The following is a 114,497-nucleotide window of genomic DNA, read 5'->3' on the forward strand; positions in this document are numbered from 1 at the left end:
ATACCGCGCTCCAGACCTGGCCGGCCAGAAGGCTCACTGAATAAGCCAGCGCGACAGCCATCGCACCTGGGACCTGCCAAAGCGGCAAGCGCACGCTCTTTCGCTTGGTAAGGATGCGCCACCAAGCGCGGACGGTTCTCGAGAAGAAGAAGCCGAACGCACGCCCGACCCGGCCGAGCCGCGATGACTGATGCGTATGCGACACGTAAAAGTCGCGATCCAGACCGGTGATCCATGCACGCCACAGGAAGAATCGGTAGCTTGGATGGGGTGCGTGCACCGTCACGGCGTCGGCAACCCGGACATAGCGATGGTTATCTGCAAGGATGCCGCGAAGCCAGAAAACGCACGAATATTTGTAAGCGTTCAACTTCGGAAACGGTCGGCTTTTGAAAAACTCCGTGCGAACGGCGGTGTTGTTCGCGTAGATTCCCCATCGTGCAGCCGTTTCATGACGCTCGTCGAACAGGCCGAAGATCCAGATCAGCGCCAGGGCCCTCGAGAAGAAATCCACGGCGGCGAGGACAGTGATTCCTCCGACGGCCATGACGTCTGGTGAGTTGAATGGCTCCAACATGTTGCGAAGCCAGCCGGGTTGCGGCGCGGCATCGCTGTCGAGGAAAATGGAAACCTCAGTTTGCGCCCGCGACGCGCCGAAGTTCTTCAACTCATAGTATGTAAGACCACTCGTGGGCACGAGCTCCACCCTTGCATTCTCGAACAGCTTTGGAGCTGCATTCATGATGGTCCGCCGAATGATCTCGCCGTCGACGGCGTCTTTGTTGAACAGATAGGTGATGACGGGTCTGGCCCGCATTTGGGGCGCCGTATTCTCCAGCTCGCGCTCAAGCCCGGCTACTGCGCGAGCGGCCCACTCGTCCTCGACGTCGATGGCGTTTTCCCACTCGATCACGATTGTGCAGGGCAGCAGGTCAGGCGGGTTGGTCATTGCTCGGTGGCTCATTTTTCGGCGTCTCTTCCGGCCGAATCTCTTCGGAAGAACCGCGCGCTCGTGCGGAGGGGACGGCTATCATTCCAAAGCTTACTATTCTAGATCGCGCCGGCGCGGAATTTCCCTTCGTGATCATGACCGGCGGCCATCCGCGGACGTGCGGAGAGGCCTGCCACTGAAGGTTCAATCGACTGAGTGACACGTGGGTTGAGAAAAACCGGAATTTTCACGCGTCTCGCGAAGAACCTCGGATGGCTCCTCGGCTCAAGAGGGTTCGCTGCGGTTGCAAGCATCGGCTACCTCGCCATCGCGGCTCGTTCGCTGGGTCCGAAGGGCTTCGGCGAATTCACAGTCGTGCTGACCTATGGCCAGCTGATCGCGAATGTCGTTCAGTTTCAGTCGTTCAAGAGTATCATTCGCTATGGGGCGCTGCATCTGGCCAACGACAGGACGGGGCGGCTGGGGCGGCTGACCGGCTTGACGGCCACCCTCGATTTCACGAGCGGCATCGTGGGCGCGATCGCGGCGATCCTTCTTGCGCCGGTGGTCACGTCGTTCCTGCACTGGAATCTTTCCCAACAGCATTACGCGCAGATCTTCGCAGCAGTGCTTCTCGTTACCACAGGAGCAACACCAACGGGTATTCTTCGCCTGTTCGATCGCTTCGATCTGATCGCGTATACCGATGCGATCTCCCCGGCCGTTCGCGTCGCCGGGTCCGCGGTAGCCTGGCTTATGGGCGCAAGCCTCGTATCGTTCCTCGTCGTCTGGGCTCTGGCTGCCGTGGTGCAGACGCTCGCTCAATGGGTCGCCGCGCTTCGAGTTCAAGCCGAACCGCTCCGGTTCGGACGGCGCCCATTCGTACGGGCCGTGCGCGAAAACCCCAGGATCCTGAAGTTCGCAATTCAGACCAATATTTCGAGCTCGCTAAGTTCTTCATCGCAATTGGGAATTCTCGCTGTCGGAGCTGTGGCCGGGCCGATTGAAGCCGGCGGGTTTCGACTGGCGCAGCGCCTCGCCAAGGGAATTACGAACCCGATCGAGACGGTGACCCGAGCGCTGTATCCGGAATTTGCGCGCCTGGTCGCGCAAAACGACCACCTGAAGCTCCGCCATGTTCTGCTACGCGTCTGTTTCATAGCCGCCGGTCTTGGAGCGCTCGCCGTTTTGATTGCCGGCCCGGCAGCCCCGGAGATCCTGCGAGTTGTGGCCGGCCCGCATTTCGCCTTTGCGCGCTCCTATCTGGTCCTTCTCCTGATCGCAGCTGCCGTTGATCTCGCTGGCTTTGCGCTTGAGCCCTTTCACAATGCGCACGGCCGTGCGGGTCGTGTGCTGCGTATCCGCTTGGTGGGTGCCCTGACATATCTCATACTCTTGGCCTGCCTTATCCCGCCGCTTGGCGCGACCGGAGCCGCTCTGGCCACCGTGGGCGCCTCACTGGTCACCTTTGCCCAGTTCGCCCGGTCCTCGTGGCAGATCCTCAGCAAATCCCTGGCTTAGGCCGGATCGACTGCGCTCACCTGCGTGCGACACGATGTTGCGCATTTGTAAGTTGTTCGACCCAAGGTGGCCCGATTAGGCCCGGGAGATGGAGTCGGAGCAAACGCCGCAAGCCGGGCAGTGCCCCGCGCCCTGGTACCTGACGGTCGTCTGCATGTTTCAGAACGAGGCCGCTTACCTCGAGGAGTGGCTGGCCTTCTGCCTGTCGGAGGGCGTCGAGCATGTCCTGCTCTACGATAATGCCAGCACTGATATCTCGCGCGACGTCCTTCAGCCGTGGATCGAAACCGGGTTCGTCGAGCTGATCGACTGGCCCATCAAGTTCGAGAGTGGCGCTCAGATCAAAGCTTACAACGATGCGCTTGAGCGAATCCGCGGACGGACGCGATGGGCGGCATTCATCGATGTCGACGAATATCTTTTCTCGCCGTCCGGACGATCATTGCCGGAGACGCTTGAGCAGTATGAAGCGCATGCCGGCATCATCGTGAATTGGCAGTGCTACGGCAGTTCGGGCCACGTGACGCAGCCCATCGGTCTCACGATCGAGAATTATACCCGGCGAGCGAAAGCCAACTGGGCACGCAATCGCCGCGTCAAGACTATCGTCGACCCTTCGCGCGCGACAGAAGCCCAGAGCGTTCACCTCTTCAAGGTTCAGGAAGGCGCCTCGCTCGTAACGGAGAACTTCCGTGCGATTCAGGTGGTTCGGAGCACCCGGGGCCGCATGTGGCTTCGGCATGCCGCGTCATGGCTACCGTATCTACCGTTCGAGCCCTACGGTCTTACGGAGTCATCAATCCGCGAGGTCTCCGTGGAGAATCTTCGCATCAACCATTACGTCACGCGGTCCCAAGCGGAGTCCGTCTCAAAATACAAGGATCGCAAGACGATGCGGGCTAGGGATCGCCGATCCTACACACGTTATCACGACCGGAACGAGGTTGATGATCCAATCCTGGTGTCGAGAGGCGAACAGGTTCGAGCGATCATCGCCAGAGTGCGTGCGGGGAAGCCGGCCTCGACTGAGGCGGCGACGGGGCCGTAGCAAGTTGGGCTGTCAACGCCCGCAAGGGCCATTAAAGGTGCCCGGCTACGGTGGGCCGCTCGACTGAAACTGGATCTGTGATTTGCCTACAGTGCCACTACGCATGCGGACGATCAGCATCGTACTCCACAAGTTCGACCGCGGCGGCAGCCCGCGGGTTGCGGCCTATCTTGCCCGCGGCTTTGCCGAGCGTGGCGCGGCCGTGGAGCTCGTCGTTTTCACGGGCCGCGGAGAGGTCGACGGCGTAATCGCGCCGCTAGCCGGGCCGGACGTCAAGCTGATCTATCTCAGTGAATTCAAGGGACCGCGATCGTTCGACCTTGCTGCCGGATTTCGGGCGCTTGCCAAACATCTTCAGCGGACCGCCCCCGACGTCGTCATCGCCGCGGCGAACAATGTTGCGGTCGTGACCGCCGCGGCCGTGCGCCATGCGGGCCTCACATCCACCCGCTTGTTCCTCAAAACCACCAATCCGATCGCGAGTTCGCGGCACCGCGGGCTCGTCAGGGCTGTCCGTCGGTGGTCGTACCGACGGGCCTTCGCGAGGGCAGCCGGCGTCTGGACCCTGAGCCCCTCGGAAAGTGAAGAGATGCGGGCTGCTTTCCCTGAGTTCAGCGGCCTGTTTCGCGCCGTCTACAATCCGTACGTCACGCCTGAAATGTTCGGAGACGAACCCGCTGGAAACGCTGCCAGGAGCGACGCGCCATTAATCCTGGCCGTAGGCCGGCTGACGACGCAGAAGCGGCTTGAGCGGCTGATCGCCGCGTTTGCCAAGGTCAGCGACAAGAAGGCGCGCTTGCTCATTCTGGGCGAAGGTGAAGAGCGCGAACGCCTTGAAACCCAGGTTCGGCAGCTCGGGCTTCAGGACCGTGTGCAAATGCCAGGGTTCAGTGACAACGTGGCCGAGGCCTATCGCACCGCGAACCTGGTCGTTCTGACTTCCGACTACGAGGGACTGCCCGCCGTTCTGCTGGAAGCGATGGCGAGTAACTGCCCCATCCTGACTACAGACTGCTTTCCAGCCGCGCGCGCCATCATCGAAGGCGCTGATGGCTGCGCGATCATCGAGGATACGGCGCCCGCCGTCCTAGCAGCGCAAATCGACGCCCAGCTTCGCCGCCCCAGACCTTCAACGCTCCGGGCCATTGCCGAGCATTATTCCATCGAGAATGGGATCCGCAGCCACTTCGAAGCGATGGCCGAAGGGTCAGCCGCCCGATGAGTGCGCGCCCCGACTGGAGTGTAGGCTCTTGAGCCTGCCGACAGGTGGCATTCTGATGACCATGCACCGGATGAGCCAGGGCGGGGCCGACCGGGTGGCCGTGCTCCTTGCGAACGGATTCCATGCCGCTGGTATTCCCATCGATTTCTTGCTCTTGAGGAGCGGCGGCGAGGGAGAGCAGACGCTTACGGACCTCCTCGATCCAGGGGTGCGCCTCCATTCGGCTGGGGCGCCGTTGGGCTCGCGGCACCTCGAGCTCATCCGTGGAGCGTCCGCAATTCGTTCGCTTGCCGCTTCCGTTCGCCCATCGCTTGTGCTTGCCACCAGTAGCAACATGGGCCTTGTCACAGGTGTAGCATGCCGGGACCTTCGCCGAAGCGGCGTGGGCGTCGCCATGAAGCTTACCAACCCCATCATCCGGCCGCGGGATCGTCACACGATCCAAAAGGCGTACAGGACCGCTCTTTATCGCTTCATCTTCGAGAAGCATGATCGCGTACTGACGCTCACGGACGCCGAGCGCCGGTATTTGCGGAGCCGCTATCCGGCGTTTTCGAACCGTTTCTTTACCGTTCCAAATGCGTATGTCGCGGCCGATCAGCTTCGTTCGGGCAAGCCCAAACGTTCTGCGAAAGTCGGTCCGCGCCTGCTTACTCTGGCACGCATGATGCCGCAGAAGCGTCTGGACGTCCTGATCGAAGCGTTTGCCCTACTGAGCCGGTCGGATGCCCGGTTGACGATATTGGGCGATGGGCCGCTGCGTCCCTCGATTGAGAGGCTTGCGCGGTCGCTTGGCGTCGCTGGCCGCGTCGACATGCCCGGCTTCATCGATGATGTCGGACCTGCGTTGCGCGCTGCCGATCTCTTCGTGCTCTCGTCGGATTACGAGGGACTGCCGGCCGCCGTGATCGAGGCGCTTGCCTGCAATGTGCCCGTCGTCACCACCGATTGCTTCTTCGGAGCGCGCGAGATGCTCGGAACCTCGCCGTTCTGTGCCGTTACGCCTGTCGGCGATCCCGTCGCACTCGCTCGCGCGATCGACGCGTCGCTTGCGCTCGGGCCTGCACGAGGCTTGCAGGAGATGGCCGCGGAGTACGGCATCGAAGCATCGATCGCAGCGCACCTCGAGGTCCTGCGACCGCTGATGAAGCCAAGCTCGGGGAGTTAGGCTGGCGGGCGTCGCGCCTCGTCCCACCAAAGTGCGAACACGGTCACCGCGTACAGCATGCGGCTATGGTCGGCCTCCGAGCGCCGATGCTCATCGAACATTTGGCGTACTGCTGCGCGATCGAGATACCCGGACGAGGCGGCGCCGCTGTTCTCCCAGGTATCCCGGCCAAAGTCATTGAGCTCGTCCCTGAACCAGTCGCGATGGGGCACCTGGAAGCCCTGCTTGGGGCGTTTGAGGATATGTGCGGGCAGCCACTGCGCGATCGCATCGCGAACGAGGGCTTTCCCTGTCGACCCTCTGAGCTTCATCGCAGTCGGGACAGTGAGCGCCCATTCGACGAGCTTGTGCGAGAGAAGCGGAACACGCGCTTCCAGCGAGTGTGCCATGCTTGCACGATCGAGGCGCGTGAGCATCTGAGACGGCATGTTGAGGGTGAGGTCTGCGAGAAGAAACTGGTCCAGCGCCCCGGTCGCGGTCGCGCCGCCCGCCGACAGATACTCTTGCTCCAGAGATTCGAAATCTTCGAATCCGGCGTTTTGCCGATCGAATTCCCGCGAGTAGACCCGATGTCGGACGCTTTGACGACTGATCTGGGTTGCCGCGAAAAACTGCTGATACCCGTCCGGAAGGCGCGCAAATTCCGAGAACCGCGCTACATGCTGTCGCAAGAGGTTCACGCGCGGGGAGCCGCCCCATTTCAAGCCGCTAATGATCGCGCCTGCACGACCGGCGGCACCGACGAGCGATCGGTAGCGCTCGATCAGCGCGGCATTCCTGTGGCGCTTGTAACCGGCGAAAAGTTCGTCACCCCCTTCTCCGCACAGTACCACTTTCACATGCTGAGCGCCGAGACGCGATGCCCACCAGGTCGGAATTGCGGCCATGTCGGCAAAGGGCTCATCAAAGCAGCGGACGACTTCGGGAATCGCGGCGATCATGTCGCTGGCCGTCAGGGGCAACACGACGTGCTCGCAACCGAGATGCGCTGCAATCTCGCGGGCGGCCTCGCTCTCGTCGATCGCAGCGCCCGGGTAGCCAACGGTGAACGCCGTGATTTTTTGGGTTGTGGATCGTGTCATCGCCGCAAGCACAGCAGAAGAGTCGATTCCACCGGAGAGAAACGCACCCACCGGGACGTCGGCCATCATGTGACGAGCCGTCGTTTCCTGCAGGATCGTGCGAAATTCGTTGGTCCAATCCGCCGCGGACAGCCCCTCCTGCGCCAACAGCTTGGGCTTCCAGAATTGTTGAGCACGGCCATCGCCGTTGGGGCCAATGGTGAGGAAGTGACCTGGTTTGAGGCTCTCCACTTCCAGATAGATCGAGCGCGGCATCCGGACATGCCCGAAACTGAAGAAGTCGTGGACGGATCGCGGGTCGATGGTGAACCGGAGGGAGGGTAATGCGAGCAGCGCCTTCAACTCGGAGCCGAAGGCGATGCCGCCATGCTGCCGGGAAATGTAGAGCGGCTTGATCCCGAGCGGATCACGCGCCAGCGTCAGCTCGCGGGTGTCGCGGTCCCAGATCGCCGCCGCGTACATCCCCTCCAGCTTCGCCCAGCAGGAATTTCCCCACCGTTCAAACGCGGCCAGGACCGTTTCGGTGTCGCTATGCGACCTGAAGCGCGCCTTGTCCCCGAGGCTCTCCCGCAGAGCCATATGGTTATATACTTCTCCATTGTAGACGATCGTGTATCGGCCGTCGGTCGTCTGCATCGGTTGATGTCCGCCAGCGACGTCGACGATGCTGAGGCGACGCATGCCAAGACCGACGTCGCCATCGACGAACATACCGGAGTCATCGGGGCCGCGGTGAAGGATTGCGTCACACTGCGCTTTCACCAGCGCCGCGTCGACTGCCTGCCCTCCGCGCCGGTACCATCCTGCAATCCCGCACATTACCAGTCTTGTCCTTGGTCTCGCCTCAAAAAGATCGGCGTCAGGCGACCAAACGCGAGACCGGAGGTGTTTCGTCAAGACCAATCACGAAATGTTCTATCGTGCGGGCGCCCCGGGCAGAGGATTTCTCCTCCGTCAGGTCGATGTGACTGGCAAACAGCCGCTGCTGCGCTGCCTTGTGGCGGTCGGGCCACTCGACCGCGGATCGCAATGCGTCGTCGAGCGCCGCCACGTCATCGATCACGTCGCCGGCCGCCCAGTGCGCGAAGTTCGGATCGTCCTCGTAATCCGTCCGTCGGTGGCTATTGAGAAAAATGCAGGGTCGCGGGTCGACGAGGAATTCGTAAACCTGACTGCTGACATCGCCGAGGTAAATGTCGGCGGCCTGGGTGTATGTCATGTCCGTGCAGGCGGGGCTCGAGAGGTCGATGTGGATGTTTGGAGCGCGCCGAATCCGCTCCGGAATCGAGCCCGGCCAGTGAAGGCGCGGCGGGCTGATCGTGACCGTTACGGGCCGCTCGAACAGCATCACGTGAGGAGCGAAAATCAGGTTGTAATCCTGATTCCGGGCGAAAAACTGCAGAACATCCTCGCCGTGGCGAAACCACGAACTGAGGTGCGGTGCCACATGCGGATTATAGAGAACTGTAGGTCGCTTGCTGTCCGGAAACGGACCGTGTGTGACCCTTGCAGGCGCTACGTCGAACTTGGGATAGCCAACAACGGCAATCCTGTGCTCCTCGATCGCCGCCTCCTCGATCAGCCTCTTGCGGATCGCGTCGCCGGCGACGAGGACCATGTCGAACCTCGAACTGGCGCGATTGAACCCGATCGCGCGGTCACCCGCGCCATGGCGCGTGTGGATGAGTTTCAGATGCTTCAGACCATAGCGGCTCCGAAGTACGGTCGATGTCTTCTCGGTGACGACCAGCACGTCCAACGATCTGAAAACGTCCAGATTGTCGCGGTACAGCGCGAGCTTGTGGGCGGGGATAAGCCAGTTCAGGCCGGCGTTGAACAGTTTGCCCGTGCGGGAGCGCAGGCTGAGTTCTTCGACCTCGACGTCGGACTGCTGCTCGCGCAAGATCTTTCTGACCTCGGCCGTGATCCGTGCGCTGCCGGTGAGCGCGACAACGCTTCCGCATCGCCCTCGGCGAGCCAGCTCGATCGCGATCGGAAGGCTGTGTCGGACCTGGTGGACGTGGTCGTGATTGAAGAGGAACCCGATCCGCACGCTGGGCTCAGAACTCCCGTCTAAGTTAGGCAGGACCTCTAACACGAGGCAGGTGCGGCAGCCGACTTACAACTCGGTAATCCGGCCGCCGATCGAAGCTCAGTGCGCTCTTGCGAATTTCCAGGAGATGCACATCAATGCCGGCGTACCGGCGTTATGAGCGCTCGTCGTACCCTAGGTCTTGCCGATGTCAATTGAGCGTGAAGCTGTCGAGATCCCAGTCAGACGCTGGCGCTCGACGAGAAAGGTGAAGCGCCGCTTGTCCCTAAGGTACCAGAGCATTCGGTTCTCTATGCGATGATCGGCGTTTCTCTGCTCGCGCTTGTCATGCTTGGCACTCTGGGAGCTTACACTGGTGGAGCGCCGTTGGATCGCGGCGCTCTTCGCGTGCTGCTGCTCGGCGGCTTTGCTGTGCTCGTGACGACGCTGGTTGGGCCTGTTCAAGATTTCGGCTTGATGATTGCCCCGCCCTGCGGAGGTTGCCCACCCCACCAGGATCGGCCTTATCTTAAAATAATGTCACAATTTGCCCCTTCACCTGCGGGAGAGCGGCCTCGGCTAACCTCCGGTTCGGATTCGAGCTACGGGCATCGAGGAGATCCGACCCGCAATTAGCCAGGAAGCCGCCCGCGGGGGCTTTTATCGTAGCTAGAAATTGTACGCGCGCTCACCGTGATCCGCGATGTCGAGGCCTTCGCGTTCGGCGTCTCGCGGGTGCCTTAGTGGCATCACCAGCCTTACCAGCGAAAAACACAGGGCCGAGCCGGCCGCCGACCAGGTTCCGGCGAGCCCGACTGCAGCGGCCTGAGCAAGAAGCTGGTGGCCGAGCCTGTAATCGAGGTTCGCGTGACCGCCGAGCAAGGGCAGTGCGACGAACGCGGTTCCGATGGATCCGATGATACCGCCGAGGCCGTGGATCCCGAATACGTCGAGGCTGTCGTCGAGCTCCAAACGGTTCTTCACGAATCTCACGAACCCGTAACAGGCAAGACTTGCGACCGCGCCGAGCAGCATCGCGCCGATGGGCCCGCTTGAGCCTGCTGCAGGAGTGACTGCGACCAGCCCCGCAACGGCTCCCGAGGCTCCGCCGAGCATGGACGGCTTGCCCGAGACCAGGCGTTCGGCGGCCATCCAGGCGAGTAGTCCCGCTGCGGGTGCGACCAGCGTGTTGACCATTGCAAGGGCGGCGAGGCCATTCGCCTCGAGCGCCGAACCCGCGTTGAACCCGAACCAGCCCACCCACAGCAGCCCCGCCCCGACCATTGTCAGCGCGAGGGAATGGGGTGGCATGGCTTCCCTCAGGTGCCCGATCCGCTTCCCGGCGAACGCAACACCGACCAGTCCTGCCACGCCCGAATTGACGTGCACCACGGTGCCGCCCGCAAAGTCCATTGCACCAAACCGGAACATGAGCCCGTCGGCCGACCAGACCATGTGCGCGATCGGGGCGTAGACGATTGTCTGCCACAGGAACGAAAAGAGCATGATCGCCGAAAAGCGCACCCGCTCGACGAGCGCACCGATCACGAGGCCGCCCGTAATTGCAGCAAAGCTCATCTGGAAGGCAGCGAAGACAAGCTCGGGGATTGCCTTGCCGCTCGAGGCGACCGGCCACGCGCTCGTCTCCGAGAGGCCGGCAAACCCCGCCTTCGAAAGGCCGCCGATCACCCGGCCGCCTTGGCTGAAGGCGAGGCTGTAGTTCCACATCAGCCAAGCAAGGATCGCCACTGCGCTGATACCCAGCACCTGGCTCATGACCGACAGCAGGTTCTTGGCGCGGACTAGGCCGCCATAAAATAGCGCGAGACCAGGCAGGATCATCAAGATGACGAGAGCAGTGGACACGAGCATCCACGCAGTGTCGCCGCTGTCGATCGTGAGCTGCTGCATGACAACGCCCCGCTTCCTGGAGCCCCAAGCTAACGGCGTTGGACCGGTGAGCCATGTGAATCGTTCACGCCGCAATGACGAGATCCCAGGTTCCTGCACCCATGGAGGCCTTGCTTGCCGCCGAGCTGCCAGATGGCGGCGGCTGGCAATTCGAGCCCAAGTGGGATGGCTTTCGCTGCCTTGCGCGACGCGACAATGACGAGGTCACGCTAACCTCCAAGTCCGGCAAGCCACTTGCGCGCTACTTTCCGGAAGTGGTCGACATGCTTCGCACCCTGAGTTCGAAGCAATTCCTGCTCGATGGCGAACTGATCATTCCTGCTGGCGATGCACTATCGTTCGAGGCGTTGCAGCTCCGGCTGCATCCTGCCGAGAGCCGCGTCAGGAAGCTCGCCGCCGAAACGCCGGCCGAGATCATGGCCTTCGACCTGCTGGAGCTCGACGGCAATTCGCTTGCCGGGCTCCCGCTCTCGAAAAGGCGCGAGCGGCTGGAGCGATTCTTCAGGAAGAACTCGGCCCGCGCGCTGCAGCTCTCGCCAATGACCTGCGACCGCAGGGTTGCCCTTGGCTGGCTGGAGCGCAGCGGCGGCGCGCTCGACGGGGTCATCGCCAAGCGTGCGGACCTTGAATACCGGTCGGGCGAACGGGCGATGATCAAGGTCAAGCAGCAGCGAACGGCCGACTGTGTCGTCGGCGGGTTTCGATATGCGGAAAAGAAGAAGGAAGTGGGTTCCCTTCTCCTCGGTCTCTATGACGAGGACGGCCGGCTGAACCATGTCGGTTTTACGTCGGCCATTCCCGCGGGCGAACGCCCCAAGCTGACCAAGGATCTCGAGAGGCTGATCGAGCCCCCCGGCTTCACCGGGAGCGCGCCGGGAGGCCCGAGCCGCTGGAATACCGAGCGGTCGATGGCCTGGAAGCCTCTGCGACCCGTGCTCGTCGTCGAGGTCCGCTACGATCAGGTTACGGCCGGGCGGTTCCGCCACGGCACGGGCTTCCTGCGCTGGCGGCCAGACAAGGATCCGCAACAATGCACGTTCGACCAGCTGGCGCCCGAGCTGAAGCCGTCGGAGCTTCGGGAATTGTTCGCTCGATGAGCTCCTTGTTCGACGCACCCGTAATCGCAGGCCTGAAATACGAGGCCGAGCTCATTGGCAAAGAAGATGAGCTAAGACTGCTGCAGCATCTGGACGAGGTCGACCTGACGCCGTTCCGGTTCCACGGCTGGCTTGGCAACCGCAAGACACGGAGCTTTGGCTGGCGTTACGATTTTGAGGATGCGAGCTTCTCGCCGGCCCTGCCCGCCCCTGAGTGGCTGCATCCCCTGCGTCAGCGTGCGGCGGCATTTGCGGATCTTCCTTCCGACGCGTTCGCCCATGTCCTCGTCGCCCGTTATGACCCGGGAGCCGGAATCGGATGGCACCGCGACCGGGACGTGTTCGAGGATGTGGTTGGGATCTCGCTGAACACGCCGGCCAGGCTTCGGTTTCGGCAAAGGAGAAACGGCGGGTTCCGCCGCGCGAGTATCGAGGTCGAGCCTCGCTCGGCTTATCTCTTGTCCGGCGAAGCGCGGTGGGATTGGGAGCACAGGATCACGCCCGGCGATGAGCTCCGGTTCTCGATTACATTCCGAACCCTGTCGGCCAAAGGACGTCGGTTGGCGGCTCTGCAGCATTGACGGAACGGGCCACGTCCGGGGCAGTTTTGCGCTCATGCGCTGGGCATTGCTGTTGGTCCTCTTCTTATGTGCATGCTCCAAGGGGGCTGCGGCCGACCTGCCTTCCATTGCCGCAGCACGATCGCTCGGGGCCGAATGGGCGTTGGTCAACGAGCAGGCCGCTCAAGGAAGGCTGACCACGGCCTACATCGAAACAATGCGCCGCAGCTTCCGCGAGCAGCTCAAGGCCGCGGCCTCGTCGCTGACCCAGCGGGATTCACCCTATGGCCATGAAATCGATGCGCTGCTCGCGCTTCCGGACGGCGCTTCGCCGGATCAACTTCGGGCCCACGCCGCGAAGTTAAAACAGATCGAGCGAAGCCTTGAATCCGCTTGAACTGACGCTCGGGATCATGACCGCCGTCGGCGGTTTCGTCGATATCAGCGAACTGGTGTTCGCGGCCCAGGCGGGTTCACTTTTCGGCTATGCTTTGATGTGGGTCTTCCTGCTGGGGACCATTGGGATGGGCGTCTTCGGCGAGATGGCTGGGCGCGTCGCTGCCATTGCCAAGCAACCGGTATTCAACCTGATACGCCATCGTCTGGGGCTCAATCTTGGCCTTGTCACGTTGATTGGATCGCTCCTCAGCACGCTCGTCACCTGCGCCGCGGAGGTGGGCGGCATGGGGCTCATTCTGCATTATCTGACTGGCGCGCCTTATCTGCTGATGGCGATAGTGAGCACAGTTGCACTGTTCGCATCGATGTGGGTGCTGCCGTTCAAGTGGATCGAACGCACCTATGGCATGCTGGGCCTCCTCATGATCACGTTCGCGGTCGGATTGGTCGCTATCCATCCGCCCTGGGCGAAGGTCGCAGCCGGGCTGGTGCCGCAGGTTCCACGCGGGCTCAGCTCGAGAGAGCTGTTGACCTTCGCCTATTTCACCGTCGCGATCCTCAGCGCCGTTCTGTTTCCCTACGAATCCTATTTCTATTCTTCGGGCGGCATTGAGGAGCAGTGGGGCGCGAAAGACTTGCTGACCAACAGGATTACCTGCACGGTGGGGTTCGGCCTGGGTTCACTTCTCGCGCTGTCGATCCTGGCGAGCTCGACGCAGCTTTTCGGGCCCGTGCTTGTGGGTCCGCAGGTCCCGGGAACGACGGCTATCCAAGCAGCAATCCCGCTTGGTCGTCTGGGACTGATCTTTGCACTCCTTGGCATGTTGTTCGCTGTTGCCGGCGCAGCAGTCGAAACATGCATGAGCAATGCTTATGCAGTGGCGCAATTCTTCGGCTGGGAATGGGGCCGGCACAAGAAACCGTGGGAAGCGCCGCGCTTCACCATTGCCTGGATCGTCGTCCTTGTGCTCGCCCTCATCATTGTCCTCACGGGCGTTGACGTGATGCGGCTCGTGGAATTTGCGGTCCTGTTCTCGATCGTCGTCCTGCCCCTTACCTATCTGCCGCTGATGCTGCTTGCGAACGACAAGAGCTACATGGGCCAGTATGCGAACAAGTGGCTCGCAAAGACCTTGGGCTGGCTGTTCCTCCTGGTCGTCACAGCAGCAGCCATTGCTGCAGTTCCGCTCTACTTGGTGACGTCGGGAGGACAGGCATGAACGTCGAGGACCCGATCAAGCTCGTGAGCCAGCTTCTGGATCTCCCGATCATCGACAAGGATGAACGCTGGTGCGGCATCGTCGATGACATTGAGCTGGAAGGCGTCGCCGGCAAGCAAATGCGGTTCAAGGCGCTGCTCGTCGGTCCCGGAGCCTACTCGGGCCGAATGCCGCGTTGGTTGTGCTGGATCACGCGCAAGATCGGCGGCGAGCGAATTACTCGGGTTCCGACAAGTCAGATCATCGAGATCGGTGCCGTCGTGAAACTCAAGTCGAGGGCCGAGGGGCTGGGGCTGCACGTCGCCGAGGACAGGGCGCGCGTCTGGATCCCGCGCGTGGGTGCAATGTAATGCGGCTCTCCAGCCTGCGCGGATCAAGGGTGAGAACGCTCGACGGCGAGACCCTCGGACGGGTGCACGAAGTGCATTGCGAAGGTTGCCGGATCACGGCGATCGTGGCCGGCCCCGGTGCTTTGATCGAAATGCTCACCGCGAAGAAGAAAGGCCGCCGCATTCCCTGGGAGTGCGTCCGCAAGATCGGTCGCGACGAGATCGTCGTTACTCCCGATCCGCCGCGGCGGACCCTCAAGCCTCGCGCATCTCGAAGCCCGCAAGGCACTCGGCGACCCAGCGCGCAGCGGTCAAAGCGCTAAGATCGGTGCCATCGAGCGGTGGATCCCATTCAGTGAGGTCGATCACTCGTACGCGGCGATCGGAGGCAAGGCGGCGGACAGCATAAAAGAAGTCGCTGACTGGCATGCCGCCGGGCCTCGCGCCGGGTGCCGCCGGAAACTGAGAGCGGTCGATGACGTCGATATCGCAATCGACGACGATCGCCTCGCATTGGCTGACCTGCTCGAGAGCGCGGTCGATCGCGAGCCAGATTCCAAGCCGCCGCACCTCGCCGATCGTGACGACGAGATTGCCGGCCGAGATGGCGTCCTCGTGCATCTTGCGCGAATTGGCGAAGCTGGCGAGCCCGAGCTGGGCTATGTTCCTGCCGGGAAGTCCATCCTCGATCAGCGCCCGCACGGGATTGCCGTTGCTGAGCCCTTCATCTGTTTCGCGCATGTCGAAATGGGCATCGAGAGTGATGAGGCCGACCTTGTCGAGCGGAAGCCCGAGGCCCAGGACTGCCGGGCGCGTGATCGCGTTGTTCCCGCCGACCAGCAACGTCAGCTGATAGAGCGAACTGCTCTGCCGGACTGCATTGTTGATGGGATCGCTTGCTTCCTCGATCGACATCCCGGCGAGCTCGACATCTCCGCCATCGGCAATCCGGGTTGAAAGCTCACGGCGCGTTTCGACGTCATAGCGGCCGATGCGGCGAAGGGTCTGCCTTAGGAGAGCCGGCGCCTGGTCGCAGTTCCCCGCCGTTACCGAGCCGGCCGCGAGCGGGACTCCGACCATCCCGACCAGCGCCTTGGCATCGGGCGCCACGACGAGCTCCGAAAGATTGGGCCAGCTGCTCATGACTGGACCCTAACAGCAGCGCTCGCCTAAGGGCAGTCTCATGTGGGACCGGCTTCTCGTCGATTGCAACATTGCGACCTTGGAGGAAGCGCCGGGCAACCCGCTCGGCATCGTTGAAAATGGCGCCATTGCAATAGCCGACGGCAAGATCCTGCGCGTTGGCAAGCGGACCGAACTTGCCGGATTTCGTGCACGGGAAGTTGTCGCTCTTGGCGGCGCCTGGGTTACTCCGGGCCTCGTCGATTGCCACACCCACCTCATATTTGGCGGAACCCGCGCGGACGAGCATGCGATGCGGCGGGCTGGCGCAACCTACCAGCAGATCGCCGAGGCGGGCGGTGGCATTGCCTCGACCGTGAGGCGGACTACTGGCGCATCGGACGAGGACCTTCTCGAACAGAGCCGCCTGCGGCTCCATGCCCTGATGGGAGGCGGCTGCACCACCGTCGAGGTCAAGTCCGGCTATGGGCTCGATACCGGAAGCGAACTCAGGCTGCTGAAGATTGCAGCTCGCCTCGCCGGGGGCGACGACGTTCGGATCGTTCCGACCTTGCTTGCCCTTCATGCTCTGCCCGCCGACCAGAAGGACCGGCGCGCCCACTATGTCAGCGAGATCATCGACAAGCTCATTCCAGCTGCGGCCGCCGAGGGTCTCGCAAGCAGCATCGATGCCTTTTGCGAGACGATCGCCTTCACGAGAGACGAGGTTGAACGCCTCTTTAAATCCGCGGCGCACCACGGCCTTCGTGTCCGCCTTCATGCCGAGCAATTGTCGAACCAGCACGGAGCTGCTCTTGCTGCCGAGTACCGGGCCCTTTCGGCGGACCATCTTGAGCATCTCGACGAAGCGGGAGCGAGGGCGATGGCCTCGGCGGGAACGATCGCGGTCCTTCTGCCGGGCGCTTATTACGCCCTTCAAGAGAAGAAGAAGCCCCCGGTCGCGCTGCTTCGCAAGCACAAGGTTCCGATCGCGGTCGCTACCGACTGCAACCCGGGCACCTCGCCTTTGCTCTCGCCAACGCTTGCAATGAACATGGCTTGCACTCTTTTCGGGCTCACTCCTGAAGAGGCGCTCGCAGGCATGACAGTCAACGCTGCACGCGCACTCGGGCTTGCCCATGCGATCGGAAGCGTCGCTGCGGGCAAGCAGGCGGACCTGTGCGTATGGCGCATCGAGACGCTCGCGGAACTTGGTTATTGGATCGGCCTGCCAGGCCCTGAACGGCGTCTGTTCGGGGGTCGGGATGCGTAACGTTGCGGCGGCGCTGGTCGCGATCGTTTGCTGGGCCGGACTCGCGGTCCAGTTTGCGGCGAGCTATTCAAGCATTCACGACATCGGCGGCACCCTGTGGGTGCTGGGCCGTTTCTTCACCGTCACGACCAACCTTCTGGTCGCCGCCGCGATGACAGGCGCCGCGATCGGACGCCGGCCGTCGCCCGGAGTGCTGGGAGGATTGACGCTCGCACTCATCCTCGTGGGCGTCGTCTATGCCTTCCTGCTTCAGGGCCTTCACCACTTGAGGGGCTCGGCGCTCGTTGCCGACTTCCTCCTGCACAAGGTCTCACCCATCCTCATGGCGCTATGGTGGCTGCTCTTCTCGCCGCGCGCCCGGCTCCAGTGGAGTGCGCCCGTCTGGTGGAGCATCTACCCGATTGTCTATTTCGCCTACGTGATTGCCCGCGGCCAGTTCGATCATCGCTATCCTTATCCGTTCATCGACGTCGCGAAGCTCGGTTGGCTGCAGGTTGCGCTCAATGCCGGGGGTATCGCTCTTGCCTTCATTCTGGCGGGATTCGCGCTCGTGTGGGTGGATAGCTGGCGGCCGCTTGGGCCGAGCGCGGGCAGGCGCTAGAGCGGCCGGGATGAACGCCAATCGACGCGACAATAGCCGCCACATCCGCGCCCGCCGCGGAAGCGAGATCAAGGCCAGGCAATGGACCACCGAAGCGGCGGTCCGCATGCTCATGAACAACCTTGACGACGAGGTTGCCGAGGATCCTCAGAGCCTGGTCGTCTATGGCGGGATCGGCCGCGCCGCGCGCAACTGGGAATGTTTCGACAAGATCGTCGAGACATTGGAACGCCTGGAGGCAGACCAGACCCTCCTCGTCCAGTCCGGAAAGCCGGTCGGCGTCTTTCGCACCCATGCGGACGCACCCCGGGTCCTCATCGCCAACTCGAACATCGTTCCCAGATGGGCGACCTGGGAGTGCTTCAACGAGCTCGATCGCAAGGGCCTGATGATGTACGGCCAGATGACCGCCGGCAGCTGGATCTACATCGGCACGCAAGGCATCGTCCAAGGCACGTACGAGACCTTCGCCGAAATGGGCCGGCAGCATTATGGCGGTGACCTCACGGGACGCTGGATCTTGACTGCGGGTCTTGGCGGGATGGGCGGTGCTCAGCCGCTCGCTGCGGTCATGGCAGGCGCGCACTGCATTGCGATCGAAATTCAGGAAAGCCGGATCGAGAAGCGGCTCGAGACCCGCTATCTCGACCGCCGCGCGACGAGCATCGACGAGGCTCTGGAGATCATCGGCAGCGCGGGCGAGCCGACCAGCGTGGGTCTTCTTGGAAATGCTGCCGAGATCCTGCCGGAAATGCTACAGCGCGGCATCCGACCCGACGCGCTCACCGACCAGACCAGTGCTCACGACCCTGCGAACGGCTATTGTCCGGCGGGCTGGAGCGTCGCCAAGTGGCAGGAGATGCGCGAACGGGATCCAGCCGCCGTCGCTGCGGCAGCGCGCCTCTCGATCGCCCGCCATGTGGAGGCGATGCTCGCCTACAAGGACATGGGGGTCCCGACCTTCGACTATGGCAACAACATCCGGCAGGAAGCCAAGGACGTGGGTGTTGCCCACGCCTTCGACTTTCCGGGTTTTGTTCCCGCCTATGTCCGTCCCTTGTTCTGCCGCGGCATAGGCCCCTTCCGGTGGGCTGCGCTCTCGGGCGATCCCGACGACATTTACCGGACCGATCGGCGCGTGAAGGAGCTCATACCCGATGACGAGCACCTTCATCGCTGGCTGGACATGGCACGCGAGAGGATCGCGTTCCAGGGTTTGCCGGCACGGATATGCTGGGTTGGCCTGGGCCAGCGCCACCGCCTCGGCCTCGCCTTCAATGAAATGGTGAGGAACGGCGAGGTTTCGGCACCCATCGTCATCGGGCGTGACCATCTCGACAGCGGCTCCGTCGCCTCTCCCAACCGGGAAACCGAAAGCATGAGAGATGCAAGTGACGTCGTGTCTGACTGGCCGCTTCTTAACGCTCTCCTCAACACGGCTTCGGGCGCGACCTGGGTTTCGCTTCACCACGGTGGCGGCGTCGGCATGGGCTATTCGCAGCACGCTGGAATGGTGATCGTCGCCGATGGCACCGACGATGCGGCCCGCCGGCTGGAGCGGGTTCTCTGGAACGACCCCGCAACGGGCGTCATGCGCCATGCCGACGCTGGCTACGCCACCGCGCTTGACTGCGCGCGCGAGCAGGGTCTCGACCTGCCGATGGTGAACTCGTGAGGCTCAATCCCGAAAGCATCGATCTTGGGACTCTGCGTCAAATCTGGGCGGGTGAGGAGGTCAGCCTCGATGCTTCCGCGATGGAGAGGGTCGTATCGTCCGCCGCCGCGGTGGAGCGCATCGTTACCGGGGGCAAGACCGTCTACGGCGTGAACACGGGATTTGGAATGCTCGCCAATACGCGCATTCCTGATGACCGGCTTGCCGAGCTCCAGACCAATCTCATTCTTTCGCACAGCGCCGGCCTTGGCGATCCGCTGCCGCGCCATGTCACGCGCCTGATGATCGTCCTCAAGCTGCTTGGACTTGGCCGAGGCCATTCCGGTGTCCGGCCGCTGGTCATCGAAGCGCTGCAGCGCCTACTCGATGCCGACGCAATGCCGCTCATCCCGGCTCAGGGGAGCGTAGGCGCGAGCGGCGACCTTGCTCCGCTAGCGCACCTTATTTCAGCCCTCATGGGCTTTGGCCGGATCGATGTTGCAGGCGAGATCATAGGTGCCGCCGCAGCTCTCGAGCGCCTGGCGCTCGAACCTCTCAAGCTTGGTCCGAAGGAAGGCCTCGCGCTCATTAACGGAACGCAGGCGAGCACGGCGCTCGGCCTCGAGGCGCTATTTCAGGGCGAGCGCGTATTTGCTGCAGCGATTGCTGCCGGAGCGCTCTCCGTCGACGCCTTGAAGGGCTCCGCCAAGCCGTTCGACGCACGCGTTTCCGCCCTTCGGGGGCAACCGGGCCAGATCCGCGTCGCCGCTGCAATCGAGGATCTGCTCGCGGGCAGCGAGATCCTTACAAGCCACATCCAGTGCAGCCGGGTGCAGGATCCGTATAGCTTCCGATGCCAGCCGCAGGTCATGGGAGCTGCTTTGGACTGGCTCCAGAATGCCGCTCGGACGCTAACGATCGAGGCTGCTGCGGTGACAGACAATCCGATCGTCTTCGCGGACGAGGACAGCGCCATTTCCGGCGGCAATTTCCATGCCGAGCCGGTCGCCTTTGCAGCGGACTCAATCGCCATGGTGCTTTGCGAGGTGGGCTCCATCTCTGAACGTCGGGTCAGTGTCCTCGTCGATCCGAAGATGAGCGGATTACCGGCGTTCCTGACGCAGGATTCCGGTGTGAACTCGGGCCTCATGATTCCCCAGGTCACGGCCGCGGCCCTGGTCAGCGAGAATAAGAGCCTGGCCTTCCCGGCGAGCGTGGATTCGATCCCGACGTCGGCCGGACAGGAAGATCATGTCTCCATGGCGCCGATTGCCGCGCGCAAGGCGGCGCAGATTGCCCGCAATGCTGCCGGCGTGATCGCGGTCGAGCTGATGGCCGCGGCCGAGGGCATCGACTACCATGCACCGCTCAAAACCTCACCGAAGCTCCAGGGTGTGCATATGAAGGTCCGCGAGCTTTCGCCTCACTTTACGGCGGACCGATACTGGGCGGACGAGATGAGCGCGCTTCAGAGCGCGGTCCTGTCGGGGAATTTCGGCGTCGAAGGCGTGGGCCTCAGCTGACCCGTGTCCAGCGCTGTTCCTTGCACAGGAGCCCGAGGACTGCGCAGCCCTTCACCATCATGACGTTGGGACTGACCTGGCGGACCGTGGCAGAGCCCGAGATACTGCGCTTGGGCTCAAACGCGCTCCCCTTGTAAACCCCGTCGCCGGCAGGCCGCAGGTCGCTAAGAACGCGTGTGCCGGGCGTCGTTCCGCGTTCGCGGTTCTTCGCCGTTGCCCAGCTCACGGTCCCGCAGAAGGCATCGCCGCATCGGGTTACGTTGACGATCACGCTATGGTGCGGGTTCGCCCAGTGACCCTCGAGCGGTGCCTGTGCCGAAGCACTCGCGGCGCTGCCGATCGCGACCAAGACAAAAGCTGCGCTTGTGAGAATGCGTTTCATCCGGGCTGGTTAGCCCGGTTTTGTGGCCAAAATGGAACGCTGAGCTTGCCCGTGGATGAACGCAAGACGGCTAGTCCGAAGTCGGTAACGGTCCGTCGAACCGCGTCCACAGGGCGGATTTGCAAAGCGATTTGCCCGCGGCGCAGCCGGAAACCCTCAGCTGTCCCGGGCTGATCGGCTGGAGCTTTGCGGTTACCCGCATGTTCTTGTCGGGGATGAATAGTTTGCCGTGCCAGCGGCCTTTGGAATCCTGCCGGACGTTCGTCAGGAGCTGAGTTCCCGCCAGCTGGGCCGTCGTTTTGGCGGCATCCCTCTGCGCCTTCGCGCTTGCCCATGCGACGGTGCCGCAAAAAATCGTAGTCCCGCACGAGGCGATGGAAATGATGCTGCTTCCGCCGGGACTGCGCCAGAGGCCTTCGATCGAGGTCGAGGGCACCTGCGCGGCGAGCGTTGCGGCAAGTAGAAGTGCGCTCATGGATCCGCTCCTACTGCCATATATTGGAGACTCAGTGGAAATCGCGGCTTTTTGGGATGATCTCCACGTCGCGCGGGTGCCGGGCGGCCGGCGCGCGCCAGCTTCCCGCGGCATCGCCTTGGCTGAGGGTCGAGGGCATGGCTTCGTCGCCGAGACGGCGGAGCAGGGAACTATGGTCCTCAAGCCGGCGTGCAACGACGTGAATGACATTGCTGTCCGGATCACGCTGAACGATGCCGTGCACTGCCATCAACCGGGCACCCATGACGATCTTGCGCTGTTTCTCGAACACGTCGGGCCAGACAACGAGATTGGCGATGCCCGTCTCGTCTTCGATGGTGATGAACACCACGCCCTTGGCGCTGCCAGGGCGTTGGCGGATCAGCACCAGGCCGGCGATCGACAGGCGCTTTCCGTCCCTGATGAATGCCAGTTTTTCCGCGGCGATGAACTTCTCCTGCGTATAATGAGCGCGAAGGAAGTGCATCGGGTGCGCCTTGAGGCTGAGACGGATGGTCTGGTAATCATTTACGACATGCTCGGACAGCGGCATGGGCGGAAGCCGGGCCGGCTGCTGTTCCGCGCCTTCGTCCCGAGCCTCGGCATAAGTGAACAGCGGCAGGTCTGGCGCGAGCTTCAATCCACGCGAATCCCATAGCGCCTTGCGGCGATCGAGCCCCATCGACCGGAATGCATCGGCAGCGGCAAGGCGCTGGATTGCATGCACTGGCACGGTGCCGCGCGTGCGCAACTCGTCGATCGTCCGGTAGGGGCGACCGGCGACCAACCGAACTGCAGGTTCGCGCTGCAATCCGTCGATCTGACGCAGCCCCAGGCGAAGGGCCTCCGAGCTGTCGCCGGCAGAAGTGCTTTCAAGCGTGCAGTCCCAGTCGCTCGCGTTCACGTCGACCTCGCGCACCTCGACTTCATGCTCGCGCGCGTCGCGGACGATCTGCGCCGGCGCATAAAAGCCCATCGGTTGTGAATTGAGGAGCGCACAGGCGAATGCTGCTGGGTAACGCCACCTTAGCCAACTCGACACGTAAACGAGATGCGCGAAGCTCGCTGCATGGCTTTCGGGAAATCCATATTCCCCGAAGCCCTTGATCTGGTCAAAGCAGCGCTGCGCAAAATCGCGATCGTAGCCGCGTTCGACCATGCGTCCGACCATCATCGCCTCGAGCGGTTCGATTTTTCCCCGGGAACGGAAGGTCGCCATGGCCTTCCTCAGCTGGTTTGCTTCGGCGGGCGTGAATTTTGCCGCATCGATGGCAATTTTCATCGCCTGTTCCTGGAAGATCGGGACGCCCATGGTTCGGCCCAGGATCCGCTCGAGTTCGTCCGGTGGACCGTGCTCGGGATAGGGGCAGGGGAAAGTAACCGGTTCCTTGCCGCCGCGCCGCTTCAAATAGGGATGGACCATGTCGCCCTGAATTGGCCCAGGCCTCACGATCGCGACCTCGATCACGAGATCGTAGAAGCAGCGGGGCCTCAGGCGCGGGAGCATGTTCATCTGTGCACGGCTTTCAACCTGGAACACCCCGAGCGAATCCCCGCGGCAGAGCATGTCGTAGACTTCCGGCACCTCCTGCGGGATCGTGGCGAGGGTCCAGCTTTCCCCGCGGTGCTTGCGCACGAGGTCGAAGCATTTGCGAATGCAGGTCAGCATGCCGAGTGCGAGCACGTCGATCTTGAGGATGCCGAGTTCGTCGATATCGTCCTTGTCCCATTCGATGAAGGTGCGGTCGTCCATCGCTCCGTTGCCGATGGGCACCGTCTCGGTCAGCGGCCGCTCGGTCAGGATAAAACCGCCGACATGCTGGGACAGGTGACGCGGCATGCCCACCAGCTGCTCGGCAAGCTTCATCGTGCGCCTCAAGAGCGGATCGGAAAGATCGAGACCGGCATCGTTCGCCCGTGCGTCTTCAAGCTCGGGGTCCATGCTGCCCCAGATGGTTGATGCGAGCGCGCTGCATACGTCTTCGGAAAGCCCCATGACCTTTCCGACCTCGCGGATCGCCGAGCGCGGGCGATAATGAATGACAGTGGCGGCGATACCAGCACGATCGCGACCATATTTCTCGTAAATGTGCTGGATGACCTCCTCGCGCCGCTCATGTTCGAAATCGACGTCGATGTCGGGTGGCTCCTTACGCTCCTCGGAGATGAAGCGTTCAAACAGGAGCTCGCTGGTCGACGGGTCGACCCCCGTGATCCCGAGGCAGTAGCAAACGGCGCTGTTGGCCGCCGAACCGCGCCCCTGGCAGAGGATCGGCGGGTCCAGTCCCCGGGCGAATGCCACGATGTCGTGGACAGTCAGGAAATAGCGGGCGAAATCGAGCTTCTCGATGAGCGCTAGCTCGTGCTGGAGCTGCTTGAGCACCTTCTCGGGAATGCCCGCAGGCCATCGCTCCTCCGCGCCCCTCCAGGTGAGATAAGCTAGATGCTGCTGCGGTGTTCTTCCATCGGGCACCGTTTCCCGTGGATATTCGTAGCGAAGCTCGTTGAGGCTGAAGTTCAGCCCGTCTGCAAATTCCCGGGTCGCTGCAATTGCGTGCGGCCAACGCTCGAAAAGACGGATCATCTCGGCCGGCGATTTCAGGTGTCGCTCGGCATTGGCATTGAGAAGATAGCCGGCGCTCGCGATCGTCACCTTCTCACGGATGCAGGTGACGACGTCCTGCAGCGGACGGCGGTCCGGTGCGTGGTAATGAACGTCATTGGTGGCAAGGATCGTGCAGCCGTGCTTTCGCGCCAGCCGGTCGAGCTGCTCGATGCGAGCGGCATCGCCCCTCTGGTAGAGCCATGATGCGGCAACATGGCGAAGTGACGTCAAGGCATCGCAAAGCCTCGGCAACTCGCGTTCAAAGGCATCGAGATCGGGAGGCGGCCAGCCAATGAAGGCGATGCCTTCTTGGTGCAGGACAACCTCGGCGAGGCTCAGCTCGCACCGGCCCTTGTCGGCTCGCATCTTGCCAAGGCTCAGCAGGCGCGACAGCCGGCCATAGCCTTCGCGGTCAATCGGGTAGGCAAGCAGGCTGGGTGCATCGATGAGGTCGAGCCGGCACCCGATCAGCGGCTTCAATCCCGCGACTTCGCACGCGCTATTCATCCGAACTACGCCAGCAAGGGTGTTACGGTCGGCAATGCCGATCGCGTCATAGCCAAGTTCAAGCGCGGCCAGCGTCAGCTCGATCGCATCCGATGCGCCTCGAAGAAACGAAAAAGGCGAGGTGACACCGAGCTCCACATATGACGAAGTCGTGGCGGGCGGGGGCGCCATATCATCACCGCGCACCAGTTTCATGCGCGAGAAACCGACCTTCTCGGGCATCAGCCGAACAGTCCGTGGATGAACCAGATGGGCACGCTGCCGCGTCCATCACCGATGAGGCCGTCGCGGTAGATCCAGTAGCGGCGCCCCTGCGCATCCTCGACCCGGTAATAATCGCGCAGCCGGCTCGAAGAGGGTTGGCGCCACCATTCCGGCGCGATGCGTTCAGGGCCTTCGACGCGGGCAATGTCATGCACCGCGCGTCGCCAGATGAACCGCCGCGGCATGCCTTCGGGCGTCGCATAGATGACGTCGATCGCTTCCGGCCGGTCAAGCAGGCGCTGGGGACGATCTCTGTCTTGACAGCGGGTCTCGGCGGATGGCGGGAGCGGGTCGACGGCCGCACCCCATCCGCTGGCTCGTTCGGGCAAATGACTTTGCTTTGGATGTGGTCGCCGCACTGCCCTGGTGCCGAGCTTCACTGTCAGCCGGTCCACCAGCCGTGCAACCTCCCGCTCGCCCGAAGGCAGTTCGACTAGGCTGTCCTGCGCAGCGTCCACCGCCTCCGTCCAATCGGCCCTCAGCGCGAAGGCGTCGAAACCGAATTGCGGGTCGAGGGCTGCAGCCTTGGCGGCGAGCAGGCGCCGGAGGTGCTTGGGTTCGCGGCTCGCAATCGTGGTCGCAACCGAAGCAAGGGCAATGCTCCCGTCGACGCGATAGCCGCTGAGCGACATCTGCCGTACCCCGAGCTGGCGCTGCTGAAGCTGATCGACGAGATCTGGAACCAGCCGTTCGAGTGCCTGGCTCGCGGCATCGTGATGCGTTGCAGGCTCTTCAAGCTTGAACAAGGCGCGAGGCGGGGGATCAACCGATGTGGATGTCAGCGGTTCGTGCTTGCGACCGAGCATCCGATCGAGCGCATCGATGACATCCTCGGCGCCCCGGAATCGGCGTGCCAGCGCGAGCCGGGGAAGGCCCAGCAGGGCGCCGATGGTCTTGAGGCCGAGCCGTTCGAGCGTCCGAACCGTGTCTGCGTCCAGTCGCAACGCCGATATGTGAAGCGGAATTAATTCGTCATGCCAATCAAGTTCCCCGTCCACGCCGGTCTCTACCGGAACGACAATGGCAGATGACCGGCCAAAGTGGCTGAGCGCCCACGCAGCCCCGGCCGTGGGTGCAATTGCTACTCGAGAGTTCACTCCAAGCCGAGAGAAGCGCTGCTTGATATCGCGCACGAGGTTGCGCTCCCCCGCGAACAAGTGCCCAACGCCGCTGACGTCGAGCCTCATTCCCTCTCCGTCGACTTCAACCAGCGGGGACCAGCGGCCGGCCCATTTCACGAGGCGCTGCACGAACCCGGCATCACCTTCAGGATCGGCAGGAACGGCGATCAGTCCGGGCTCGAGCGCCCTTGCATCGGTAAGGCGGGCACCGGCTCTTGCGCCGCGTTCAGCGGCGGCCCTCGTGACCGAATGGATGACGGGACCATGGGCACCCTCGATCGTGAGAACGACCGGCGCTTCAGGCGCGTAGTCGCTCGAACTCGCCCATCGTTCGATTGCCAGTTCCGGTAACCAGATGGAACACACCCGCTTCATGAGCGATGCTCCAGCAGCCGGGCGGCGTGCCACGTGCCCGGAATAATTCGGCATTCCAGGCGGGCGTTCCCGATGCGCGAGGATCGAGTTCGTTGATCAGTGACGGCGCGCTTGCGATCCGCCAGCGCATCCTTGCGCCGCTGAGGTTCGCATTGCCACCAAGCCGGACAAGCCAGCAGGGAGTACCGCTGCGTTCCGACGCGACCGCAAGGCGCCGGGTTGCAGTGAAGTCGAGCGCACGTGGATCTCCCCACAGTTCGCCGATCACGGCCGAGAGGCAGGAGCATCTTACCCCTTCCTCCATCGCCCACAGCGCATCTCTTGCCTCGCGCGCCTCGACGTGGATGAGATCATCCGCGGGAAGTCCTGGCGGGTAGATGCGCCCGCTCTCCAGGATCGCCATGCGATCCTGCACCCACAGCACGGGCTTGCCGGCTGGAAGCTGGGCCAGCAGGAACTGCATCCAGCCGCCGTCGCGCGGATGGCTCGAGAACAGCTCGGAAAGAGTTGGGCCGGAAGGTACAGGCAAGCGCCAGACTTCACCTGCCCTTCCCGGGCAGGCGCGCAGTTCAGCCGGTTCGGAGCGTGAAGAGACGGCTCCGCCGGCGACCAGAGATAGGGCTCTTGCCACACGACTCACAACGTTTTCGTTCTACTTTTGTTCTTTTTCTCGCGACTCAATGACCAGAGTCAATGGTGCGACTCGCTGCGCTTCGAACGGGCGCCCTGCCTTCGGTTTCGCGCAGGAACTCCTTGATCTCGGTAACGATGCGCACGAGCGCGGGCCGCCACAGCACCGCGCCGACGTGATAGGTGTCGATCTCGACCGCGCGGTCGATCTCATGGTCGAGCCCCCGCGCTGCCCGTGCCGCAACGATTCCGTCGCGCCGCGACCAGAAAGCCAGAGTAGGCACTGGCGGCTTACCCTCCGAGCGCGCGAACGGCGGCTCATTCACGTCATGCCCGGCAATGCGCTCATAAAGTTCGCGGACATTGGTGTTGGTCTTGTAGTCGCCCGAAAAGGGCGAGCACAAAGTCGCGACGGCCCGGACCTTCCCGGGATGACGGTGGGCGAGCTCGCGGGCGAACATGCCGCCCAAGCTCCAGCCGACAATCAGCACCGGCCGACCATCGTAGATCTCGTCGAGCCTGGCGCTGAGGAGCTCCATCGAGTCCGTTTTCGCCCCGAGATTTACCCCGAGGCCCCACGGATAAACGCGCCACCCCGCCCGAGCGAGCGCGCGGCGCATGTCCATGGTCGTCCGGTCGCTGGCTAGGAAACCCGGGAGGACGAGTGCCGGCGGCCCGTCCTCCGGGCCTCGAGGGCCCACGGGGCCAAGGCCTGCAAGCATCCGGGGCAGGTGCCAGGCCATCTCGCGCATCCGGTGCCAGCCCGGAGGAGCAACCTCGTCCGGATGAACCGTGCCGGCCGTTCCGGCATCCGCGGTACGCACCCATTTCACGCTAATGAACATGGCGTCTTTGCGCGGGTGAAACAATAAGCCCCTGTTTCACTGTCTCTTTTTGGTAAATTCGACAATTCCCGCGCCCGTCAGGCGGGAAGCTCCTCGAGGAATGATCGGACTTCGCGAGCCACATCGCGCGCGGCGCGCCTGGAAATTCCAAATGCCATGTGATGGCAGTCGAGTTCGACTTCCTTGTCGCGCTCATCGTCGAGGCCGCGGGCCGCCCGCGGCGCAATCAATCCGTCGCGCCGCGACCACAGTGCGAGGTGAGGGACGGGCGGCTTGTCGGTGATCCTTGGCAGCGGCGGATCGTCGACCCGGTGCCCAGCGACCCTCTCATAGAGTGGCCACACCCTGTTTTGGCGCGGGTCGCCGGAGAATGGCGATCCGAGGGTGACGACGGCTCTCACGCGGTCGGGGTGATAGCGGGCATATTCACGGCCGAAGAGGCCGCCCAGGCTCCAGCCGACGATGACGATCGGCCGCTCGTGCCCGAGCCCGTCGATCCGCTCCGCAAGCTTCTCGATGGTGTCGGGTTTTGCGCCGAGATTGAAGCCCTGCTTCCAGCCGTGGACGCGAAATCCGGCACGGGCCAGTTCCCGCCTCAGCGAGAAGGTGGTCTGGTCGCTGCAGAGGAAGCCCGGGATCACCAACACCGGCTGGCCGTCGAGAGGGCCGCGCGGCCCGCGCTTCCGGAAGGTGCCGAGCATCCTCCCGATGTTCCACGCGATCTCGTGCCAGTTTCCGTGAAGGGGCGGAGCGTCGTCGCCTTCCCATTGGGGCTGCACCGCGCGCTTCATCCCCTCGGAGGAAGCGGGTGCGCTGCTGCTCAAAGGAATTCTCTTCCCATCAGCCGTTCCATGGCCCTTGGGAGCCTCACTCGTCCATCCGCAGTCTGATGGTTTTCCAATAATGGGACGAGGATCCGGGGCGAGGCGAGTGCCGTATTGTTGAGAGTGTGGGCGAACCGCACCTTGCCGCCGCTGTCCCGGTAGCGGATGTTCGCACGGCGAGCCTGCCAGTCGTGAAGCGTCGAACAACTGTGAGTTTCGCGATACTTGCCAAGGCTCGGCACCCAGCTCTCGATGTCGTTCATGCGGTACTTGCCAAGGCCCATGTCGCCGGTCGAGGTCTCGATGACCTGGTAGGGAATTTCCAGTTCGCCGAGGAGTGTCTCGGCAAGTTCGAGCAGGCGTGCATGCCATTCGGCCGACTTCGCGTCATCGGCCTCGCACACGACATATTGTTCGACCTTCACGAACTGATGGACCCGTAGCAGCCCGCGCACGTCCTTGCCGGCGCTCCCGGCCTCGCGGCGGAAGCAGGGCGAATAGCCCGCATAGAGTATAGGCAACTTGTCATTTTCGATGATCTCGCCGGAATGAAGCGAGGTCAGCACCACTTCGGCCGTTCCTGCCAGCCACAGGTCGTCGTTGGGCAGCTCGTACGTCTCTTCCTTGTGACCGGGAAACTGGCCCTGGTTGAGGAACGCCTGTTCCCGGGCGATCGCGGGAACGGTGATGGGCGTGAAGCCGGCGGCCGCGATCTGTTCGAGCGCCCAGGCCATCAACTTGGTCTCGAGCAGCGCGAGCGCGCCCTTGAGGCAATAGGTTCGACTGCCCGAAACCTGCGTGACGCGCGACAGCTCGGCCCAGTCGTTCTTCTCGATCAAGGCCACGTGGTCGAGCGGCTGGAAGTTGAACTTGGGCGGCTCCCCGACAAGGCGGACGACCTGGTTATAGCTCTCGTCCGGCCCGACCGGCGCGCCCTCGAAGGGAATGCCCGGAAGCTGGAGCATCAGCTCCTTCAGAGCCGCTTCCTCGCCCGTCAGCTCTTCCTCGAGCCGCGTCGCCCGCGTCCCGGCCTCCTTGGCCTTTTGACCGAGGGCGGCCTTGTCCGCCGCCGCAGCCTTCGGGAACTGGGCGCTGATGGCATTGCGTTCCGCACGAAGCGTGTCGATCTCGGTCTTGAGCGCGCGAACCCGCGTGTCCAGCGACAGCAATTCATCGAGGTTCAGGCGGACCCCCTTGTCGCGGATTGCCCGCTCGACAGTCTCCCGATGCGCCTTGACGTAATCCAGTGCCAGCATGGCAGCGTGCCTAGCGCAAGCTAGTCGAAGTGCAACCGGCGGTAGCGGCCGCGGAAATAGAGGAGCGGGTCGAGGGCCGCGTCGAAGCTCGCCTTCACGACCCGTCCGACGAGAATGTGATGGTCTCCTCCGTCATAGACTGCGAACCGCTCACATTCGAACACACCCAGCGATTCTTCAAGGATCGGCGCCCCCGCCTCGCCGCATGACCATGGCGTGGCGCCGAACCGGTCTTCATCACGCGTCGAAAAGCGGATGGACGCCGGCTGCTGCCTCGTCTGGAGCACATTGATCGCAAAGAAGGGCGCTTTGGTGAGCGCCGGCGCGCTCACCGCGGTTTTCGCAAGGCAGACGAGCAGCAAGGGCGGGTCGAGCGATACCGACGTGAAGCTGTTGACCGTGAGGCCCGCGGGCCGAGCCTCATCGTCGAGACAGGTCACCACGGTAACGCCCGTTGCAAAGCAGCCAAGCGCGTCCCGCAACGTGCTGGGGTCGTGCCCGCTTCGATATTCGCCCTTGTCCGGCAGGTCGGCCATGACGGGGCTATAGCGCCCTCGACTGCCATTGCGAGGCGCGATAGCGGGTAACAATGACGAGGAGGGAGAATTGATGAGCCGATTGGTCGCAGTATTTCTGGTCGGGGCGATCACGCTCGCGTCCGCGCCTGCCGCTTCCGCCCCGGTGGCGGCCGATCCCAACCTCTTTTTGGAACAGGTCGATGGCGCACGCGCCCTCGCCACGGTGAAGCAGTGGAACGCCAAGACCGTCGCTGCCCTTGAGAAGCAGCCCGGCTTTGCCGATTACCGTGCCAGGGCGCTCGCCCTCCTGTCGACCAACCAGAAGATCGCCGAGCCTGACCAGGTCCTTGGCAACAAGGTCCTCAACTTTTGGCAGGACGAGCAACATCCGCGCGGGTTGTGGCGAGTTTCCCCGCTTGCCGACTTCGCTTCGGGTCGGCCGCAATGGCGCACGCTTCTCGACATCGACGCGATGAGCAAGGCCGACAGCAAGAAGTGGGTGTTCAAGGGCGCGACCTGCCTCTCACCCGCCTATGCCGACTGCATGGTGAGCCTCTCCAACGGCGGGGGCGACGCGGTCGAGGTGCGCGAGTTTGACCTCGACAAGGGTTCATTCGTTGCCGGCGGCTTCGCGATCCCCAATGCCAAGACCGACGTCTCCTGGGCAGGTCCGGACGCGGTCTTCGTCGGCACGGATTTCGGCCCTGGAACGCTTACCGACTCAGGCTATCCCCGTATCGTGAAGCTGTGGCGGCGCGGGACTCCGCTATCCGCTGCAAGGATGCTCGCCGAAGGCGCGAAGACTGACGTTTCCGTCAACGCGACGAGCCGGGTCGATGGCGATCGCACCTGGCAGTTCGTCACCCGCGGCGTCGATTTCTATCATCGCAAAGTCAGTCATATTGCCCCCGACGGGCGCCTTGTCCCGACACTGCTGCCCGACGATGCCGATATCGTCGACGTGCTCGACGGACGTGTCATCGCGTCCCTCAAGACGCCATGGCGGGGGCATCCTGCGGGCGCTCTTGTCGCCTATTCGATCCCGGACCTCCTTTCTGGCAAGGCGCCTGCAATCGAGGCCGTCTTCCTTCCCAACGGGCACCAGGCGGTCGAAGAAGTGTCGGCGAGCAAGTCGAGGCTGTGGGCTAAAATTCTCGACGACGTGTCGGGACGGCTCATTGTTCTCGGCCGTGCCGCCGACGGCAGCTGGAGCAGCACTTCTATCGCGCTTCCGGACAAGTCGACGGTTCACCTCAACGCGGCGGCGTCCAACTCGGATCTCGCCTTCGCGACCGTCGAAGGCATGCTGACTCCGCCGACCCTCTTCCGGATCGAGCCTTCGGCGCCTCCTACCGCCATCCAGGCGCTGCCCGCACAATTCGACGCTTCGAACATGGTCGTCGAACAGCATTTCGCGACCTCGTCTGACGGAACGAGGATCCCTTATTTCCTGGTCCACCGGAAGGACGTGACTGGGCCGGTCGGCGTACTGATGCACGCCTATGGCGGTTTCGAGCTTGCCCAGACGCCGACATATCTGGTCCACGAGCCCTACCGTTCGGGCCCGCTCGCGCTGTTTTGGGTGCAGGAGGGCAACGCCTACGTCCTCGCCAACATCCGCGGCGGGGGCGAGTATGGACCAAGCTGGCACAATGCCGTGCTCCGCGAGAACCGCCAGAAGGCTTATGACGATCTCTACGCGGTTGCCGACGATCTTGTCGCGCGCAACCTGACCCAGAAGGGGCGGCTTGCAGTCTCGGGCCGGTCGAACGGGGGCCTCATGGCATCGGTCGCGATCACTGAGCGGCCGGATCTCTGGGGCGGAGCAATCATCGGTTCGCCGCTCGTTGACATGAAGCGCTACTCGCACCTCCTCGCGGGCGCTTCGTGGATGGGCGAATATGGAAATCCCGACGTGCCTGCCGACTGGGCGTTCATCAGCAAATATTCGCCCTATCAGAAGCTGAGGTGCGGCATCAGATATCCGACGCCCTTCATCTACACCTCGACGCGCGACGACCGGGTTCATCCAGGCCATGCACGCAAGCTCGCAGCGAAGCTCGAGCATTGCGGCGACCCCTTCTATTACGACGAGGCGATCGAGGGCGGCCACGCTGCCGGTATCGTTCCCGAGGAGGATGCTCAGCGGGTTGCGCTGGAGACCGTCTACCTGAACCTCGTCCTTCCCCGGCAGGATCAAAAAGCAAGACCGCGCGGCGAGAGGGGCCTTTAGGCCTAGAGTGCGAGGAGGCGCTCCGGCAGGAGGGCCAGTACCTCGGCGATCATCTCGTCGAGCGATGCGGAAACGAGATAGCGAGGCTGGAAGGCGTCGTGCCGGTAGGGCGTGTGGACTGCGCGCGCCGTCGAGAAGGGCAGCCGTTCGACGTCCCTGCTCTCGAGGCTGAAGTGGGCCTCCCCAAAGCTTGAGGCAAGACCGGCGCCGAGGATTTTCAACTCGCCGTTTTCGCGCGCGAGGCCGAACTCGACACTGTGCCAGTAGATCCTTGCTGCGCGATGTCCCTCACCCGCGGCAATTGCGGCAACACCGAGCTCTCCAACGTGCCGGGCCATTTCGGCAAAGTCGTGATGGGCGAGCATCGGGATGTGTCCGAACATGTCGTGGAAGCAGTCGGGTGCCTCGAGATAGTCGAGCTGCTCGCGTGTTCGGATGAAGTTGCCGACCGGGAACACCCGTTCCGAGAGCATTGCGAAGAAAATCTCGTCCGGGACCAGCCCCGGTACGGCGACGGTTCGCCAGCCGGTGCGTGGTTCGAGGATGGCGTTAAGGCCCTCGACGTCCGGTACGCCAGGGTGCGAGAGCTTCAGTAGGTCGATGCCATCGAAGAAGGCCGAGACAACCCGTGATCCGAGCAGCTCGACCTGACGGGCGAACAACAGGTCCCAGACTTCGTGGTCCTCGGGGGTGAACGCCTCCCAGCACTGGGGAACGACATAATCCTCCCAGCGGCCGAGTGGCCGGTCCCTGTCTATTCTTTCCTGAAGCATCTGCATGTCCTTTCGAGGCAATAAAAAACCCGCCGAGCGGGGCTCTGGCGGGGTCGGAGGCTGTCGAACTGTCGCTACGCGCGTGTCAGCTCGTTTCAGCCTCCCGCAAATAATAATAGCTCGCCGGCGCAGCCGGAGCGGCGCACATAACGGCAAGGGCGAGCAACGAGGTCATCGGACGGGTCTTATTCCATTTAGTCGATGAACGATCAATGGCGCCTTCCAGATCCACGGCGCTGATAATCCCCCGCTTCGATCCTAAGGCACTGACGTGCCATCATTTCACCTCGGCAGGAAAGACCGCCGTGCCTATCATGCTCGCCTCGACAATAGATCCAGGGGAGAGGGATCAATGTTCGACCAGACACTCGGCGGCACGCTGCGCAATCTTGCGATCGGCCTTGTACTGACGGCAGCCGTCGTCGGCGCAGGCTTTGCACTAGCCTTCTCATAGGCAGGGCGCCGGGTGGGGGGGAACGTCCCCGTCCGGGCCCGTATTTCCCGAAGGTACTCTTCGTGGCTGCTCTGCCGCGGCGATTTTTCGCGTCTGGTGGACGATTGCGGCCTTCTAGCGTCGCCGGGAAGATCAGCGCAGTAGGCGGTTGATCGCTTCGGCAAGCCCCAGGTCCCGCTCCGTAATGCCTCCGGCGTCATGGCTCGTCAGGCGAAAGTCGATGCGATTCCACACGCTCGTGAATTCGGGGTGATGGTCAACTTTCTCGGCGTGGAGCGCTACGCGGCTCAGGAATCCGAAGGCTTCGCTGAAATCCTTGAACTTCATGCTGCGGACGAGGGCCTTGCCATCCTCATCGAGAGTCCAACCGTCCGGCGTATCCATACATGCCTTGTGGCCCTTGAAATGCAGCTGTTGCAAGAGCAGGTGGGCCGCGAAGGAGAGGAGCCATGGCCACGAAGGCCGCCGAAAAGACCATTCTTGGCCTCGAGAACCCGATGGGGACCGACGGCTTCGAGTTCGTCGAATATACCGCGCCGGACATCGAGCTTCTCCGCTCGCTCTTCACGCGCATGGGCTTCCCGGAGGTTGCCCGGCACAAGAGCAAGAACGTCACTCTGCACAAGCAGGCCGACTGCAATTTCATCATCAACGCCGAGCCGGGGTCCTACGCCGAGCAATATGCGAGGGACCATGGTCCAAGCGCCTGTGCCATGGCGTTCAGGGTCAGCGATGCGCGTGCCGCACACGAGCGCGCGCTGAAGCTTGGCGCGAGCAACGTCGAGGTGAAGAAGGGCGCAGGAGAACTCGCCATTCCGGCGATCGAGGGAATCGGCGGCTCGCGCCTGTTCTTCGTCGACCGGTACGGCGACAAGGGGTCGATCTACGAAATCGACTTCGATTTCCATCCCGACTGGCGGCAGCGGATGGCGGAGGCAGATTCCAAGCTCACCTACATCGACCATCTGACGCACAACGTGAACCGCGGCCGGATGAGCGTCTGGGCGGACTTCTACGAGCGGCTCTTCAACTTTCGCGAGATCCGTTACTTCGACATCGAGGGCAAGCAGACGGGTCTTTTCTCGAAGGCCATGACGAGCCCGTGCGGCAAGATCCGGATCCCGCTCAACGAAAGCCAGGACGACAAGAGCCAGATCGAGGAGTTCTTGCGCGAGTATAAGGGCGAGGGCATTCAGCACATCGCGCTCGGGACCTCGGACATCTACCGGGCCGTCGACATCATCCGCGGCCGCGGCATTCCCTTCCAGGACACGCCCGACACCTATTACGAGCTCCTGCCGGAGCGCATCAAAGGCCATGGGGAAAGCATTCCCGAGCTCGAAAAAAGGCGCATCCTGATGGATGGTGCTCCGACCGAAGGACAGGGCCTGCTGCTGCAGATCTTCACCCAGAACGTCATTGGCCCGATCTTCTTCGAGATCATCCAGCGCAAGGGCAACGAGGGTTTCGGCGAGGGCAACTTCAAGGCGCTGTTCGAATCGATCGAACTCGACCAGGTCCGCCGGGGCGTTCTTTAAGGAAAACGGGGGGAATCGCGATCGGCCGCGAACGGGTGTAATGGTTCTTGCCATGGGTGGGGTCGCGGAAATGACGATCGACGAAGCGGCGATCATGGCCGTTCTCGAGACGATTCCCGATCCCGAGATTCCGGTGCTGACGATCACCGACCTCGGAATCGTCCGCGGCTTCGCCCATGACCCGCCGCGCGTGCTGATCAGCCCGACCTACACCGGCTGTCCGGCGACGGTCGCGATCGAAGCCTCGATCCGGCAAGCGCTCGACAAGGCGGGATTTGCCCAAGTGCACATCGAGCGCCTGCTGTTTCCTCCCTGGACGACGGACTGGATCACGCAGCGCGGGCGCGAGCGTCTGCATACCTACGGAATCGCGCCGCCGAGCCCGGCTGCACGGCCCGAATGCCCGCTGTGCGGCTCCTCGGACACGGCAGAAGTCAGCCGTTTCGGCGCGACGCCCTGCAAGGCGCAGTGGCGCTGCAATGACTGCCTCGAACCCTTCGAACGTTTCAAGTGCCATTGAGCGCGGGTTCGCGCTTCACCACTCGGCGAAACTGCCGTCCTTCGTCCGGAAAATGGGGTTTCGCCAGCGATGCCGGTCCTTGTCGGCCTCGCGGACGGCCGCTTCGTCGACTTCGATCCCAAGTCCCGGGCCTTCGGGGATTGGCAGATAACCCTCGACCGGTGTCAGGGCTTCCTTGTTGATGCAGAAATTCAGGAGGTCGTGGCCGCCCGTGTTGTAATGGATCCCGAGGCTGATCTCCTGGATCGCATGGTTGGGCGTGCAGGCTCCAATCTGGAGACAGGCTCCGAGCGCGAGCGGTCCCAGCGGACAATGCGGTGCGACCGCAATGTCATAAGCTTCGGCCATTGCAGCAATCTTGCGCACCTCGAGGATGCCTCCCGCATGGCTCAGATCGGGCTGGATGATATCGACCGCGCCCTGCTCGAAAAACGGCTTGAATTCCCACCGGCCGTACAATCGCTCGCCCAGCGCAATCGGCGTCGTCGTGTGCGCCGCGATCTCGGGCAGGCCGTCCATGTTCTCCGAAAGCAGGGGCTCCTCGATGAACAGGAGCCCAAGGGGCTCGAGCGCCTTGGCCAGCTGCTTTGCGAGGGGTCGGTGGACTCGGCCGTGGAAATCGAGGCCGACGTCCATCCCCTGGGCCTGCGCCGCCTCGACCCGGCTCACCACTTCGTCGAAATGCCGGTTCGTTCCGATCCAGTCGAGCTCGGCCGTGGCGTTCATCTTCACGGCCGTAAACCCCTGGGCCTTGCGCCCTGCGGCGGCTTCGCCGATCTCGTGCGGCCGGTCGCCCCCGATCCACGCATAGGATCGGACCTTGTCGCGCACCTTGCCTCCCAGCATCTCCCATACCGGCAGCCCGAACACGCGCCCCTTGAGGTCCCACAGTGCCTGTTCCAGGCCAGAGAGAGCGGACATGATCACGGCTCCGCCGCGATAGAAACCGCCGCGGTAGCCGACCTGCCAGATGTCCTCGATTGCAAAAGGATCGGTGCCGATGAAACGATCGCGATAAGCTTCGAACACGCCCTCGACCGCCTCGGCCCAGCCCTCGAGGCTCGCTTCGCCCCAGCCGAATGCACCGTCCTCGTCCTCGACGCGCACGAACAGCCATCGCGGCGGGACGACGAACGTCTCGATCCTGGCGATCTTCCGGGTCACACTTCGGCCTTCTTGGCCTGGGTACCGCTTCCTCCCAGGCGCCTTCCCGCGGCGTCGTCGTCTTCCTCGTCCGGGTGCTCGCTGATCTTCTTGATCGGGACGACGAGGCAGACGCTTGAGGCGGGAAGGACGTTGCGCCAGTCGGCAATCAGCTGCTTGTAGGCCTTGCCGACATTGCGGATCTTGCGGTCGAGGTCGAAGAGGCCGAGCGGATTGACGTTGCCGTTCTGCTCGCGAAGCGCCGTGTCCCAGTCAATCTGGTCGGTGAGGCTGTACCAGGTGAAGCCGACGGTCGGGATGCCGACGTTGCGCAAGCGAAGAACGTTGGCCCATTCCTTCCACAGCCATTTGACGGCCTCGTCGCCATGCGGCCCCTCCCAGAGGTTGGTTTCGGTGTGCATCACCGGAAGCCGGTAGCGGTTGTAATATTGCCTGGTGATCTCGGCGTAGCCGAACGTCTCGCCAGCAGCGACCGTATGGCCGTCGGCAAAGACCCTGTGCTCGTTCAGCTGGTAATAGTCATTGCCGAAGATGCAGTGCTGCTTGAGCCGGTGGTTGAGGAACCACTCATATTCATCCCGGCTCATCCCGTTATCGAGCAGGAACTGGTACATGCCGCTATCCACCCGCCGGCCATAATTGAGGTCGAGCGACAGGAAACGCATCTGGTTGAGGACCTCGGCCCGGCCGATCGCGCCGGGCGAGTCGGCATGATAATATTCCGATGATTCCGACTGGATGAATATCGCGTCGTGGCGGCGCTTGAGGATCTCGATCATCCCCATGACGTTCGCCTTCACCAGATGCTTGAGCGCAGTGACGAAAGAGCGGTCGTCCTTTTTCTGCTCGTTCCACCAGCCGTACTTGGCCGAGAAGACTGCGCAGATGAACATCTCGTTGATGGGCGTGAAGAGCTGAACCCAGGGGTAGCGTTCCGCGAATTCGCCAGCATAGTCCGCAAACAGCCGCGGAAAATCGGGGTTCTGGAAATTCTGGATCCAGTCGGGAACGCCGAAATGGCAAAGGTCGACGATCGGCGTGATGTCGCGCTTCTTCAGCTCCGCGAAGACCATGTCGGAGAAGTCCCAGTCGAACTTGTTGGGACCAAGATATGTCTTGTGGATCGGCGGGCCGTAACGAAGGAAATTGATGCCGATTTCCTGGACACAGTCGAAATCCTCGCGCCAGCGCTCGTAATGCCCGCAGACCTCCATCTCGTCGACGCGCGTCTTGCCGTGATTGATCGTTGGGATGCTGTTCTCGATCCCGGTCGCGAACATGAAGTTAGCGATCGTTCAATCTCCTCGGATCCTGGCGGACTCGGCCGCGCTTGCGCTGCGCGAGCGATAGCCTCGCCCACAGAAAAGGAAACCTCGGAGCCGCGATCGCGTTCGCGAGGTTTTCCACTATGAGCAACAAAAGCATGCGCTGGGCAGATGGTTTCATTGCGGTCGATTGGGGCACGACCAATCGCCGCGCCTACCGGATCGATTCGTCCGGCAAGCGCACGGAGGAATTCGAGGATCACAAAGGCGTCCTGTCGGTCGTCGAAGGGGGCTTTCCGGCTGCGATCGCCGAGATCCGACAGCGCCTGGGCGACCTGCCGCTGCTGCTGGCCGGCATGATCGGCTCCAACCGGGGCTGGCGCGAGGCGCCTTACGTGCCCTGCCCTGCCGGACTTGATGAACTTGCTCGGGGCCTGGTTTGGGCCGGGCAGCGCGAGGCGATCGTTCCAGGTGTGTCCTACCTTTCCGACGAGCGCGCAGACGTCATGCGCGGCGAGGAGGTTCAGCTCCTTGGTGCGGTCGCGGCGGGAATGGTCGACCCGATGGGCCTCGTTTGCCATCCCGGCACCCACAACAAGTGGGCAACGCTGCGCGAGGGCAAGATCAGCGAATTCCGAACGGTCATGACGGGGGAGCTGTTCAGCCTTCTCAAGGACCACAGCATCCTTTCAGACCTCCTTCAGGGAACGGTCGGGGCGAACGACGCATTCAGGAAGGGTGTTTCCCTCGGCAGCGACGAGGGAATGCTTCCAGCCGAGCTCTTTTCCGTAAGGGCCCGGGTTCTGCTGGGCGAGGCGAAGCCGACGGATGCCGCTTCCTATACGAGCGGGCTTCTGATCGGAACGGACGTGCGGATCGGCCTTTCGACCTCGACCTCCGCCGAGGTCACCGTCATCGGCCGGCCTGAGCTGACGCACCTCTACGCGGCCGCGATCGCGCAGGAGGGACGCCACGCAGTGGAGCTCGACGGGGAAGAATGCTTCCTTGCCGGCATCAAGGAAATCGCCCGGAGAATTTCATGAGCGCCAGGGACCTGCTGCACCGCTATCTCGACCAATGCCCGCTGATCGCGATCGTGAGGGGCATGACACCGGACGTCGCGGAGGCGATCGGCGATGCCATATTCGAAGGCGGCATCCGCATCATCGAGGTGCCTTTGAATTCCCCCAATCCGCTCCAGAGCATCGAAAAGCTTGCAAGGAGGTTTGGTGAGCGGATGCTGGTCGGCGCTGGTACCGTCCTTGATCCTACCGATGTGCCGCGGGTCCAGGAGGCAGGCGGGCGGATCATCGTCTCACCTGACACGAATATCGAGGTGATCGCTGCAAGCGCTGCAGCGGGCCTCGTCGCGAGCCCCGGCTATTTCACTCCCTCTGAAGCCTTTTCGGCAATCCGCGCGGGGGCGGCTGCACTGAAGCTGTTTCCGGCCGAAGGGGCGAGCCCGGCCATGCTCAAGGCGCACCTTGCAGTGATTCCGAAAGGCGTGCCGATGATCATCGTGGGTGGCATCAACCCCGATAACATGCAGCCGTGGATCGAGGCCGGAGCAACGGGCTTCGGCCTTGGGAGCGGCCTCTACAAGCCCGGTCAGACGGCCGCCGAGACCGCCGACAAGGGGCGCGCCTACGTCGCGGGAGTGAGGCGGTGAAACCGATCGAGATCGCAATCATCGGCTACGGCAAGATCGCCGAGGACCAGCACGTCCCCTCGATAAGGGCTAACGACCGCTTCCAGCTCGCCGCGACATCAAGCCGCTCCGGCCAGGGCGTCGAGCGGACCTTCACGGACTGGCGCGAAATGATCCGCAGCGTGGAGGGGCTTGAGGCGGTGGCGATCACCACTCCGCCCGAGCCAAGGTTCGCGATTGCCCGGGAGTGCGTCCTTAGCGGTCTTCATTGCCTTCTTGAGAAGCCCCCGACGGCCGGGCTTGCAGAAATCGCGGACCTGGAGGGCCTGGCGAAGGCGCAGCAGGTCAGTCTCTTCACCAGCTGGCATGCGCAGCATCACACGACCGTCGAGGCAGCTCGAAAGGCCCTTGCCGGCAAGCGCATCAGGTCGATGGAAATCCTCTGGCACGAGGACGTCCACAAGTGGCACCCGGGCCAGCAGTGGATCTGGCAGCCGGGAGGCTTCGGCATTTTCGATCCCGGCATCAACGCGCTTTCGATTGCGACGAAGATCTTTCCAGGTTCGCTCTTTGTCCAGTCGGCACAGCTCCAGGTGCCGGCAAATGCGCAGACGCCGATTGCTGCGGACCTGGTTTTTTCGAGCCCGCAGGCCGATGGGCCGCTTCACGCAAGTCTCGACTGGCGGCGCAGCGAGGGCGAGGAATGGACCATTACGATCGAGACTGCAGAGGGGGACACCGTTCGTCTCGAAGACGGCGGCACGACCCTGGTACTGAACGACGGCGAACCGCAGAAGGACACCGGGCCAGGTGAATACCCCGATATTTACCGAACTTTCCTCGATTTGATTGACGAGCGCAGCAGCCTCGTTGACGTCGCCCCCTTCCGGCTGGTCGCAGACGCAATGCTCGTCGCGCAAAGGACGAGCGTGGATCCTGTCACAATGTGATGGAGCAACTTCGCTTCCGGGGCATTGTCTGCGCGAATGCCGGATCACCCGCGTAACGAAACAGCAGTGCCGGCGACAGGATGGATCACGTGGCACAGACGACAACCGACGAACTGACGAGAGCCGACGAGGCATTTACGGGGAACCGCCTCCTTTCCACCTTCTCGCGCGAAGCGCGGGCCTTGATCGAGCCTTATGGAGAGATGGTGGAACTGGAGCCGGGCGAGATCGTGCTTCAGCGCGGTGAGCAGGTGAGTGCAAGCCTGTTCCCGGTCGGCCCGACGATGATCTCGATGACCGTGGAACTGAGCGGAGGACGAACTGCCGAAGTCGCCTCGATAGGTCGCGAAGGAGCCGTGGGAGGCATCGTCAGCTGCGGCCATGCGCCGGCTTACTCCCGCGCCGAGGTCTTGGTCCCGGGGTTCGCCTTCAAAGTTCCGATGAACTCGCTCGAAGAGGCAAAAAGCCGCTCCCATTTCATCGGCAATCTGTTCTGCCGCTTCTCGGACTTTCTTCTTGCGGAAGTGATGCAGTCGGTAGTCTGCAATGCGTTTCACTCGATCCCCCAGCGATCTGCCCGCTGGCTGCTTCATGCCCAGGATCGTGCCGGCGACCGCATTGAGCTGACGCAGGAGGCTTTCGCCCGGCTGCTCGGCGTGCAACGAACTACGGTGAACGCAGTGATCAAGGAGTTTTCGTCGGAAGCTCTTGTCGTTACCGGGCGAGGGACTGTGCGCGTGATCGACCGGGCGGGCCTCAAGCGGCGGTCATGCGAGTGCTATGAGCGGCTGCAGGAGCATTTTGCCGCCGTGATCGGCAGCGGCGGGATCGGCGGCGCCTAACTTCTTAAGCGCCACCGAAGCGTCTCGCCCGCGTGGAATGGCACAAGGCCCTCGATCTCGTCGGGTACCGGGTTATCCCCGCGCTCCAGCGTGACTGAGGTTTCGTTGAGCGGCATTCCGTAGAAATTTGCACCGTGCACCGAGGCAAATCCCTCCAACCGGTCAAGCGCCCCTTCTTGCTCGAACGCGCCGGCGTAGCTTTCGAGGGCGAACGGCGCGTTGAAGATGCCCGCGCAGCCACAGGCGCTTTCCTTGGCCCCTCGCGTATGGGGGGCGCTGTCGGTTCCGAGGAAGAATTTGGGCGAACCGGAAGTCGCCGCCTTGCGTACCGCCACCCGGTGTCGCTCACGCTTGGCGACAGGCAGGCAGTAGGCATGGGGCCTGAGGCCGCCGGCGAACAATGCATTGCGGTTGATGATGAGATGCTGCGGCGTCACGGTCGCTGCGATATTCTCGCCCGACTGCGCGACGAACTCGACGGCATCCTCGGTCGTGATGTGCTCGAGGACGATCTTCAGCCGCGGGAAATCCCTGGCAAGCCTGATCAGCACCCTTTCGATGAAGACGGCCTCGCGGTCGAACACGTCGACGTCGGGGTCGACGACCTCGCCGTGAACGCACAGCACCATGCCCAGCAGTTCCATCCGCGTAAGCGCGGGATAGATGTTCCGGATTTCGGTGACGCCCGAGGCGCTGTTGGTCGTCGCCCCGGCCGGATAGAGCTTGGCCGCGACCCACACGCCCTCTTCGAACCCCCGCGCGATGTCGTCGGGCTCAGTCCTGTCCGTGAGATAGCAGGTCATCAGCGGCGTGAAGGCCGGCGTTGCTGCATCGAGTATCCGTTGGCGATAGGCCCGCGCGGCGTCGACCGAGGTGATCGCCGGAACGAGGTTTGGCATCACGATCGCGCGGGCGAACTGCCGTGACGTATAGGGTGCGACGCGCTGAAGCATTTCGCCGTCGCGCAGATGCACATGCCAGTCGTCGGGCTTGCGGATGGTCAGCGTTTGCGATGCCACGAGCGGATCCCTAGCTAAGGCGCATGGGCAGCACCACCCTCACTGACCGCGCGGTCGTACGCCTTTCCGGCGAGGATGTGCGAGGCTTTCTCCAGGGCCTCGTCACGAGCGACGTCACCGGGTCCTTGCCGGTGTGGGCCGGACTCCTGACGCCCCAGGGCAAATGCCTGTTCGATTTTTTGGTGTGGCCGGAGGGGGAGGACCTGCTGCTCGATTGCGAGGCCGTGGCTGCCGACGATCTCGTAAAACGCCTCGGTATCTATCGTCTCCGTCGGCCGATCAGGATCGAACGTGTTTGCTCGCTTGCCGTCCACTGGTCGAGGGACGGGGAGAAGGGGACCGTCGATCCGCGTCTCGCGCAACTTGGCAGCCGCTGGCTTGCCCCGGAAGGCGAAGAAGCTCGAGGTTGGCTCGAGCATCGGCTTGGCCTTGGCGTTTGCGAAGGCCGAGCGGAACTGGGCGACGTCCTTTGGCTCGAATGCAATGCGGCCGAGCTCAACGGCGTCAGCTTCACTAAGGGCTGCTTCGTTGGCCAGGAAAACACCGCGCGCATGAACTGGCGGCAGAAGGTCGCACGGAGGCTGTTCGTGACCCGGGGACCGGGGGGCGGACGATCGCGGATCGAATATCCCGAGATCGGCCTGTCGGTCGTCCACGCGCGTGTCGATGGAGTTCCCGACAACGCGATCATCCCCGAGTGGCTGCGGTCCGCCCTTGCTCAGCCAAGGACGGCATAGGCCCTCACTGGAAACGTGCCCATGCCGCGGATCTTCGGGGGAACCGCCGAAAAACTGAACCCCTCGTCGGGCAAGCGGCCAAGGCCGGTCATGTGTTCACAGATAAGAACATTGGCTGCCAGCAACTTGCTGTGCACCGGTCTTTCCCGCCGCCTCGTATCGTCGATGTTGTTGCTGTCTATCCCGACGAGCACTGCTCCGTTCTCGACCAGCCAGTCGGCCGCTCCGGCAGTCAGGAACGAATGGCCCGAGCCATAGCCGTCGCTGCGCCAGTGACGGTCCCAGCCGGTATGGACGAGCACGGCCTTCCCGCGCACGTCCAACCGTTCAAGATCGGCAGCATCGGTTGCGAGACCGGCCTCCCACGGCCGGCGCACCACGATTCCCGGGAGGCCCACAAGGGAGCCAAGGCCAAGATCGGCAAGGTCCGCACCCTCGGCGTAGCGATGGAACGGCGCGTCCAGGTAGGTTCCGGTATTCGCGACCATGTCGATGCGCCCGATTTGGAAACTCGAACCGTCGTCATAGTTCTGCGCGGAGGCCTCGCGCGTCCAGAAGTCGCAAATATGTGGGGGCGGCAGGCCGGGATAGGTGGTCATGCCATCCTCGATCACATGACTGAGGTCGACGATCCTTTTCTCTTCCACAGTCGCCACAATGCCACGGCGGCGATCAGCATCCAAATGACATTGAGCGATGCCGAGGGCAGCGCCTGGTGCCACCAGCCGTTGATCACGAAGCCGAGGGCGCCCAAGAGGTTCATCCACTGGAACGCGAGCGACTGGCCGGTGAGGCGGCCTATCGTCACAAGCAGATAGGCAAAGAGGATCAGCGCGGCGCCAATCCAGCCGGCAACCTCCACTGCGACCTGGATCGGCGTCACGCCGCGGCCAGCCGCCTCAGCACATAGTGAAGAATACCGCCGGAGCGGAAATATTCGAGTTCGTTGTAGGTATCGATGCGGCAACGCGCAGTGAGGCTGAACTCTTCGCCGCTGTCACGGGTCACCTTCACTTCGACGTCCTGCCGCGGCTTCAGCTCTGCGATGCCCTCGATCGTATATTTCTCGGTGCCGGTCAGGCCGTGGCTCTCGGCATTCTCGCCGTCGCGGAACTGCAGCGGAAGAACGCCCATTCCAACGAGGTTCGAACGGTGAATACGTTCGAAGCTTTCTGCGATGACGGCGCGCACGCCGAGGAGAACGGTACCCTTCGCCGCCCAGTCGCGCGAGCTTCCCGTGCCATATTCCTTGCCCGCAATGACGACCAGCGGACGGCCGTCCTGCTTGTAAAGCATGGCGGCATCATAGATCGGCATGACCTCGCCCGTGGGTGCATATCTGGTGAAGCCGCCTTCAACATTGTCGAGCATCCGGTTGCGGATACGGATGTTCGCGAACGTGCCGCGCATCATCACTTCGTGGTTGCCGCGCCTCGAACCGTAGCTGTTGAACTCCCCGCGGCTGACCCCGTGCTCGAGGAGATAACGTCCGGCAGGACTGTCCGGCTTGATTGCGCCTGCAGGCGAAATGTGGTCGGTCGTGATGGAATCGCCGAAGATCGCCAGCGGCCGGGCCCGCTCGATGTCCATGAGCTGCGCCGGCTTCATGGTCATGCCCGTGAAATAGGGAGGATTCTGGATATAGGTCGACAGCGGCGGCCAGCTGTAGGTTTCGCCGCCGGTGATCTCGATCGCCCGCCAGCGTTCGTCGCCGCGATAGACGTCGGCATAGCGGCGGCGGAACATGTCGGAATGCACATGGGCATCGATCAGCGTCCGGATCTCGGCGTTGGTCGGCCAGATGTCCTTAAGGTAGACCGGCTCCCCGCTGGACGTCGTGGCGATCGGCTCGTTGACCATGTCGGAACGCACGGTTCCCTTCAGCGCATAGGCAACGACAAGCGGCGGGGAAGCGAGATAATTGGCCCGGCAGTCGGGCGAGACCCGTCCTTCGAAATTGCGGTTGCCAGAGAGGACGCTGACCGCGACGAGGTCATTGTCGTTGATGGCTTTGCTGATCTGCTCCGGTAGCGGTCCGGAATTACCGATGCAGGTCGTGCAGCCATAGCCCACGAGGTCGAAACCGAGCGCATCCAGATCCTCCTGAAGGCCGCTCTCGTTCAGATAGTCGGTGACGACCTGGCTTCCGGGCGCAAGGCTCGTCTTGACCCAGGGCTTGGCGGTCAGACCCTTCTCGCGCGCCTTCCGGGCGACGAGGCCGGCCGCGATCAGGACCGAAGGATTCGACGTATTCGTGCAGCTCGTGATCGCAGCGATGGCGACGTCGCCGTTGCCGAAATCGAAGCTTTCGCCCTCGACTGCAACGCGCGGTGCATCGCCCTTGTGATAGGTGTCGTCGAGGTCCTGGTTGAACTTCTCGTCCACTTCGCTCAGCAGGACCCGGTCCTGGGGCCGCTTGGGGCCCGCGAGCGAGGGCTCGATGGTGGCCATGTCGAGTTCCAGAGTGTCGGTAAACAAGGGCTCGGGTGAGGAGGCGTCGCGCCACAGTCCCTGCGCCTGGGCATAGGCACGCACGAGCGCGATCTGATCCTCATCGCGGCCGGTAAGCTTCAGATAGTCGATGGTTCGCTCATCGACCGGGAAGAAGCCGCAGGTCGCGCCATATTCGGGCGCCATGTTGCCGATCGTTGCACGGTCGGCGAGCGGCAGGTTTTCAAGACCGGGACCGTAGAATTCGACGAACCGGCCGACGACGCCCTTCTGCCGGAGCATCTGGGTCACGGTCAGCACGAGATCCGTGGCAGTGATGCCTTCGGCCAGCTCGCCCGAGAGGCGGAAGCCGACCACTTCGGGAATGAGCATGCTGACGGGCTGGCCAAGCATCGCCGCTTCTGCCTCGATTCCGCCGACGCCCCAGCCAAGGACGCCGAGGCCGTTGACCATGGTCGTGTGACTGTCGGTGCCCACCAGCGTGTCCGGATAGGCGATGGTGTCGCCATTCTGGTCCTCGTCGCTCCAGACGACCTGGGAGACATGTTCGAGATTGACCTGGTGGCAGATGCCGGTCCCGGGCGGCACCACCTTGAAATTGTCGAAAGCTTGGCTTCCCCACTTCAGGAACTCGTAGCGCTCGGCATTGCGCTGATATTCAAATGCGACGTTGCGCTCGAAGGCCCGGGGATTGCCGAATTCGTCGACCATTACGCTGTGGTCGATGACGAGGTGTACCGGAACCAGCGGATTGATCTTCTGCGGATCGCCGCCAAGCTGCGCCATCGCATCGCGCATGGCAGCAAGGTCGACGACAGCCGGAACACCGGTAAAGTCCTGCATGAGCACCCGCGCTGGTCGGTACTGGATCTCCCGGTTGATGCGCCGTTCCTTGAGCCAGTCGGCCATGGCCTGAAGGTCGTCGCGGGTGACCGTCTCGCCGTCTTCGAAGCGCAGCAGGTTTTCGAGGAGGACCTTCATCGAGAAAGGCAGACGCGCAATGTCGCCGAGGGCCTCGCCAGCCTTTTTCAGCGAAAAATAGGCATAGGTCTTGCCCCCCGCTTCGAGCGTTGCGCGGGTGTGGAGGCTGTCCTTGCCGGTGAGGATCATCGCTGTCTTTCTGGGGCCATGTTCTAGATGGGAACGCGGGGGCGCTTAGCAACCTGCTCACAACCCCGCAAACTCTGGCCTCAAGAGTAGATTCTTGCGCCAAAGTGAACGGGGACTGCGCCGGACGGCGTCAGCCACCCTCGCATTCGTCTCGGAGCCGCAATAAGTCTGGTTAGCGACTTGGAAGGGAGCGCCAGCGTGACTCGCGATACGGATTATTTTCGCCGCCGGGCCGCCGAAGCGCGCGCAGCGGCCTGCTCAAAGGACGAGCCGGAGCGAGTCGAGATCGCAGGCGAACTGGCGCTCGCCTATGCGGCGCTCGCGCGCCGCCGGGCAAAGGCCCTTGCCGCTGCCGAGGACAGGCCCGCCATTCCGCTCGAGCAGCCTGCCTAGGCTCAGATCCAGCCGCGCTTCCTGAAATAAAGATAGGGGCAGACCGCGCTCGCAAACATGACCGCGAGCGAAAGCGGATAGCCATAATGCCAGTTGAGCTCGGGCATGTAGCGAAAGTTCATGCCGAAGATGCCCGCGATCAGCGTCGGCGGCAGAAACACGACCGCGGCCCAGGAGAAGAGCTTCATCGCCGCATTCTGCTCGATGCTGATGAGGCCGAGCGATGCATCGAGCAGGAAGGTCAGATTGTCCGACAGGAAGCTCGCATGCTCGCTGAGCGAGGTGACATCGGTGCTGAGGCTGGTGAGGTGGTGCCTGACCTCAGACTGCTCGGCTTCGTGGAAGCGGTTGGCACCCGAGAGGAAGCTCAGCATCCTGATCGTGCTCACCGCCGAATAGCGGATTTTGGTTAGGAGGGTCTGGCTACGGCCGATCCGGGTGAGCAGCGCCGTCAGCCGCGCGGCGGGAATGCGCCGCTCGTCGACGTCCTTGTGGAAGATCTGCGACGACAGCTCCTCGAAGTCGCGCGTTACTTCCTCGAGCTCGTCAGCGAGGCGGTCGATGATCGCATCCAGCATCCGGACCAGCGCCGTGGGGGCGTCGCGCACGAGCTGGCCGTCGCGCCGGGCATGTTCGGAGAAGCTGCGGATGGGCTTGGGTGTCGCATAGCGCACCGTGACGAGCCGGTTGTCGGTAAGAACGAAGCTGATGGGCGTCGTTCGCGGGTCTCCGTCGAGCACGCCGTAGAGGACGCTCACGGTCATGTAGAGCGCGCCGTTTCGCTCATAGAGACGGCTGGAAGGCTCGATCTCTGCCATCTCGTCCTCGGTCGGAACATCGAGACGGACGCAGCGCTCCACCAGCGATTCTTCTTCTTCGGTGGGCTCCTCGAGATCGACCCAGGTCGCGGTCTCCGGGATCATGTCGAGCTTGGCTTCGACAACTTCCCCAGTACAGCCAGGACCGTAAACGCGTAGCATGCGAGGCGTGATCAGCCGAATGGCCGATCTTTGCAAGCAGGAGCCTTCTGCTAATCCCCTCCAATGTCCCGGCGGGCCTGGCTCCTTACGATCCTCATCCTCGCTGCAGCCGCTGCGATGCTCCTCGCCATGGGCCGAAACCCGATCTGCACCTGCGGTACGGTCCAGCTGTGGGTCGGCGAGCGCGACAGCGCAAAGACCAGCCAGATGCTCGCGGACTGGTACAGCCTCAGCCACATCGTGCACGGCCTCCTCTTCTATGGATTATTGTGGCTGATCGCCCGCCGGTGGCCGGTCGAACGGCGGTTTCTCGTCGCCCTTCTCGTTGAAGCGGCCTGGGAGGTCACGGAAAACACGCCCCTTGTCATAGACCGCTACCGCGCGACCACGGCGGCTCTTGGCTACGCTGGCGACAGCGTCATCAACTCCCTTTCGGATATCGCGATGATGGCGCTCGGCTTCCTGCTTGCCCGCAAGCTGCCCATCCGGGCTGCGCTCGTGCTTGTGCTTGCGCTCGAAGTGATCCCGCTGTTTACCATCCGCGATAACCTGACGCTCAACATCTGGGAGTTAATCGCTCCCAATAAGGCGGTGCAGGCGTGGCAGGCCGAGCGTTAAGGCACCAAAGACGGGACGGAGTGTTGTCCTAGAACACTTCGACGGGAGAGGCTCTTGAAATCGGTTGCAATGCTCGGTGCAATGGCGATCGCGGCTGCCCTGGGATCCAGCGCGCAGGCGGCGGAGCTGTTCGGCGGCGTCCACGTTCATGACGTCAAGACGCCGCTCGACGATGCCGGGATCGAAAGCGGCGTCGACCTCTCGCTCGGCCTTCGCGGTGGCCGTATCGGCCATCTCTGGAGCGGGATTCTCGAGCCTTATGGGTTCATCGCCGTCAACACTGCAGGCAATACCAATTACGGCGCCCTTGGAATTGCCGCGAAATACTCGCTCGGTCGCGGCTGGTACCTGAGGCCTGGCCTCGGGATTGCCGTTCACACCGGCTCCGCCGGCAAGTTCTACCGGACCGACAAGATCGCGTTCGGGAGCCGCGTCTTGTTCGAGCCCGAGCTTGGCATCGGGACAAGGCTGAGCAGGCGTTTCAGTATAGAGGCGAGCTGGGTACACATGAGCCACGCGCAGTTGTTCGGGAAGGAGAATCCCGGGATCGACAACCTGGGCGTTCGAGTGAACTTCGCGATCTAGGCGACTAGCGCCCGATCATCGTCTCCGGCTTCACCACCCTGTCGAACGTCGCTTCGTCGACGAGGCCGAGCTCGAGGCCGGCCTCCTTGAGCGTGAGGCGCTTCTTGTGCGCGTGCTTGGCGATGGCGGCGGCATTGTCGTAGCCGATTTCGGGAGCGAGCGCCGTCACCAGCATCAGCGACCGGTTCATCAATTCCGCGATCCGGTCTTCGTCGGGCTCGGTACCCTCGAGCAACCGCTCCGTGAAGCTTTCCATGCCGATCGAAAGAAGGTTGATCGAGCGGATCACGTTGGCCCCGATCATCGGCTTGAACACGTTCAGCTCGAGGTGGCCCTGCATGCCGCCGATGGTGACCGCCACGTTGTTGCCGGCGACCTGGGCAGCAACCATTGTCAGCATCTCGGCCTGCGTCGGGTTCACCTTGCCGGGCATGATCGAACTCCCGGGCTCGTTTTCGGGAAGCTTGAGCTCACCAAGGCCGCACCTCGGACCGGAGCCGAGCAGGCGGATGTCATTGGCGATCTTGGTGCAGGCTGTCGCGATCACGTTGAGGACGCCGGAAAGCTCCACCATCGTGTCATGGGCGGCTAGTTCCGCGAACTTGTTGGGCGCCGAGGTGAATGGCAGGTGGGTGAGGCTTGAGACTTCCTTGGCAAACTGCTCGGCAAAGTCCGCCGGGGCATTGAGGCCGGTGCCGACGGCGGTGCCGCCCTGAGCAAGCCGTAAGATTCTTGGAAGAACGCCTTCGACCCTGGCGATGCAGTCGGCGATCTGCGTCGCATAGCCCGAAAACTCCTGGCCCAGCGTCAGCGGCGTCGCATCCTGAAGGTGGGTCCGGCCAATCTTGACGATCGAATCCCATCGCTGCGCCTGCATGGAAAGCTGCTCATGCATCGCTGCGAGCGCAGGCAGCAGCCGCATGTGCACTGCCCGTGCCGCGGCGATGTGCATCGCCGTTGGGAAGCTGTCGTTGGACGACTGGCTCTTGTTCACATGATCGTTGGGGTGGACTGGAGACTTGCCGCCCCGCTTCCCGGTCAGGATCTCGTTGGCGCGCCCGGCGATCACCTCGTTCGCATTCATGTTCGACTGGGTGCCAGAGCCCGTCTGCCACACGACCAGCGGAAACTGGCTGTCGAGGTCGCCGCGCGCGACCTCTGCGGCAGCCTGCTGGATCACTTCGGCAATTTTGGGATCGAGACCAGCGATGCGCGCGTTCACGCGTGCCGCGGCCTGCTTGATGAAGCCGAGCGCGTGGACGATCTCGAGCGGCATCTGCTCGCGCGCGCCGAAAGGAAAATTCCCGATCGAGCGCTCGGTCTGGGCACCCCAATAGGAATCGGCGGGAACTTCGATGGGGCCGAAGCTGTCGGTCTCGGTACGGGTCTGGGTGGACATGCAGGGATCCTTTTGGGCAGGCCGGCCTTCCTCGAGCGCCATTCGCCTTTGTCTTCGGCTGGCGCTTTGGAGGCAGGCCGGGCCCGGATCAAGTCCGGGTGGCGATCACTTCTTGCGCGTGAAATCCACGCTGACGACGTTCGAGCCATCCTCCCGCGTCTCGGCAGCTTCGGCTTCGGGGGGATCATTTTCCGCCTGCTCGTGCTCCTCGTGCGGGACGCCTTCAGCGTTCGCCTGGAAGGTCAGTGCAAAATCGACACCCGGATCATGGAACTGCGTCACTGCAGCGAAAGGCACGTGAAGAGTCGCGGGAACTCCGCCGAAGGACAGGCCGACGGTGAAGCTTTCGTCCTCGACCTTGAGATCCCAGAAACGGTGCTGGATGACGATCGTCATCTCGTCGGGGAACCGCTCGAGCAGATGCTTGGGGATCGCGACCCCCGGCATTCTCGTCTTGAACGTGATGTAGAAATGATGGTCCCCGGGAAGCCCCCCTGAGCGTTCGACCTCGCCAAGGACGCGGCCGACGACGGCGCGCAGCGCGTCCTGCACGATTTCGTCGTAGGGAATGAGGCTCTCGGGAGTCTCGTCGCTCATGTCTTTGTGGTAGCGGGCAGGCGAGCCCGGTCAAGCGGAGTCCGCCTAATGCCGATCAATGCCACCGACCCCTATGACGAGGAGAATATCTTCGCGCGCATCCTTCGCGGCGAGATCCCCTCCAGCAAGGTTTATGAAGACGACTATTCGCTTGCCTTCAATGACATCAACCCGCTGGCTCCCGTTCATGTGCTGGTGATCCCCAAGGGGCCGTATGTTTCCTGGGATGACTTTTCCTCGAACGCCCCGGATGCTCAGATTGCCGGATTCGTGCGCGCCGTTGGCAAGATCGCCCGTGATGCAGGCCTCGTCGAAAAGGGCTATCGGCTCCTTGCCAATGTCGGGCCGAACTCCGGGCAGGAGGTTCCGCACCTCCACGTGCACATCTTCGGAGGCCGGCCTCTGGGGCCAATGCTTGCGCGCTAGGTAACTTTCACGGCGCGTTCAGGCGCAAGCGAAGCTAATGCGTAAGGGATTGCCCTTGGCCCGCCAGCCGCTAGGGTCGCAACCAAATCGTTTCCGGTAGGGGAGAGAGATGGCCACTATAGCACCGCGCGCCAGCCGCGGACGGATCAAGCCGCTCGACGAGATTCTTGCGACTGCCGAGAAGAAGTCGCTCAAGCGATCGCTCGGCGCCTTCCAGCTGACATTGCTCGGCATCGGCGCCGTCATCGGCACGGGTATCTTCGTCTTGACCGCAACTGCGGCCCAGAAGGCCGGACCCGGCATGATGGTGAGCTTCATCGTCGCGGGCACGGTCTGCGCGCTGGCCGCGCTCTGTTACTCCGAACTGGCCTCGATGGTCCCCGTTGCGGGCTCTGCCTACACCTATTCCTATGCAGTGATGGGCGAGATCGTTGCATGGCTCGTTGGCTGGGCGCTGATCCTTGAATATGCGCTCGGAGCGAGCGCGGTGGCCGTGGGCTGGTCCGGATTCATCAGCGGCCTTCTCGATTCTATCGGAGTTCACCTGCCCCACGCATTGAAGGTGGGCCCTCCGATCCAATGGGGCTTTCTCCAGGGAGGCGAGGTCGGCGGCCTCATCAACCTTCCTGCCGTGATCGTCGTCGGCTTCGTCACGACCCTGCTTGTCATCGGGACCAAGGAAAGCGCGACGTTCAACGCGGTGCTGGTCATCATCAAGGTGACGGCGCTGAGCTTGTTCCTCGTCATCACGCTGCCGATGATCAGCGGCCATGCGAGCAACTTTCACCCATTCGCGCCGCGCGGCTGGGGGAATCCGCTGAGCTCCTCGGGGACAGGCATCCTCGGGGCAGCGGCGTCAATCTTCTTCGCTTATGTCGGCTTCGATGCGGTTTCGACCGCTGCCGAGGAAACGAAAAACCCGCAGCGCAACGTGCCGATCGGCCTCATCGGAAGCCTTCTCATCTGCACGGTCTTCTACCTCCTCGTCGCCGGAGGCGTCGTCGGCGCTTACGGAGCGCAGCCTCTCATCGATCCCGCGACCGGCATTCCGTTCAAGGAAGGCTCGCCGGAGCTTTACGCGGCGGCAGCCTGCAAGGCCGCCCACGCACCCACCGTCTGCTCGAAGGAGGCCCTTGCCTACATCCTTCGCCAGGTATCGAGCCCGCTCGCTGGAAACCTCCTTGGCCTTGCTGCGGCGATTGCCCTTCCCTCGGTGGTCCTGCTGATGATGTACGGCCAGACGCGCATCTTCTTCGTGATGGCGCGCGACGGTCTGCTGCCGGATCGACTTTCCGCAGTCCACTCGCGCTTCCGGACGCCTTACATCGTGACGATCGTGACCGGTGTTTTCGTCGCCATCGCTGCGGCCTTCCTGCCGGTCGGCACCCTCGCTGACTATTCGAACGCGGGCACGCTTTTTGCCTTCGCCGCCGTGTCGCTGGGGGTCATGATCCTGCGCAAGAGGGATCCGAACCGGCCACGTCCATTCCGGACTCCCGCCCTCTTCCTGGTCGCCCCGCTGTCGATTGCCGGCTGCATTCTCCTGTTCGTCAACCTGAACATGGAATCGAAGCTGCTCTTCCTCAGCTGGACGATCCTCGGCCTCATCATCTACTTCTTCTACGGCTATCGTCAGAGCCACCTTGCACGCGGTGTCACGGAAGTGCCCGAGCTCGCGGCCGACGCGCCAGGTTCGGTCGGCGTTGCGCCCATGCCGGGTGCCCCGGTTCCGCCGGCCGACCGCGACTAAATACGGGGGGCGCGGGTGACGGCCGCGCCGCCCTTCCAGATCTTGGGCCCCCTCGATACGCTCGCGGCTTGTTGCGACAAGGACCGACGAGGTGGGCGCCGAGTGTTGGCCCTGAGGTACGGGCTTCCCAACAGGTGCCTCGGTCCACCCGTTTGATACGCGGGCTAGGCGAGGGGGGCTGCGAGGGTCCTGAGGTCGGTTTCCGGACGGGCACCATAATGCTGGATCACTTCGGCCGCAGCGATCGCGCCGAGCCGAAGCGACTCGGTCAATCCCTTTGCCCGGGCGATCCCAAACAGGAACCCCGCCGCAAACAGGTCTCCAGCGCCCGTCGTGTCGACGAGCTCCCTGATCGGTTCGGCCTGAACTTCTGCACGCTCCTCGCCGCGAACCGCCAATGCCCCGTCCTCGCTGCGGGTGACAACCAGCGTTTCGACCTTTGGCGCGATTGCGGCGACGGCCGTCTCGAGATGGGCAACGCCGGCCAACGCCTCGATCTCGGCCTGGTTCGCGAACAGGATATCGACGCGCCGCCGCTCGAGCAGCTCGTTGAACCCATCGCGGTGTCGATCGACGCAAAAGGTGTCAGAGAGGGTGAAAGCGACCTTGCGTCCCGCTTCCCTCGCGACCTCGATCGCTCGCACCATCGCGTAGCGCGGGGTTTCGGGATCCCAAAGATAGCCTTCAAGGTAGAGAATCTTCGAATCGCGAATCTGCCCCTCTTCGAGCGCCTCCTTTGGAAGGTGCTGCGCTGCACCAAGGAAGGTATTCATCGTCCGGTGGCCATCAGGGGTCACGAGGATCATCGACCGCGCGGTAGGTGCGCCAACGTCGGCCGCCGGCGTAATGAACTCGACTCCGGCTGTCGTAAGATCGTGCCGGTAAAAGTCGCCGAGCTGATCGACAGCGACCTGGCCAATGAAGCCCGCCCGGCCGCCAAGGGCCGCAACGCCCGCGGCCGTGTTGCCCGCCGAGCCTCCGCTGACCTGATGCGCGGGGCCCATGTGCGCGTACAGGCGCTCCGCTTCGTCGGCGTCAATCAGGCGCATCGAACCCTTGACCAGTCCCTCACGCGTCAGGAAATCGTCGTCAGCGTTGGCGATCACGTCCACAATGGCATTGCCGATGCACAGGACATCGAGGCGCGGGTTGGGCATCCAGGTCTCCGAACTTTTTGGAATGGGCGGCGCCTAGCGGCGAGTTCACCTCGCCGCAACATTGCTTCGGCGAGATTGGCGATGCATCCTCTCCTCATGCGCCGCTTATTCGCCCTCGTCTCCGTCCTCTTGCTTTCCGCCTGCATGCGCACGCCGCGCGAGGAGGTGGCGCAGCCCGCTCCTGCGCCGCCCGCGCCGCAATTGCGCGGCGAACTCAACGGACTTACGCCCAACGAGCTCGTGGGCCATTTCGGCAAGCCGGCGCTCCAGATTCGCGAAGGCACCAGCCTCAAGCTCCAGTTTCGGGGGCGCAGCTGCGTACTGGACGCCTATCTCTATCCGCAAAGCGGCGGCACGCTTCGCGTCACCCACATCGATACCCGAAGCCTCAACGGCGCCGATTCAGATCAGGCGGCCTGCATCTCCGCGCTCGAAAACCCGAGCTGATCGAGCGCCCAGCGGGCCGCTTCGGCGATGACTGGATCTGGGTCTGCAAGATGCCGTTCGATGGTGGGCACAAGCGCCTCATCGCCGCTGTTGCCCGCAGCAATGAGGCAATTGCGGATCATCCGCCTGATCCCGATACGCTTGATCGGAGATCCGGCGAACATCTCGCGAAATGCCGCATCGTCCAGCGCGAGCAAGTCCGACAGGCGAGGCGCTGCAAGCTCCGCGCGGGGCAGGAACGCCCGGTTTGCGGCGGCCGAATCGGCGAAGCGGTTCCACGGGCAGACGGCCAGACAATCGTCGCAGCCGTAGACGCGGTTGCCCATCGCCGTTCGAAGTTCGGTCGGGATCGGCCCATCATGTTCGATCGTGAGGTAGGAGATACAGCGGCGCGCATCGATCCGGTGAGCGCCCATGAACGCCTGCGTGGGGCAGGCGTCGAGACAGCGCGTACAACTGCCGCAATGCCGCGCCTCACTCGCCGGCTCGTCGGGACGAAGGCTCAGGCTCGTGAGGATCACCCCGAGGAACATCCAGCTGCCATGCTCCCGGCTGACGAGGTTGGTGTGCTTGCCCTGCCAGCCAATGCCTGCGGCCTGCGCGAGCGGCTTTTCCATCACGGGGGCCGTGTCGACGAATACCTTGAGCTCGGAGGGAGCTTCATCGACGATGAAGCGGGCCAGCGCCTTCAGCGCCTTTTTCACGGTCTTGTGATAATCGCCGCCCTGGGCGTAGACCGAAATGCGCCCGATATCCGGGTGGGCCGCAAGTGCCAGTGGATCGACCGCCGGCGCGTAGCTCATCCCGAGGGCGATTGCCGATCTTGCCTCCGGCCAGAGCGCGAGCGGCGACACCCGGTGATGCGCGCGCGTTTCCATCCAGCCCATCGTGCCGTGATGCCCCGCTTCCAGCCAGCGCTCGAGATCGAGGCCTGCATTGTCGGCCGCATCGGCGCTCGTGAAGCCGCATGCCGCGAAGCCCAGTCGCGTGGCCTGCGATCTTATTGCTTCCTCAAGGCTTTGCACCCTATGCACGGCGCGTCCCTACACTCTCTCGTGGGATTTCCGTAGGAATTTCAGTGCTTCGTCAGGCCTCAGACATTGCAGCGACGAGCGGGGTCGCCGTCGAAACGATCGATCTTGTCAAGGAATTCGGCGAAACTCGCGCGGTCGACGGCGTCACGCTCTCGGTCCCCACCGGATCCATTTACGGGCTGCTTGGTCCCAATGGCGCGGGCAAGACCACGACGCTTCGGATCCTTTTGGGGATTATCGATCCATCGAGCGGCACGAGGCTCGTTCTTGGCCGCGAACGGCCGCTCGAGGCTGCTCCGGAAATCGGCTATCTTCCGGAGGAGCGTGGTCTCTATCCGGCAATGAGCGCACGCGAGGCGATCGCGTTCATGGGTGCGCTTCGAGGGCTTCCCATCGCCGAAGGCCGGCGCCGGGCCGATGTTCTCCTCGCCGAACATAATCTTTCCGACTGGGCCAAAAAGTCGATCCGCACGCTCTCGAAGGGCATGGCGCAGACCGTTCAGCTTCTCGGGACAATCATCCACAAGCCGCGGCTCATCGTGCTCGACGAGCCTTTTGCAGGCCTCGATGCGATCAACCAGGCGAGGCTGGAGGAGCTGATCCGGCGCGAAGCGCTCTCCGGCGTCACCGTCATCTTCTCGACCCATGTCATTGCCCACGCAGAGCGTCTTTGCGAGCGGATCGCGATCATCGCCAAAGGCAAGGTCGCCTTCGAAGGCCGCGTCGATGAGGCCCGCGCAAGGCTTCGGCCGATCGTACGCCTGCGAACCCGCGCGAGTGAGGGGCCATGGCGCTCCGCAATTCCGCCCGTCGCGCGCAGGGAAGGGGACGAATGGGTGTTCGAGCTGCCGGGGGGTGGTCCCGAGCCACTGCTCAAAGCCCTCATCGAGGGCAATGCAGGCATCGAGACGCTGGCGATTGAGAGGCCGGGGCTTCACGATGCCTTCGTGTCGATCGCCGGGAATGCCGCGGCCGCCGCGATGGGCAAGGAGAAGGGCGAATGATGCGCTTCATCCGCTCGGCGTTCGTGATCGCGCGGCGCGACTTCTCGGCTACGGTTCTTTCAAAGGCTTTCATTTTCTTTCTCTTGGCGCCGATGTTCCCCCTCCTTCTTGGCGGCGTGTTTGGAAGTATCGGCGCCACGGTCGCAAGTCAGGCCGAGCAGCCGGTTGTCGCGGTGATCGGTTCCCGAGCCGACTTCGAGCGGCTGACGACGGCGCGCGACCAGATGACGCAGGCCGTCGGAGACGGCGCGATCGTTGGCCTCGTGGGCTACTCGCCCGAAGAGGATCTTGCGAGGCAGCAGAAGCACCTGCTCGCCAGCGTGAAGCCCCCCGTTCGAGCGGTTCTGAGCGGCGGCCTCGACCATCCGCAGATTGTCGGATCAACCGGAGACGATGACCCCGCGATTGCCCAGATCCGGCTCCTCATCAGCTCGGCGCAGCATCCCGAACTCCATACTGCGGCTCCGGTTGCGGTGAGGAAGGTCGAGGGCAACAGGAGTTCGCTCGCGAAGGACCAGGCGGAGACCGCGCTTTATGGGCAGATGCTGCTCTTCTTTCTCACCATCCTCCTGTCCGGCATGGTGCTTTCGCAGCTGATCGAGGAAAAATCGAACAAGATCATCGAGGTGATTGCCGCGGCAATGCCAATCGACGCGATGTTCGTCGGGAAGCTGTTCGCGATGCTCGCAGCATCGGTTCTGGGCATCATCGTGTGGATCGGCGCAGGGGCGCTGATCATCCAGTTCGTCAAGCAGGGCGGCGTTCAGACCCTTGCTCCGCCGGCAGTTGGTTGGCCGGCCTTCCTCGCCCTCGCCATCGTCTATTTCGGCATGAACTATCTGCTCCTGGGAGCAGTGTTCCTGACGATCGGCGCCCAGGCGTCGACCGCGCGCGAGGTTCAGACAATGTCGATGCCTGTCACCTTCGCGCAGGTCCTCATCTTCGGCTTTGCCGCAAAGTCCATCGGCTCTCCCGATTCGGCGATCGGTTTGGGCGCCGCGATCTTCCCCTTGTCCTCGCCCATGGCAATGCTCGCCAGAGCAGCGGAGCAATCACAACTGTGGCCACATCTCGCGGCGATCGCCTGGCAAGTCCTCTGGGTCGCGATGATCCTTCGTCTCGGATCGCGCCTGTTCCGGAAGACCGTTCTGAAATCGGGACCGCGGCTTCCCTGGTGGCGCCTCGGCCGGGCCTAGGCGGCTGCGGCGCGGGCTTCGTCCGCCAGCCATTTCTGCATCGCCATGAACGGAAACGGCCCGTGGCTCACCCGCGCAATACCGGCACTTGCCCACTGGCCCCGAGTTGGGCCCGCGGGCAGATGCATTGCATTGACCGGTAGATCGAGCGTGCGGCAAATTCGTTCGACGAGCTGCAGATCTGCAAGGCCGGGGATGAAGAAGCCGTTCGCGCCGGCGTCTCCATAGGCCTTTCCGCGTTCGATCGCCTGGTCGGCAAGCGCTTCGTCATGATGCTCGGGCCGGGCCTTGAGGAACAGGTCGGTGCGGGCATTGATGAAGAAATCGCGCCCGAGGCCGCTCCGCAGCGCGCTCAATCGCGATACCTGGTCGGCAATCTCGTACAGGCGGTCAGTGCCGACGACCTGATCTTCGAAATTGCACCCCATGGCGCCAGTCTCGGAGAGCTTGCGCCCGTTTGCGCTGAGGCCCCGCGCATCGACTGCATAGCCGCCCTCGAAGTCTACCGTGACGGGCAGCTCCACCGCCTTCACGATCCGCGCCGCGTTGGCGACCGCAAAGTCGATCGGGACCTCCTCGCCGTCGCCAAATCCGTTGGCCATGGAGACCGAGGCGCTGCCGGTTGCGATCGCCCTGGCGCCGGAGTTCGCGACTGCAAGCGCGCTTCCTGCATCCCAGATGTTGAACAGCACAAGCGGATCGCCGGCGACATGAAGGCTGGCGAAATCTTCGAACTTGCTCATCGGGGCCTCAGGCGTCTGTTGGAACTAGCGCTTTGGCCCAGGGCGGCGCGCTTCGCTTCTCGAATCTTGCGATCAACCCCCAAGCCTGGCTTATGGCCAGGCGGGAAGCGTCGGGGTCATTGCTTGCCGGCCCGCCCACACACCGGGCGACGCCCGCTGTCCTAATTGATCGCCTCGCTGGCCATCTCGGTAAGTTTGGCCATGAGTGCGCGGTGCGGGAAGGGCCCATGGCTGATCCGGGCGACGCCCGCCTGCGCCCAGATCTTCTTGTCTGGCGCGCCGGGAAAGGCGATCACATTGAGGGGCAGAGGTACCTCGCGGACCACGCGTTCGATCTGTCTGGGATCGGCGAGCCGCGGCACGAAAAAGCCGCTCGCGCCGGCGTCGGCGAACGCCTTTCCCCGTTCGATGACCTTCTCGATGAGCACATCGTCAAAGGTCTGTGTCTTGAGGAACAGGTCGGTGCGCGCGTTGATGTAGAAGTCATCGCCGACCGAGCCTCGAATGGCGGCGATCCGCCTGGACTGAAGATCGAGCGGATGAAGGCCTTCGCCGCCGATCACCTGATCCTCGAAATTGCAGCCGACCGCACCGGTCTGTTTCAGTTTTGCGACATTTTCGGCGCCTTGGGCCGGATCGGCCGAATAGGCCCCTTCGAAATCCACCGTGAGTGGAAGCTCGGCGGCATCGACGATGCGCCTCGCGTTCGCGAAGGCGAAATCAATCGGTACCTGCTGACCGTCCGGCCAGCCGTTCGCGTCAGCAACCGGGTGACTTCCGGTGGCAAGCGCCTTTGCCCCTGCCGCGATGACCGCGAGTGCGCTTCCGACATCCCAGATATTGTACAGAATGAGGGGATCGCCCGGAACATGCAGCCCGGCGAAAGTCTCGAACTTGCTCATGGCGTTTGCTCCCTTCCTGGAAGGTCTTGCCGGAGCGCCGGGACATGGCTTCCCAACTCTCCTGTTTGCCGAACGAGCCCAGCTTGCGGCCCGCTGTCATAAAAGTGCAACAACATTGTCACGCGGGATTCCCCGAAGCACCGCTAGGGCAATCTCATCCCTGCCGAAATTGAGGTTTTCGTTCCCATGAACAAGCTGTTTTTCGCGGTCCCCGCCCTTGCCCTGCTTGCGGCATGCAGCTCGAACAGCGCTAACAAGTCGGGCGCGGCTTCGGGCACGAGCGTCACCGGCGCCGGCTCGACCTTCGTATATCCGGTCCTGTCCGCCTGGGCTGCAGACTTCAAGAACCAGGGAGGCGACAGCATCAACTACCAGTCGATTGGATCGGGAGCCGGGATAGCGCAGGTGAAAGCGGGAACCGTCGACTTCGGCGCGACCGACCAGCCCCTCTCATCTGACGAGCTTGGCCAATCGAGATTAGCGCAGTTTCCAATCGTCATCGGCGGGATCGTTCCTGTCGTGAACGTCACCGGCGTCCAGCCCGGCAAGCTGCGGCTCACGGGCCCGCTGCTGGCGGACATCTTTGCCGGGAAGGTCAAAAGCTGGAACGATCAGGCGATCACCTCGATCAACCCGGGCCTCGCCCTTCCAGCAACCAGCATTGCCGTCGTTCATCGTTCGGACGGCTCGGGGACGACGTTCAACTTCACCCATTATTTGAGCCAGGTCAGCCCGGCCTGGAAGAGCGGTCCCGGCGAGGGGAAGACCGTAAATTTCCCGACCGGCGTCGGCGGCAAGGGCAATGAAGGCGTTGCCGGCTACGTGAAGCAGATCCCCAATTCGATCGGCTATGTCGAATATGCCTACGTCGTCCAGAACCACATGGCCTATGCGGCACTACAGAATTCTGCGGGCAATTTCGTCGTTCCGAGCGCACAGACTTTCTCCAATGCGGCCGAAAGCGCCAATTGGTCGGGCGCCACGGACTTCAACCTGGTGATGACCAATGCGCCCGGCGCGAACGCCTATCCGCTGACCGCGACGACGTTCATCCTCATGCCGCGACAGCCCGCCAACAAGGCGCGGTCGGATGCCGCCATAAAGTTCTTCCGCTTTGCGATGAGCAAGGGCCAGGCCCAGGCACAGAAGCTCGATTACGTGCCCCTTCCGGCAGCACTCGTACAGCAAGTCGACTCGTACATCGGCGCCAATATCAAGTGAACGCAACGGCCGCCTTTCGTGACAGCGGCGCGAAGAATGCCGGCCGGAGCGGTCATGCCGCAGATCGGATCTTTCATGGCCTGACCGCGGCCGCCGCCTGCCTCGTGCTGCTGCTCCTGGCGGGCGTCGCCGCCTCCATGGCCTGGGGGTCGCGCCTCGCGTTCGGCACGTTCGGCTTTGGCTTTCTGACTGCGAGCGACTGGGACGTTCCGGCCGCCAAATTCGGTGCCCTAGTTCCGATTTACGGGACCCTCGTTACCTCGGCGATTGCGCTCATCATCGCCGTGCCCGTCAGCATCGGTATCGCGCTGTTCCTGACCGACATCGCCCCGCGCTGGACGCGGGGCCCGATTGCAGTCGCCATCGAGTTGCTCGCCGCCATCCCGAGCATCATTTACGGGATGTGGGGTCTGTTCGTGTTTGCGCCGTTCATGGCGCAGCACGTGCAGCCCTGGCTGACCGAGCATCTCGGCAATTGGGCGATCATCGGCCCGCTCTTCTCGGGCCCTCCAATCGGCATCGGTGTGATGACGGCCGGGATCGTGCTCGGGATCATGGTCATTCCCTTCATCGCGTCCGTCGCTCGCGAAGTGTTCAGCGCCGTTCCGGCGCCACTTAAGGAATCCGCAGTGGCGCTGGGCTCCACGCGCTGGGAAATTCTCAGCCGGGTTACCTTGCCCTACACGCGCTCGGCGATCATCGGCGCGATTTTCCTGGGGCTCGGCCGCGCTCTGGGCGAGACGATGGCCGTAACGTTCGTTCTGGGCAACGCGCACGAACTCTCCGCATCACTGCTGATGCCGAGCAATTCGATCGCCGCCGCCATCGCCAACGAGTTCACCGAGGCCGACACCGACCTTTACCGGTCATCGCTCATCGCGCTCGGATTCCTCCTGTTCGTAGTCACCTTCATCGTGCTGACGATCGCCAAGCTGCTGCTGATGCGGATCAACAAGCAGCTTGGAAGGACGCACTGATGGCCATTCCGGTACGCCGCCGCGCCGCCGACATGCTCGCCTTCGTGTTTGCGAGCCTCGCGACGGCATTCGGTCTCTTCTGGCTGTTCTGGATTCTCTGGACCACGCTCTCGCGCGGCGCCGCCGCGCTCACGCCGGCGCTCTTCACGCAAATGACCCCGCCGCCAGGCGCGAGCGGCGGCTTGATCAACGCCTTTTACGGCAGTGCTGTAATGATCGCGCTTGCCCTGGCGATCGGAACGCCGATCGGCGTCGCGGCCGGAACTTACCTGGCGGAGCACGGTCGATACACTCGGCTTGCCGCGGTGATCAGCTTCGTCAACGACATCCTGCTGAGCGCCCCGTCCATCGTCATGGGTCTGTTCGTCTATGAACTGGTGGTCGTCACAATGGGCCATTTCTCCGGCCTTGCAGGCGCGATCGCCCTTGCCATGATCCTGCTGCCGATCGTCGTGCGCACGACCGAAGAATCGCTCCGGCTGGTCCCCGACCAGATGCGAGAGGCGGGATTCGCGCTGGGGATGCCGCGCTGGCGTGTGACCAGCCAGATTCTCTACAAGGCGGCGCGAAGCGCGATCCTTACCGGGATTCTCCTCGGTGCGGCGCGAATTGCCGGCGAGACCGCGCCGTTGCTGTTCACGGCTCTTAACAACCAGTTCTGGAGCGCGAGCCTCAATGGACCCCTTGCGAACGTCCCGGTCGTCATCTTCCAGTATGCGATGAGCCCCTATGACGAGTGGCACGTGCTTGCCTGGGCGGGCGCATTCGTCCTGACCGCGTTCGTGCTGGTTCTCAATCTCCTCGTCCGCACTCTCGGACGCAAAGGCACAGGGAAATGAACGATCACGTTTCAGCGCTGATGATCGATGCGCCCCGACAGGGCGCCGTCGATACGCCGACGAAGATCGATGTCCGCGATCTCAACTTCTATTACGGCAAGGCCCATGCGCTGAAGCATGTAAGCTTCGGCATTCCAGCCAACGCCGTGACGGCGATCATCGGCCCGTCCGGATGCGGCAAATCAACGCTTCTTCGAACAATCAACCGCATCTACGAGCTCTACCCGGACCAGCGCGCCGAAGGTGCCATCCTTATCGACGGGGCCAACGTGCTGGACCGGCGCTACCCTTTGTCGGACCTGCGCCGGCTGGTCGGGATGGTCTTTCAGAAGCCGACGCCCTTTGCCTCGTCCATTCGCAGCAACGTCGGCTTCGGACTGAATTATTACGAGCGAATGTCCAAGTCGGAAATCACCGACCGCATCGAGGATGCGCTGAAACAGGCCGCTCTGTGGGACGAGGTCAAGGACAAGCTCAACCACAGCGCCCTTTCGCTGTCGGGCGGCCAGCAGCAGCGCCTGTGCATCGCGCGGGCGATAGCAGTCAGGCCTGAAATCCTCCTTCTCGATGAAGCAACGTCGGCGCTCGACCCGATTTCGACGGCGAAGATCGAAGAGCTGATCCACGAGCTGCGCGAGCGTTTCACGATCGTCATCGTTACCCACAACATGCAGCAGGCGGCGCGCGTCTCGCAGCGCACCGCCTTCTTTCACCTCGGTGAGCTGGTCGAGTTCGGCAACACCAGCGAGATCTTCACCAACCCGCGCGAACAGCGCACCCGTGACTATATTACTGGCCGCTACGGCTGATCGGAGCACAAGGGATGCAGCAGGTTAGCGGACATACGTTGAAGGCCTTCGATGAGGACATCGAACGCCTGCGTGCGCTCATCAGCCAGATGGGCGGTCTTGCCGAACATGCGATCGGCGAGGCGATGCGCTGCCTCATGCAGCGTGACGTCGAGGCAGCGGCACGCATCGTCGAGGAGGACAAGAAGCTCGACCAGCTCGAGATTGAGACGGAGCGTCGGGCGGTCCAGCTGATAGCGCTCCGGGCGCCCATGGCCGGCGATCTTCGGGACGTCGTCGCCGCGCTGAAAATCTCCGGCGTCGTCGAGAGGATCGGGGACTACGCCAAGAATATCGCCAAGCGCGTTCCGCTGCTTGAGAATGTGGGAAAGATCGAGCCCCTTTCGCTCCTTCCGGAGATGGCACGGATCTCGACTGAAATGGTCCACAACGTGCTCGACGCCTTTGTCGAGCGTGATCCTCAAGCCGCGGTCGCGGTATGCGAGCGCGATTCGGCTGTCGACGATTTCTACGATTCCATTTTCCGGACGCTGCTCACCCACATGATGGAAAACCCGCAGACAATCGGCCAGTCGGCCCATCTGCTGTTCGTCGCCAAGAACCTCGAGCGGGTCGGCGACCATGCAACGAATATCGCTGAAATGGTCTATTATGCAGCGACCGGCGAACACATGGCCGACCGGCCTGGAAAGTCCCCGAGGTAGGCGATGTCGAACGCGCATCTTCTGCTGGTTGAAGACGACCGCGCTCTGGCGGATCTCGTCACGTTCCATTTCGAACGCGCGGGCTATGACGTGACCCGCACCGGCGACGGCGAAGAGGCGCTGATCCTGGTCGACGAAATCCGGCCCGATGTCATTCTCTTGGACTGGATGATCGAAGGAATCAGCGGAATAGAGGTCTGTCGACGCCTCCGCCGCCGCGCAACCACCGCCAACGTGCCGATCATGATGCTTACTGCGAGGGGCGAGGAAAGCGACCGGATCCGGGGGTTCGAAACGGGCGCGGACGATTATGTGACCAAGCCCTTCAGTCCGCGCGAACTCGTTGCCCGCGTCGGTGCAGTGCTTCGCCGGGTGCGTCCTGCGCTCGCTGGGGAGCAGCTTGGTTACGCGGACGTCGAAATGGACGTTGCCTCTCATCGCGTCCGGCGCGGGGGCGATCATGTACCGCTGGGCCCAACGGAGTTTCGCCTGCTGAGGCATTTTCTCGAACATCCGGGCCGCGTCTTCTCGCGCGAGCGCCTGCTCGAGACCGTCTGGTCACATGATCCGGATATCGACAGCCGCACCGTCGATGTTCACGTCCGCAGGCTGCGGCAGGCGCTCAATGCCGGAGATCGTCCGGACCTCATCCGCACCGTCAGATCTGCAGGCTATTCGCTCGACGCCGAAGCCTGAAATGCAGACGGCCCGCCAGGGCGGGCCGTCGCATCGTGACGCGAGGCAAGCCTATTTTATGTTGGAAGCAACATAGGCCTGGATTCGCTTCACAAGCGGCGCGGGCAGCGGGACATAGTCCAGTGCAGCGGCCTGCGGCTGCCCTTTTGTCAGTGCCCACCCGAAGAACTTCCGGGTCGACGCGCTCGAGGCTGCATTCTTCGGGTTTTTGTACATGAGGACGAAGGTCGAAGCAGTGATCGGATAGGCGTTCGGCCCCGGTGCATTCGTCATTACGAGGTTGAAATCCCTCGCGTGCGACCAGTCGGCCGTCGCGGCTGCAGCAGCGAAGGTCTTCGCATTCGGCGCCACCATCTTACCCGCCGAGTTCTGCATCTGAGTGTAAACCATCTTGTTCTGCGTCACGTAGGCATATTCGACGTAACCGAGGGAATAGGGGATCTGTTTTACGTAGCCGGCAACACCCTCATTTCCCTTTCCGCCGATCCCACCGTTCCAGGGAACGGTAGTCCCTTCCCCGAACTTCGACTTCCAGCCGGGGCTGACCTGGCTGAGGTAATGCGTGAAGTTGAACGTGGTCCCGGAGCCGTCTGACCGGTGAACCGGCGTGATTGCCTTGGCCGGGAAGTGCAGTCCCGGGTTGAGCTTCGCGATGCGCGGATCGTTCCACATTTTGATCTCGCCGGCGTAAATTGCGGCGAGCAGCGGACCGCTGAGCTTAACCTGGCCGGGACGCGCTCCCGGGATATTGATGACCGGCACGACGCCGCCGATGACGACGGGAAATTGAGCAAGACCAGCGGCAGCCAATTCCTCGCTCGCCAGCGGCTTGTCGGTTGCACCGAAATCGACCGTGCCCGCCTTGATCTGCGCGATGCCGCCGCCCGAACCGATCGACTGGTAGTTGATCTCCTCGCCCCCGGCCTTCTTGAAGTCGGATGCCCATTTCGAGAGCACTGGGTAGACGAAGGTCGAGCCTGCGCCGGTGATTGCGGCATTGGCAGGAACGGCGATCGCCGCCGCCGAGGCTAAGAATGTAATCGAACGAGCAAGCATGTTCATCTGGAGATTCCCCCGAGTGTGACAACCGGCGACGTTCATCGCCACCGCTTCGGCGCTACGCTGGCTCGGCGACGCTGATGTGACTTGATTGTTGCGGTTTGGTTGCGGCTCGCACGGGGGTCGGGGACCGGCCGGCCGCGTCGACCCTTGGGCGCGGAATTGGACGCTCGAAACAGCTGTAACAAAAGTGACCAACCCCCGTCACAGCACCATCCGCTTTGAGCGATTAGCGGCGGAATCGAGTTCGAGGACTCGCCTTTAGAAGAGCGCTCCACGGGGGGGCGACGAAAAAGAGGGGCTGCATTTCATGAAGGTCTATCATCGGCTCGCCGCCGGAGCCGCGGTTGTTGCTATCGCCATCGCCGGTCTTACGCCGGTCGAAGCAAAGCCGCGAGCGCATCGCTCCGTGCACCGGCACGCCATCGATCTGCGCGATGCCGAGATCAAGGCTCTTGAAGCGAAGATCGACGCTCTGACCCAGCGCCTCGACGCGCAGGAAGCTGCGCAGCAGGCGACCGCCCAGCAGGCCCAGACCGCACAGGCCGCTGCAACTGCCGCGCAGACTCAGGCCACCGCGGCCCTTGGCCAGTCCCAGGCGGCGCAGGTTCAGGCCGCAGCGGTCGAGAAGCAGGTGCCCCCACTCGAGAAGGCGCTCAAGGGCGGCTGGTTTGCCAATACGACCATCAGCGGCAAGGCCTTCCTCAACGTCAGCAACATCCATCAGACGTCGACCGACCTTCTGGGCGTGAAGACCGACAGCGCGCAGAACGGCACGCAAACCGAACTGAAGCGCTTTTACCTGGGCGTCGATCACAAATTCAGCGATATCTTCTCGGCGAACATCACCACCGATTTCCGCTACAATGCGAATGGCACCAGCAAGGACGTGCTGGTCTATGTGAAGAAGGCCTTCGTTCAGGCCAAGCTCGACCCCGCTTTCATCGTTCGCATTGGCGCTGCCGACCTGCCCTGGGTCCCCTTCGATGAAGGCATTTACGGCTATCGCTTCGTCGAGAACACGCTGATCGATCGTACCAAGTTTGGAACGTCGTCCGATTGGGGCGTCCACCTTCTCGGGAGCTTTGCCAACAATCTCGTCAGCTACCAGGTCTCGGCGATCAATGGCGCCGGATACAAGACGCTGTCCCGCAGTTCCGATACGATCGACCTTGAGGGCCGCGTCAGCGTCAACCCGGTCAAGTCCGTCACGCTGGCGGTCGGTGGCTACACGGGCAAGCTGGGCAAGAGTGCAGCAAATCTTCCGAGCTCGTCGACGCCGCATACGGCCACTCGCTTCAACGCACTTGCTGCCTACACCGACAAGCGCATCCGTGCCGGCGTCGAATATTTCGCGGCGAAGAACTGGAACAATGTTGCAAGCCTTGCGAGCGACAAGTCCAACGGCTGGTCCGCATTCGGCTCCTTCGCCTTCACGCCGAAGATTTCCGCCTTCGGTCGCTACGATTGGGTGAAGCCAAGCCGGGACCAGGCCCCGTCGCTGAAGGATCATTACTTCAATGTCGGCCTCGACTATAAGCCGATTGCGCCGCTCGACCTGGCGCTCGTGTACAAGCGCGAGCGAGCCAATCACGGCTTCCTTGCAACCTCGAATGGCACGATCGGCGGTGCAGATCGCGGCACCTACGACGAGTTCGGACTATTCGGACAAGTTGCCTTCTGATCGCCTTTCGACTTCTCTCCCCGAGTTCGAAAGGCTGCCCCCTCGCGTCTTGCGAGGGGGCCCTCCGGGTTCCACGAGGTGGCTGACCGCAATCAATCCGCTACAGAGCCGGACATGACGGCTTCCAGTGCAAGTGAACGAGCACTGATCGCTGCCATCGACGAGCCTGCGCTGATCGTCGATCGCAGCATCGTGTGGCTTGCCAACCGGGCGGCGCAGAAGCTTCTGGGAAGCTCTATCGAGGGCCGCGACATTCGCCTCGCCATCCGGCATCCGCAGGCTCTGGAGCGGATCCTTGGCCATGCATCCACCGAGCTCGATGTGACCGGAATAGCCGAGCCTGGTCGCTCCTGGCGGCTCGTCATTCGCGAGCTCGGTCAAAATCGCACGCTCGTGCGCATGATTGACCGCTCGGGGGCCGTCTCGGCCGAAAAGATGCGCGTCGATTTCGTGGCCAATGCGAGCCATGAGCTAAGGACACCCTTGTCGACCGTGCTCGGCTATGCCGAGACACTCGCCGACGAAGGCGACCTGTCGGACGAGCTGCGGGCCAATTTCGGCCGTACCATCCGCGATGAGGCAAGGCGCATGCTTCGGATCATCGAGGATCTGATGAGCCTATCGAGGATCGAGGCGGACCGTTTCGTCGCTCCAGGGGGCCGGGTAGCAGTCGCGGACATTATCGAAACAGCGATGCGCAATGCCGGTCACGCGGGCTCGAGCCGTGCCTGCGAACTCAAGCTTGCTCTTGCCGCCGATCTTCCGCCCGTCCGCGGCGACAGGGCGCAGCTCGTGCAGCTCCTCGACAATCTCATCAGCAATGCGCTTCGCTACGGATGCGACCGGCCAGGTTCGACAATCGACATCGCCGCCAAAGGCAGCGGCCCCTGGGTCGTCCTTAGCGTTACCGATCATGGGCCGGGCGTTGCACGCGAGCATCTGCCGCGCCTTACCGAGCGCTTCTACCGTGTCGACGCCGGGCGCAGCCGGGAGTCGGGCGGGACTGGCCTTGGGCTTGCGATCGTCAAGCACATCGTCGAACGCCACCGGGGCTCGCTGGAGATCAAGAGCACGCCAGGGCTCGGGACGAACGTCATCGTCCGCCTCCCGGCGGCGGTCTGACTTGAATTGGGGAGGATCCTCGTTCCTAGTGAACGAACCTTGCAACGACGTCGCGGTAGGAGCGCGACACCTTCACCTGCGCTCCTGAATCTAGAACGAGGAAGCACTCGCCGTTGGTGTGCGGCTTCACCTGGCGCACGAGGTCGAGATTGACGATGGTCGAGCGGTGGACGCGCTGGAACCGCCGCGGGTCGAGGCGCTTCTCGAGGTCCTTCATCGTCTCGCGCAGGATCAGCGTATTGTCGCCCGTCTGGATGCACATGTAATCGCCGGCGGCATCGATCCGCTCGATCGTATCGACGTCGACGCGGAAGATCTGCCCCTGGTCCTTGATGTTGATCATCTTCTCGTAGCGATTGGCAGCGGGGGCCTCGGGCGAGGCGTCTGCGAGTTCCTCGGCAGCTTCAGGGGCATGTTCGGCAAGCGCTTCCTTGAGGCGCTCGCTTTCTTCGGCGCTGCGCTTCTCGAGGAGCCGCTGGCGCACCCGGTCCATGGTTGCCGCCAGCCGATCCTCGTCGACCGGCTTCATCAGATAGTCGACAGCCTGGGCATCGAAGGCACGAAGCGCATGTTCGCCGTAGGCCGTGACGAACACGAACAACGGCGGTTCGACGTCCATCAGGCCCTGGATCACCGAAAATCCGTCGAAACCCGGCATCTGGATGTCCAGGAAGACGAGGTCGGGCTTGTGAGTCTTGATCTGGCGGATCGCCTCGCGCCCGTTGGCGGCTGTCGCGACGATTTCGACGTCATCGAAGGCCTGCAGCCGTAGCTGCAAGCCCTGTGTCGCGAGGGGTTCGTCATCGACCAAAATGGTCCGGATGGTCATCAGGCCTTGTCTCCGGTTTCGTAAGGAATTTCTAGGATAACGCTAAAGCCCCCCCGCTCGTTCTGTCTGGTCTCGAAACGATGTCCGCCGCCATAGGCCTGCGACAGCCGGTCTCGAATGTTCGCCAGACCGACGCCGGTCGAGGGACTGGCGGCAATTCCGGCGCCTTCGCCATTGCCGTTGTCGGCAACCTCGATCCTTACCGCCTGACCCTCCCTCGTCGCAGTGATCCAGATGTCCGCGCCGTTTTCGGCAGGAGTGACCGCATATTTGATTGCATTCTCGATCAGCGGCTGGAGCAGCAGCGATGGAAGGCGGGCCCCGATCGTCTCCGATTCAATGCGGAAATGCGGCCTCAGACGGTCCTCGAAACGCATCTTCTCGATTTCGAGGTAGAGTTTCAGCGTTTCGACCTCCTGCGCAAGGGTCACCTTGGCGGTCGGCTCGTTGGCGAGCGTGTAGCGAAGAAAGGAGGACAGCCGCGCGAGCATCGCATTGGCGCGCTCCGTCTGTTTCAAAAGTACCAGCGTCGAGATCGAATTCAGGGTGTTGAACAGGAAGTGCGGATTGAGCTGATAGCGCAGCATCGCAAGCTGCGCAGTGGAGGCCTGCCCTTCGAGCATTTCACGCTGCCGGATCTGGTCTTCGAGCAGCAGGAAATAGTTGATACCGTAGTAAAGGGCCGTCCATGCCGCGAGCAGCGAGAAATTGAGCAGGATCGCGCCGAAATACTCGACCACCCCCACGGGGTTGAACTGGGCCTTGACGAAGGTCGCGACGCTCCAGGTCTCGATGACCGAGAATGCGGCCGAGGCGAGCAGCACGGCGATCAGCGACATGACCAGCGTCAAGAGCGGCTTCATCTTGATGAGCCGGCGGAACAGCGAGGCCATGAGCAGCGTCAGGGAATAACCGGTCGCCGTCAGCAGCAGGGTGTGGACCAGGAACATCCAGCCCATCGAATTTGCAAAGCCGGACAGCGACCGGAGGAAGAAATACCCGCTCCAGCCGATCGACTGGAGGATCCAGAAGGCGCGGTTCTTGTCCTCGAAGAAGGGCCGGTCGAGCCCCATTCCCCGGGCGATCGGTTCCGCCGGTGACTGGATCTTGGGCGTGTCGCTTGCACGCCGCGGCGTGGCCGCTCGCCGGTCGAGGGTCGCGCTGTCGGTTGCCATCGATTCAGGGATATAGAGGCGCCGCTCGCCCTTTGCGAGCGGGAGACTTCAGGCAGATTTCTGCCCTGGGCGAACGATTCTTAACGAAGGTTATGAACCGGTGCTTCAAGGCAGGCGAAAAAGGCAAAGGTCTTAACCCCACTTCAACTCTCTTTGTCTAATCCGCAGGCCAGTAGTCAAACGGCGGGCGGATGTACGAAGCTCCTGATCGGTATAAGCGGTTGATTTCGGCACGGCTTCCCGGAGGGGAGTCGGCGGGTATTGCAGCCCGTGAAGCGGAATCGGAAAGCTCGCCGCTGCGCGACGTGCAGCTGATTTCGCGCGCGCAGCTCGCGCCCTTCTTTGCCGCCGCCAACGTTGTCGCAGCCCTCATGATGGTCGCCAACCTCTGGGATGTGATCCCGGCCCAATGGCTCCTTCCCTGGGCCGGCGCGATCGCTCTCTTCAACTTTGCCGCAATGCAGATCGCCCGCACCCAATCCATCACGTGCGTCGGCCGCTCGGGCCACCGCGTGCCTTATTGGCAGCTCGTCGGCGATGTCGCGATCAGGGCGTTCACCTTCCTTTGCGTGCCGCTCTATTTCTTTCCTCATCTTGACCCCGGCACGCAGGTGATCGCCGCCTCCGTCATGGCCGGTCTTGGAATTGCCGGCCTCGGGCTCGTCGTCGTGCCGCAATGCGCAATGGCCTGGATGATCGCGTTCACCGGCGGGGTCGGCGGATCCCTTCTCCTTGCACGGCACAGCGTGCCCTTTCAGCACATGCTCTCGATCCTGTTCACGCTCGGAGTATCGATTACCGGCGTGATGACAGTCGCGCGCTGGGCGTTCCATCAGCTCAAGACCAATGCGGACGTCGGCAGCCAGAGCGAGAGTGCAAGCCTGCTTCTCCAGGAATATGAGCAGCGGGGCGTCGGCTGGCTGTGGCAGGTCGATGGCGATAATCGCGTCACGTACATCAGCGCCCGCATGAGCACGATGCTTGGACGGCCGGCGAGCCAGCTCATCGGCCACTCGTTCCCTGCGCTCCTTGGCGGACATGCCGAACTTGGCCGGGTGCTCCTCGAGAAGCAGCCGTTCAATGCCCTCGAGATGGAGCTCGGTACTCCGCGCGGAACGCGCTGGATCTCAATGGCAGGCGATCCCATTATTGATACGGCGGGCCGCTTCGAGGGATTCCGCGGCGTCGGCTCGGACATCACCGAGATCCGTCAGACGCAGGAGCGCCTCACCCACCTTGCCAATGTAGACGTCCTGTCGGGCCTGCCCAATCGCGGCCGCGTGCGCCAGCTCCTGGGCGAAGCGCTTCGCGGTGCGACGAGCGGCAATGTGCCCTGCGCGATCATGTTCCTCGATCTCGACGGCTTCAAGCCGGTCAACGACACGTTCGGCCATCCCAAGGGGGACGCCGTCCTTCGCGCTGTCGCCAAGCGTCTGGTTGACGAGGTTGCTTCCGAGGGAACGGTCGGACGAATGGGCGGAGACGAGTTTGCGATCGTCATCAACGACGCCCAGAGCCGCCGGAAGGTCGAGTCTCTTGCAGACCGCATCATCCAGTCGATCAAAGAACCCTACATGATCGACCAGACCGAGATCCGAATCGGCGTATCGATCGGGTGCGCCTTCGGTCCGATCGACGGAGCGACGGTGGACGATCTCATCCTCAAGGCCGACCTTGCGCTCTACCAGGCGAAAGATGCCGGCCGCGGAGTCGCGCGCTACTTCTCGTCGGAACTCCAGTCCGAGCAGGAGGACAGGGTGCGCCTCGAGGGCGATCTCAGGAGCGCCATCGCCTCCAAGCAGTTCCACCTCGTCTTCCAACCGCTGATCAATGCAAAGTCGCAACGGCTGATCGGCTTTGAAGCGCTGATTCGCTGGAATCACCCCCAGCGCGGCCTCGTGCCTCCCAACGTCTTCATTCCCGTCGCCGAGGAAACCGGCCTCATGCCGGCGATCGGCGAATGGGTCATCGACGAAGCCTGCCGCGCGACTGCAACCTGGCCCGAGCCGATCACGGTCGCCCTCAACATCAGCCCGAAGCAGATCATTCAGCCAAATCTTCCCAATGTCGTCAGCGAGGCGCTTGCCCGTTACAAGCTCGCCGGAAATCGCCTTGAGCTCGAAGTCACCGAAGGCGTGTTCCTGGGCGACAACGGCTCGACGCTCGATGTGCTAAAGCGGCTTCGGGCGCTGGGCGTCGGGATCGCGCTCGACGACTTCGGCACCGGCTATTCATCGATCGGCTATCTGAACAAGGCCGTGTTCCACAAGCTGAAGATCGACGGCAGTTTCGTCCGCGAGGCGGGTTCTCGGCCCGAAAACGTCGCGATCATCCAGTCGATCGTCCAGCTCGCGAAAAGCTTCCGCATGTCCGTGACCGCCGAAGGGGTAGAGACCGCCGAGGATTTCGAGCGGATGCGCGATCTCGGCTGCGACACGATCCAGGGCTACCTGTTCGGGAAGCCGCTTGCCTACGAGCGGGCGAACCAGATGGTGGTTGGCCTCGGTGCAAAGCGGATGGCGGGCTGACCTTGGAGGCCTGACGGCGCCTGCTGCCGTTTCGAGATTTTCCCTTGGCTTGCATTAGGATAGACTGGGCAGGACACCAGGGGTGCAAAGCGTGCCGCGAATGACCGCGCTGCAATTCAAGTATCAAAGCGGCCGCGTGATCGCGCTCGGACGGGTGATGCTCGCCACCCTTTTCCTCGTCGCCGTGCTGTTCGACAGAAGCCAGCCATTGCGGGCGGTCGCCGGCAACTATTCGCTCCTGATCCTTTATGCCGCGCTGGTGATTGCGGTGGCCGCCGCGACCTGGCGCCACTGGTGGCTCGACGCCCGTCTCGCGATCGTGACGCACGCGGCCGACATGGCGGTATTCACCGCGATCGTATTTTCGACCAACGGCTCGACCAGCCCATTCTTCCTGTTCTTCGTGCTCCCACTCCTGTCGGCGGCGATCCGGTGGAGCTGGCGCGAGACTGCGCTGACGGCGAGCGCTCTTATCGCACTCTATCTTGTTGCAGGACTTCTCGTCGCCGGCACCGAGAGCTTCGAGCTGGAACGGTTTGTCGTGCGCGGCGGATGGCTCGTCATTCTGTCGCTCCTTCTCATCTGGTTCGGGATCCATCAGCGCTCGACCCGCCTCTTCTTCAGGATTGAGGACTTCGAAGGCGTCGGCGCCGATGAGCAGAATCCGCTCGCCCGCGCTCTTCGCCCGGTGATGCGGGTCGCGCAGGCAAGGTGCGGAGCGCTCATCATCGGAGCAACCGGAGAGGAGCCGAGCGACGGGTTCCTTTTGACGGGCGACGAGCGCCAAAGCTTCAGCGTTGGACGACCGTTCGTCCGGCAGGTGAATTTCTCGGCCCTCCTCGTTGATGCAGTGCGTGATCGGGCGTTGACCCGGGTGCCCGAGGGCCGGTTTCAGTTCAGCCGCGCCTCCTCATTCGTCGATCTCGATCAATTGGCGAGCATCGGCGCGCGCGATGTCCTGATTGCCGAGGTTCATAACGGAACTCAGCACGGATGGCTTGCGCTCTGGGGCATTTCGGACCTCTCGACCGACTTCATCGATTTCGGGCGCGAGCTCGGGACCGCGGCCGGTTTCCTGCTCGAGCGCCATGCCCTTCTCCAGGCGATCGAGACGGGCGCGGCCGCGCGAACGCGGCTGTCGCTCGCGCGCGACGTCCACGACAGCATTGTCCAGTTTCTCGCGGGGACGAGCTTTCGCGTGGAAGCGATCAAGCGTGCCGCCAAGTCGGGCGCCGACGTCAGCGACGAGCTCGACGAGCTGAAGCGCCTGCTTCTTGAGGAACAGGGGGAAATCCGCGGGTTCGTGCTCGCGCTCAGACGCGGCCGGGATGTCGAGCTCGGCGAATCGGTGGTGGAATTGCGCGCGCTTGCCGAGCGGCTGAGCAACCAATGGTCGGTCGACTGCAGGATCAGTGCCAAGGATGACGAGGCTGCAATTCCCATTCGTCTTCACCTCGACCTCCAGCAAATGCTGCGCGAAGCGGTCGCGAACGCGGTCAGGCACGGAAACGCCGACCGTATCGACGTCGGCCTCGCCGTCGAGGAAGGCCGGCTGGAACTCAGCGTCGCCGATAATGGGCGGGGTTTCTCCAACGGCGACGGCGGGACGTTCGCCGAGCCCTGGTCCCTGAAGGAGCGGGTGGAACGAGCCAATGGCACGATCCGGTTGGTTTCTGCGCCGGGATCGACCAATGTGCTGATAAGCCTTCCTCTCGCTGGAGCCGCTGCGTGACCCGTGTCCTTCTCGTCGACGATCATCCGATGATTGCAGCTGCCCTCGAGATGCTGCTTCGCGGCACCGACTACGAGCTCCTGGGCCGCGCTCGAACTGCTGCCGAAGCGACCAGGCTGATCGCCAAGCTGAAACCCGACCTGCTGCTGCTGGACGTCCATTTGCCCGACGGTTCAGGACTGGACGTCCTGAAACGCATCTCTGGACCCCGCACGCGGCGCAAGACGATCCTGTTGACCGCGGGCATGGACGAAGCGCAGCTCCTCGCGGCCGCCGAGCTGTCACCCGACGGCATGGTGCTCAAGACTTCCGATCCTGGCCACCTGCTCGAATGCATGGACGCGGTCGTGGCCGGCAGCCGGTGGATCGATCCCGAGATTTCCGAGCAGACTCGGCAGGCCGAGGCGAAAGCGGCGTCCGCCCCGCCGCTGACGAGGCGCGAACGCGAGCTCATCGAGCTGGTTCGCCAGGGCCTCAGGAACCGCGATATCGCTTCCGAGCTCGGAGTGACCGAGGGAACCGTCAAGGTCTATCTTCACGCGATCTTCGACAAGCTTCATGTCGAGAACCGTACCGAGCTCGCGCTCCGTTCGGCGGAGCTTATCGGCCGCTAGATCCGGAGCTGACTTCCGAGTTCGACGACCCGGTTGGTCGGGAGCTTGAAGAACTCCATCGCGCTTTCCGAACTCTTGAGCATCAGCGCAAAGAGCTTCTCTCGCCACAGCGCCATCCCCGGCACCTTCTTGGAGGGAATGAGCTTCTGCCGGCCAAGGAAGAAACTGGTGCTCATCATGTTGAAGGGCTCGCCGCAGGTGTCGATACGCGCAAGGTCACGCGGGATGTCGACCTCCTCCATATAGCCGTAGTGAAGAACGACCCGGTAGAACCCCTGGCCGGCGTCGTGCACCTCGAGCCGTTTATCGGCGGCTACGACCGGGATTTCCTCGACCTTTACGTTGAGGATCAGCACGCGGCTGTGGAGCACCTGGTTGTGCTTCAGATTGTGGAGAAGCGCGGCAGGAACCACCTCCGCCGAGGTCGAGAGGAAGACCGAAGTCCCGCGGACCCGGTGGACCGAGGCTGCCGCCGACTTGATGAACACTGCAAGGGGAAGAGCTGCTTCGGACAATCGTTCTCGCATCAGGCTGCGGCCCTTCGCCCAGGTCGTCAGCACGGTGAAGCTGATCGCCGCCACGAGTAGCGGGAACCAGCCGCCGTCGGGGATCTTGGTGATGTTCGAGGCGAAATAGGCGCCGTCGACGAGAAGAAACAGCGAGGTGGCGCCGATCGCCAGCACGCGGTTCCATTTCCAGACGTAGAGCATCAACACACCCAGCATGACCGATGTGATGAGCATCGTTCCGGTTACCGCGATGCCGTACGCCGATGCGAGCTTGCCCGACTGCTTGAAGCCGAGCACGAGGATGATCACCATCGCGAGCAAGCTCCAGTTGACCGCGGGTATGTAGATTTGTCCTCGCGCTTTCTCGCTCGTGTGCTCAGTTCTCAGGCGAGGCAGGAAGCCGAGCTGAATTGCCTGGTGGGTAACCGAGAAGGCGCCGGAGATGACCGCCTGGCTCGCAATGACCGTGGCGATGGTGGCGAGGAAAACGAGGGGCAGGCGCGCCCATTCGGGAGCGAGCAGGAAAAAGGGGTTGGTCGCCGCTTGTGGGTGCCCGAGCAGCAGTGCGCCCTGGCCCATATAATTTATGACGAGGCAGGGATAGACCACCGTTACCCAAGAAATGTTGATTGCCTTGCGGCCGAAGTGGCCCATGTCGGCATAAAGAGCTTCGGCCCCGGTGACCGCAAGAAACACCGATCCGAGCGCAAGGAAGGCAAGCTTGGGATTGTAGGCAAAGAAGCGGACCGCCCACAGCGGGTTGAGTATCCCGACGATCTCGGGATGGATGACGATGTTGCTTACCCCCAGGGCTGCAAGCACTGCGAAATAGACGAGCATCACCGGCCCGAACATGTTTCCGACCTTCGCGGTGCCCCGCGACTGGACGATGAAAAGGCCCATCAGAATGCCAATGGCGATCGGGATCACGAGTGGCTGCAGGCCCGCCTGGACCACCTCCAGGCCCTCGACCGCCGAGAGAACCGAAATTGCCGGAGTGATCATCGCGTCGCCGTAGAAAAGGCAGGTTGCAAGGACGCCGAGGATCACGAGTGTCGGCGCCCAGTTCTTCTTGCCCTCGAGATTGCGAGCGATCAGCGAAAGAAGCGCAAACGAACCGCCTTCGCCGCGATTGTCGGCGCGCATTGCGACCCTCACATATTTGAAGGTCACGATCATCATGAGCGTCCAGAAGATGAGGCTGAGGACACCGAAGATGTGGAGGCGGTCGACGGCGAGCGGGTGCGGCCCCAGGAAGCTCTCCTTCATCGTGTACAGGGGCGAGGTTCCGATATCGCCGTAGACGACGCCGATCGCGCCCACCATCAGCTTGGGCAGGGCTTCCCTGGGGCCGTGGTGCCTGTCGTCAGCGTCGAACGCCGCGGGTGTTGCGAGTGTCGCCATGGACGGGCGATGTGGGCGCGGCCTGCATAAAGATTCTATGTGGTTTTTTGAGAGCCCCCCATGAGGGACGGGGACTGAAGGGGCAGCGGTGCTCTTGGCGTGCGGCGCCTCGAGGAGCAATTAGCGCCAATGCTGCAACGGCTTCCCGAAGAGGCGCGTCCGTCGATGCTCTTGCGCGTGCAGGCCTATGCCGGCGCTGTTGCGATGGTCGCGGTTTCCACCCTGATCGGCCTCTGGATCGCGCCGCGGTGGGGCACCGCCCCCGTGGACATGATCTATCTTCCCGCGGTTCTTGCGGCGGCCGCCCTGTGGGGGCTTGGCCCGGCGCTACTTGCAGGCGTCGGGGCGGGCCTTGCCTACAATTTCTTCTTCACGGAGCCGGTTCACACGTTCCGGATGAACCGCGTTGCGGACGTCGTGACGGTCATCGTCCTTCTGATCGTGGCACTCGTGACCAGCCGGCTCGCCGCCGGGATCCGGGCGCAGGCGCGGCTGGCGGCGGCGCATGCCGCGCGCAACGCGACCATCGCGGGCTTTGCAAGACGCTTGCTGTCGTCGAGCAGCGAAGAGGAGATCGCCCGCACGACCTGTGCGGAACTGCGCGTCCTCCTGGGCTGCAACGCCATGATCGTCAAAGGGCTTCCTGAGCCCGTGATCGTCGCCTCGGACCCGCCAAATCGGCTGACCCCGAGCGATGTTGCAGCAGCGGCGCTCACCCTGGAGACGGGGGAGCCCGCCGGCCGCCGAACGGCCCGGGCACAGCCCGCCGAATGGGTCTTCTACCCGGTGCGGTCGGAAGGTGCGCCGATTGCGGCAGCAGGCCTTGCTCGCGACGATGGAATGCCTCCGGTGGACGAAGCTCAGCTGCAGCTTCTCACCAGCCTCCTCGACCAGGTCGCACTTGCGCTCGAGCGCGCGCGGCTCGACGCGCAAACGCGCCAGTTCGCGACCGTCCGGGAGCGGGACCGTTTGCGCTCGGCGCTCCTCGGCTCGATCGGGGAGGACTTGCGTCCTTCGCTTGCCGCCATCAGCGGCGCTGTTCGAGATCTGCGCAGGGCGGGAAATGCCGACAAGTCGTTGGTCTTGAGCATCGGAAGCGAAACAGCGAAGCTCGAACGCTATATCTCCAACCTCCTGAAACTCGATCCCGCCTCGGACCAGAAGCCGATCAGGGCAGGAAGCGTCGCCATCGACCTGTTCCAGAGGACGGTCTCGAGAGACGGCAGGGACGTCCACCTGACGCCGAAGGAATATGCGGTTCTTGCCGAACTTGCCAAACACCCGGGCCGAGTGCTCAGCCACGAGCATCTGCTGCGCACGGCCTGGGGACCCGCGCAGGAGACCCAGACCGAATATCTACGCGTCGCTGTCCGCGCGCTGAGGCAGAAACTGGAGCGCAACCCGGCGCGGCCGGAGATCATCATCAACGAACCCGCGGTGGGCTACCGCCTGGTTGCCGGATAGGATCCGCTAGGCGGGCTCGAGCGCCTTGCCCAAAGCGTCGCGGATGCGTGCTGCAAGCGCTTGCCGGCTGTAGGGCTTGGCCAGAAGGTTGACGCCCGGGTCGAGACGCCCGCCGTGCACGATCGCATTTTCCGTATATCCGGAGGTAAACAGGATCGCGATGCCGGGGATGAGCTCCCGTGCCTTGCGCGCCAGTTCGGGACTGCGCACCGGGCCCGGCATCACGACGTCGGTGAAGAGCAGGTCGATCTTCACTCCGCTTTCGAGAATCGGGACCGCGCTTGCAGCGTCCTTGGCCGTGAGCACCTTATAGCCGAGCTCGCGCAGCATGTCCGTGACGATCCCGCGGACTTCGCCATCATCCTCGACGACCAGGATCGTCTCGGAGCCGCCGCCGGCTTCCACGAGTTCAGGACCTGCTGCAACTTCCTCGCTCTCGTAGATGCGCGGGAGGTAGAGCCGCACCGTGGTTCCCTCGCCGACCTCGCTGTAGATTTTCACGTGGCCGCCCGACTGCTTGGCGAAACCGTAGACCATCGAGAGTCCAAGGCCCGACCCCTTGCCTTCGGCCTTGGTCGTGAAAAAGGGCTCGAACACGCGCTCGAGCAGTTCGGCCGGCATGCCGCTTCCGGTGTCGCTGACGGCGAGCATCACATATTGGCCGGGCCGGACGTCGGAGTTCTGGAGGGAATAGGCGTGATCGAGATGCGCATTGCGCGCCTCGACAGTGAGCTTACCGACCCCGTCCATCGCGTCACGTGCGTTGATCGCGAGATTGAGCACTGCATTCTCGACCTGGGTCGGGTCGGCAAACGCATTCCACAGGGTGGCCGAAACCACTGTTTCCATTTCGATGCTTTCGCCGATGCTGCGGCGCAGGAGATCCTCCATGCCGCCGACGAGCCGGCCGATGTTGATCACCTTCGGCTCCAGCGGCTGGCGCCGCCCGAAGGCAAGCAGCTGGCTCGCAAGCTTGGCGCCGCGCTGGACGCCGGCCATCGCGTTGACAATGCGCCGCTCGGCCTTGCTCCCCGGTGTGATTTCAGCCTGAAGAAGCTGGAGGTTTCCGGATATGATCTGGAGGAGGTTGTTGAAGTCGTGGGCGACTCCTCCGGTCAGCTTTCCGATCGATTCCATTTTCTGCGCCTGCTGCAACGCGACCTCAGCCGCGCGGCGCTCGGCAATCTCGTCAACGACGCGTGCCTCGAGCGTTTCATTGAGCTCGCGCAGCGCCTGCTCGGCGCGCTTGCGGGTAATCACGATGGAGGCGCTGCGCGTGATCAGTTCGACAAGGTCCAGATCTCCCTGAACAGGTTCGCGCGGTTCACGGTGGTACATCGCGAACGTTCCCAGGACCTTGCCTGCGCCGGTGACGATCGGGATGGACCAGCAGGCGGCGATCCCGTGCTCGCTCGCGAGGCCGCGAAAGTCCCGCCACTTGGTATCCGATGCAATGTCGGTGACGAAAACAGGCTCGCCCGTGAAGGCCGCCGTGCCGCAGGAGCCGACGTCGGGGCCGATCTCCACGCCGTCGATCGCCTCGTTATAGGCATCGGGCAAAGTGGGAGCGGCACCGTGCCGAAGATGCTTCCCGTCCGGGTCGAGAAGGAGGATCGAGGCGAGGACGCCGCAGCTCGAATTCTCTTCGACGATCCTCGTCAAGGCCTCGAGCGTCTCCTCGAGGGGCCGGTCCTCGATCGCGAGCTCGAGCACGCGGTTGTGCACCGTGCCGAGGGCCTCGGCACGTTTGTGGTCGGTAACGTCATAGCCCTCGACGAAAATGCCGATGAGTTCGCCATCCTCATTCGTGATCGGCTGGTAGACGAAATCGACGAACTTTTCGTGTTTCCCGCCGACCTTGCCCAGCCGGACCGGTACGGCGCGGCCGATATAGGCCTCTCCGGACCTTGCGACGTTGTCGAGCAGCTCGATGAAGCCCTGGTCGGCGACTTCGGGAAGCGCCTCCCGAACCGTCTTGCCGACGACCTTGCGTCCGACGAGCGCCTCATAGGCGGGATTGGCCATGACGAACCGGTGTTCGGGCCCTTCGAGCAGCGCGGTGAACCCCGGCGCGGCGTCGAACATTCGCCGAAGCCGCTCGCGCTCGCCGCTGAGACGCCGCTCCGCGCGAACCTTCGAAGTGGTCTCGACGACGATCACAATGACCCCGACGATACTTCCATCGTCATTGATCACCGGCGAATAATCGAGGTTCATCCAGACGGGCTCGAGGCCGTCGCTGCGCTGGAGAGCGAGCTCCTGGTCCTGGTAGGAAAGGCTTTCGCCCAGGTGGAACACCCGGTCCATGACAGTGCGGTTCCAGTCCGCTGCTTCGGGCCAGCCATCGAGGACGTCGGCTCCCAGGATCTGCGGGTGCCTGGCGCCTGCAAACAGCGCATAGGCATCATTGTAGATCATCACGCCGGGCTCGCCCCAAAGGGTCACGATAGGCACCGGCGACTGGAGGATGAGCGCGACCGTGGTCTTCAGAACGGCGGGCCATGTGTCGATTGGCCCGAGGGAGCTGGCGGACCAATCGAAAGCGGTAATGCGATCACGCATCTCGCCGACACCGGCAAGAAAGCCGGGCCGGCTGTACTGGGTACGCGGCATATCCATCGCGGGGCCTTTAGGGAGAATGTCCGTCTTCGCCAAAAGATTGATCGCCGGTTCAGTTCCGGCGCGCCGGATGGGGAGGGCCTACTTTCTCTTGCCGCCCCTGGCGGCCCTTGGTTTTTCCGGACGCGCCGCAAGGCTGGAGGAAGACATCGGTAGCAAGCGTCGCCGCCTTCCTGCTTGGGGTCGGGGCCTTCGATCGCTCCAAGAAGGCGCTGTTCCAGATCAGTATCTTGCCAGAATGAATTCACGCGCCGCGCGATATTCCTCCTGCGTCACGCGTCCGTCCCGATCGACGTCGGCAAGCTTGCGGAAGGCCTCTGCGGCTGCCTGCGCCTCTCCGGGCTCAAGCAGGATGTCGCCGTTGGCATCGTAATATTTGAGGGCCCAGTTCATCAGAACCCAGTCGCGTTCGAAGATCTGCAGCGCCGCGGGCGTCGGCTGCAAGCTGGCCTGGCTCCGCGCGGGGCCCGCGGCCGCAACCGCCACAATCGAGAAGGCGATGATTTTTCGAACCATTCGGCCTCAACGCTCGAGGACACGGAGCGTTCAGCAATAAACCCTAGCGGGTATCACCGCCCCAGGCAGAGAAGATCCAACAGGAAACCGGCATGCAAATGCGTGAACTTGGCCCTGGAACCGCGGTCCGCTGAAAGAAGGCCTCGCTGCAAGGTCACGTCCTGCAGGGATCCGCCAGGGTTCGACGGCTCCCGGCGAGCTTAGTTTGCTGTCAGCGCCCCCCGGACCGCTTTTTGCAGGGCATCGGCCCGGAAGGGCTTGGCAAGGAGCGGTGCATCCGGAGCCGTCCGCTTTACCGCTTCAGTTTCGCTGTAGCCCGAGACGAACAGGATCGGCTGGTCAGGCCGCTTGGCCCGGATTTGCCGGGCGACCTCCGCGCCCGAGAGACCAGGCATGATGAAGTCCAGCACCACGAGGTCCGGTACTTCACGCTCAAGCGCCGCCAGGCCCTCTCGTCCATCGCTCGCCTCGCGCACCCGATAGCCCTGTTCTTCCAGGCTATTGACGATGAAGCCGCGGACGTCGGGATCATCGTCGATGACGAGGATGGAAAGCGGAGCAAGGGGGACCATCGTGCCGACAGGCTCATCGGTACCAGCCGCAGCTTCGACGACCGCACTGTCCGCCTTGCGGAACAAGAGCTTGACCGCCGTACCTTTGCCGGGCTGGCTTTCGATGCGGACGGCGCCTCCCGATTGATGCGCCATCCCGTAGACCATCGAGAGCCCGAGCCCGGTCCCCTTGCCCACCTCCTTGGTGGTGAAAAAGGGCTCAAATGCCCGTTCAAGCACTTCGGGCGGCATCCCGAAGCCAGTGTCACTGATGGTGAGCTCGATATAGTCGCCGTCCTCGACGTCGGCCTCGCCGCTGACACGCACCCGTCTCGACGAGAAGGTCAGGGTGCCGCCGTCGGGCATTGCGTCGCGCGCGTTGATCGCGAGGTTGAGGACTGCGACCTCGAGCTGGGTAGGGTCGGCCATCACCGCCATCATTGCTTCATCAAGATCGAATTGCTTGCTGATCCCAGGGCCAAGGACATTGCGTAGCAGGGGCCGCATGTTTTGGATGAGAGGAGCAACGAACGTCGGTCGCACTTCCAGCCGTTGAACGCGGCTGAAGGCGAGCAGCTGCCCCGTGAGGCGGGCTCCTCGTTCCGCTGCTGCAAGCGCATTGTCGGCATAGCGCTTGAGCTTCCCGTCCTCGGCGCGCTTGGCGATGATATCGAGGCCCCCGACCACCACCGTCAGCAAGTTGTTGAAGTCGTGAGCGATCCCTCCGGTCAGCTGCCCCAGCGCCTCCATCTTTTGGCTCTGGCGCAGCTGCTCCTGCGTCAGCTTGAGATCGGTGATGTCGCGCGCTTCGAACAACAGGTAGATGATCTTGCCGTCCGTCGCCCGGACGGGCTGGACCGAGACGTCGAGATAAGCGGTTGCAACGCCTTCCCGCTCCATCTTGACCTCGGTCGTGAAAACCGTGCCGCGAGCGGCCGCGGCGATGGCTTTCTTCATGGTCGGAACGTGCTGCGGGTAAGCGCGCATGGTCGGGGCTTCCCACAGCTTGTGCCCTACGGCCGACACGGGGTCGTCGTGACGCCAGGCCTCGCGCCGATTGTTGACGGCAAGCACCGTTCCATCGGGCTTCAGCAGGACCATGACTTCGAGCGCGGCCTCGAACACCGCCCGAAACTGGGCTTCGGAAGCCGCAAGCTGCGCCGTCTGCTCCTCCACCTGGCGGCGAAGTTCGAGCTCGGCCTCCTTGGCGAGGGTGATGTCGCTGCCGACCCCGATGAAGCCGATCAGTTCTCCCCCGGGTCCGAAACGCGGCTGCGAGACGGTCCGCAGCCAGCGATACTCGTCGTCGTATCGCCTGTATCGTCCTTCGAGCGTAAAGGGCTTGAGCGAAGCTTCCCCGGCAATGCTCTCAGCGACGATGCGGTCGACATCGTCAGGATGGATTCGTCCCCGCCAATCAAGCGTCCGCGCCGTTTCGATGTCGCAGCCCGGACCGCACGCGAACTCCGCGTAGGTCTCGTTGACGAAGTCGCGCACGCGGTCGATCCGGGTGACCCACATCAAGGCAGGCGCGGAATTGGCGATGCGCCGGAACCTCTCCTCGCTCTCGCGAAGCGCACGCTCGGCCGTTCGTTGTTCGGTCACATCCTGGTGGATGACGAGGAAGCCCTGGATCCGGCCTTTGGCATCGGCCCACGGCACATAATCGCTTTGAAGGGCGACGTTGCCGCGGGTCGGGTGATCGAACTCGGAAACGAAGAAGAGGCGCTCGCCGGCGAGCGCACGGCGGTAATTGGCCTCGCGCAGCTCGAAACGCTGCTCGCCGATGAGATCGACCACCCTTCGGCCGATCAGTTGTCCGCGCGGCACTTCGAGCCATTCTGCGAAGGGTCGATTGGCAAATTGGAGGCTCAGGGCCTCGTCGACATAGCCGATCATCACGGGGAGGACGTCAGCGATCGCGAGCATTGCCGTGAAATCGAGGTGGCCGCCGCCAAGCCTGGTCACCAGCATTTCCATGTCCTCGCGAGGACGCGTGCTCGACCGGGGCGAGCTGGACTTCCCCGTCAACGGCTCGCGACTGCCCCCCCTTTCGGCCATGGCCGGGATGATTCCCGCAAAAAAGACAAGAGTCGAGTGACTTGGGTTACAGGAGGGCAGTTGCCCTCCGGTCTGAGCCGGCTCGGCCACGTCCCGAAAGCCTGCCGGCGAATGCTCGCCTGCGAACGTCCAGTTTCAATTCGCATCGCCCGCGCGGCGCTCTTATTGGGGTCCCGATGTGCAACCTCTACACCCAGTCGAAATCGGTCGACGAGGTCGCACGGCTGTTCCGCGACATACAGATGCCGCTGACGTTTCCCGAAGGTCTTCCCAACCTTCAGCCGGGCGACATTGCAATCACGGACGCGGGACCGATCGTGCGTCAGGACAACCAGCTCGTGGTCCGCCGCTGGAGCTGGCCGGGTCCCGTCGGCAAGCCCGTTTACAATTTCCGCTCCGAAGGGCGCGAATTCGGCAGTGGGCGCTGCCTCATTCTTGCGGACGGGTTTTTCGAGTTCACCGCCCAGACCGATCCCAAGGTAAAGCGCAAGCACAAGTGGCTCTTCACCCTTCGCGATTCTCCGCTTTTCGCAATCGCCGGGCTGTGGCGCACCGATGTGAAGGTGGGCGAGGCCTTTACGATGCTGACGACAGAGCCTGGCGAGGACGTCCGGCCTTATCACAACCGCCAGGTCGTCGTCCTTGCGCCGGCGCAGTTCAGCCGCTGGCTCGATCCCGGCGTTCCTGCCCGCGACATCCTGAAACCGCTCCCAGGAGGGAGCCTCGAGGTGAAGCAGATCTGTTGAAACGCAGCGTCGCCCCGTCGCCGGCACGCTCGTCCGGTGGCCAACGGAAGCTGGCGATTGCCCAAACCCCGCGCTAAGCCGCGCCCGTGACCGACAAGACCTCGAAATCCGACTGGGAAGCTCTCGCCTCGAAGGAGAGCCGCGGCAAGGACCTTCGCTGCCAAACGGTCGAGAACATTCCCCTCGAGACGGTCTACGGGCCGGGCGAGACCGAGGGAATCGACAGCGGCTATCCTGGCCTCGCGCCTTTCACGCGCGGTCCTTACGCGACGATGTACGCCGGCCGACCCTGGACCATCCGCCAATATGCGGGTTTCTCGACCGCCGAAGAATCCAATGCCTTCTATCGCCGCAACCTTGCCGCAGGCCAGAAAGGCCTCAGCGTCGCTTTCGACCTTGCCACCCACCGCGGCTACGATAGCGACAACCCGCGCGTTGCCGGCGATGTCGGCATGGCCGGTGTTGCGATCGACACGGTCGAAGACATGAAATTGCTCTTCGACGGCATTCCTCTCGACCAGATGTCGGTGAGCATGACCATGAACGGGGCGGTTCTTCCGGTCATGGCCTTCTTCATCGTCGCCGGCGAAGAGCAAGGCGTCCCGAACGCCAAGCTTACCGGCACGATCCAGAACGACATCCTGAAGGAGTTCGCGGTCCGCAACACCTATATCTACCCGCCCGAACCCTCGATGCGCATCGTCAGCGACATCATCGCTTATTGCGCAGCGGAGATGCCGAAGTTCAATTCGATCTCGATCAGCGGCTATCACATGCACGAGGCGGGTGCGACGGCGGTGCAGGAGCTGGCCTACACCCTCGCCGACGGCATGGAATATGTCCGGTGCGCCAAGGCCGACGGCCTCGACATCGATGATTTCGCGCCGCGTCTGAGCTTCTTCTTCGGCATCGGCATGAACCTCTTCATGGAAGTCGCAAAGCTTCGTGCGGCTCGTACCTTGTGGCACCGCATCATGACCGGCCTCGGTGCGCAAAGGGATGAGTCGAAGCGCCTGCGCACCCACTGCCAGACCTCGGGCGTCAGCCTTACTGAGCAGGACCCTTACAACAACATCATCCGCACCACGATCGAGGCGCTCGCCGCGGTCCTGGGCGGAACGCAGTCGCTGCACACCAACAGTTTCGACGAGGCGATCGCACTGCCGACGGATTTCAGCGCCCGGATTGCCCGCAACACCCAGCTCGTCCTGGCCGAGGAAAGCGGTGTCACAGCCGTCGCAGATCCCCTCGGCGGCAGCTTCTACGTGGAAAAGCTGACCCGCGAGCTCGAGGAGCATGCCTGGGAGCTCATCCAGGAAGTCGAGACTCATGGCGGAATGACGAAGGCCGTTGCGGAAGGCCTGCCCAAGCACAGGATAGAGGAAGCCGCCGCCGCGCGCGCCGCGAAGGTCGACACGGGCGAGACCGTGATCGTCGGGGTCAACCGTTATCGCCTGGCCGAGGAACAGCCCGTCGAGATCCTCGAGGTCGACAATGCCAAGGTGCGCGCCTCCCAGATCGCCAAGATCGCAAAAGTCCGGGCCGGCCGCGACGAACTAAAGGCCCGCTCGGCCCTGGAAGCGCTGGAGCAGGGGGCGCGGGGTAATGACAATCTCCTTCGCCTGAGCGTCGAGGCCGCAAGGGCTCGCTGCACGCTCGGCGAGATATCGGACGCGCTCGAAAGCGCCTTCGGGCGCTACCGTACCAAGCCTGAGCCGGTGCGCGGCATCTACGGCGCTGCGCGGCGCGACGGGCGCTGGAAGATGGCAGAGGAGGGCACCCGGTCGGTCGCGGACCGGCTCGGCCGCAAGCCCCGGCTCATGGTCGCGAAGATGGGCCAGGACGGCCACGACCGCGGTGCGAACCTGGTCGCATCGGCGTTCACCGATCTTGGTTTCGACGTCATCCCTGGACCTCTGTTCCAGACACCGCGCGAAACCGCGCAAATGGCAATCGAGAACGATGTCGACGTGGTGGGTGCAAGCTCGCTTGCAGCGGGCCACCGGACGCTCATCCCCGAAATGATCGATGCGCTGAAGGAAATGGGCCGCGCCGACATCAAGGTGGTCGCCGGCGGTGTCATTCCGCCGCAGGACTATGCGATGCTCCGTGCTGCGGGCGTGCAGGCGATCTTCGGTCCCGGAACCAATCTCGCCGACGCTGCCGATGAAGTGCTGCGTCTGCTCGGCCACAATCGGCCGCCGCTCGACGAGGCCGCAGAGTGAAGGCGCTTGTCTTCATCCTTTCCCCGACCCCATACGCCGTCCGGACCCACGGCTGCTGGTGGTCTCGGGGGCATTCAAAAGGCTGAGATGTTCAAGAAAATCCTGATCGCCAATCGCGGTGAGATTGCGTGCCGGGTCATCCGAACCGCACGCCGGATGGGCATCAAGACGGTCGCCGTCTACTCTGACGCGGACGCGCGCGCGCCGCACGTGAAGCTGGCCGACGAGAGCGTTCGCATCGGACCGCCGCCTGCCTCGGAATCCTACCTCAAGGCCGAGCTCATCATCGACGCGTGCAAGGCAACGGGCGCCGAAGCGGTTCATCCGGGCTACGGCTTTCTTTCAGAGCGCGAGAGTTTCGCAAAAGCCCTCGACAAAGCCGGCATCACCTTCATCGGGCCGCCCCCCAAGGCCATCGCGGCGATGGGCGACAAGATCGAATCGAAGAAGCTCGCCGCCAAGGCGGGCGTCAACGTCGTCCCAGGCTATCTCGGCGATATTGCGACCACCGACGAGGCGGTCCGGATCGCTGCTGACATCGGCTACCCTGTGATGATGAAGGCGTCGGCGGGCGGCGGCGGAAAGGGCATGCGCCTTGCCTGGTCCGAAAAAGACGTGCGCGAGGGCTTCGAGAGCGTGAAGCGGGAGGGCCTCAACAGCTTCGGGGACGATCGTGTCTTCATCGAGAAGTTCATCGAGGCGCCCCGGCACATCGAGATCCAAGTGCTCGGCGATAAGCACGGCAACATCCTCTACCTCAACGAACGCGAGTGTTCGATCCAGCGCCGCAACCAGAAAGTCGTGGAGGAAGCACCTTCACCATTCGTGTCCTCCGAGATGCGAAAGGCAATGGGGGAGCAGGCGGTCGCTCTCGCGCGGGCGGTCGGGTACCATTCCGCGGGCACGGTCGAGCTCATCGTCAACGGTGCCGATCCAAGCGGCAAGAGCTTCTACTTCCTCGAGATGAACACCCGCCTCCAGGTCGAGCACCCGGTGACGGAAGAGATTACCGGCCTTGATCTCGTCGAGCAGATGATCCGCGTTGCCGCCGGCGAGAAGCTCAAGTTCGACCAGGCCGACATCGGCATCAACGGCTGGTCCGTCGAAACCAGGGTCTATGCCGAAGATCCCTATCGCAGCTTTCTTCCGAGCACCGGACGGCTGGTGAGATACTGGCCGCCAAAGGAAGTGGGACCAAGGCCTCCCTTTGAAGCTGACGAGACGCGCAAGCCCAAGGGCGGATCAGCTTTGCCCACTGGAGAGGACCTCAGGGTAAGGGTTGACGACGGCGTCGCCGATGGCGGCGAGGTCAGCATGTTCTACGACCCGATGATTGCCAAGCTCGTTACCTGGGCACCAACGCGGCTCGAGGCAGTCGACGCCCAGATCGGGGCGCTCGACCAGTTCGTGATCGATGGCATCAGCGACAATGTCGACTTCCTGTCGGCCCTGATGCAGCACCCGCGCTTTCGATCGGGCGACATTACGACGGGCTTCATTGCCGACGAATATCCGGACGGATTTGCCGGAGCCCCCGCGGACGAGCAGCTGATCGAGGACCTGATTGCCATCGCCGGCATGGTCGCAGTCATCACCGACGAACGTGCCGCAGACATCAGCGACCAGCTGGGCGACAGGCTGCACTTTCCCTGCGAGCGCATCGTGAGGCTCGATGGCGCCGCGAGCCACCGCGTGCGCATCAAGCCCTACAAGGGGGGAACGATCGCAGTGATCGACGACCGCGACCTCGTCGATATCGTCGGACGCTGGACACCCGGGCAGCGGCTGTTGTCGGCCGTAATCGACGGCAGGCTGAGGACCGTCCAGGTGCGCCGCGTTGGACGCAACTGGGAGCTCCAGACCCGCGGCGCCACCCACAAGGTTCAGGTACTCTCTCCGCATGTCGCCGACCTTTCGCGGTACATGATAGAAAAGCCCGCACCCGACCTGTCGCGGCTGCTCCTCGCGCCCATGCCCGGTCTTCTGACCAAGCTCGACGTTGCAGTCGGCGACGCGGTCGAGCCAGGCCAGCCGGTCGCCGTCATGGAAGCAATGAAGATGGAAAACATCCTCCGCGCGCCCAAGGCGGCGAGGGTCAAGTCGACGCCTGCAAAAGCCGGTGACAGCCTTGCCGTCGATCAGGTGATCGTCGAATTCGAGTAGGCCTTGCGATCTAGGGCTGGCGCAGTTCGCTTCGCCTGAGCTTGCCGGTCGCGGTCTTGGGAAGCGCCTCAACGAACTCGATCTCGCGCGGATACTTATAGGGAGCGATCGCCTGCTTGGCGTGCGCCTGCAGTGCCGCGGCGAGCTCCTCCGATGCAGCGCTTCCTGCGGTGAGCACCACGAAGGCTTTGACCTTCTGCCCGCGCTCGGGACAGGGCGTTCCGATGACCGCGCACTCGGCAACCGCCGGATGGGAGAGCAGCGCATTTTCCACTTCAGGCGCACCGATATTGTAGCCGGAGCTCACGATCATGTCGTCGCTTCGAGCAAGATACCAATAATAACCGTCGCCGTCCGCGCGATAGGTGTCACCTGTCACGTTCCAGCCGTTGACGACATAGTCGCTCTGGCGGGGATCATCGAGGTACCGACAACCGGTCGGCCCCCTGATGGCCAGCCGTCCGACGCCTTTTTCCAAGGGCAGTCCGTCGTCGTCGAGGACGCATGCCGTATATCCAGGTACGGCTTTGCCGGTTGAGCCGGGCCGGATCTCGTCCCCCGCCGCAGAGACGAAGATGTGCATCATCTCGGTCGATCCGATGCCGTCGGTGATGGCGATGCCCGTGCGGTCCTTCCAGGCTCGCCAGCTCGCCTCGGGAAGGTGCTCGCCCGCAGAAATGCAGTAGCGAAGGGTCTTGAGAGCCTCGTCGAGAAGGGGCTGGGCCAGCATCGCCTTGTAGGCCGTCGGCGCGGTGCCGAGGTGGGTGACGCCAAACTTGGCCACCGCCTCCAGCAGCGCCGGGGGATTTGCCTGTTCAATCGTCGCGCTCGCCGCTCCGAACCGGAGCGGGAACATCGGCGTAATGCCCAGTCCGAAGGTGAAGGCCATCGGGGCACTGGTGAGGAAGACGTCGCCGGGCCCGGGCCCGACGAGATGTCTTGCGAACGTGTCGCACGGAGCAAGGATGTCGCGGTGAAAATGCACGCAGCCCTTGGGCACACCCGTCGTGCCGCTGGTAAATGCGACGAGCGCCGGATCGCTGCTCGCGGTCTCGAGCGCCCCAAGCGGCTGGAGCAACGCCGTGCGCGTCTCCAGCTCGCCTCGCCCGTAATCGCCGTCATATTTGATTACGTGTTTGACGAAGTGCGTCTGGTCGACCGCCTGCCGGAAGTCGCCGATAAAGCGGCTGTCCACGACCGCGTGCGAGATCTGTGCCCGTTCGATCACCGTCGCAATCTCGCCGGGCCGGAGCAGCGGCATGGTCGCGACGACGACACCGCCCGCCTTGAGGATAGCAAGCCAAGCGGCGAACATCGTAAAGCCGTTTGGACCGCGAAGCAGGACGCGGTTGCCGGGGAGGAGACCATGCTGCTCCACCAGCAGCCGGGCGATCCGGCCACTGAAGTCGTCGAGCTCGGCGTAGGTCCAGCGACCGTGATCGTTGATCACTGCAAGCGCTTCTGGAATGCCTCCCTTCAACAGTTCGGCAGCCGCGTTCAGTCGTTCGGGATATTGAAGTTCGGGCAAGTCGAAGCGAAATTCCGGCAACAGGTCCGGCGGCGGCAGTCTGTCACGCACGAAGGTGTCGTACGTCACTCATCCTCCACGACGGCCGTGGTTTCGATCTCGACCTTGGCGGCGCTTTCGACGAGCGCGCGTACTTCGACGAGTGCCATTGCCGGATAGTTCGGACCCATGATCTCTTTCCAGGCAGCACCGATCTCGTCGCGGGAGACCATATATTCGTGGCGGTCCGTCACGTAGCAGGTCATGCGCACGACATGCTGCGGTCCCGCGCCGTCCTGTGCGAGGATCTCGAGCGTGTTCATGAGTGCGCGCGCGAACTGGCCGTGGAGCGTGTAGTCGGGGAAGCTCTCGTGCTCGTCCCAGCCGACGACGCCGGCGGTGAAGATCATTCGTCCCTTTGCACTTACTCCATTCGAATAGCCTTTGGGGCGGGGCCAATTGGGCGGCTGCAAGATTTTCATGGTTGTTACCCCTTGAGCAGATCACGAGCGATGATCTGGCGCTGCACCTCGCTTGCGCCTTCGTAGATGCGAAGCGCGCGGATATCGCGGTACAGTTCCTCGACCTTCACTCCGCGAGTGACACCCGCACCTCCGTGCATCTGGACCGCAGCATCAATGACCTTCTGTGCCGATTCCGTCGCGTGAAGCTTGGCCATGGCCGCTGCACGGCGATGATCGGCGCCGCCCTTATCCTGCTGCCAGGCGGCCCGGTAAATGAGCAGTGCTGAGGCATCGACGGCGAGCGCCATGTCGGCAAGGGCGGCCTGCGTAACGGCATTGTCCGCAAGCGTAGCGTTTCCAAGACGGCGGTTTTTTGTCCGGTGGAGGGCCTCATCGAGCGCCCGGCGCGCCATGCCCAGCGCTGCCGCCCCGACCGTCACCCGAAAAAGGTTGAGCGTTTCCATGGCGATCCTGAAACCTTCGCCGGGCTCGCCGATGATCGCGTCAGCCGGGAGACGCACCTTGTCATAGCTGAGCCGCGCGAGGGGATGAGGAGCAATCACGTCGATGCGCTCGCTGACCCTCACCGCCCCGGAAGGAACGATATAGGCCGAGAGCCCGCGGGCACCCTCGGCCTCGCCCGTCCGGGCAAAGGTTACGTAGAAATCTGCAATGCCTCCGTTCGAGATGTAGGTCTTTTCTCCGACCAGCACCCATTCGTTGCCCTCGCGCATGGCCGATGTTTGCATGTTGGCTGCATCCGACCCGCATTCAGGTTCGGTCATGGCGAAGGCGGCGACCGCGTCACCGCTCGCGACCCTCGGTAACCACTCGCGTTTCTGCTCGACGGTTCCAAAAAGGCTGATTGCCCCCGATCCCAGGCCTTGCATTGCAAAAGCGAAGTCAGCGAGCGGATCATGGTAGGCGAGCGTTTCGCGAGCGATTGCGAGGCTGCGCACGTCAGGCCGTGCATCGCCATTCGCAACGCACAGTTTGAGAAAGCCCGCGCTGCCCAGTTCCTGTACCAGTAGGCGGGAGCTCGCGTCGACGTCGCCTTCCGTCGGCGGCATTTGGCGGCACCAGTCCTGCAGCCTCTCAGCCAGCTCCCGGTGCCGCGGTTCGAAGAAGGGCCACGAAAGAAAGCTCTTGTCGGCCATCAATCACCCTGGAACTCGGGCCTGCGCTTGTTCGCGAACGCCTCGTAGGCCCTGCGGAAGTCGTTCGTATCCATGCACCGCGCCTGCGCCCGAGCCTCCATCTCCAAGGCTTCATCGATGGTCGCGTTCCATTCGGCGTCCAGCTGCCGCTTGGTAACCGCATGCGCGATCGTGGGGCCCTTGGCGATCTCGTCGGCGAGCGCATAGACTTGCGCCTGCACGTCCTCGACCACCCGATTGTAGAAGCCCCAGCTCAATCCTTCCTCGCTTGTCATGTCACGGCCGGTGAACAGAAGCTCCGCGGCCCGGCCATGTCCGATCAGTCTTGGCAGGATTGCACATGCTCCCATGTCAGCCCCCGAGAGGCCTACGCGCGTGAACAGGAAGGCGGTCCTGCAGCCCGGCTGGCCAAAGCGGATGTCGCTTGCCATTGCGAGGATTGCGCCTGCACCGGCACAGACACCCTCGACGGCGGCGAGAATGGGCTGGGGACAGCAACGCATTGCACGCACGAGATCGCCGGTCATGCGCGTGAAGCGCAGCAGACCTTCGCAGTCCATCTTCGTCAGCGGGCCGATGATTTCATGGACATCGCCCCCGCTGCAAAAGTTGCCGCCCGCGCCGCGCATCACCACGACCTTGACGGAGCGCGCGTTTTTGAGCGCACGGAACATGTCGCGCAGCTCGTCGTAGCTCTCGAAAGTCAGGGGGTTCTTTCGTTCCGGCCGATTGAGCGTGACGGTCGCCACGCCTTTCTCGAACTTCCATTCGAAGTGCCTGGGCTGGAAACTCGCGGGGTCCCAGGTCACGCCGCGGTTCCTCCATCGATGGTGATTGCGGCCCCGTTGATGTCGCAGGAAAGCGGCAGGCAGAGCATGGCGATGACATTGCCGATCGCCTGCGGGTCGACCAGCCGCCCGCTCGCATTCATGTCGGTGATTGCCGAACGCGCCTCGCTTTCGCTGCGGCCGGTGATCTGGGACACGCGCGCGACGGAATGGTCGGTCATCGGCGTGTCGACATAGCCGGGACAGACGGCGTTCACGGTCAGCCTGGTCTTGGCATATTCGGCTGCGAGCGAACGCATGAGGCCAAGCACTCCATGCTTCGATGCCGCGTAATGAGCAGCGTAAGGCACGCCGCGAAGGCTTGCGACCGAGGCAACGAACACCAGCCTGCCGTTGTCGCTCGCAAGGAGGTCCCCCATCGCCCTTGAGGAGCATTCGAACGCCGCCGTGAGGTTGGTCCCGATGATCCGGTCCCAGCTTTCGCGGGTCATCTTGTGGAAGGGAGCGCTCTCCGCGATCCCGGCATTGACGATGAGAAGGTCGATCGGACCGTTCAGGGTGCGGGCCTCCTCGAACGCGTCCGCGACCTGCTGAGGGACAGTGACGTCGCACGCAATCGCAATGCCCGAATGACGTTCCGCTATTGCCTGGAGCGGCTCCAGACGGCGACCCAGCAGTGACAGCTTGGCCCCCGCGGCGCTGAGGTGGTCGGCCGCAGCTGCGCCGATACCCGTGCCTCCGCCGGTAATCAGCGCGTGACGACCGGCAAGCGGAGCCTGTGCCATGCTCTCCCCTCTCTCATTTAGAGCATTGGCCCAACCGACCTGAGGTGGCAAGGCGGCCCGCATGAAGGTTGCGATACTCGAGACCGGGCGGCCCCCCGGCGATCTTGCAGAAGAGTTCGGCGACTATCCGGACATGTTTTCGACCCTGCTTGGCCCAGCCTTCGAAATCGAGCGCTTCGACATTCAGGCGGGCCAGCTTCCGGCGGATCCCTCTGCGCACGAGACCTATCTCATCACCGGTTCGCCGGCGGGCGTCTATGATCCCTTTCCCTGGATCGGGCCGCTGCAGGAGTTCATCCGCTCGGCGCGGGAAAGGAAATTGGTCGGCATCTGCTTTGGACATCAGGTCATGGCCGAGGCCCTGGGCGGTCATGTCGAGAAGTCGGACAGGGGCTGGGGCGCGGGCCTGCACCGCTACGAGATCGTCCGCGAGGAGCCCTGGATGGACGGTGGGGGCTCCAGCATCGCGGCGCCGGCATCGCACCAGGACCAGGTCGTGATGCAGCCTCCAGCAACCGAGATCATCGCCCGCTCGTCCTTCACTCCCTATGCTGCGCTGGCCTGGTGCGATCGTCCCGCCATCTCCTTCCAATTCCACCCGGAATTCTCACCCGCCTTCGCCAGGGCACTGATCGAGAAGCGGTACGACATCGTGCCCGATCCCGAGACGGCGATCGCGTCGCTCGAGGCGCCCAACGACAATGAGCGCGTTGCCGGTTGGATAAGGCGCTTCTTGGAGGCATAGCGCTCCCAACTTCAAACTGGAGAGCTAGGACATGAAGACCCGCGCCGCCGTCGCTTTCGAGGCAAAGCAGCCGCTCGAGATCGTGGAGGTCGACCTCGACGGGCCCAAGACCGGTGAAGTGCTCGTGGAGATCATGGCGACGGGCATCTGCCATACGGACGCCTACACGCTCGATGGCTTCGACAGCGAAGGCATATTTCCCTCGATTCTGGGTCACGAAGGTGCGGGCATCGTCCGCGAGGTCGGCCCCGGGGTCACCAGCGTGAAGCCTGGCGACCACGTCATCCCGCTTTACACGCCGGAGTGCCGCCAGTGTAAATCGTGCCTTTCGGGCAAGACCAACCTTTGCACCGCTATCCGCGCAACCCAGGGCAAGGGCCTGATGCCCGACGGCACGAGCCGCTTCAGCTACAAGGGCGAGACCATCTATCATTATATGGGCTGCTCGACCTTTTCGAACTTCACCGTTCTTCCGGAAATCGCGGTCGCGAAGATTCGTGAAGACGCGCCCTTCAAGACGAGCTGCTACATCGGCTGCGGGGTGACCACCGGGGTGGGCGCTGTGGTCAAGACGGCAAAGGTCGAACCGGGCGCGAACGTCGTCGTGTTCGGACTTGGCGGGATTGGCCTCAATGTCATCCAGGGCGCGAGGCTGGTCGGCGCGAACAAGATCGTCGGCGTCGACATCAATCCCGACCGCGAGGAATGGGGCCGCAAGTTCGGCATGACCGACTTCATCGATGGCCGTGGCAAGGACCGGCAGGCGATCATCGAGGAAGTGCTGAAGATCACCGACGGCGGTGCTGACTATACCTTCGACGCGACCGGCAATGTCGAGGTCATGCGGACCGCTCTTGAATGCTGCCATCGCGGCTGGGGCACGAGCATCATCATCGGCGTTGCCGAAGCGGGCAAGGAGGTTGCGACGCGACCCTTCCAGCTGGTTACGGGCCGCAATTGGCGCGGCACGGCCTTTGGAGGGGCCAAGGGGCGCACCGACGTGCCCAAAATCGTCGACTGGTACATGGACGGGAAGATCGCCATCGATCCGATGATCACCCACACGCTGAAGCTTGACGACATCAACAAGGGCTTTGACCTCATGCACGCGGGCGAGAGCATCCGCTCGGTCGTGATCTACTAGGGGAGAGCGGAAAATGTTCAGCCACATCATGGTCGGCAGCAACGACATCGGGCGTTCAAAGCGTTTCTATGACGCGCTGTTCGAGGCGGTCGGGGCGAAGCCGGGGCGGGCAGACGAGAAGGGTGTCAACTATCTGCACCACGGCGCTCTTTTCATGGTGCGGCCGCCGCTGAACGGCGCAACTGCAACCAATGGAAATGGCTCGACCATCGGCTTTACGATCGACAGCCCGCAACAGGTGAAGGCGTGGCACGATGCGGGGGTCGCTGCCGGCGGGACGTCTATCGAAGATCCGCCAGGCGTTCGCCAGGGAAGCTTTGGTCCGCTCTATCTCGCTTATCTGCGCGACCCGGACGGCAACAAGCTGTGCGGACTCCACAGGATGCCGGCTGAATAAGGTGGAGATCGTTTCGGAGAACAAGTCTCACGGCGGGCGGCAGCTCGTCGTCAGGCATGCGTCGGCTGCGACCTCGACCGACATGACCTTTTCTATCTACCTGCCGCCAGGAGCGGGGTCTAACGAGAAGCTGCCGGTGATCTGGTACCTCTCGGGGCTCACCTGCACGTCCGCGAATGTCACCGAGAAAGGCGAATATCGCGCGGCCTGCGCTAAACTCGGCCTTATTTTTGTCGCACCTGATACGAGCCCGCGCGGCGAGCAAGTTCCCGACGTTGAAGCCTATGATTTCGGCAAGGGCGCCGGCTTCTACGTCGATGCAACGCAAGAGCCTTTCGCAAGGCATTACCGAATGTGGAGCTACATAACCGAGGAACTTCCAGCGCTGGTCGCGGCCGAGTTTCCAGGGGACATGAGCCGGCAGGGAATTACCGGCCACTCGATGGGCGGACACGGCGCTCTGACGATAGCACTCAGCCAGGCTGGCCGCTTTCGTTCGGTGTCGGCGTTCGCGCCGATCGTCGCTCCGAGCGAGGTGCCCTGGGGGCAGAAGGCGCTTGGAGGCTATCTGGGTGAGGACCGCTCAATCTGGCGCAAACATGACGCGGTTGCGCTCATCGAAGCCGGCGCGCGTCTTCCAGAACTACTCATCGACGTCGGTGATGCCGACCCGTTCATCGAAAAGGAGTTGCGACCCGAGCTCCTCGAGGGAGCATGCGCAAAGGCCGGGATCCAGCTCAATCTCCGGATCCAGCCGGGGTACGACCACAGTTATTTCTTCATCTCGACGTTCATGGCCGATCATCTGGCATGGCACGCGGAGAGGATGCGAAGGGAATAGTCGATGAGCCTCAGCCGCCGCGAATTCATCCAGGTCGCGGCGGCGATTGGAGCATCGGCGGCCTGGTGCGGACGAGCGAAGGCATCGCGCGTCCAATGGCATGAGCGAAGGGAGCTTTATCCGCAGGGTGTCGCTTCGGGCGACCCTGATTCGGGCAGTGTCATCCTGTGGACGCGGCGCCCGTTTGCGAAGGGCACTCGCCGTCGGCTGACCGTAGAGGTTGCAACGGACAAGGACTTCCGAGCAGTCGTGGCGCGCGCCCGGGCAACCGTTTCACCAGCGTCGGACTGGACGACGCGCGTCCTCGTCGGCGGTCTCGAGCCCTCGCGCATCTACTGGTACCGATTCACCGATGACGAGGGAAACGGCAGCCGCGTCGGCCGGACCATCACCGCGCCAACCGAGAGCGACGAGCGCCCGGTCAATTTCGCGTTCGTTAGCTGCCAGAGCGTCAACGAGGGGAAGCTCAACGCCTATCGAAGGATGATCTTCGAAGACGAGCGTGCAGACCCGCAGGATCAGCTGGCATTCGTTCTCCACCTCGGCGACTTCATTTACGAGGTGGTCGAATATCCGGACGAGGTGAAGACCCGATACGACCGCACCATCTACGAGGTCGCGCGGATTCCGGACGGCGGGAAGAACGGCAATCTTCATTACCCTCTGACGGTCGATGGCTACCGAGCGGTCTATCGAGGCTATCTTGCCGACCCCGACCTTGAGGATGCACGCGCGCGCTGGCCCTTCGTCAGCATGTGGGACAATCACGAATTCTCCTGGCAGGGATGGCAGAGCATCGTGAAGCCAGGCGATGCAGGACGTCCGGGTCAGAGCGTGAAAGTCGCGGCAAACCAGGCCTGGTTCGAATATATTCCAGCCCGGGTCAGAGCGCCCAGTGGCTCGCTCGACGTCTTCGGGCCGCCGCCCGTCAAGAATATCGCGATCGACAAATGGGACGAAAATGGTCTCGGGGTCGAACCCAACAACCTCGTCGCAATCAACAGCCTGATTGGCTACCGGGCGCTCCGCTACGGCCGGCACCTCGACCTCATCATCACCGACCAGCACAGCTATCGCAGCAAAGACCCGACCGACGACCCCTCACTTGCGAGCCTTGGCGGATCCGAGTTCAACGGCATGTTTCCAGAGGACGCGATGCAGATCCTCGACGGCGGCCGATCCTTCAACGGGGGCAATCCGCCAGCCGAACTGGTGTTCGGCGAGGTGCGCATTCCCAATCCCCAGAAAGCAGCCCCTGCGCAAACCATCCTCGGGGCGAGGCAGAAGGCCTGGTTCAAGGACAAGCTGAGGGCCTCGACGGCCACCTGGAAGATCTGGGCGAATTCGCTTGGCTGCCTCGACTGGCGCGCCGACCCGCAGAACCTTCCTGCCGGCCTTACCAAGCAGCAATGGCCGGGCGGCTATGCGAGCCTTGGCGGCGGCGATCACGGCAGTGCGTACGTCGAGCGGCGCGAAATTTACGACCTCGTGCGGGATTCAGGGATTGCGGGCTTTGCGATAGTCTCCGGCGATCGCCACAGCTTCTGGGCGGGCTATGCATCGGCAGAACTGCCGCCGGGCAAGTTCGAACCCGTAGGCCTCAGCTTCGTCGGCGCCTCGCTTGCAAGTCCGGGCGTGATGGAGGCCTATGAGCATCGACTACCAAGGGACCATCCGCTGCGCGCACTCTTCCTTGCCGACCGCCCGGGCGCCGGCAAACCGGACTGGACCTTCAACATGCTGCTGAAGCACGGCGTCCGCTCCTGCCTCGACTATGCTCGGAACTTCGACCTGAAGCGCGCCCAGCGCCTGTCGAATCCCGATCTTGCCCCGCACCTCGACTTCGTCGATTTGGGAGGGCACGGCTATGCAACGGTTCGGATCAGCGGTGATGAAATGCGAACGGAGTTCGTCTGTATTCCGCGGCCGATCGTGCGCAGCGATCGCCCGGACGGCGGTCCGCTCCGCTACCGCGTCGTGCATCGTGCGCCGATCTGGAATCCGGGCGAACGCCCCAGGCTTGTCCAGCAGATCCTCGAAGGAGATCCCGGCCTCTCGATCTGACTGGGGGGTTCCTGCATGAGTTCGGGCTGGTACTGGCAGGCCGCCTGCGCGGCGACCGGCCTTGCTTGCGGACTGCTGATCGGGATCGAACGCGGCTTCGACCTACGCGGACTTCGCGGCGGAACGCGCGTTGCGGGCGTGCGCACCTTCACGCTCGTCGGTCTGGTCGCGGCGCTTGCGGGGCTTGCCGGCCAGTTGCGCCAGCCGCTCGTTGCCGGGTCCCTCGTTGCAGCGACGGCCGCGGTTCTTGCGATCGGCTATGCACATCGGCCCGATCTCAAGCACAAGCCCGATGCAACGACGCCTGTCGCGGCGCTGGTGACCATCGGACTGGGATTCATCGCGGGGTTCGGAGACCCGGGATTCGCGATTGCCGGAGCAACAATCGTCACGCTCCTGCTGGCACTCAAGGCCGAGCTTCACGGCTTCCTTGAGAAGCTCGACGAGGCCGACGTCCAGGCACTCGCGCGCTATGCGGTCATCGCCGGCGCCGTGCTGCCGTTTCTTCCAAACGGCAACTACGGGCCCCTGGGGGCATGGAATCCGCAGCGGCTCTGGCTGGTTGTTGTGCTCGTTACCGGGTTTTCGTTCCTCGGCTACGTCGCCAACCGCATATTCGGTGAACGGCATGGGACCGTTGCGACCGCTCTTATCGGCGGCGCTTATAGCTCGACGGCGGTGACCCAGGCGCTCGCCCAGCGGCTCGGCAGTGAAGAGCAAAGCGGCGCCGAACCAGCAGGAATCGCGTTCGCGACGGCGGTCATGTACCTGCGCGTGCCGGTCCTCATCGCGATCTTCTCAACACGTGCCCTGATCCCTGTCCTCATTCTCCTGGCTCCAGCGATCATCGTCGCATGGGCCGCGGGCTTCTGGCTCTATCGCAAGGCGCCCAAACACCAGGGCCCCGCTCCTCCCGGCAACCCGATCGCCTTGCTTCCGGCCCTCGGTTTCGTCCTCTTCGTCGGAGTTGCAGCAGTTGCTGCGAGATGGGCCGAGGGCAGCTTCGGTCAGAGCGGCCTTGCCGTTCTCCTGCTGATCATCGGCAGCATGGACGTGGATGTTGCGATCGTCACTCTTGGCGGTCTTCCGGCGAGCTCGATCGGAGCGCTGCCTGCGGCGATGGCGATCGCGGGGACGATCATCATCAACATGGCGGTGAAGATCGGGATCACGTTCGTCTACGGGGGCCGCCGGGGGCTTCCAGCGGCGATCGCGATGGCGAGCAGCGTCGCCGCGCTCGCGGTCATGATCGGTCTTGCCTGGACCAGGCTCTAAAAGCTTGCGCGGTACGACTGCCCTTTGCCTACGGCGGAATAGCAATATAGCGCTACCACCGAAATGACCGACCGTATCTCGACACTCGTGATGTTCGGCGCGACCGGCGATCTTGCAAGGCGCATGCTGCTGCCATCGCTGTACGGCCTCGATTCCGACGGGTTGCTGCCGGACGGCCTGAGGATCATCGGCACCGCACGAAGCGAGCTCGACGATGCCGCCTTTCGCGAGCGGGCCGATGCGGCGCTCCAGGAATATCTGCCCGAGGGCTTTTACGCCGCGGGCATCGCGCAGCGTTTCCTCTCGCGCCTCCATTACGTGCCAATCGATATCAACGACCAGTCGAGTTTCGGGAAGCTCTCGGAAGCGATCGGCGACCCGTGTCGCGGCGTCGGGATATTCCTCTCGACCGCTCCTTCGCTGTTCAAGCCCGTCATCGACGGGCTCGAGGCTACCGGGCTTGCCTGTCCGACCGTCCGGATGGCGCTTGAAAAACCGCTCGGGACGGACCTTGAGTCCAGTCGCGAGATCAATGACGCGGTCGCCGCCGCCTTTCCCGAGGAGCGGACATTCCGGATCGACCATTATCTGGGCAAGGAGACCGTCCAGAACCTCATCGCGCTGAGGTTCGCCAACTCGATGTTCGAGCCGCTCTGGAACAGCACGCATATCGATCATGTGCAGATCACCGTCGCGGAGACGGTCGGGCTCGAGGGGCGCGCCGATTATTACGAAAGCGCCGGCGCACTTCGCGACATGGTCCAGAACCACATGCTCCAGCTCCTCGCGCTGGTGGCGATGGAGCCGCCGTCGGACTTCAATGCTGCTGCAGTCCGTGACGAGAAGGTGAAGGTCTTGCGGGCGCTCCGGCCGATCACTGCAGCTGACGCACCGCAGATGACTGTCACTGGACAATATACGCACGGCGCGATCGACGGCGCCCCGGTGCCGGGATATGCCGAAGAGGTCGGCCACGAGAGCCCGACCGAAACCTTTGTCGCGCTCAAGGTCCACATCGACAATTGGCGGTGGAAGGGTGTTCCCTTCTATCTGCGCACCGGCAAGCGCATGCCCGAGCGCGACACCGAGATCTTCATCCAGTTCAAGGACGTGCCTTATTCGATCTTCGCCTCGCGCGGAGCGACGACACGTCCCAACAAGCTGATTATCGGCCTTCAGCCGCAGGAAAGCATTGAACTTCGGCTGATGGCGAAGACCCCTGGACTTGACCGCCAGGGCGTCCGGCTTCGGGAGATCCCGCTCGACATCGGCCTTGCCAATGCGTTCAGCGAATACCGCCGCCGCATCGCCTACGAACGATTGCTGCTCGATCTTATCGAGGGAGATCCGACGCTCTTCGTCCGCCGCGACGAGGTCGAGGCGCAATGGGCCTGGATCGACCGTATCCGCGCGGCCTGGGCCGACCAGGCAACGGGTCCGCGTCCTTACCCGGCCGGAACATGGGGGCCGTCCGCGGCAATCGCGCTCACGGAGCGAGACGGCATCAGCTGGCACGAGTAAGGCGAGACCCATGGTTCTCGATTCCATTGTTGCGCGCGTTACCGACCGGGTGATCGAGCGGTCGAAGCCCACGAGGCGGCGCTACCTCGAGTTGATGGCTGATCAAAAAGAGCGGGGGATCGATCGCCCGCGCCTCAGCTGCGGCAATTTTGCGCACGGCTTTGCAGCAGCGGGGCAGGACAAGGACCTGATCAGCCGTCTCGCCGGGCCGAACATCGGCATCGTCACGGCCTACAACGACATGCTTTCGGCGCATCAGCCTTATGGGCGCTACCCCGAGCAGATGAAGATCTTCGCTCGGGAAGTTGGTGCGACCGCCCAGGTCGCCGGCGGCGTTCCTGCAATGTGCGACGGCGTGACGCAGGGCCAGCCGGGGATGGATCTGTCGCTGTTCAGCCGGGACGTGATTGCAATGGGAACTGCAATTGCGCTGAGCCACGGCATGTTCGATGCCGCGGCACTGCTGGGCATCTGCGACAAGATCGTTCCCGGCCTCCTCATCGGGGCGCTGCGGTTCGGCCATCTGCCGATGCTGCTGGTCCCTGGGGGCCCGATGCCGTCGGGCCTTCCCAACAAGGAGAAACAGCGGGTCCGGCAGCTCTACGCCGAGGGCAAGGCCGGACGGGAGGAATTACTCGAGGCCGAGAGCCGCTCATACCACGCGCCTGGCACCTGCACCTTCTACGGCACTGCCAACAGCAATCAGATGATGATGGAGATGATGGGCCTGCACGTGCCCAATGCTGCCTTCATCAATCCTGGAACCCCGCTCCGGCAGGCGCTGACCCGCGCCGCCGTGCACCGGCTTGCCGACCTCGCCAGGAAAGGTGAGCGGCCGCTTGCCGAGGTCGTGAACGAAAAGGCGATCGTGAACGCCATGGCGGGCCTCCTCGCAACGGGCGGCTCGACCAACCATTTCATCCACTTGCCGGCAATCGCCCGGTCTGCCGGCATCCAGATCGACTGGCAGGATTTTGCCGACTTGTCGTCGAGGGTGCCGCTCGTCGCGCGCGTCTATCCCAATGGATCGAAGGACGTGAACGATTTCCAGGACGCCGGAGGAATGGCGTTCGTCACCTACACGCTCGCGCGGCAGGGCCTCATCCATACCGATCAGCTGACGGCGGGCGCCGATTCGATGGAGGCGTGGATCGGCAATCCTGAACTTCACGGCGATGAACTGGTGTGGAGAAGCAGCGAGGAAAGCGCCGATATTGACATGCTGCGGCCTGCTTCTGACCCGTTCCAGCCCGACGGCGGGCTGCGGCTTGTGAAGGGCAATCTCGGGCGCGCAGTATTCAAGACCAGCGCCATCGACGAGGAGCGCTGGATCATCGAAGCGCCGGCGCGTTGCTTTTCCGACCAGAACGCGGTGCTCGAAGCGTTCAGTGCTGGAGAACTGGATCGCGATGTCACCGTGGTCGTCCGCTTCCAGGGCCCGCGCGCGAACGGAATGCCGGAACTCCACAAGCTGACCCCGACGCTCGGCGTCCTCCAAGACCGTGGGCACCGTGTCGCGCTCATCACCGACGGGCGGATGTCGGGCGCGAGCGGCAAAGTGCCGGCGGCCATCCATGTTTCGCCCGAAGCGCTGCCCGATGGACCGCTCGCCCGCGTTCGCGACGGGGACATGATCCGTCTGGACGCGCGGGCAGGAATCCTCGAGGCGCTGGGCGTCGATCTCGCCTCGCGGCCACCCTCCAATTCGCCGCCGCCCCCTTCAGGGACGGGACGCGAGCTGTTCGCGCTGATGCGCATGCATGTAAATGGGGCGGAGGCAGGCGCTTCAGCGATGATTGCAGCAATGGAAGCGGAGCAGCCGTCGGGGTTTGCCCAGGACGGCCGTTGAAACGGATCGCAGTCGCCGATATCGGCGGCACTCACGCCCGCTTTGCGCTTGCCGAAATCGACGGCGGGCGCGTCGCCTCGCTCAGCCCTCCGGTCACGCTCAAGACGGCGCAGCATGCGAGCTTCCAGCTCGCCTGGGAGGAATTCGGCAGGCGCACGGGTACCGACCTGCCCGCTGAACTTGCCATTGCCTTGGCTGGGCCCGTCCACGGTGACTTTCTCAAGCTGACCAACAATCCCTGGGTGATCCGGCCGGCTCTCATCGAGGAGCGTCTGGGCGTTGGCCGATACACGATCGTCAACGATTTCGGCGCTGTTGCTCATGCTGTGGCTTGCCTTGGCGACGAGCATTTCCGGCATATCTGCGGACCCGATGCCCCGCTGCCTCCTGCGGGGATCATTTCCATCGTCGGACCCGGCACCGGGTTGGGGGTTGCCGCGCTACTAAGGAAAGCCGGCCGGTATCACGTGATCGAGACCGAAGGCGGTCACGTCGATTTCGCGCCGCTCGACAGCCTCGAGGACCAGTTGCTTTTGCAGCTGCGCAAGAGTTTCAGGCGGGTCTCGGTCGAGCGGATCGCCTCGGGCCCGGGCTTGTGGAACATCTACCAGGCCCTCGGGGCGATCGAGGGACAAGGCCTTCAGTTTCACGACGAAGCGCAATTGTGGGGAGCAGCGCTCGCCGGCTCCGACAGTCTTGCCAACGCAGCCCTCGACCGCTTCTGCCTGACGCTTGGCGCCGTTGCCGGCGACATGGCACTGGCGCAGGGCGCCTCGGGCCTGGTCATTGCAGGCGGTGTCGGCGCGCGCGTTGCCGAGCATTTGCCGAGGTCCGGTTTTCGCGACCGTTTCGTCGCCAAGGGGCGCTTTGAACGCCGCATGGATGAAATTCCGGTGAAGCTCATCACCTATCCCGAACCGGGCCTGTTCGGCGCCGCCGCGGCATTCGCTAAGGAGCACGGATGACTATCGACGAAATCATGCATGCAGCCCCGGTCATTCCCGTTTTGATACTCGACCAGGATCGCGACTGGGCGGCGTTTGCCGAAACGTTCGTCGGGGCCGGTCTGCCGGTTCTGGAAGTGACTCTGAGGACGCCGCTTGCATTTCATGCGATACGCGAGATGGCACGCGTGCCCGGCACGATCGTCGGTGCCGGGACGGTTGTCAGCGAGCGCCAGCTCGGGGAGGCCATCGAGGCCGGCAGCAGCTTCATCGTTTCGCCTGGAATTACGGAGCTGCTCGGAAAAGCCGTGGTGCAGTCGGGCGTCCCCTATCTCCCGGGAATCGCGACCGCATCCGACATCATGCGCGGCCTCGATCTCGGGCTCGAGCGGTTCAAGTTCTTTCCGGCAGAAGCCTCGGGCGGCATCACCGCCCTCAAAGCGCTCGCAGGGCCTTTCGCCGGCAGCCGTTTCTGCCCAACTGGCGGCATCCGCCAGGAGACCGCAGCCGCCTGGCTTTCGCTTGATCCGGTTCTCTGTGTCGGGGGAACCTGGTTCGTAAAGCCCGGCGACAGCCTCGATGCGATCGCCGAGCGCGCCCGGGCTGCTGCCGAACTGAGAGGCTAAGTCACCGCATTGACGCCGCAAGAGGCGGGCATTGCGCGCGAGCCCTGGTCGTGGAACACCGTCGCTCTCGCGAGGGAGACCTTCAGCAATGTGTGACGAGTTCATCCATCCGGGCCTGGTCGAAGACACCCGAATCACGAGGCGCGCATTCGGCCTGATCGCCGCTGCTGCGGCGGGAGCTGCGCATGCGGCGCTGCCGAGCCCGGCAGTGACCGAGAAGGACGTGACGATCAGGACGCCTGACGGCACTGCCGATGCAGTGCTTTTCACCCCGAAAAAGTCAGGCCAGTTTCCGGCTGTCCTGATGTGGCCCGACATCATGGGACTCCGCCCGGCGTTCCGTGAAATGGGGCGCCGGCTCGCGGGGCAAGGCTATGTCGTTCTCGTTCCCAATCCCTTTTACCGGTCCAAGAAGGCCCCGGTCATGGCCGGGCCGATCGATTTCAATGACCCGGCAACACGCGAGGTGCTGACGGGCTACCGAAAGGCGATGAGCGATCAGGGGATCGACAAGGATGCCAGCGCCTACCTCGCCTTCCTCGACGCGCAGCCCAAGACGAGCAAGCGCGCAAAGGCCGGTGTCCAGGGCTATTGCATGGGCGGCACGCTTGCCTTTCGAACGGCTGCGGTCGTCGCCGGAAGGATCGGCGCGATCGGCAGTTTCCATGGCGGAAATGGGCTCGTGACCAAGGATCTGAACAGCCCGCACCTACTGATCCCGAAAACCGGTCCGGCGTCGATGTGGCTCGTGTTGCAGGCGCAGAACGACGACAAGCAGCAGCCGCAGGTGAAGGACGAGCTCAAGGCCGCTTTCGCGGCCGCCAGGCGCAAGGCTATTGTCGAGGTCTACCCCGCCAACCACGGCTGGTGCGTGCCCGGCAGCCAGGTCTACGACCAGGTACAAGCAGAGCGAGCTTGGAGTGCCCTGTTGCAGCTTTATCGGACTGCACTCACCTGAACGCGTCCGTGCAGTAACGCACCCTCGTCGCATCATTGCAGCTTTGCAACTTGTCGGCTCTCGAGGCTCCGGCCAAGGCTGCCGAAATGCCAATGATCATCGTTGCCCTCCTTCTTTCCGTCGCCGCGTCGGGTTCGCCCGGCGAAGATGACGACAAGTCCCGGAGTGCTGCGCCGGTTGCTGCGCCGAAACCGGGAGCGCCTGAAGGACGACCGACTCCGCGAAGGGGAGGCGAGGTCCGCCCGGCTGACGAGGGCGACACGCGGAAGACGGGTGCCTCTTCAACGGCTGCCGGGCCCCAAGCGGCTGATGAGGATGAAGACGAGGGCAAGGCGCAGCCGGCGACCATCGTGGTCGTCACCGGACACAAGCTCGACGTCGCGCGCACGCAGATCAATCCTGCGCTCGGCGCCACCGTCTATTCGCTAGGCAACGATGCGATCGATGACCGGCCGGGCGGCGAGACCAGCAGCATGGCGGTCATGCTTGCCCAGACGCCAGGTGTCGCCTCTTCGGGGGATGCGCTGACGATCCGCGGGTCAAAGGACGTGCAGGTTCGAATCAACGACGTTATCGTCCCGGAAGCCGTCGCGGATCCCGCCGATCATCTCAGCATCCGGCTTGCACAAACGACGCGGGTCATCACCGGGACTCTCCCGGCGCAATATGGCTTCGTTCCGGCGGGCGTCATCAGCATCACGACCAAGAACGGCCTCTACAGGCACGGCGGAGAGCTCGAGTTCTACGCAGGCTCGGACGCGTTCGTCGAACCGGCATTTGAATGGGCAGGTTCTGTCTTCGGCACGAGCCTGTTTGCGTCTGGCAGCCTGCAATTCGACCGATCCGATGTCGCGGACCTCGCCGGCAACCCCGCTCGTGACCACACCCGCGAGGCGGAGGGACTGGCATTTGCCGATCGCATTCTCGGCCCCGAGGACCGGGTATCCTTCATCCTTGGGGGATCTCACGAGCACCACAAGATCGGTGCGACGAGCCTGCCGGCCGGGGTCGAGGAAAGCGGCGACAATTATGGGGTTGCCACCTACCAGCACAGTTCCGGCAGCTTCACGGTCCAATCGTCCTTGTTCTTTGGCGGGGGCACCAACAAGGCCTCCTTCGCCGATCACACCCGAGAGCGCCGTTCGACCTTCGGGACGCAGGTCGATCTCTCGTACGACAGCGGTGGTTCGCACGCTATAAGGGGCGGCCTTCTCGCGAGCCGTTCGACAGCCCACGAAGGCGAAACGGGGATCGAGAGCTTCGAAGCGCACCGGGATGCGATCGGCATCTACGTCCAGGACGAGTGGAAGCTTGCCTCCAAGCTCACATTCAATCCGGGCCTCAGGGTTGACTGGCTGCGCGGTCTCAAATCGCCGGCCAAGTTCCAGCCTCGTGCAAGTTTTGTCTGGACTTCGCCTGGAGGGCTGACCGCCCACCTTGGCTATGCGCGCTACGTCACTGCTTCTCCTCTCGATGATGAGAACGGCACCGCTGCGCTACCGACTGAACGCGACGATTATTTCGACGCGGGCGTCCAGTACCGACTGGGCGCCCTCACTCTTGGAGCGGACGCCTACGTGCGATCCACCCGCAACTATCTGACCGAACGGCAGATCATCGGCTCGGCACTTTCCGAAGGATTCGCCTTCAGGCGAGCGCGGTTTGAGGGTCTCGAATTGTCGGCAACCTATGCCACCAAGCCGCTTTCGGCCTGGGTGAACATGTCGCTCTCGAATGCGCGCGGCCGCGATATCATCGATAATTCGGGACTCTTCTCGGCGGCGACCATTGCGGCCGCCAGCGACTGGGTGCGCCTTTCGAGCGAAAGGCCCGTCAGCGGCTCGGCCGGTGTGACGTGGCGATCCGGAAAGCTCGCCCTGTCGGCAACTGCCACCGCCTCGAGCGGAGTGCTTCGTTCTCCCGCCTTGACGGACCCGAACGGCGCCCGGGCCGGCGGCTATGCAACGGTGGGCCTGTCAGCGGTTTACCATGCTGGCCTCGGTGGACGGCTCTCGGACTTCCGGATCGACCTCGCCAACCTCACCGACGTGCGATACCTCACCAACGACGCCTCGAACCTCGAAGGAGGCTGGACGCGGCGCGCGCGGGGCCGGGCGATAACCCTGGGGATCGAGCAGGGCTTCTAGGACACCCGATCAAAAACGGGCTGCGAAGCTGGAGCGAATGCGGTGGGGCCCGCGGCAAGACCCGCGGATGAAGGCTATTCCCTCGTTTTCATCCAGGCCTGGAGGGCTTTCGATCGCTCCATCAGGGCCGAAATGTCGCGGGCTTCCAGTTCGCTGTCGAAGCAAAGGCCCAGAAGGTCCCCGCTGTGCCATCTGACGACTGCAGAACGGCCAAGCATTCCGCAGTCCAGTATCACCGACGTCCCCGTTGCCAGACTAACCGGGCAGCTCACCTTCGCGCCGCCCGCAGATAAATCGAGTATCCGGACGGAATGGCGCTCCCCGTTCGCCTGAAGGAACGACGGCAGAGCGACCGGGACCCGCGGATAGACGCGGCGGTCCGCAAAAGCATCGTCGTGAGGAGTGGGAGCAGGACTTGCCATCATTTTCCAGAGACCGGGATAGCAGCAGGGTGCTGCCAGAGTGTAAATGCCGGCCCCTGGCAATGGTCGAAAATGGACCAATAAGCAGAGAGGCGCTCATGCCCTTCGTAGGGGAGCCTCTCGGCTCGCTCGACTGAGCTTTTTTTTCCGGTCTGCTTATTGCTGGTCGTTTGGGGGCCAAATCCAATCGGGATCAGCGGTTTAATTCAGAATTGCAGTGCTGCGCGCAACAGGGCGCTGTGATCGCGCCAGCGGTTGCCGAGCCGGCCGCGATAGCCGCCGGTCAAGGTCACTCGGCCAAGCTTTGCGTCGATGCCTGCGTCGATGTCCGTCAGGCGGCTGTCGAGCCCGGTACCGATGCTGTCGAAGCCCGCATTGCCGGTTACGAACCGCGCCTCGCGCGCCGCCTCGACATCGCCCCACGAGCGATTGAACGAGACGTCAGCGTGCGGCGACAGTTTGACCGGGCCGAGCGCGAACGTGGCGCGGGCACGGACCCCGAGCCGCAACTGGTCGATGGTGCGGCTGTCGTGGCCGAAGGCCAGCGTTGAGACGCCGCCGCTTTCCTCGAACGCCTGCGACTTCATCATCAGGTGCGAGAGGCCACCGTAAGGCGCGATCGCAATGGCGCCGCGGGTTAGGGCATAGGAGCCTTCAAGGTCGACGCGGTGGCTCTCGGCCGCGTAGCGCGCGCTGGTGCGGTCGGCGAAGCCGGGGAAGGCGATGGTGCGCTCGACGCTGACGTTGTGCCAGGCCGAGGTCACGCTCGCGAGCGCCTGGAAGCGGCCCGAGCGGTAACCGGCGGCGCTGGCGAGGAAGCGCGTGTCGACGTCAGCACGAATGCTCTCGGTCGCGAGCCGCGTCGAATAACGGCCACCGACCATCATCAGGGACAGCTTGCCGCGGCCCATCGCCGTTGCGGACTGGAGCCCACGCGCGGTGAAAGAGTTCGCGGTACTCCATTCGAGCGTTGGAGCAGCCGACTTGTCGCTGTCGAAGCCGAGTTCGACACGGCCGATCTCGCTCGCCATCAGCCCGTCGAGGCGGGCGTAGGCCGAGCCAGAGAGGGACGTAAAGGCCTGCCGGGCCCCGGTCAGTGACTGGTAAAGCACCTTCTCGTAGATCGGGCTGGTCGTCCCGAGGCTATCCACCGCGCTCGCCGTGCTGAAGGTCGACACGGTCGCGGCCGACGGCAACGGCTTGCCGTTGGGCGCAATCTGGACCGTGATCGTACCCTTCTGCTGCGTGTTCACTGTCGCCTTGAAGTAAGCATAGTCGGTGACGACGGTGTCGAACTTCCCGCTGATGCCGCCGTTCGCGGTCATGACGAGGTAGTTGCTCGTCGCCGGGTAATTCGGGAAGATCCCGGCAAGTACCTGGAGCGTCGCACCCTTATTGATATTCACGGCGCCCGTGACGGCGAGCCGGTCCGAGGTCCCATTCGGGTTAGTCTGAACGCTGAACGTCGAGCCGCCGTTGAAGAGGACGTTGCCTGCGACGTTGAGGGTGCCGATCGAATTGGTGCCGGGACTGATGATGCCCCCCGTGTTCATCGTGACGTTGCCTGTGATCGTGCCAGTGCCAGCGAGCATCGCGGCAGCATTGACCACGACGGGCGAGGTGAGTGTGCCGTTGACGGCAAGCGCGCCGCCGCTGAGCGTCGTCGTGGTGAAGCTGCCGGTCGTGGTCGGCGCGGTCCAGTAACCGCCGAGCACGTTGAACGTCTCGAAGTTGAGGAAACGCCCAACGGTCTGGGACGCGGTCGGCGTGGAGACGGTACCGGAGAGGCGCAGCGTGTCGGATCCATTTCCGCCATCCACCGCGCCGCTGATCGACGAGCCAGTTTGAAGGGTTGCGGTGTCGTTGCCGGACGTCATCGAGACCGCGGTTCCCGTCCCCCCGTTAATCACTCCCGAATTGGTCAAGCTCCTGACCCCGTTGACGGCGGTCCCGCCGGCGCTTGCGATGGTTCCACTGTTCGAGAGCGCGGCCGTCGATCCGGAGAAAACGACAAGACCGTTGATCGCTCCGGAGTTGGAGAGTGACCCGCTAGGTCCCAGGAGGGCGACATCGCCCTTCACCAAACCAGCATTCGTCACCGTCGCGGAGACATTGCTGTCAGCGAGAATGCCCTGAACGGAACCTTGAATCAAAGCGCCCGCGGCGTTTGTCAGGGTGGCAGTCGATGTGTTTCCGGAGAAGGAAATGCCGACGCCATTGCTGCTAATGATCGACCCGCCGTTCGTGACGCTTCCGCCACCAAGCGAGCTTATGCCGCTGGAATTCGAATTGATGGCACCGCTATTGCTGATGTTGATGGAGCCAGCCGAAAAGGCGCCGAAGCCGGACCCTCCAGTGATAGTGCCGGCATTGGTGAGTGTTAGCGACGAACCACCGGTTGAGTAGATGCCGCTTGCACCGGTGATCGATCCTGCAGCGCTGTTCGTGACCGTGACATTGTTGTTCGCCGTGAGCCCGTTGCTGCTGCCTCCATTGATCGTGCCCGTGTTGGCCAGTGTGGCTGTAGGTACGGTGTCGAACGATACGCCGCCGTTCATCAACCCGCTGTTCGTCACGGCGGCGGTCGTGAGATCGTAGAAGCTCGTCGACCCGTTGATCGTCCCGCTGTTGGCGACGTTGCCGGTCTTGCCCCCGATGAAGCCGGTCTGGATCAGGATCGCGCCATTGGCGCCGCCGTTGATCGTGCCCGCATTGTTGATCGTGCCCCCGCCGCTCTGGATGATTCCGAAGCGGAAGCCCTCGATCGTGCTGCCGGCCATGTTGTTGACGGTCCCGATCTGCGGAAGCGCCGTTGTATCCTGGTCATCGTACGCAAACATCGAGACGCCGTCGGCCCCGGTGCCGACACGGCCGGCGATATATCCGCTGTTGGTCACTGTCCCGCCGCCGATCAGGCGTACACCGTCGTTGCTGTCACCGATGATCGAGCCGCTGTTGATGACGGTTGAACCGGCCGCACGGCCGCTCGCCGCATTGTTGTTCGGGTCCGAATACACGCCGGTCGTGATCCCGAAGCCGGCGCCCGAGATATTGCCGCTATTGTTGATCGTCGCAGGTCCCCCGAGGATCAGGATGCCCGCGTCTGCGGCGCGCAGCGTGAACAGCGTTCCGTTGCCGCGGATCGTGCCGGCATTGGTCACCGACAGGCTCGACCCCTCGCTCCGGATCCCGCTGCTCGCGCCGGCAAGCGAGCCGGTTGCCTGGTTGTTGACGGTCAGCGATCCGCTCGGTGCCGTCGTGAACACGCCGTTGCCCGATAGTGCGGAGATGCTGCCGCTGTTGGCCACGCTAGCGTTGGCGAGATTGTTGAACTGGACGGTACCGTTCAGCGTGCCGCTGTTGGTGACCGAGCCATTGCGCGGGGGTTCGGCGCCAACGGCCTGTGCCTGGAGGAGGATGCTGCCGCTTTTCCCGGTGATGGTTCCTGCGTTGCTGACGTTGCCGCCGTTGCTGAGGATCACGCCGAAGCGGTTTCCCTCGATCACGCCGCTCGGGCTGTTGGTAACGCTGCCGATGACCGTGAAGCTAGTCAGGTTCTGATCGGAGAAGGAGAACATCGACACGCCGTCGGCCGCCGCCCCGACCCGCCCCGCGATATAGCCGCTGTTGGCGACCGTGCCGCCGCCGATCAGGCGAACGCCGTCGTCATTGTCGCCGATGATTGAACCGCTGTTGTTGACGGTCGAGCCGATTGCGCGTCCGCTCTGCGCCTGCGTTGACGGATCGGTGAAGACCGACGTGGTGAGGCCGAACCGGGCCCCCGAGATGCTGCCGCTGTTGGTGATGGTCGAAGGTCCGCCCGCAACGACGATCCCCGCGCCGGGCGTCGCCTGGCCAGAATTCGTGCCGAGGCCGCGAATGGTCCCTGCATTGTTGATCGTGGCCGACGTTCCGTCCGTCCGAACGCCGTCACGGAAACCATTGATCGAACCGGTCGACGTGTTGGTGAGGAGCAGCGCCGCGTCGCTGTAGACCGCGTCGCGCGTGGTTCCGACGACGTCGGGCGTGTTGGTGGCGGTGATCGATCCGCTGTTGGTGACGTTGGCTGTCGTTGTCTGGTTGAAGACGAGCCCTTCTCCGATCGAGCCGCCGTTATCAACAGTCGCGGTGCCGACGGTGCTGAACGACGTGAAATAGTTGACCGTGCCGCTGTTGACGACGCTCG

101 protein-coding genes (2 of these 101 cut by a window edge) are annotated in these 114,497 nt (G+C 63.3%); 58 read left to right on the plus strand and 43 right to left on the minus strand.

Translation table 11 applies throughout. The annotated features are described in order from the left end of the window. On the minus strand, nucleotides 1-964 hold the 5' portion of the coding sequence (locus V8192_RS02755; RefSeq protein ID WP_341631520.1) for a glycosyltransferase. 65 nt of this gene lie to the left of the window's left edge; 964 of the gene's 1,029 nt are visible here — the first part of the coding sequence; it begins with the start codon at nucleotides 962-964; its stop codon lies off the left edge, out of view. Nucleotides 965-1,147: 183 nt separating this feature from the next. Between V8192_RS02755 and V8192_RS02760 the strand changes: the two genes are divergently transcribed. From V8192_RS02760 to V8192_RS02775, 4 genes are all read left to right on the plus strand, one after another. Then, entirely contained in the window at nucleotides 1,148-2,452 is a 1,305-nt protein-coding gene (locus V8192_RS02760) for a lipopolysaccharide biosynthesis protein (RefSeq protein WP_341631521.1), read from the plus strand. An 88-nt stretch (nucleotides 2,453-2,540) separates the two neighbouring features. Further along, complete coding sequence (locus V8192_RS02765; RefSeq protein ID WP_341631522.1) at nucleotides 2,541-3,500, plus strand: glycosyltransferase family 92 protein; 960 nt, start codon at nucleotides 2,541-2,543, stop codon at nucleotides 3,498-3,500. Nucleotides 3,501-3,603: 103 nt separating this feature from the next. After that, the gene (locus V8192_RS02770) at nucleotides 3,604-4,722 is read left to right on the plus strand and encodes a glycosyltransferase (RefSeq protein WP_341631523.1); all 1,119 of its coding nucleotides are present in this window, start codon (nucleotides 3,604-3,606) and stop codon (nucleotides 4,720-4,722) included. Between the two features lie 55 nt (nucleotides 4,723-4,777). Continuing rightward, the gene (locus V8192_RS02775) at nucleotides 4,778-5,890 is read left to right on the plus strand and encodes a glycosyltransferase (protein ID WP_341631524.1); all 1,113 of its coding nucleotides are present in this window, start codon (nucleotides 4,778-4,780) and stop codon (nucleotides 5,888-5,890) included. Here the strand turns inward: V8192_RS02775 and asnB are convergent. Continuing rightward, nucleotides 5,887-7,791: an asparagine synthase (glutamine-hydrolyzing) gene (gene asnB / locus V8192_RS02780; protein ID WP_341631525.1), complete on the minus strand. Its 1,905-nt coding sequence runs from the start codon at nucleotides 7,789-7,791 to the stop codon at nucleotides 5,887-5,889. The genes V8192_RS02775 and asnB overlap by 4 nt on opposite strands. A gap of 40 nt (nucleotides 7,792-7,831) precedes the next feature. After that, a complete protein-coding gene (locus V8192_RS02785) occupies nucleotides 7,832-9,025 on the minus strand; it encodes a CDP-glycerol glycerophosphotransferase family protein (protein WP_341631526.1) in 1,194 nt (397 codons plus the stop codon). A 228-nt stretch (nucleotides 9,026-9,253) separates the two neighbouring features. On the opposite strand from V8192_RS02785, the gene V8192_RS14620 reads away from it, so the two are divergent. Continuing rightward, on the plus strand, nucleotides 9,254-9,640 hold the full coding sequence (locus V8192_RS14620) for a VIT1/CCC1 transporter family protein (RefSeq protein WP_373276326.1): 387 nt from the start codon (nucleotides 9,254-9,256) through the stop codon (nucleotides 9,638-9,640). Nucleotides 9,641-9,673: 33 nt separating this feature from the next. On the opposite strand, the gene V8192_RS02790 is transcribed toward V8192_RS14620, so the two are convergent. Beyond that, nucleotides 9,674-10,915 (minus strand): ammonium transporter, encoded by a 1,242-nt coding sequence (locus V8192_RS02790; protein ID WP_341631527.1) that lies wholly within the window; start codon nucleotides 10,913-10,915, stop codon nucleotides 9,674-9,676. Nucleotides 10,916-10,989: 74 nt separating this feature from the next. On the opposite strand from V8192_RS02790, the gene V8192_RS02795 reads away from it, so the two are divergent. The 6 genes from V8192_RS02795 (at nucleotide 10,990) to V8192_RS14625 (ending at nucleotide 14,843) form a co-directional block, all read left to right on the plus strand. Beyond that, nucleotides 10,990-12,012, plus strand: a complete 1,023-nt coding sequence (locus V8192_RS02795; protein ID WP_341631528.1) for an ATP-dependent DNA ligase — start codon at nucleotides 10,990-10,992, stop codon at nucleotides 12,010-12,012. Next, nucleotides 12,009-12,593 (plus strand): alpha-ketoglutarate-dependent dioxygenase AlkB, encoded by a 585-nt coding sequence (locus V8192_RS02800; RefSeq protein ID WP_341631529.1) that lies wholly within the window; start codon nucleotides 12,009-12,011, stop codon nucleotides 12,591-12,593. The genes V8192_RS02795 and V8192_RS02800 overlap by 4 nt, the downstream gene beginning before the upstream one ends. A gap of 142 nt (nucleotides 12,594-12,735) precedes the next feature. Beyond that, entirely contained in the window at nucleotides 12,736-12,969 is a 234-nt protein-coding gene (locus V8192_RS02805; protein WP_341631530.1) for a hypothetical protein, read from the plus strand. Continuing rightward, a complete protein-coding gene (locus tag V8192_RS02810) occupies nucleotides 12,956-14,191 on the plus strand; it encodes an NRAMP family divalent metal transporter (RefSeq protein WP_341631531.1) in 1,236 nt (411 codons plus the stop codon). The genes V8192_RS02805 and V8192_RS02810 overlap by 14 nt, the downstream gene beginning before the upstream one ends. Further along, a complete protein-coding gene (locus V8192_RS02815; protein WP_341631532.1) occupies nucleotides 14,188-14,541 on the plus strand; it encodes a hypothetical protein in 354 nt (117 codons plus the stop codon). The genes V8192_RS02810 and V8192_RS02815 overlap by 4 nt, the downstream gene beginning before the upstream one ends. Further along, entirely contained in the window at nucleotides 14,541-14,843 is a 303-nt protein-coding gene (locus V8192_RS14625; RefSeq protein ID WP_373276308.1) for a PRC-barrel domain-containing protein, read from the plus strand. The genes V8192_RS02815 and V8192_RS14625 overlap by 1 nt, the downstream gene beginning before the upstream one ends. Here V8192_RS14625 and V8192_RS02825 read toward each other — a convergent pair. Beyond that, a complete protein-coding gene (locus V8192_RS02825) occupies nucleotides 14,776-15,663 on the minus strand; it encodes an arginase family protein (RefSeq protein WP_341631533.1) in 888 nt (295 codons plus the stop codon). The two genes, V8192_RS14625 and V8192_RS02825, sit on opposite strands and share 68 nt — an antisense overlap. A 40-nt stretch (nucleotides 15,664-15,703) precedes the next feature. Between V8192_RS02825 and hutI the strand changes: the two genes are divergently transcribed. From hutI to hutH, 4 genes are read left to right on the plus strand one after another with little or no spacing between them, the layout of a single operon-like run. Next, a complete protein-coding gene (gene hutI / locus V8192_RS02830) occupies nucleotides 15,704-16,915 on the plus strand; it encodes an imidazolonepropionase (RefSeq protein WP_341631534.1) in 1,212 nt (403 codons plus the stop codon). Beyond that, entirely contained in the window at nucleotides 16,908-17,516 is a 609-nt protein-coding gene (locus V8192_RS02835; protein ID WP_341631535.1) for a Pr6Pr family membrane protein, read from the plus strand. The genes hutI and V8192_RS02835 overlap by 8 nt, the downstream gene beginning before the upstream one ends. A gap of 10 nt (nucleotides 17,517-17,526) precedes the next feature. Beyond that, complete coding sequence (gene hutU / locus V8192_RS02840) at nucleotides 17,527-19,191, plus strand: urocanate hydratase (protein WP_341631536.1); 1,665 nt, start codon at nucleotides 17,527-17,529, stop codon at nucleotides 19,189-19,191. Then, nucleotides 19,188-20,693 (plus strand): histidine ammonia-lyase, encoded by a 1,506-nt coding sequence (gene hutH / locus V8192_RS02845; protein ID WP_341631537.1) that lies wholly within the window; start codon nucleotides 19,188-19,190, stop codon nucleotides 20,691-20,693. The genes hutU and hutH overlap by 4 nt, the downstream gene beginning before the upstream one ends. On the opposite strand, the gene V8192_RS02850 is transcribed toward hutH, so the two are convergent. The 9 genes from V8192_RS02850 to V8192_RS02890 form a co-directional block, all read right to left on the minus strand. Next, nucleotides 20,686-21,075 (minus strand): DUF2147 domain-containing protein, encoded by a 390-nt coding sequence (locus tag V8192_RS02850; RefSeq protein WP_341631538.1) that lies wholly within the window; start codon nucleotides 21,073-21,075, stop codon nucleotides 20,686-20,688. The genes hutH and V8192_RS02850 overlap by 8 nt on opposite strands. A gap of 70 nt (nucleotides 21,076-21,145) precedes the next feature. Next, nucleotides 21,146-21,550, minus strand: coding sequence for a DUF2147 domain-containing protein (locus V8192_RS02855; RefSeq protein ID WP_341631539.1), 405 nt, complete (start codon nucleotides 21,548-21,550; stop codon nucleotides 21,146-21,148). Nucleotides 21,551-21,581: 31 nt separating this feature from the next. Beyond that, a complete protein-coding gene (locus V8192_RS02860) occupies nucleotides 21,582-24,833 on the minus strand; it encodes an error-prone DNA polymerase (protein ID WP_444529433.1) in 3,252 nt (1,083 codons plus the stop codon). 50 nt (nucleotides 24,834-24,883) lie between these two features. Then, nucleotides 24,884-26,422, minus strand: coding sequence for a DUF6504 family protein (locus tag V8192_RS02865; RefSeq protein ID WP_341631540.1), 1,539 nt, complete (start codon nucleotides 26,420-26,422; stop codon nucleotides 24,884-24,886). Next, complete coding sequence (locus tag V8192_RS02870) at nucleotides 26,346-26,951, minus strand: ImuA family protein (RefSeq protein ID WP_341631541.1); 606 nt, start codon at nucleotides 26,949-26,951, stop codon at nucleotides 26,346-26,348. The genes V8192_RS02865 and V8192_RS02870 overlap by 77 nt, the downstream gene beginning before the upstream one ends. Nucleotides 26,952-27,099: 148 nt before the next feature. Continuing rightward, the gene (locus V8192_RS02875) at nucleotides 27,100-27,876 is read right to left on the minus strand and encodes an esterase/lipase family protein (protein ID WP_341631542.1); all 777 of its coding nucleotides are present in this window, start codon (nucleotides 27,874-27,876) and stop codon (nucleotides 27,100-27,102) included. A gap of 98 nt (nucleotides 27,877-27,974) precedes the next feature. Beyond that, nucleotides 27,975-28,688, minus strand: coding sequence for an alpha/beta fold hydrolase (locus V8192_RS02880; protein ID WP_341631543.1), 714 nt, complete (start codon nucleotides 28,686-28,688; stop codon nucleotides 27,975-27,977). Between the two features lie 29 nt (nucleotides 28,689-28,717). Further along, on the minus strand, nucleotides 28,718-29,977 hold the full coding sequence (serS, locus tag V8192_RS02885; RefSeq protein ID WP_341631544.1) for a serine--tRNA ligase: 1,260 nt from the start codon (nucleotides 29,975-29,977) through the stop codon (nucleotides 28,718-28,720). 20 nt (nucleotides 29,978-29,997) lie between these two features. Continuing rightward, nucleotides 29,998-30,513, minus strand: coding sequence for a flavin reductase family protein (locus V8192_RS02890; RefSeq protein WP_341631545.1), 516 nt, complete (start codon nucleotides 30,511-30,513; stop codon nucleotides 29,998-30,000). A gap of 73 nt (nucleotides 30,514-30,586) precedes the next feature. Between V8192_RS02890 and V8192_RS02895 the strand changes: the two genes are divergently transcribed. After that, nucleotides 30,587-32,728 carry a prolyl oligopeptidase family serine peptidase gene (locus tag V8192_RS02895; protein ID WP_341631546.1) on the plus strand — a complete coding sequence of 714 codons (2,142 nt, stop codon included), beginning with the start codon at nucleotides 30,587-30,589 and terminating at the stop codon, nucleotides 32,726-32,728. A gap of 2 nt (nucleotides 32,729-32,730) precedes the next feature. On the opposite strand, the gene V8192_RS02900 is transcribed toward V8192_RS02895, so the two are convergent. Beyond that, nucleotides 32,731-33,501: a phenylalanine 4-monooxygenase gene (locus V8192_RS02900; RefSeq protein ID WP_341631547.1), complete on the minus strand. Its 771-nt coding sequence runs from the start codon at nucleotides 33,499-33,501 to the stop codon at nucleotides 32,731-32,733. Between the two features lie 586 nt (nucleotides 33,502-34,087). After that, entirely contained in the window at nucleotides 34,088-34,339 is a 252-nt protein-coding gene (locus V8192_RS02905; protein WP_341631548.1) for a 4a-hydroxytetrahydrobiopterin dehydratase, read from the minus strand. A 65-nt stretch (nucleotides 34,340-34,404) separates the two neighbouring features. Between V8192_RS02905 and hppD the strand changes: the two genes are divergently transcribed. Together hppD and paaD are read left to right on the plus strand one after the other, a co-directional pair. Continuing rightward, complete coding sequence (gene hppD, locus V8192_RS02910) at nucleotides 34,405-35,493, plus strand: 4-hydroxyphenylpyruvate dioxygenase (protein WP_341631549.1); 1,089 nt, start codon at nucleotides 34,405-34,407, stop codon at nucleotides 35,491-35,493. Between the two features lie 70 nt (nucleotides 35,494-35,563). Further along, complete coding sequence (gene paaD / locus V8192_RS02915) at nucleotides 35,564-36,013, plus strand: 1,2-phenylacetyl-CoA epoxidase subunit PaaD (RefSeq protein ID WP_341631550.1); 450 nt, start codon at nucleotides 35,564-35,566, stop codon at nucleotides 36,011-36,013. Nucleotides 36,014-36,028: 15 nt separating this feature from the next. Here the strand turns inward: paaD and dgoD are convergent, their stop codons facing one another. Both dgoD and V8192_RS02925 read right to left on the minus strand, forming a co-directional pair. Next, the gene (gene dgoD, locus V8192_RS02920; RefSeq protein ID WP_341631551.1) at nucleotides 36,029-37,177 is read right to left on the minus strand and encodes a galactonate dehydratase; all 1,149 of its coding nucleotides are present in this window, start codon (nucleotides 37,175-37,177) and stop codon (nucleotides 36,029-36,031) included. Then, a complete protein-coding gene (locus tag V8192_RS02925) occupies nucleotides 37,174-38,457 on the minus strand; it encodes a family 1 glycosylhydrolase (RefSeq protein WP_341631552.1) in 1,284 nt (427 codons plus the stop codon). The genes dgoD and V8192_RS02925 overlap by 4 nt, the downstream gene beginning before the upstream one ends. A 128-nt stretch (nucleotides 38,458-38,585) precedes the next feature. Between V8192_RS02925 and V8192_RS02930 the strand changes: the two genes are divergently transcribed. The 4 genes from V8192_RS02930 (at nucleotide 38,586) to V8192_RS02945 (ending at nucleotide 41,882) form a co-directional block, all read left to right on the plus strand. Then, nucleotides 38,586-39,485: a 2-dehydro-3-deoxygalactonokinase gene (locus V8192_RS02930; RefSeq protein WP_341631553.1), complete on the plus strand. Its 900-nt coding sequence runs from the start codon at nucleotides 38,586-38,588 to the stop codon at nucleotides 39,483-39,485. Further along, nucleotides 39,482-40,111, plus strand: a complete 630-nt coding sequence (locus V8192_RS02935; protein ID WP_341631554.1) for a 2-dehydro-3-deoxy-6-phosphogalactonate aldolase — start codon at nucleotides 39,482-39,484, stop codon at nucleotides 40,109-40,111. Before V8192_RS02930 ends, V8192_RS02935 begins: the two co-directional genes overlap by 4 nt. Beyond that, on the plus strand, nucleotides 40,108-41,040 hold the full coding sequence (locus V8192_RS02940) for a Gfo/Idh/MocA family protein (protein ID WP_341631555.1): 933 nt from the start codon (nucleotides 40,108-40,110) through the stop codon (nucleotides 41,038-41,040). Before V8192_RS02935 ends, V8192_RS02940 begins: the two co-directional genes overlap by 4 nt. 89 nt (nucleotides 41,041-41,129) lie before the next feature. Beyond that, nucleotides 41,130-41,882: a Crp/Fnr family transcriptional regulator gene (locus V8192_RS02945; RefSeq protein WP_341631556.1), complete on the plus strand. Its 753-nt coding sequence runs from the start codon at nucleotides 41,130-41,132 to the stop codon at nucleotides 41,880-41,882. Here the strand turns inward: V8192_RS02945 and pyrC are convergent. Further along, a complete protein-coding gene (gene pyrC, locus V8192_RS02950) occupies nucleotides 41,879-42,901 on the minus strand; it encodes a dihydroorotase (RefSeq protein WP_341631557.1) in 1,023 nt (340 codons plus the stop codon). The two genes, V8192_RS02945 and pyrC, sit on opposite strands and share 4 nt — an antisense overlap. A gap of 23 nt (nucleotides 42,902-42,924) precedes the next feature. On the opposite strand from pyrC, the gene ygfZ reads away from it, so the two are divergent. Further along, nucleotides 42,925-43,638 (plus strand): CAF17-like 4Fe-4S cluster assembly/insertion protein YgfZ, encoded by a 714-nt coding sequence (gene ygfZ, locus V8192_RS02955; RefSeq protein ID WP_341631558.1) that lies wholly within the window; start codon nucleotides 42,925-42,927, stop codon nucleotides 43,636-43,638. Here the strand turns inward: ygfZ and V8192_RS02960 are convergent. Genes V8192_RS02960 through acnA form a run of 3 tightly spaced genes read right to left on the minus strand, consistent with a single transcriptional unit; the run spans nucleotide 43,620 to nucleotide 47,199 of the window. Beyond that, nucleotides 43,620-44,294, minus strand: coding sequence for a cyclase family protein (locus V8192_RS02960; RefSeq protein ID WP_341631559.1), 675 nt, complete (start codon nucleotides 44,292-44,294; stop codon nucleotides 43,620-43,622). The genes ygfZ and V8192_RS02960 overlap by 19 nt on opposite strands. Then, nucleotides 44,249-44,521, minus strand: a complete 273-nt coding sequence (locus V8192_RS02965) for a CBU_0592 family membrane protein (protein WP_341631560.1) — start codon at nucleotides 44,519-44,521, stop codon at nucleotides 44,249-44,251. The genes V8192_RS02960 and V8192_RS02965 overlap by 46 nt, the downstream gene beginning before the upstream one ends. After that, nucleotides 44,518-47,199, minus strand: coding sequence for an aconitate hydratase AcnA (acnA, locus tag V8192_RS02970; protein ID WP_341631561.1), 2,682 nt, complete (start codon nucleotides 47,197-47,199; stop codon nucleotides 44,518-44,520). Before acnA ends, V8192_RS02965 begins: the two co-directional genes overlap by 4 nt. 198 nt (nucleotides 47,200-47,397) lie before the next feature. Between acnA and V8192_RS02975 the strand changes: the two genes are divergently transcribed. After that, nucleotides 47,398-47,592 carry a hypothetical protein gene (locus V8192_RS02975; protein ID WP_341631562.1) on the plus strand — a complete coding sequence of 65 codons (195 nt, stop codon included), beginning with the start codon at nucleotides 47,398-47,400 and terminating at the stop codon, nucleotides 47,590-47,592. A gap of 2 nt (nucleotides 47,593-47,594) precedes the next feature. Here the strand turns inward: V8192_RS02975 and V8192_RS02980 are convergent, their stop codons facing one another. Continuing rightward, nucleotides 47,595-48,572, minus strand: coding sequence for a magnesium transporter CorA family protein (locus V8192_RS02980; protein ID WP_341631563.1), 978 nt, complete (start codon nucleotides 48,570-48,572; stop codon nucleotides 47,595-47,597). Between the two features lie 63 nt (nucleotides 48,573-48,635). On the opposite strand from V8192_RS02980, the gene V8192_RS02985 reads away from it, so the two are divergent. Next, complete coding sequence (locus V8192_RS02985; RefSeq protein ID WP_341631564.1) at nucleotides 48,636-49,190, plus strand: DUF2585 family protein; 555 nt, start codon at nucleotides 48,636-48,638, stop codon at nucleotides 49,188-49,190. A 54-nt stretch (nucleotides 49,191-49,244) separates the two neighbouring features. After that, on the plus strand, nucleotides 49,245-49,775 hold the full coding sequence (locus tag V8192_RS02990; RefSeq protein ID WP_341631565.1) for an acyloxyacyl hydrolase: 531 nt from the start codon (nucleotides 49,245-49,247) through the stop codon (nucleotides 49,773-49,775). A 4-nt stretch (nucleotides 49,776-49,779) separates the two neighbouring features. Here the strand turns inward: V8192_RS02990 and fumC are convergent, their stop codons facing one another. Beyond that, on the minus strand, nucleotides 49,780-51,174 hold the full coding sequence (gene fumC, locus V8192_RS02995; protein WP_341631566.1) for a class II fumarate hydratase: 1,395 nt from the start codon (nucleotides 51,172-51,174) through the stop codon (nucleotides 49,780-49,782). Between the two features lie 105 nt (nucleotides 51,175-51,279). Beyond that, nucleotides 51,280-51,771, minus strand: coding sequence for an SspB family protein (locus V8192_RS03000; RefSeq protein WP_341631567.1), 492 nt, complete (start codon nucleotides 51,769-51,771; stop codon nucleotides 51,280-51,282). A 48-nt stretch (nucleotides 51,772-51,819) separates the two neighbouring features. Here V8192_RS03000 and V8192_RS03005 point away from each other — a divergent pair, with 48 nt between their 5' ends. Continuing rightward, nucleotides 51,820-52,197, plus strand: a complete 378-nt coding sequence (locus V8192_RS03005) for a histidine triad nucleotide-binding protein (protein WP_341631568.1) — start codon at nucleotides 51,820-51,822, stop codon at nucleotides 52,195-52,197. A 109-nt stretch (nucleotides 52,198-52,306) separates the two neighbouring features. Further along, entirely contained in the window at nucleotides 52,307-53,947 is a 1,641-nt protein-coding gene (locus tag V8192_RS03010) for an amino acid permease (protein WP_341631569.1), read from the plus strand. A gap of 164 nt (nucleotides 53,948-54,111) precedes the next feature. On the opposite strand, the gene V8192_RS03015 is transcribed toward V8192_RS03010, so the two are convergent. Next, nucleotides 54,112-55,104, minus strand: a complete 993-nt coding sequence (locus tag V8192_RS03015; RefSeq protein ID WP_341631570.1) for an adenosine kinase — start codon at nucleotides 55,102-55,104, stop codon at nucleotides 54,112-54,114. Nucleotides 55,105-55,200: 96 nt separating this feature from the next. On the opposite strand from V8192_RS03015, the gene V8192_RS03020 reads away from it, so the two are divergent. Beyond that, entirely contained in the window at nucleotides 55,201-55,551 is a 351-nt protein-coding gene (locus tag V8192_RS03020) for a hypothetical protein (RefSeq protein WP_341631571.1), read from the plus strand. Here V8192_RS03020 and queG read toward each other — a convergent pair. Continuing rightward, complete coding sequence (queG, locus tag V8192_RS03025) at nucleotides 55,512-56,576, minus strand: tRNA epoxyqueuosine(34) reductase QueG (RefSeq protein ID WP_341632293.1); 1,065 nt, start codon at nucleotides 56,574-56,576, stop codon at nucleotides 55,512-55,514. The genes V8192_RS03020 and queG overlap by 40 nt on opposite strands. A gap of 53 nt (nucleotides 56,577-56,629) precedes the next feature. Between queG and V8192_RS03030 the strand changes: the two genes are divergently transcribed. After that, entirely contained in the window at nucleotides 56,630-57,589 is a 960-nt protein-coding gene (locus V8192_RS03030) for an ABC transporter ATP-binding protein (protein WP_341631572.1), read from the plus strand. Continuing rightward, nucleotides 57,586-58,785: an ABC transporter permease gene (locus tag V8192_RS03035; RefSeq protein ID WP_341631573.1), complete on the plus strand. Its 1,200-nt coding sequence runs from the start codon at nucleotides 57,586-57,588 to the stop codon at nucleotides 58,783-58,785. The genes V8192_RS03030 and V8192_RS03035 overlap by 4 nt, the downstream gene beginning before the upstream one ends. Here the strand turns inward: V8192_RS03035 and V8192_RS03040 are convergent. Further along, nucleotides 58,782-59,528, minus strand: a complete 747-nt coding sequence (locus tag V8192_RS03040) for an isocitrate lyase/PEP mutase family protein (RefSeq protein ID WP_341631574.1) — start codon at nucleotides 59,526-59,528, stop codon at nucleotides 58,782-58,784. The genes V8192_RS03035 and V8192_RS03040 overlap by 4 nt on opposite strands. Before the next feature lie 161 nt (nucleotides 59,529-59,689). Next, on the minus strand, nucleotides 59,690-60,430 hold the full coding sequence (locus V8192_RS03045; RefSeq protein ID WP_341631575.1) for an isocitrate lyase/PEP mutase family protein: 741 nt from the start codon (nucleotides 60,428-60,430) through the stop codon (nucleotides 59,690-59,692). A 186-nt stretch (nucleotides 60,431-60,616) separates the two neighbouring features. Here V8192_RS03045 and pstS (V8192_RS03050) point away from each other — a divergent pair, with 186 nt between their 5' ends. Genes pstS (V8192_RS03050) through phoB form a run of 6 tightly spaced genes read left to right on the plus strand, consistent with a single transcriptional unit; the run spans nucleotide 60,617 to nucleotide 65,676 of the window. Further along, nucleotides 60,617-61,651: a phosphate ABC transporter substrate-binding protein PstS gene (gene pstS / locus V8192_RS03050; RefSeq protein WP_341631576.1), complete on the plus strand. Its 1,035-nt coding sequence runs from the start codon at nucleotides 60,617-60,619 to the stop codon at nucleotides 61,649-61,651. Further along, complete coding sequence (pstC, locus tag V8192_RS03055) at nucleotides 61,648-62,628, plus strand: phosphate ABC transporter permease subunit PstC (protein ID WP_341631577.1); 981 nt, start codon at nucleotides 61,648-61,650, stop codon at nucleotides 62,626-62,628. Before pstS (V8192_RS03050) ends, pstC begins: the two co-directional genes overlap by 4 nt. After that, nucleotides 62,628-63,467, plus strand: coding sequence for a phosphate ABC transporter permease PstA (gene pstA, locus V8192_RS03060; RefSeq protein ID WP_341631578.1), 840 nt, complete (start codon nucleotides 62,628-62,630; stop codon nucleotides 63,465-63,467). Before pstC ends, pstA begins: the two co-directional genes overlap by 1 nt. Continuing rightward, nucleotides 63,464-64,276, plus strand: a complete 813-nt coding sequence (pstB, locus tag V8192_RS03065; protein WP_341631579.1) for a phosphate ABC transporter ATP-binding protein PstB — start codon at nucleotides 63,464-63,466, stop codon at nucleotides 64,274-64,276. Before pstA ends, pstB begins: the two co-directional genes overlap by 4 nt. Before the next feature lie 14 nt (nucleotides 64,277-64,290). Continuing rightward, complete coding sequence (gene phoU / locus V8192_RS03070) at nucleotides 64,291-64,980, plus strand: phosphate signaling complex protein PhoU (protein ID WP_341631580.1); 690 nt, start codon at nucleotides 64,291-64,293, stop codon at nucleotides 64,978-64,980. Between the two features lie 3 nt (nucleotides 64,981-64,983). Further along, the gene (gene phoB / locus V8192_RS03075; protein ID WP_341631581.1) at nucleotides 64,984-65,676 is read left to right on the plus strand and encodes a phosphate regulon transcriptional regulator PhoB; all 693 of its coding nucleotides are present in this window, start codon (nucleotides 64,984-64,986) and stop codon (nucleotides 65,674-65,676) included. Nucleotides 65,677-65,727: 51 nt separating this feature from the next. Here the strand turns inward: phoB and pstS (V8192_RS03080) are convergent, their stop codons facing one another. Further along, entirely contained in the window at nucleotides 65,728-66,738 is a 1,011-nt protein-coding gene (gene pstS / locus V8192_RS03080; protein ID WP_341631582.1) for a phosphate ABC transporter substrate-binding protein PstS, read from the minus strand. Between the two features lie 307 nt (nucleotides 66,739-67,045). Between pstS (V8192_RS03080) and V8192_RS03085 the strand changes: the two genes are divergently transcribed. Next, on the plus strand, nucleotides 67,046-68,419 hold the full coding sequence (locus V8192_RS03085) for a putative porin (protein ID WP_341631583.1): 1,374 nt from the start codon (nucleotides 67,046-67,048) through the stop codon (nucleotides 68,417-68,419). A 78-nt stretch (nucleotides 68,420-68,497) separates the two neighbouring features. Next, entirely contained in the window at nucleotides 68,498-69,541 is a 1,044-nt protein-coding gene (locus V8192_RS03090; RefSeq protein WP_341631584.1) for a sensor histidine kinase, read from the plus strand. 25 nt (nucleotides 69,542-69,566) lie between these two features. Here the strand turns inward: V8192_RS03090 and V8192_RS03095 are convergent, their stop codons facing one another. Together V8192_RS03095 and V8192_RS03100 are read right to left on the minus strand one after the other, a co-directional pair. After that, a complete protein-coding gene (locus V8192_RS03095) occupies nucleotides 69,567-70,370 on the minus strand; it encodes a LytR/AlgR family response regulator transcription factor (protein WP_341631585.1) in 804 nt (267 codons plus the stop codon). Continuing rightward, nucleotides 70,370-71,443 carry a sensor histidine kinase gene (locus V8192_RS03100; RefSeq protein WP_341632294.1) on the minus strand — a complete coding sequence of 358 codons (1,074 nt, stop codon included), beginning with the start codon at nucleotides 71,441-71,443 and terminating at the stop codon, nucleotides 70,370-70,372. The genes V8192_RS03095 and V8192_RS03100 overlap by 1 nt, the downstream gene beginning before the upstream one ends. Nucleotides 71,444-71,736: 293 nt before the next feature. Between V8192_RS03100 and V8192_RS03105 the strand changes: the two genes are divergently transcribed. The 3 genes from V8192_RS03105 to V8192_RS03115 all read left to right on the plus strand — a co-directional run bounded on the left by V8192_RS03105 (nucleotide 71,737) and on the right by V8192_RS03115 (nucleotide 76,419). After that, nucleotides 71,737-74,073, plus strand: coding sequence for a putative bifunctional diguanylate cyclase/phosphodiesterase (locus V8192_RS03105; protein WP_341631586.1), 2,337 nt, complete (start codon nucleotides 71,737-71,739; stop codon nucleotides 74,071-74,073). 100 nt (nucleotides 74,074-74,173) lie between these two features. After that, the gene (locus V8192_RS03110) at nucleotides 74,174-75,805 is read left to right on the plus strand and encodes a sensor histidine kinase (RefSeq protein WP_341631587.1); all 1,632 of its coding nucleotides are present in this window, start codon (nucleotides 74,174-74,176) and stop codon (nucleotides 75,803-75,805) included. Continuing rightward, the gene (locus V8192_RS03115; protein ID WP_341631588.1) at nucleotides 75,802-76,419 is read left to right on the plus strand and encodes a response regulator; all 618 of its coding nucleotides are present in this window, start codon (nucleotides 75,802-75,804) and stop codon (nucleotides 76,417-76,419) included. Before V8192_RS03110 ends, V8192_RS03115 begins: the two co-directional genes overlap by 4 nt. Here the strand turns inward: V8192_RS03115 and V8192_RS03120 are convergent. Continuing rightward, on the minus strand, nucleotides 76,416-78,332 hold the full coding sequence (locus V8192_RS03120; protein ID WP_373276309.1) for a potassium transporter Kup: 1,917 nt from the start codon (nucleotides 78,330-78,332) through the stop codon (nucleotides 76,416-76,418). The two genes, V8192_RS03115 and V8192_RS03120, sit on opposite strands and share 4 nt — an antisense overlap. 129 nt (nucleotides 78,333-78,461) lie before the next feature. Here V8192_RS03120 and V8192_RS03125 point away from each other — a divergent pair, with 129 nt between their 5' ends. Continuing rightward, entirely contained in the window at nucleotides 78,462-79,796 is a 1,335-nt protein-coding gene (locus tag V8192_RS03125) for a DUF4118 domain-containing protein (protein WP_341631589.1), read from the plus strand. A gap of 6 nt (nucleotides 79,797-79,802) precedes the next feature. On the opposite strand, the gene V8192_RS03130 is transcribed toward V8192_RS03125, so the two are convergent. The 3 genes from V8192_RS03130 to V8192_RS03140 form a co-directional block, all read right to left on the minus strand. After that, the gene (locus V8192_RS03130) at nucleotides 79,803-82,415 is read right to left on the minus strand and encodes a GAF domain-containing protein (protein ID WP_341631590.1); all 2,613 of its coding nucleotides are present in this window, start codon (nucleotides 82,413-82,415) and stop codon (nucleotides 79,803-79,805) included. Nucleotides 82,416-82,637: 222 nt separating this feature from the next. Beyond that, the gene (locus V8192_RS03135) at nucleotides 82,638-82,931 is read right to left on the minus strand and encodes an EF-hand domain-containing protein (RefSeq protein WP_341631591.1); all 294 of its coding nucleotides are present in this window, start codon (nucleotides 82,929-82,931) and stop codon (nucleotides 82,638-82,640) included. Nucleotides 82,932-83,131: 200 nt separating this feature from the next. After that, nucleotides 83,132-85,456: a PAS domain-containing protein gene (locus V8192_RS03140; protein WP_341631592.1), complete on the minus strand. Its 2,325-nt coding sequence runs from the start codon at nucleotides 85,454-85,456 to the stop codon at nucleotides 83,132-83,134. A 263-nt stretch (nucleotides 85,457-85,719) separates the two neighbouring features. On the opposite strand from V8192_RS03140, the gene V8192_RS03145 reads away from it, so the two are divergent. From V8192_RS03145 to V8192_RS03155, 3 genes are all read left to right on the plus strand, one after another. Then, the gene (locus tag V8192_RS03145; RefSeq protein ID WP_341631593.1) at nucleotides 85,720-86,289 is read left to right on the plus strand and encodes an SOS response-associated peptidase; all 570 of its coding nucleotides are present in this window, start codon (nucleotides 85,720-85,722) and stop codon (nucleotides 86,287-86,289) included. Nucleotides 86,290-86,375: 86 nt separating this feature from the next. After that, nucleotides 86,376-88,514 carry a methylmalonyl-CoA mutase gene (gene scpA, locus V8192_RS03150; RefSeq protein ID WP_341631594.1) on the plus strand — a complete coding sequence of 713 codons (2,139 nt, stop codon included), beginning with the start codon at nucleotides 86,376-86,378 and terminating at the stop codon, nucleotides 88,512-88,514. Nucleotides 88,515-88,601: 87 nt separating this feature from the next. Further along, nucleotides 88,602-90,677 (plus strand): ATP-binding protein, encoded by a 2,076-nt coding sequence (locus V8192_RS03155; protein WP_341631595.1) that lies wholly within the window; start codon nucleotides 88,602-88,604, stop codon nucleotides 90,675-90,677. Nucleotides 90,678-90,687: 10 nt separating this feature from the next. Here the strand turns inward: V8192_RS03155 and V8192_RS03160 are convergent, their stop codons facing one another. Genes V8192_RS03160 through V8192_RS03180 form a run of 5 tightly spaced genes read right to left on the minus strand, consistent with a single transcriptional unit; the run spans nucleotide 90,688 to nucleotide 95,378 of the window. Beyond that, nucleotides 90,688-92,274, minus strand: coding sequence for an AMP-binding protein (locus V8192_RS03160; protein ID WP_341631596.1), 1,587 nt, complete (start codon nucleotides 92,272-92,274; stop codon nucleotides 90,688-90,690). Continuing rightward, nucleotides 92,271-92,666, minus strand: a complete 396-nt coding sequence (locus tag V8192_RS03165) for a RidA family protein (protein WP_341631597.1) — start codon at nucleotides 92,664-92,666, stop codon at nucleotides 92,271-92,273. The genes V8192_RS03160 and V8192_RS03165 overlap by 4 nt, the downstream gene beginning before the upstream one ends. Nucleotides 92,667-92,671: 5 nt before the next feature. Next, complete coding sequence (locus V8192_RS03170; RefSeq protein WP_341631598.1) at nucleotides 92,672-93,805, minus strand: acyl-CoA dehydrogenase family protein; 1,134 nt, start codon at nucleotides 93,803-93,805, stop codon at nucleotides 92,672-92,674. Continuing rightward, nucleotides 93,805-94,614 (minus strand): enoyl-CoA hydratase family protein, encoded by an 810-nt coding sequence (locus tag V8192_RS03175; RefSeq protein WP_341631599.1) that lies wholly within the window; start codon nucleotides 94,612-94,614, stop codon nucleotides 93,805-93,807. The genes V8192_RS03170 and V8192_RS03175 overlap by 1 nt, the downstream gene beginning before the upstream one ends. Beyond that, on the minus strand, nucleotides 94,611-95,378 hold the full coding sequence (locus V8192_RS03180) for an SDR family NAD(P)-dependent oxidoreductase (protein ID WP_341631600.1): 768 nt from the start codon (nucleotides 95,376-95,378) through the stop codon (nucleotides 94,611-94,613). Before V8192_RS03180 ends, V8192_RS03175 begins: the two co-directional genes overlap by 4 nt. Before the next feature lie 61 nt (nucleotides 95,379-95,439). Here V8192_RS03180 and V8192_RS03185 point away from each other — a divergent pair, with 61 nt between their 5' ends. From V8192_RS03185 to V8192_RS03240, 12 genes are all read left to right on the plus strand, one after another. Further along, nucleotides 95,440-96,123: a glutamine amidotransferase-related protein gene (locus V8192_RS03185; protein WP_341631601.1), complete on the plus strand. Its 684-nt coding sequence runs from the start codon at nucleotides 95,440-95,442 to the stop codon at nucleotides 96,121-96,123. 31 nt (nucleotides 96,124-96,154) lie between these two features. After that, nucleotides 96,155-97,267: an S-(hydroxymethyl)glutathione dehydrogenase/class III alcohol dehydrogenase gene (locus V8192_RS03190; protein ID WP_341631602.1), complete on the plus strand. Its 1,113-nt coding sequence runs from the start codon at nucleotides 96,155-96,157 to the stop codon at nucleotides 97,265-97,267. Nucleotides 97,268-97,280: 13 nt separating this feature from the next. Then, complete coding sequence (locus tag V8192_RS03195) at nucleotides 97,281-97,664, plus strand: VOC family protein (protein WP_341631603.1); 384 nt, start codon at nucleotides 97,281-97,283, stop codon at nucleotides 97,662-97,664. A 1-nt stretch (nucleotide 97,665) separates the two neighbouring features. After that, the gene (gene fghA / locus V8192_RS03200; RefSeq protein WP_341631604.1) at nucleotides 97,666-98,505 is read left to right on the plus strand and encodes an S-formylglutathione hydrolase; all 840 of its coding nucleotides are present in this window, start codon (nucleotides 97,666-97,668) and stop codon (nucleotides 98,503-98,505) included. A 3-nt stretch (nucleotides 98,506-98,508) separates the two neighbouring features. After that, nucleotides 98,509-100,569 (plus strand): alkaline phosphatase D family protein, encoded by a 2,061-nt coding sequence (locus V8192_RS03205; RefSeq protein WP_341631605.1) that lies wholly within the window; start codon nucleotides 98,509-98,511, stop codon nucleotides 100,567-100,569. Between the two features lie 15 nt (nucleotides 100,570-100,584). Beyond that, entirely contained in the window at nucleotides 100,585-101,844 is a 1,260-nt protein-coding gene (locus tag V8192_RS03210) for an MgtC/SapB family protein (protein WP_341631606.1), read from the plus strand. Nucleotides 101,845-101,907: 63 nt separating this feature from the next. Next, complete coding sequence (gene zwf, locus V8192_RS03215; RefSeq protein WP_341631607.1) at nucleotides 101,908-103,365, plus strand: glucose-6-phosphate dehydrogenase; 1,458 nt, start codon at nucleotides 101,908-101,910, stop codon at nucleotides 103,363-103,365. Between the two features lie 10 nt (nucleotides 103,366-103,375). Next, the gene (gene edd, locus V8192_RS03220) at nucleotides 103,376-105,214 is read left to right on the plus strand and encodes a phosphogluconate dehydratase (RefSeq protein ID WP_341631608.1); all 1,839 of its coding nucleotides are present in this window, start codon (nucleotides 103,376-103,378) and stop codon (nucleotides 105,212-105,214) included. After that, on the plus strand, nucleotides 105,211-106,179 hold the full coding sequence (gene glk / locus V8192_RS03225; RefSeq protein ID WP_373276310.1) for a glucokinase: 969 nt from the start codon (nucleotides 105,211-105,213) through the stop codon (nucleotides 106,177-106,179). Before edd ends, glk begins: the two co-directional genes overlap by 4 nt. After that, nucleotides 106,176-106,784 carry a bifunctional 4-hydroxy-2-oxoglutarate aldolase/2-dehydro-3-deoxy-phosphogluconate aldolase gene (gene eda, locus V8192_RS03230; RefSeq protein ID WP_341631609.1) on the plus strand — a complete coding sequence of 203 codons (609 nt, stop codon included), beginning with the start codon at nucleotides 106,176-106,178 and terminating at the stop codon, nucleotides 106,782-106,784. The genes glk and eda overlap by 4 nt, the downstream gene beginning before the upstream one ends. An 88-nt stretch (nucleotides 106,785-106,872) precedes the next feature. After that, complete coding sequence (locus V8192_RS03235) at nucleotides 106,873-107,742, plus strand: dienelactone hydrolase family protein (RefSeq protein ID WP_341631610.1); 870 nt, start codon at nucleotides 106,873-106,875, stop codon at nucleotides 107,740-107,742. Nucleotides 107,743-107,828: 86 nt separating this feature from the next. Further along, nucleotides 107,829-109,889, plus strand: a complete 2,061-nt coding sequence (locus V8192_RS03240; RefSeq protein ID WP_341631611.1) for a TonB-dependent receptor — start codon at nucleotides 107,829-107,831, stop codon at nucleotides 109,887-109,889. A gap of 74 nt (nucleotides 109,890-109,963) precedes the next feature. Here the strand turns inward: V8192_RS03240 and V8192_RS03245 are convergent, their stop codons facing one another. Continuing rightward, complete coding sequence (locus tag V8192_RS03245; RefSeq protein WP_341631612.1) at nucleotides 109,964-110,314, minus strand: PilZ domain-containing protein; 351 nt, start codon at nucleotides 110,312-110,314, stop codon at nucleotides 109,964-109,966. A 203-nt stretch (nucleotides 110,315-110,517) separates the two neighbouring features. Beyond that, nucleotides 110,518-114,497, minus strand: partial view of a hypothetical protein gene (locus V8192_RS03250; RefSeq protein ID WP_341631613.1) — the 3' portion only. It continues 2,317 nt past the right edge of the window; 3,980 of the gene's 6,297 nt are visible here — the last part of the coding sequence; the start codon falls outside the window, past its right edge; it ends in the stop codon at nucleotides 110,518-110,520.

The organism is Sphingomonas agri, from assembly GCF_038148795.1.
Lineage (GTDB): Bacteria > Pseudomonadota > Alphaproteobacteria > Sphingomonadales > Sphingomonadaceae > Sphingomicrobium > Sphingomicrobium agri.

What these genes read in the sequence shown, in the direction of transcription:
- asnB (WP_341631525.1), bottom strand. Translation starts at nt 7,791, where the DNA reads ATGTGCGGGATTGCAGGATGGTACCGGCGCGGAGGGCAGGCAGTCGAC.
- V8192_RS03110 (WP_341631587.1), top strand. Translation starts at nt 74,174, where the DNA reads ATGACCGCGCTGCAATTCAAGTATCAAAGCGGCCGCGTGATCGCGCTC.
- V8192_RS02930 (WP_341631553.1), top strand. Translation starts at nt 38,586, where the DNA reads ATGAGCAACAAAAGCATGCGCTGGGCAGATGGTTTCATTGCGGTCGAT.
- V8192_RS02850 (WP_341631538.1), bottom strand. Translation starts at nt 21,075, where the DNA reads ATGAAACGCATTCTCACAAGCGCAGCTTTTGTCTTGGTCGCGATCGGC.
- V8192_RS02835 (WP_341631535.1), top strand. Translation starts at nt 16,908, where the DNA reads ATGCGTAACGTTGCGGCGGCGCTGGTCGCGATCGTTTGCTGGGCCGGA.
- V8192_RS02765 (WP_341631522.1), top strand. Translation starts at nt 2,541, where the DNA reads ATGGAGTCGGAGCAAACGCCGCAAGCCGGGCAGTGCCCCGCGCCCTGG.
- V8192_RS02900 (WP_341631547.1), bottom strand. Translation starts at nt 33,501, where the DNA reads ATGCTTCAGGAAAGAATAGACAGGGACCGGCCACTCGGCCGCTGGGAG.
- zwf (WP_341631607.1), top strand. Translation starts at nt 101,908, where the DNA reads ATGACCGACCGTATCTCGACACTCGTGATGTTCGGCGCGACCGGCGAT.
- V8192_RS03045 (WP_341631575.1), bottom strand. Translation starts at nt 60,430, where the DNA reads ATGAGCAAGTTCGAGACTTTCGCCGGGCTGCATGTTCCGGGCGATCCC.
- phoU (WP_341631580.1), top strand. Translation starts at nt 64,291, where the DNA reads ATGCAGCAGGTTAGCGGACATACGTTGAAGGCCTTCGATGAGGACATC.
- V8192_RS03180 (WP_341631600.1), bottom strand. Translation starts at nt 95,378, where the DNA reads ATGGCACAGGCTCCGCTTGCCGGTCGTCACGCGCTGATTACCGGCGGA.
- ygfZ (WP_341631558.1), top strand. Translation starts at nt 42,925, where the DNA reads ATGGGCAGCACCACCCTCACTGACCGCGCGGTCGTACGCCTTTCCGGC.
- V8192_RS02860 (WP_444529433.1), bottom strand. Translation starts at nt 24,833, where the DNA reads ATGGCGCCCCCGCCCGCCACGACTTCGTCATATGTGGAGCTCGGTGTC.
- V8192_RS03010 (WP_341631569.1), top strand. Translation starts at nt 52,307, where the DNA reads ATGGCCACTATAGCACCGCGCGCCAGCCGCGGACGGATCAAGCCGCTC.
- V8192_RS03240 (WP_341631611.1), top strand. Translation starts at nt 107,829, where the DNA reads ATGCCAATGATCATCGTTGCCCTCCTTCTTTCCGTCGCCGCGTCGGGT.
- V8192_RS02825 (WP_341631533.1), bottom strand. Translation starts at nt 15,663, where the DNA reads ATGAGCAGCTGGCCCAATCTTTCGGAGCTCGTCGTGGCGCCCGATGCC.
- V8192_RS03040 (WP_341631574.1), bottom strand. Translation starts at nt 59,528, where the DNA reads ATGAGCAAGTTCGAAGATTTCGCCAGCCTTCATGTCGCCGGCGATCCG.
- V8192_RS02865 (WP_341631540.1), bottom strand. Translation starts at nt 26,422, where the DNA reads ATGAAGCGGGTGTGTTCCATCTGGTTACCGGAACTGGCAATCGAACGA.
- V8192_RS03185 (WP_341631601.1), top strand. Translation starts at nt 95,440, where the DNA reads ATGAAGGTTGCGATACTCGAGACCGGGCGGCCCCCCGGCGATCTTGCA.
- acnA (WP_341631561.1), bottom strand. Translation starts at nt 47,199, where the DNA reads ATGATCCTCACCGGCAAGGACAGCCTCCACACCCGCGCAACGCTCGAA.
- V8192_RS02795 (WP_341631528.1), top strand. Translation starts at nt 10,990, where the DNA reads ATGACGAGATCCCAGGTTCCTGCACCCATGGAGGCCTTGCTTGCCGCC.
- V8192_RS02895 (WP_341631546.1), top strand. Translation starts at nt 30,587, where the DNA reads ATGAGCCGATTGGTCGCAGTATTTCTGGTCGGGGCGATCACGCTCGCG.
- V8192_RS03130 (WP_341631590.1), bottom strand. Translation starts at nt 82,415, where the DNA reads ATGGATATGCCGCGTACCCAGTACAGCCGGCCCGGCTTTCTTGCCGGT.
- V8192_RS03155 (WP_341631595.1), top strand. Translation starts at nt 88,602, where the DNA reads ATGTTCAAGAAAATCCTGATCGCCAATCGCGGTGAGATTGCGTGCCGG.
- V8192_RS02800 (WP_341631529.1), top strand. Translation starts at nt 12,009, where the DNA reads ATGAGCTCCTTGTTCGACGCACCCGTAATCGCAGGCCTGAAATACGAG.
- eda (WP_341631609.1), top strand. Translation starts at nt 106,176, where the DNA reads ATGACTATCGACGAAATCATGCATGCAGCCCCGGTCATTCCCGTTTTG.
- V8192_RS03100 (WP_341632294.1), bottom strand. Translation starts at nt 71,443, where the DNA reads ATGGGGCTCGACCGGCCCTTCTTCGAGGACAAGAACCGCGCCTTCTGG.
- V8192_RS02815 (WP_341631532.1), top strand. Translation starts at nt 14,188, where the DNA reads ATGAACGTCGAGGACCCGATCAAGCTCGTGAGCCAGCTTCTGGATCTC.
- V8192_RS03170 (WP_341631598.1), bottom strand. Translation starts at nt 93,805, where the DNA reads ATGGCCGACAAGAGCTTTCTTTCGTGGCCCTTCTTCGAACCGCGGCAC.
- V8192_RS03020 (WP_341631571.1), top strand. Translation starts at nt 55,201, where the DNA reads ATGCGCCGCTTATTCGCCCTCGTCTCCGTCCTCTTGCTTTCCGCCTGC.
- V8192_RS03005 (WP_341631568.1), top strand. Translation starts at nt 51,820, where the DNA reads ATGCCGATCAATGCCACCGACCCCTATGACGAGGAGAATATCTTCGCG.
- paaD (WP_341631550.1), top strand. Translation starts at nt 35,564, where the DNA reads ATGACGATCGACGAAGCGGCGATCATGGCCGTTCTCGAGACGATTCCC.
- V8192_RS03000 (WP_341631567.1), bottom strand. Translation starts at nt 51,771, where the DNA reads ATGAGCGACGAGACTCCCGAGAGCCTCATTCCCTACGACGAAATCGTG.
- V8192_RS02880 (WP_341631543.1), bottom strand. Translation starts at nt 28,688, where the DNA reads ATGAAGCGCGCGGTGCAGCCCCAATGGGAAGGCGACGACGCTCCGCCC.
- V8192_RS03165 (WP_341631597.1), bottom strand. Translation starts at nt 92,666, where the DNA reads ATGAAAATCTTGCAGCCGCCCAATTGGCCCCGCCCCAAAGGCTATTCG.
- V8192_RS03125 (WP_341631589.1), top strand. Translation starts at nt 78,462, where the DNA reads ATGCTGCAACGGCTTCCCGAAGAGGCGCGTCCGTCGATGCTCTTGCGC.
- edd (WP_341631608.1), top strand. Translation starts at nt 103,376, where the DNA reads ATGGTTCTCGATTCCATTGTTGCGCGCGTTACCGACCGGGTGATCGAG.
- V8192_RS03015 (WP_341631570.1), bottom strand. Translation starts at nt 55,104, where the DNA reads ATGCCCAACCCGCGCCTCGATGTCCTGTGCATCGGCAATGCCATTGTG.
- hutI (WP_341631534.1), top strand. Translation starts at nt 15,704, where the DNA reads ATGTGGGACCGGCTTCTCGTCGATTGCAACATTGCGACCTTGGAGGAA.
- hppD (WP_341631549.1), top strand. Translation starts at nt 34,405, where the DNA reads ATGGCCACGAAGGCCGCCGAAAAGACCATTCTTGGCCTCGAGAACCCG.
- V8192_RS03145 (WP_341631593.1), top strand. Translation starts at nt 85,720, where the DNA reads ATGTGCAACCTCTACACCCAGTCGAAATCGGTCGACGAGGTCGCACGG.
- V8192_RS02925 (WP_341631552.1), bottom strand. Translation starts at nt 38,457, where the DNA reads ATGTTCGCGACCGGGATCGAGAACAGCATCCCAACGATCAATCACGGC.
- V8192_RS02890 (WP_341631545.1), bottom strand. Translation starts at nt 30,513, where the DNA reads ATGGCCGACCTGCCGGACAAGGGCGAATATCGAAGCGGGCACGACCCC.
- V8192_RS03035 (WP_341631573.1), top strand. Translation starts at nt 57,586, where the DNA reads ATGATGCGCTTCATCCGCTCGGCGTTCGTGATCGCGCGGCGCGACTTC.
- V8192_RS02775 (WP_341631524.1), top strand. Translation starts at nt 4,778, where the DNA reads ATGACCATGCACCGGATGAGCCAGGGCGGGGCCGACCGGGTGGCCGTG.
- V8192_RS03190 (WP_341631602.1), top strand. Translation starts at nt 96,155, where the DNA reads ATGAAGACCCGCGCCGCCGTCGCTTTCGAGGCAAAGCAGCCGCTCGAG.
- V8192_RS03210 (WP_341631606.1), top strand. Translation starts at nt 100,585, where the DNA reads ATGAGTTCGGGCTGGTACTGGCAGGCCGCCTGCGCGGCGACCGGCCTT.
- V8192_RS03205 (WP_341631605.1), top strand. Translation starts at nt 98,509, where the DNA reads ATGAGCCTCAGCCGCCGCGAATTCATCCAGGTCGCGGCGGCGATTGGA.
- V8192_RS03095 (WP_341631585.1), bottom strand. Translation starts at nt 70,370, where the DNA reads ATGACCATCCGGACCATTTTGGTCGATGACGAACCCCTCGCGACACAG.
- V8192_RS02790 (WP_341631527.1), bottom strand. Translation starts at nt 10,915, where the DNA reads ATGCAGCAGCTCACGATCGACAGCGGCGACACTGCGTGGATGCTCGTG.
- V8192_RS03105 (WP_341631586.1), top strand. Translation starts at nt 71,737, where the DNA reads ATGTACGAAGCTCCTGATCGGTATAAGCGGTTGATTTCGGCACGGCTT.
- fumC (WP_341631566.1), bottom strand. Translation starts at nt 51,174, where the DNA reads ATGTCCACCCAGACCCGTACCGAGACCGACAGCTTCGGCCCCATCGAA.
- V8192_RS02980 (WP_341631563.1), bottom strand. Translation starts at nt 48,572, where the DNA reads ATGCTACGCGTTTACGGTCCTGGCTGTACTGGGGAAGTTGTCGAAGCC.
- pstB (WP_341631579.1), top strand. Translation starts at nt 63,464, where the DNA reads ATGAACGATCACGTTTCAGCGCTGATGATCGATGCGCCCCGACAGGGC.
- V8192_RS03140 (WP_341631592.1), bottom strand. Translation starts at nt 85,456, where the DNA reads ATGCTGGTGACCAGGCTTGGCGGCGGCCACCTCGATTTCACGGCAATG.
- V8192_RS02770 (WP_341631523.1), top strand. Translation starts at nt 3,604, where the DNA reads ATGCGGACGATCAGCATCGTACTCCACAAGTTCGACCGCGGCGGCAGC.
- pstS (WP_341631582.1), bottom strand. Translation starts at nt 66,738, where the DNA reads ATGAACATGCTTGCTCGTTCGATTACATTCTTAGCCTCGGCGGCGGCG.
- V8192_RS03245 (WP_341631612.1), bottom strand. Translation starts at nt 110,314, where the DNA reads ATGATGGCAAGTCCTGCTCCCACTCCTCACGACGATGCTTTTGCGGAC.
- V8192_RS03120 (WP_373276309.1), bottom strand. Translation starts at nt 78,332, where the DNA reads ATGGCGACACTCGCAACACCCGCGGCGTTCGACGCTGACGACAGGCAC.
- V8192_RS02855 (WP_341631539.1), bottom strand. Translation starts at nt 21,550, where the DNA reads ATGAGCGCACTTCTACTTGCCGCAACGCTCGCCGCGCAGGTGCCCTCG.
- pstS (WP_341631576.1), top strand. Translation starts at nt 60,617, where the DNA reads ATGAACAAGCTGTTTTTCGCGGTCCCCGCCCTTGCCCTGCTTGCGGCA.
- V8192_RS02985 (WP_341631564.1), top strand. Translation starts at nt 48,636, where the DNA reads ATGTCCCGGCGGGCCTGGCTCCTTACGATCCTCATCCTCGCTGCAGCC.
- serS (WP_341631544.1), bottom strand. Translation starts at nt 29,977, where the DNA reads ATGCTGGCACTGGATTACGTCAAGGCGCATCGGGAGACTGTCGAGCGG.
- V8192_RS03135 (WP_341631591.1), bottom strand. Translation starts at nt 82,931, where the DNA reads ATGGTTCGAAAAATCATCGCCTTCTCGATTGTGGCGGTTGCGGCCGCG.
- V8192_RS03195 (WP_341631603.1), top strand. Translation starts at nt 97,281, where the DNA reads ATGTTCAGCCACATCATGGTCGGCAGCAACGACATCGGGCGTTCAAAG.
- V8192_RS02935 (WP_341631554.1), top strand. Translation starts at nt 39,482, where the DNA reads ATGAGCGCCAGGGACCTGCTGCACCGCTATCTCGACCAATGCCCGCTG.
- V8192_RS14625 (WP_373276308.1), top strand. Translation starts at nt 14,541, where the DNA reads ATGCGGCTCTCCAGCCTGCGCGGATCAAGGGTGAGAACGCTCGACGGC.
- V8192_RS02905 (WP_341631548.1), bottom strand. Translation starts at nt 34,339, where the DNA reads ATGGATACGCCGGACGGTTGGACTCTCGATGAGGATGGCAAGGCCCTC.
- hutU (WP_341631536.1), top strand. Translation starts at nt 17,527, where the DNA reads ATGAACGCCAATCGACGCGACAATAGCCGCCACATCCGCGCCCGCCGC.
- V8192_RS03235 (WP_341631610.1), top strand. Translation starts at nt 106,873, where the DNA reads ATGTGTGACGAGTTCATCCATCCGGGCCTGGTCGAAGACACCCGAATC.
- V8192_RS03085 (WP_341631583.1), top strand. Translation starts at nt 67,046, where the DNA reads ATGAAGGTCTATCATCGGCTCGCCGCCGGAGCCGCGGTTGTTGCTATC.
- phoB (WP_341631581.1), top strand. Translation starts at nt 64,984, where the DNA reads ATGTCGAACGCGCATCTTCTGCTGGTTGAAGACGACCGCGCTCTGGCG.
- pstA (WP_341631578.1), top strand. Translation starts at nt 62,628, where the DNA reads ATGGCCATTCCGGTACGCCGCCGCGCCGCCGACATGCTCGCCTTCGTG.